Consider the following 114,880-nt stretch of genomic DNA (forward strand, 5'->3'; position numbering starts at 1 on the left):
TCCATGATGATCCTCCCGGCATGGCTCGCCCGCCGGCCGTACACCCGGCCCTGAAACGGACTCTCATCCTTTTTCAGCGCCGATCGCGGCCGGTTCCATACCCGTATTCGCGCAGAATCGTCGTGAGACCTGCCACATCATCAGGCCGCGGCGGCTCCGGTAGGCCCCCTGCCCCGGCCACGGATATGCGCCGTCCCCTGCATACGTGGTGGAATCGAGGGCATGGACGAGTTCAGGGAAGAGCCCTCGAAGTACATCTGGCGATGGACCATCTGGTCCTGGGTGTGCGTGGGTGTGGCCGCCCTCATCGTGGTGATGGGCCTGACGGGCGGCGGTGCGCTCACCCCGTGGATCATCGGCGCGCTCGCCGTGGCGGTAGTGGGTGGCGTCGGGTTCGGGTTCGTTCCCCGTGCCTCGCTCGGCCAGACCACGCGGCCCATGACCACCGGGGCCAAGCGGAAGGCCGCCCGCAAGGGACCCCGGAACAGCTGACGGTCGGACCACTCGTGCTAATCTGAGTCCGCCTCCAGCAGGCATCGCCGATGTAGTTCAATGGTAGAACTTCTGCTTCCCAAGCAGATGGCGCGGGTTCGATTCCCGTCATCGGCTCCACAGCGAGAACGCCCCGCGGAGGGGCGAGAAACACTGTTCACTTGAAAGTCGTCTTATCGCGACACTTGTGGGTCTAGTGTCTCACCATCCGGCACAAGTCCGGATTACGGTGCTGTTCGCACCTCCCTCCCCGAAAGGTCCTCATGTCCTTGCTCAAGACCCCCCTCGCCCTCGCCGCCGCGGTCGCCCTCGCCCTGGGCGGTGCCGGCGTCGCCGCCGCCCAGGCCTACGACGACCACGAGTTCGACAGCCCCAGCGAGATCGACACGACCGGCCGTGGCGCCGAGACCACCGTCACCTACACCAACCGGACCGACCACACCCTGACCTGCGTCGTCCATGTCGGCGACCCCGAGATCGTCAACGCCCTGCACGTGGATTCCGCACCCGGCGACGGACCGCTCGATGACGAGACCATGCTCTCTCTCATCGAGGAGGCGATGGAATCCGGCCGGTTGGCGCTGGCGATGGGTGACGTCCCGCCGCAGGAGACCGCCGAGATCCCGTTCCTCTTCTCGCTCACGGACGCCTCGTTCGACCCCATCTCGTGGGGCACCTGCAGCGGCCACGGCAGCGACTACGGCGAGGTGGAGATCGACGTCCCGGAGGTCTCGTCGGGCTCACTCGGCTCGATCGACGTGTTCGGATCGCTCGGCGGCGGGTCGGGATCCCTGTCGGCTGCGCCTCTCGACCGCTGACCCTCCCCCACTGCACTGAACTGCGGAAGCCGCTCGCCGCGGGTCGGGACAGCCCTGTTCTGCCTCACCCCGGGTAGCTGGTCGCTCCCCGCCGTTGGTTCCGTCCTCGAGGCCCTCCCCACGCGGGGAGGGCCTCAGGTCACTTCCGTGCAGTCTTCACACGTCCGGGCCGGGTCGACCCGGATCGGTCCTGGCCGGCGCGGAGGATGACCCGGCCTTGCCGTTGTCGCCGCCGCGACGCCTCAGGAGCTGGAATCCGGGGATGCCCTGGACCGCCTCGAGACACTGTTGCGCCACCTCGAGGATCTGGTGCACCTCGGGGGCGACCGTGTCCAGGGACGCCAGGACCGGCATGACGTCGTTCTCGAGGCTGTCGCCCAGCGCGGGCAGGTGGTCGATGAACTGAACCACCGCCCTGATCTCCTCGGAGTCGACCGATTCGAGTATCTCGTCGGCGATCGGCTCCAGAAGCGCGATGGTCTTGTCCGTCCACACCAGCACCTCGGTGAGGCGGGTCACCACCTTCCTGGCGGTCTCCGGCGAGAGTTCAGCGTCGACCAGCAGGGCCTCGACGACCGGCTTGACGGGCGCCAGAGCCGAATCGGCGAAGTTCAGGAGCGGCTCCACGCGCCCGATGAGCCCGCCGGCCTCGATCACCAGCTCGTCCGCGACGTCGACCGTCGTACCGACCCGGGTCACCACACCGTCGGCCGAATCCACCGTCGAGTCGACCCTCAGCACGACCTCGTCCGCCGCGTCGACGGTTGAGCCGACGCGGGCGACGATCCCGTCAGCCGACTCAACCGTGGACCCGACACGAGCCACGATCCCGTCAGCAGAATCAACCGTGGACCCCACCCGAGCCACGATCCCGTCAGCAGACTCCACAGTCGAACCCACCCGAGCCACGATCCCGTCAGCAGAATCGACGGTGGACCCGACGCGGGCGACGATCGCGTTGGCAGTGGAGACCGTGCGGGCGACGTCGTCGACCACCCCGTCGGCCCGCGCCACCGTGGCGCGCACCCCGTCGACGGTGTCCGCCGCCGTCGCCACGACCCCGTCGATCGCGGCGACCGTGCGGTTGACCTCGTCCAACAGCCGCTGGATCCGTTGCACGATGCCCTCGACATCCTCCAGGAGCGCGAGGGCCCGCGCGGGCAGGAGGAGGAACTCCCGCGCCATCGAGAGTTCCCACTCGACCACCCGGAACGCGGTCTGGAGGAGGGACGACGGGGAGGGAACCCGGACCTGCATGTCAGCCATGGATCGATTCTGCCCGATCATCCCACCCGGGACCTCACGATCTGCGCACCATGGACGAAGCGACGGGTGGACATACCCGATCGTGTTCCCGGAGGGGTACGAGATGAACGCAGGGCAGGTAACGAACTTCGACGATCTACGACTCGACGACTCACCGGAGTACGGCGGGAAATCGGCCAACCTCGGGGAGATGACGGGCGCCGGACTCGCCGTGCCACCCGGCTTCGCGATCGGACAGTCGGCATACCTGGAGGCGATGGACGCCGGGGGCGTCCGTGCCCGCCTCCACGCCGAGAGGGTGCCAGAGGAAGGGCTCACCGAAGCAGAGCTCATGGTCAGGTCCGAGGACCTCACGCGGTCCGTCGCGCAGGTGGAGTTGCCTGCGCCCCTCCGCGAGTCGATCCTCGAGCACTACCGCGCGCTGGGAACCGATGTCCCGGTCGCGGTCCGCAGCTCCGCACCCGCCGAGGACGCCGGCGACACGTCGTTCGCCGGGATCCACGAGTCGTACACCGACGTCGTCGGCGGGGACGCCCTGCTCGACGCGGTCCGGAAGTGCTGGTGCTCGCTGTGGTCCCCGCGGGCGATGACCTACCGGGCGGTGTCGGGGTACGACGAGGAGCCGTCCATCGCGGTGGTCGTGCAGCGGATGGTCCGCTCCGACACCTCCGGGGTCGCCTTCACCGCGGACCCCCGGACATCGCAGACCGACCGGGTCGTCATCGAGGCCGCCTACGGCCTGGGCGAGGTCGTCGTCGGCGGGAAAGTCGAACCCGACACCTACGTGGTCGCCAAATCCGACCTGGAGATCGTCACCGCCCACGTGGGCCGGAAGGTCTCCCGGATCGTCGCCGGCCGCACCGACGAGGGACTCGTGCCCGTCCCCGAGGAGATGCAGACCGCACGAGTCCTCGACGACGAGCAGGTGCGAGCCGTCGCACGTCTGGCGATGGCGTCCGAGGAGCACTACGGCACGCCGCAGGACACCGAGTTCGCGATCGAGGACGGGGAGCTGTTCATCGTCCAGACCCGGCCGATCACCACCCTCGCGGCGCAGGCGACGAACGGGGACCCGGCGGGCGGGACGGGTGACGACGGAGACGTGTTCAATACCGACGCGTCCGACACCGATGTCGACCCGATCGTCGAGGGCCTGGGCGCCGGCCCGGGTGTGGCCACGGGGCGGGCGCGGGTCCTGCACGAGCTCGCCGACGGGGCCGACCTGGCGCCCGGCGAGATCCTGGTCGCCACGATGACCGACCCGGACTGGCTGCCGATCCTCAAGCGGGCCGCTGCGATCGTCACCGACGAGGGCGGCGTGACCTGCCACGCGGCGATCGTCGGTCGCGAGCTGGGCCGCCCCGTCATCGTCGGTACCCGGTCGGCGACCACCGACATCCGCGACGGTCAGACGATCACCATCGACGGCACCGCCGGCGTGGTCTACCCGGGCACCGTACGTCGGGCCACCGCCGAGCAGGCCCCGGCCGACGCCGGTCGGGCGCCCGAGGTGCGGACCCGCGAGGTCACCGCGACCGCCGTGTACGTCAACCTCGCGACCCCCGACGCAGCCGCCAGGGTGGCCGCGATGGACGTCGACGGTGTGGGCCTGCTCCGAGCGGAGTTCCTCATCACCAGCGCACTGGACGGCGTTCACCCACGCACGCTCATCGCCGAGGGGAGGGCGGAGGAGTACGTCGGCCGCATGGCCTCCGGCATCGCCACGATCGCCGCGGCGTTCGACCCCCGGCCCGTGGTCTACCGCGCCACCGACCTCCGCTCGAACGAGTTCCGTGGCCTGCTCGGCGGGGAGGTCGAGGCCGAGGAACGCAATCCGATGATCGGCTACCGCGGCTGCTTCCGCTACACCCAGGAGCCGGACCTGTTCCGGCTGGAACTGGACGCGTTGGCCCGGGTGCGCCAGAAGCACGGCAACCTGCACCTGATGATCCCGTTCGTCCGCACCAGGTGGGAGCTCCGGGCCTGCCTGGACATCATCGACGCCCATCCGATCGGCCGCGACCCGGGCCTCAAGCGGTGGATCATGGCCGAGGTCCCGTCTGTCGTCCACTGGATCCCCGAGTACGCCGCGATGGGCATCGACGGCGTCTCGATCGGGTCCAACGACCTCACCCAGCTGACCCTCGGGGTGGACCGCGACTCCGAGGTGTGCGCGGCGCTGTTCGACTCGATGGACCCGGCGGTGCTGGCGTTCATCGACCAGATCATCGACCGCTGTCACGAATCGGGGCTCACCGTCTCGCTCTGCGGGCAGGCCGCGTCGACCGACCCGGCGATGGCCGAGCACCTCGTCCGCAAGGGTGTGACGTCGGTGTCGGTGACACCCGATTACGCCGAGATCACCCGGCGGACCGTCGCGCGCGCCGAGAAGGCGATCCTGCTCGATGCGGCCCGTTCAGCCGGACGCCGCCCACCTGCGAAATAAGAGCGTTTCCTCACCTTGGACGGATCGCTGACGACGCACTAACATCTGTCTTGTTACCGACGGGTAGGTTCCGGTGCGCCCATGGCCACCAGAGCCGACCCGCGCGGCCACCTCAATTGCCACGACACCGCACTCCGATCGGAGAAGACCGTAATGGGTCACTACAAGAGCAACGTCCGCGATCTCGAGTTCAACATGTTCGAGGTCCTGCGCATGAACGAGGCACTCGACGCCGGCGAGTTCGGCGACATGGACACCGACACCGCCAAGGGCATCCTCGACGAGGTCGCCACACTCACCGAGGGCCCGGTCGCCGAGTCCTTCGCGTCGGCAGATCGCAACCCGCCGGTCTTCGACCCCGAGACCCATTCGGTCACCCTCCCCGAGGACTTCAAGAAGTCGTTCCGCGCCTGGTTCGACGCCGGCTACTGGTCGATGGGCCTCCCCGAGGACCTCGGCGGCATGCCCGCACCCCGCGCGATGGTGTGGGCCACCGGCGAGATGATGCTCGGCGCCAACCCGGCGGCGTTCATGTACGGCGCCGGCCCGTCCTTCGCGGCCGTGCTCTACGAGAACGGCACCGAGGAGCAGAAGAAGTGGGCGGCCACCTGTGTCGAGCGCGGATGGGGCGCCACCATGGTGCTCACCGAGCCCGACGCCGGCTCCGACGTCGGCGCCGGCCGCACCAAGGCCGTCAAGCAGGACGACGGCTCGTGGCACATAGAGGGCGTGAAGCGCTTCATCACCTCAGCTGACTCCGACGACATGTTCGAGAACATCTTCCACCTCGTCCTGGCCCGCCCCGAGGGCGCCGGACCGGGCACCAAGGGCCTGTCCCTGTTCTTCGTCCCCAAGACCCATTTCGACTTCGAGACGGGCGAACTGGGTGAGCGCAACGGCGTCTTCGTCACCGGCGTCGAGCACAAGATGGGCCTCAAGGTCTCCACCACGTGTGAGGTCACCTTCGGCGGCCACGGCGTGCCCGCCAAGGGCTGGATCGTCGGCGACGGCGAGCTCAACCTGGGCATCCGTCAGATGTTCGACGTGATCGAGCACGCCAGGATGATGGTGGGCACCAAGGCCATCTCCACCCTGTCGACCGGCTACCTCAACGCGCTCGAGTTCGCCAAGGAGCGCGTGCAGGGCGGCGACATGACCGAGATGGCGGACAAGAACGCCCCCCGCGTGACCATCACCCACCACCCGGACGTCCGTCGGGCGCTCATCCGCCAGAAGGCCTTTGCCGAGGGCCTGCGCGCGGTGTACATGTACACGGCCGCCCATCAGGACGTGTCGATCGCCGAGCGGGTCTCCGGCGCCGACGGCGAGCTCGCGCACCGCGTCAACGACCTGCTCCTGCCGATCGTCAAGGGCGTCGGTTCCGAGCGGGCGTACGAACTGCTCACCGAGTCCCTGCAGACCTTCGGTGGCTCCGGCTTCCTGCAGGACTACCCGATCGAGCAGTACATCCGCGACGCCAAGATCGACTCCCTCTACGAGGGCACCACCGCGATCCAGGCCCAGGACTTCTTCTTCCGCAAGATCGCCCGCGACCGCGGCACGGCGATCGGCCACGTGTCGGCGCAGATCAAGAAGTTCCTGGACAGCGACGCCTCGGGCGGGCAGCTGGCCACCGAGCGCGAGCACCTGGCCACCGCGCTCGCCGACGTCGAGGCGATCATCGGCACCTGCTTCGACCACCTGCTGGGTTCGCAGGACGACCCGAAGCGCCTCTACACGGTCGGCCTGGCGTCGGTGCGCCTGCTCATGGCGTTCGGTGACCTGATGATGGGGTGGCGACTGCTCGTCGGCGCCGAGGTGGCCCTGAGCAATCTGGACGGCGCGTCGGAGGCCGACAAGGCCTTCTACAACGGGAAGATCGCCGCTGCCAAGTGGTTCGCCAACAACGAGCTCCCGCTGATCACCGCCACCCGCGGGATCGTCGCCGGTCTCGGCAGCGACCTCATGGACCTGGACGAGGCCGCGTTCTGACGCAGGCCTGACCGAGTCCCCCGCGATCCCCGGGGGTTGTGCGCTGTGTCCGGTCCCGACACGGCGCACGACCCCCGGGGATCCGTGCATTTCGGGCGCATACCTCGCTCCGCGGCAAGGTGGTGCGGCCGGGTGGTTCGACCGGCCGACCGGGGGCCGCCCCGGTCGGCGGTCAGTTGCCGGGCAGCCCCGGGATCCGGAACTCCGGCAGGCCCGGGATCCGGATCGCGTCGTCCGGCACCGGCGGCGGCGCAGGCGGGCCGGGCGCCTCGTCCGTCGGAGTCGGCCGCTCGACCCGACACTCGACCCGGACCCTCGGCGCGTAGGTCGACGACACCGTGTCGGTGCTGACGGTGTCGTCGCCCCTCTGGACCACGCGCGTGACCCGGGCGGTGTACCCGTCGGCGCCCGGGTCCGGTGTGCACCCGGCGGTGGTGACGACGCGGGTCTCGGCGCGCCGGAGGTCGGCCCGTGGCGCGGTCGAGACCCGGACCGTGTACTCGCGGGTCCCCCACAGTCGGACGGTGACCGAGCTGCCGCTGCCCGAGGCGTCGATCACCAGGCCGGTGCCCTGATCGTTGCGGAATCCCACGTCCGCCGACGCGGTGGCGTCGCGACCGGCGGGGAACTGCGCCCCGTCGACACCCCGACCCGTCCGGACCAGTCCCTGTGCCCCGGACTCGAATGCGGCGTTGAACAGGGCCGTGGCCACCGCGTCGGCGGAGACGTCCCCGGAGACCGTGCCGGCGACGTCGGCCATGGAGAAGGACTCGCCGGCGGGGACGAGGTGCCCGGCGAGCGAGGCGATCATCGACTGAGCCCGGCCGCTGGCGCCCACCGCGACCGTGAACTCGCCGACGGGCTCGCGGATCCCGGCCCTCTCGGCGTCCTCGGTGGTGAGCTCCGGATCCCGGCCCACGTAACCGACGGGGAGCACCCGGGGTCCCTGGACGTCTGTGAGCTGACCCGGGAGTCCACCCAGCAGCGGTCCCCACGAGACCGTTCGTCCCTGGACCGCGGGGACGACGGACGCGGTGGACCCGCTGAAGGAGAACGTGGCGTCCCTGCCCTCCTGCTCGGTCTCCTCCAGGAGCGGCTCCAGGATCCCCTTGGCCGCGTCGGCGTCGAACCGGGGCTCGAGCTCGGCCCCGTCGCGCACGAAGGTCAGGTACTCCCCGATCCGGTCCCGGGGGAACAGGACCGGCACGGCGTCGGGGCCGTCGGCGTCGACCATCTCCATTTCCCGCTCGGCGGGGACCGCCCGCTCCCTGCCCGGGGGCGGCGGCGGGGCCGGCGGCCTGGTCGTGACGGTGGTGACGGGCGGCTCCGTCCCGTCCTCACGCATCCGCGAGGCGAGCAGCGTCATGTCGCGCCCGGCAGCGGGCTCGGCCACGTCGCGGATGAGCGCGCGGACCTCGTCCGCCTGCGTCTCGGTGGGGGTGTAGTCGACGACGAGGTCGACCCCCTCGTCGTCGAGCCAATGGGCGAGCACCGCATCGCGCGAGCTCTCGATCCGCAGGCGCTGGCCGTCCAGGGGGATGGCGGAGCGGACCTCGTCGCGGTCGAACCAGATGGCACCCTCGCGCGGCTCGAAGTCCGCCTGCAGTGCGAGCTTCTCCAGGAAGTCGGTCAGCCGTGCGTCGGGGATCACGCTGGAGATGCCCACCTCGGTGGACCACACCACGCTGATCAGCCGCGTCAGCGGGTTGAGCGGTTGTTCGCCCGCCCGGTCGAGGGTGCCCTGCCAGTCCACGGACAACCCGACCGACCGGGGGTCGAGGGTGGTGGACACGACCCCGGCGCGCAGATCCACCTCCTCGTCGACCCGCGGTCCCAGTTCGCGGATCAGGAGCTGCTCGGCGTCGGCCGTGCGCATCCCGCCCACCTGGATCCCGGCCACCTCGGCCCCGCGCGGAACCCGGCCGATGCTGTGGACCAGGTCGAAGCCGTAGAGCACGGACAGTCCCATGAAGACGCCGACACCCGTGTGGATCCACCGTGAGCGCACGCGATACCGGCGCCGGTCGGCGGCCGCGGGCTGCGGGCCGGCACCTTCTATCGCGACGGGCCGTGCGGGGCCGGCGTCGCCGGTGGTGGATTCGTCCACGCGTTCTCACGCCTCCTCAGGAGCGGGGGACTCTCGACCCGGTGGGGCGTCGACCGGGTTTATCCCACCCGAACCACTGTGGCGTCCACTATGACGGACCGGTACCGATGAGTGCAGCCCCCGCGCCGTACGCGGGGGCTGCACTCTCGGACGGCGTCAGCCGTGACCGGGTCTGGTCAGCGTGCCGGGTTCACCGTTCGACGATCGCCGTGACGCCCTGACCACCGGCCGCGCAGATGGAGATGAGCGCGCGGCCCGAGCCATTCTGCTCCAGCAGCTTGGCGGTGGCGGCCAGGATGCGGGCGCCGGTGGCGGCGAACGGGTGGCCGGCCGCCAGCGAGGATCCGTTGACGTTGAGCTTGCTGCGGTCGATCGATCCGAGTGCGGAGTCCAGACCCAGGCGCTCGGTGCAGTACTCCTCGGACTCCCAGGCCGCGAGCGTGGCCAGGACCTGCGAGGCGAAGGCCTCGTGGATCTCGTAGTAGTCGAAGTCCTGCAGGGTCAGGCCGTTGCGCTCGAGCAGCCGCGGCACGGCGTAGGTGGGGGCCATGAGCAGCCCGTCCGGGGTGCGGCCGTCGTGACCGTGGATGAAGTCGACCGCCGCGGTCTCCGAGTCCACCAGGTAGGCGCGGACCGGCAGCTTGTTCTCCTCGGCCCATTCCTCACTCGCCAGCAGGACGGCGGAGGCGCCGTCGGTGAGCGGGGTGGAGTTGCCGGCCGTCATGGTGGCCTCGGTGCCGTGGGCCTCGGCGTCGCGCTTGCCGAAGACCGGCTTGAGCTTCGCGAGCTTCTCCTCGGAGGAGTCGGGACGCATGTTGTCGTCGCGCGGCACGCCCAGGAACGGGGTGACCAGGTCGTCCTGGAAACCGGACTCGTAGGAGGCGGCGAGGTTGTGGTGACTGGTCGCGGCCAGCGCGTCCTGGTTCTCGCGGCTCACACCGAGCTCGCGGGCGGTGATGGCGGCGTGCTCGCCCATCGACAGGCCCGTGCGGGGCTCCGCGTTCTGCGGCTGCTCGGGGACGAGCGACTGCGGGCGGATGTCGCCGAGCAGCTTGAGCCGGTCGACCGTGCTCTTGGCCGAGGTGACCTTGATGAGGATCTTGCGCAGGTCGTCGTTGACGGCCAGCGGGGCGTCGGAGGTGGTGTCGGTGCCGCCCGCGATCCCGGCGTCGATGCGACCGACGGCGATGGCGTCGGCGACCTGGATCGCCGTGGCCAGTCCGGTGCCGCACGCCTGCTGCACGTCGTAAGCTGGGCTCGACGAGTCGAGCACCGAACCGATGACCGACTCGCGGGTGAGGTTGAAGTCGCGGGCGTGCTTCAGGACCGCACCCGCGGCGACCATGCCGACGCGCTTGCCCTGCAGGTTGTAGCGGCTGGCGAGGCCGTCGATCGCCGCGGTGAGCATGTCCTGGTTGGAAGCGTCCGCGTACTTGCCGTTCGATCGCGCGAAGGGGATTCGGTTGCCGCCTACGATGGCGACCTTGCGGGGGCTGGTGGTCACGTGTGTCACTCCCGTTGGTTCTCGGTATCCGGTGGCCCGCAACGCGGCCCGCCGAGTATTGTTACTCAGCAGTAAGTTACTTGTCGACCGGTAAAACCGCACCTCTCCAGGAGAAGATCGCCATGGCACAGGGCAACCTCGACCTCTATTCGCAGTTCGTGACCTCGGCCCCCGGGTCGTTCATCGCCGGCAAGGTCGGCCTCCCGCAGCCCGAGCAGCTCCGCCGACACGAGGCCGGGCAGCCCGCACTCCACGGACCGGTCCTGGTCGGGGGCGAGGGCCGCCTGGTCGAGCCCGTCCGCGCGATCCTCGAGTCGGACTACGATCTGGCCGGCGCGGACGCCGAGGGCAAGTTCGCCGGCCTCGTCTTCGACGCCACCGGCATCCGCCGCACCGAGGACCTCAAGGCCCTGTTCGACTTCTTCAACCCCGTCGTCCGCCGAGTCGCCGCCAGTGGCCGCGTCATCGTGCTGGGCACCACCCCGGAGGAGACCGGATCGGTCGAGGAGCGCATCGCCCAGCGCGCGCTCGAGGGCTTCACCCGCTCGCTCGGCAAGGAGATGAAGCGGGGCACCACCGTCCAGCTGGTCTACGTCTCCGCCGACGCCGACACCGGCGCCTCGGGGCTCGAGTCCACCCTGCGCTTCATCCTCTCCGGCAAGTCCGCCTACGTCGACGCCCAGGTGTTCCGCGTGGGCGCCGGCGCCGCGACCGCCCCCGCCTCCTGGGACCGCCCCCTCGAGGGCAAGGTCGCCGTGGTCACCGGCGCGGCCCGGGGCATCGGCGCGGAGATCGCCGCCGTGCTCTCCCGCGACGGCGCGCACGTGATCTGCTGCGACGTCCCCGCCGCCGGCGAGTCCCTCTCGGCGACCGCCAACAAGGTGGGCGGCACCTCGCTGCCGCTCGACGTGACCGCCGCCGACGCCGCCGAGGTGCTGGCCAAGCACGTGCAGGAGCGCCACGAGGGCGTCGTCGACATCCTCGTCCACAACGCCGGCATCACCCGCGACAAGACCCTCGCCGGCATGGACTCCGCCAGGTGGGACTCGGTCATGGCCGTCAACCTCATCGCGCCGGAGCGGATCACCGCCGAGCTCGCCGAGAAGGGCGTCCTCACCGAGGGCGGCCGCGTCGTCGGGGTCTCGTCCATGGCCGGCATCGCCGGTAACCGCGGCCAGACCAACTACGCGGCCTCCAAGGCCGGCGTGATCGGTTTCGTCGACGGCGCCTCCGCCGAGCTGGCGTCCAAGAAGATCACCGTCAACGCGGTGGCCCCCGGCTTCATCGAGACCCAGATGACCGCCGCCATCCCGTTCGCCACCCGCGAGGCCGGCCGCCGCATGAACTCCATGCAGCAGGGCGGTCTGCCGGTCGACGTGGCCGAGACCATAGCCTTCTTCGCCAGCCCCGCCTCCTCCGCGGTCACCGACAACGTGATCCGCGTGTGCGGCCAGTCCCTCCTGGGTGCGTGATCAGGGTGGATCACACTGACGCTCACTCCGTGCAGTACACCCGGCTTCCCGCCATCCCCACCCTGCTGACCCAGTACGGCAAGGCCGCCGTCGGCGCCCTCCCCGTGGTGGGCGGGAGCCGCGACGGCACATCGATGCCCGAGAAGGGCGTCGAGGTGGAGGGCGTGCGCGTGGACGCGGCCAACCTGGCCGCCTACGCCCGCGTCTGTGACCTGCGGTTCGGCGACGCGCTGCCGCTGACCTACCCGTTCACGCTGGCCTTCCCGTTGAGCATGCAGCTCATGCTGGACCCTGCCTACCCGGTGCCGGCAATGGGGTCGGTGCACCTGACCAACGAGATCGAGTCCCGCCGCGCGCTGCGGGTGGGTGACGAGCTCTCGATCCGCGCACGGGCCGAGAACCTGCGGGAGCACCCCGCCGGGTTGCTGCTCGACATCGTCACGGAGATCCGTACCGGCGACGACGACGAGCCGGCCTGGGTCCAGAGGTCGGGGCTACTCTCCAAGCGCAGGACGTCCCTGACCCCGCCCAAGGACGCACCGCGCCCGCCGCGGCCCGAGCCGCCCACCGCCGCGGAGATCGGCGACCCCACCGTGGTGAAGTCGGTGTCCGAGGCGCTGATCTCCGAGTACGCATCGGTGTCCGGCGACCGCAACCCCATCCACGTCTCCAAGGTGGGCGCCAAGGCATTCGGGTTCCCGGGCGTGATCGCCCACGGGATGTGGACGGCCGCCACCATGCTCGGCGTGGTCGAGGGCGCCATCCCCGAGCGGGCGCGCTACTCGGTGGAGTTCGGCAAGCCCGTCGTGCTCCCGGCCAAGCTCGCGATCTACGCCCGGCGCGGAACCGGTCCGGGCGTCGGAACCGGTGTGGGCGCGGGTACCGGCGACCCGGCCTGGTCGCTGCGGGCGCGCAACCCGCGCAAGCTCGGCACCGTGCACGCCACGGCCACCATCGAGGAGCTCTAGCTCCTCGCCGGGCGCGCGTCGCCCCCGACCCCGGTCACCCGCTCCCCTCAGGACGGGTGACCGGGGTTTTGTGGTCGGTGCGGTACCGCACCTGAGAGTTTGTGCATATGGTCTGTGTCACACCACAAGTCGTCCGCACATCGCAGAGGAGCCGCAGATCGTATGACCACGACCGCCCGCACCATCACCTCCCGTATCCGTTCCCGATCGATGGCCGGGGTGGCCGTGGCGGCCGCCGTCGCCCTCGCGGTCCCCGCCGTGGCACAGGCCCAGTTCGGATCTCTCGGCGGCGGCTCGGTGGACACAGGTTCCGTCCCGCCGGACGTTCTCTTCCCGCCTGAGGTGGGCGTCGGTGCGGGCGAGGGCGTGCGGGTGGTCGAGGGCCCCGCCGTCACCACGACGACCGTCATCGACCAGCTGAACATCCCGTGGGACGTGGTCCGTTCCCCCGACGGCACCCTCCTGACCGGCGAGCGCGGCGGCCGCATGGTCGCGCAGCTCCCGGGCGGCGAACGTCGGGATGTCGCGATCGACCTTCCCGGCCTGGTGCGCCAGTCGGAGAGCGGCCTGATGGGCATGGCCGTCGATGCCGGATTCGCGCAGAACCGCGAGATCCACGTGTGTTACTCCCAGAACGCCGGGGGGACGCGGGACAACCGGGTCACCACCTTCCGGGCGGCCGAGGACTGGTCCGAGTTGACCCGGGTCCGCGATGTCGTCACCGGTATCCCCCTGGGCGCCGAGGGGATCCACAGCGGCTGCCGTCTGCTGGTCGACGACGACGGGTCGATCTACATCGGCACCGGCGACACCTACACCGCCACCGATCCGCAGGATCCCACCTCACTCGCCGGGAAGACGCTGCACGTCAATCCTGACGGGACCGCCGCTTCGGGCGACTCGGTGATCCACACGATCGGACACCGCAACGTCCAGGGTCTGGCCGTCCAGCCCGGCACCGGCCGCGTCTACTCCGCCGAGCACGGACCGGACCGCGACGACGAGGTGAACCTCCTCGAGCCCGGCGCCAACTACGGCTGGAACCCGAACATCGGTGGGAGCTACAACCAGAACGTCCCGATGACCGACACCGAGCAGTTCCCGGACGCGGTCGAAGCCGTATGGTCCTCGGGTCGCCCGCCTCTGGCCCCGGCGGACATCGAGTTCCTGCGGGGCGAGGCGTGGGGCGAGTGGGAAGGCGGACTCGCCATGGCCAACCTCAGGGAGCAGAAGCTGGTCCTGTTCCGCCTCTCCGAGGATGGCCGGTCGATCGTCGACGCCTCCGTGCTCCTCGAGGGTGACTTCGGCCGCCTGCGTTCGCTGACGCCCGAGCCGGACGGCTCGCTGCTGGTCACCACCTCCAACGCGAACAACCGGGACGAGGTCTTCCGCGTCAGCCCCGCAGCGCTGTAAAGGTACTGCTGCAGGATCCGGGTCAGGGCGCGAGGTGCCGTCCGGCGGGCGACTACAGCCGCAGGACCTGCCGGGCGGCGTCGGCCAATGCGACCGCGTAGCCGGCGCCGTGGCCGGCCGAGTGGGTGGCCAGCGGGTGCAACTGATGTAGCGGCACCCGCTGCTGCCAGCCCTCCCGAAGCGGGTGCCGCTCCTGGTAGCCGCGCAGGATCTCGGCCAGGTGAGGCGCGCCGAACAGTGCGAGCATGGCCAGGTCGGTCTCGCGATGCCCGCCGTGGGCGGCCGGGTCGATGAGCACGGCCTCGACGGCACCTGTCCCGGCAGCCGAGCTGGCTGGCGCCCACAACACGTTTCCCGTCCACAGGTCGCCGTGGACGCGGGCGGGTTCGTCGCCGGGGTGGTCCAACTCGCCGGCCGCGATCCGGTCGCAGGCCCGCTCGATCACCGCGAGGTCGGCGCCGCCGAGCACTCCCATGTCCACCGCGATCGCCACGAACGGGCGCACGCGCTGCTCGGCGTAGAACTCCCCCCACGACCCGGTGGGTCTGCACTCCTGGGGGCGGTTGCCGATGAAACACCGGCCCGCCCAGCCCTCGGCGGGTGCGCCCCAGGCGGCGGCCCCGGCGTCGTGCATCGTGGCCAGCGACCGCCCGAATCGTCGAGCCGCCTCCGTCGTGGCGCGACCGGCGGAGATGGTCTCGAGGGTGATCTCGTCGTCGTCGACCCCCAGGACCTCCACCACCCGGGGCCCGCCGGGGGCCGCGGCGAGCCAGGCCAGCCCGGCGGCCTCATGGCGGAAGAAGTCGGGGCCGTGCCGGGAGCCCCGCTTGACGAACGGTTCGGCCCCTCGTGCGTCGCTCATGCGCGCAGCTCCTGCCTGTGATCGGACGGCCCCTGATCGGTGTGTGCCTGGCCGGTGTGTGCCTGGCCGGTGTGTGTCTGATCGGTGTGTGTCTGATCGGTGCGCCCCTGACCGGACCGACCGAGCAGGGGCCCGGCAAGCACGGTGATGAGGACGCCGCCCACGAGCACCGGGATGACGGTCCACCGCATCCCGGCGTGCTCGGCGATCAGGCCGACCAGCGGCGGGGAGGCCAGGAAGCCCAGACGCATGACCCAGTTGAGCACTGCCAGGCCCGTGCCCGGGGTCAGACCCGGGACGGAGTCGGCGCCCACCATCGCGCCCGGGATCACGGTGGCGATCCCCCACCCGGCCAGAGCGAAGCCCGCGAGAAGGACGGCGAGCAGAGCGGGGCCGTCCAGGGCGAACGACGCGATCAGAGCCGCGCCCGCTCCCATCACCACGCAGCCCCCGCCCATGCGGCCGACGTGCGCGGCTCCGAATCCGTCGACCAGTCGGTCGCCGGTGATCCGCCCGACCAGCTGCGCGCCCTGGACGGCGATGAAGCCCAGCCCCGCGAGCCCGGCGCCGGCCACCGCGACCTCACGGAGGTAGAGCGCGGACCACGTCTGCGCGAAGTCCTCCACGATCGCGGCGCAGGAGGCGAGCAGGCCGAACGCCACCAGGAGGAGCAGCATTCCGCCCCCCGGTATCCGGCGGTGCGGGGCCGCTGCAGGGGGAACAGCTGTGGCCGCCGGCCCGGGGTCCCGGTCGAGGTCCCGTCCGGAGCGGTCCTCTGCCGCTCCGGGGCCCAACCGCAGGGGGTAGGCGGCCAGCACGGCGAGCGCGCAGACGACGCCCGCCGCGCTCATCTGGCCCACCACGGGTGCCCCGGCCCCGGCGGCCACCGAGCCACCCGCGGCGCCGAGCACCGCCCCGAGCGACCAGACGGCATGGAAGCGGTTGATCAGCGACCGACCGTGCCGCAGTTGTACGCGGATGCCGTGGGCGTTCATCGCCACGTCGGTGAGGGCGTCGCACAACCCGAACAGCAGGAGCAGCCCGGCGAACACCCCGACGACCGGGGACAACCCGATGAGGGCGGCGACGAGCGAGGCCAGGACCATCGTGGCCACGGCCACCGCCCCGTCCGAACGCCTGCGCAAAAGGGCCGGGGCGAACAGTCCCCCCACGAGTGCGCCCGCCGGGTAGCACGCCATCGCCAGGCCGAACACGGCCGGACCCAGCTCGAGCGCGTCCTTGAGGTCCGGCAGTCGGGGGACTATGGCGCCGAAGATCGCCCCGTTCGCGGCGAAGAGCAGTGCCGTGCCGGCCACCGGGCCCCGGAGGGAGGCGCCACGGTCGTCGCCGCCCGCCGTCCCGCCCGCATGCTCGTCCGCCGCGCCGTACGCCGCCCCTCCCGTCGCGATCACGACCGTCAGACTACGTCGTGCACCCACGCCGGTAGCGTTGTCGAAGGTAACGGGCGGACGGGCAGGTAGGAGCGCGATATGTACGGGGTGACGGCTGAGATCGAGGCCACGGACGACGGCCGCCACGTGGTGTGCAGCGTGCCGCTCCCGGTGGCGACGGACGTGGTGTGGGACGCGGTCTCGACCGGCGAGGGCATCTCCTCGTGGTTCGTGCCGTGCGCCCTCGAGCCGCAGGTGGGCGGACGGATCGTGCAGTTCGCCGACCCCGGGGCCCCCGATCCCACGACCGGGCCGGAAGCCGCTGCCGAGGCGATGCTCACCGCGACGGTCGGCGAGATCACGGTCTTCTCACCTCCCACGGGCAGCGTGCCCGGTGTGTTCACCTTCGAGGAACGTGACTGGATGGGCGAGGGGATCCCGGTGCCCCCGTGGACGACTTCCTGTGAGGTCGCCGATGACGGCGAGGGCGGCACCGTCCTGACCCTGCGGTCGGGGTTCGCCTCCGGCGGGCAACTCGCGGAGGAGTCGGTCGACGGCAGCGTCAGCGGTTGGTACCAGTCCCTGACCGTGTTGGCACACCGGCTCACCCACCGGCCCGCCGACGGCGTGGTGACCGTCCACGCCGCCACCGATCCCGTCGAGTCGTCCCTACCCGAATTGTGGTCGCGCGTCCTCGGCCGACTGGTAGCCCCCGCGGCCGGCACCGGCGTGGTGGCCCGGCCCGGAGAGGTGGCCCGATCCGGCGCGGTGGCCCGGTCCGGAGAGGTCGGGGGCATCGTCGCGACGGAGTCGGAGGCCTCGGCGCTGATCGTGCTCTCCGCGCCTGTCGACGGCGTGATCGAGCTCTACGTCTTCCCCGCCGGGGACACGCCCGAGGACGCCAAGGGCAGCGCCGCGGTCGCCGTCCGCGCATACGAGTACGTAGACGCCCCGGGCACCACCGGCGCGCCGCTCGGGGCCGCCGCGGTCGACGGGGTCGAGCCCACCTGGGACGCCGAGCGCTGGCGTGGGTGGCTCGAGGCCCTGGTCACGGGCTGATCCGGGGGTAGCCCCCGAACGGTGACGAAACATCCCCGCTTGGTGCGACGATGTCCACCGAGACAGCAGTACTGTGTCGGAGAGCACCAGCCGTGCACCGATCACGAACCGCACGAACAGCAGACCGACGAGGAGCACCATCCGAATGGCGGATTCCAACGACACCGTGACCATCGCGACCGGCGATGGCGCGTCCGGCACGACCCTCCTGGGCATCGGCGCCTACCGTCCACGTCGCGTGGTGAGCAACGAGCAGATCTGCGAGACGATCGACTCGACCTCCGAGTGGATCTACGAGCGCTCCGGCATCCTCAACCGCCACCGCGCGGAGCCGGACGAGACGATCGTCTCCATGTCCAGCGAGGCCGCCAAGAAGGCCGTGACCTCCGCCGGCATCGACCCGGAGCTCATCGACGCGGTGATCGTGTGCACCTCCACCAACTGGACCCAGGTTCCGCACGCCGCCCCGCAGGTGGCCACCGACCTCGGCCGTAACGGCATCGCCGCGTTCGACCTGACCGCCGGTTGTGCGGGGTTCGGCTACGGCTTGGCCGTGGCCACCAACATGATCCGCGGCGGTGGCGCACGGTACGTCGTGGTGGTGGGCGTGGAGAAGATGAGCGACGGCATCGACTACTCCGACCGCAACACCTCGTTCATCTTCGGTGACGGCGCCGGTGCCGTGGTGGTGGGCCCGTCGGAGACCAACGACATCAGCCCGGTGGTCTGGGGGTCCGACGGCGAGAAGGGCGATGCCATCAGCCAGACGAAGGACTTCAAGCAGTACGTGGACGAGGTGGACGCCGCTGCCGCCGACGGGCGTGACGAGGCCGTGATCCAGCCGTTCCTGACGATGGACGGCTCCAAGGTGTTCCGCTGGGCCGCCGTCCAGGTGTCCAAGGTGTGCGTGCAGACGCTGGAGACCGCGGGCGTGACCGCGGAGCAGATCCAGGCGTTCATCCCCCACCAGGCCAACGGTCGCATCAACTCGGCCATGGCCAAGCACCTCGGCCTCCCCGACTCGGTGGCGATCGCCAACGACATCGAGCAGACCGGCAACACCTCGGCGGCCTCGATCCCGCTGGCCATGGAGGCCATGCTGCGCGACGGTGAAGCCGAGCCGGGCCAGATCGCACTGTGCATCGGATTCGGTGCGGGCCTGTCCTACGCAGGCCAGGTCGTGCGGCTGCCCGCCGCGCCGCCCGTCGACTGACGGCCCGCCCCACGCTGCGCCCGCCCCACGCTGCGCCCGCCCCACACAGCGCCCGCCCCACGCAGCTACTCCCGCGGCCCCGGTTCCCTCGAACCGGGGCCGCGATCCTGCTTGATGGACAAGTGTTCATGAGAGAGTGATCCCATGCACACTCCACGTCTCCGCGGCTCCACTCGCCGTGCGGTCACGGGTACCGCCGTGGCGGCCGCGACCGCTCTCCTGACCTCGCTCGCCGCCCCCGGAGTGGCCCAGGCCGCTCCCGGGATCCCTCTCGCTCCCCCGGCGACGGGGTCCACGATCGAGCAGGCGGGCGGGTCCGCGCAGACTCTGGGACAGAACATCGCAGGTCAGATGAGCAGAGCCGGCCTCGGCCCGTCCGTCTACGCCGGCACCGGAACCGGTCCGGCACGCTATGTGGCGTTGGGCGATTCGTACGCCGCGGTCGGCCGGGTGGCGCCGGGATCCTGGGGCGCCGGGCCGGTCGCGTGTGTGCGTACCGACGACGCCTACCCCACGGTCGTGGCCCGTGAGCTGGGTGTGGGGACGTTCATCAACGCCAGTTGCGGTGGAGCGACCGCCGACGACTTCTGGGAGTCCGCGCGCAACGGGGCCCCGCCCCAGCTCGACGCCCTGGACGCTCAGACCGACCTCGTCACCATGACCATCGGCGGCAACGACGTGGGGTTCGCCGCGGTGATCGTGGCGTGTGCACTGCGGCCCAACACGGCCCCTGAACTCCTGCCGGCCGTCGACGCGGTCACCGGGACGCTGGCCGAGGGCTTCGACACCACCACCGGCTGTGGCGACGTGATCGACCGCCAGGCCTCGCAGGCCCTGCGAACCCTCGACGGGCGTATGGACTCCGTGTACGCCGAGATCGCCCGCCGCTCGCCGGACGCCCGCGTGGTGACCGTGGGGTACCTGTCCGCGATGCCCGACGACCAGACGGTCCGGAACTCTCCCGACTGCGCGCCGTTCATGGCCATCTCCGAGGCCGAGCGGGACAAGGTCCGTGGGTTCCAGGAGAGCATCAACCGGGTGGTCCGGGACGCGGCCGACCGCAACGGTGCCACCGTCGTGATCCCCGACGAGCCCGGGCACTCGATGTGCACGTCCCCGGAGACCCGATCGGTCGACTTCACCGGGCTGCAGACCGCCTCGGTGCCCGTGCATCCCACGTCCGCCGGGCACGCTCACGTGGCCGGCAGGGTGCTGTCCGCGCTGGCCGGGCGGCCGTGACGGTGATCGACGGCGAGAGAATCACTTAGTTGACAAAACCGCCAACGGTGCGGCGGTCGGGATAGCAGACTGAGCCAATGTTCACCCCCCTACACCGCCGCGCCGTCGGCTCACGCACCCTCACCACGTCCCTCGCCCTGGCCGCGTCCCTCGCGCTGGCCGTCGCACCCGTCGCCGCTGCGCAGTCGACTACCGGGGCGGACGGCACGATCGCCCTCGGCTCCCTCGGCTCCACGGCCGGGACCCCCCTCCCCGCGACCGGCTCGCTCGGTTCCCTGGCCCAGCCCGCCTACGCGGACTACGTGGCCCTGGGCGACTCGTACGCCGCGCTCGGCGACAGCCGCGAGTCGGCCGGTGGGCCCGCGGCGTGCAGTCGGAGTCTCGCGAACTACCCCAACCGGCTGGACGCCTACCCGGCCGTCGACGACCTCACCGACGCCACGTGCGGTGGGGCCCAGATCCCCGACCTCGCCGGTTCGCAGTCCGCGGGCGTCCCGCCGCAGTTCGACGCTCTGGACTCGACCACCGACCTGGTCACACTGTCCATCGGCGGCAACGACGTCGGCTTCGGCACCATCGTCGGCTGCATCACGCAGGGTGCTCTCCCCACCGACCCCCGCGCGCCACGCGACTGCCGCGCGGAGCTCGGCGGGACCGTCGCGTCGGACATCACCGAGGTCTTCGGCGACGGCGGGGAGATCGACGAGGTCTATGCGGCCATCGGCGAGGCCGCACCGGGCGCGACCGTCATCGCCACGCAGTACCTGCCGTTGATGCCCGAGTCGGACGAGGACGGCTGCGCGTTCACCGAGGCGCTCACCGAGGACAACCTCCAGTGGGCCCGTGAGGTGGCGGAGTCGATCAACGACGCCGTCGACGACGCCGCCCAGCGAAACGGCCACATCTCGGTGCTGCCCACCTCTGATGTCGACCGCAGCGCCTGCGCCCCGGCCGATGAGCGCTGGACCGACTTCTTCGGCGGGGCGCCGACCTACGCCGCCGGGATGCACCCGACGGCGCTCGGTCAGCAGGCCATGGCCGACGCGATCGCCGCGGCGATCTGACCCAGCCCACCCAACCGCTCCCGACCACCGCCGCCCCCGGCGACGAACACCCAGCGTGAGCCGATGCTCGCGCGGGGGTTCATCGCCGGGGGCGGCTGCGTGTCAGATCAGCCCTCGAACAGCCCCTGCCCCACGTACCCGCCCTCCGGCGCGCCGGGCGGGAGCGCGAACACGGCGGACCCGATCGGGATGGTCCACGTGTTGAGCGCGTCCTGCTCGGCGAGCCGCTGCTGGACGGGGATGTAGGTGCGCACCGGGTCGGCCTGGTAGGCGGTGAAGATCAGGCCGCTGTTGCTGATCAGGCCGCGCTCCGGCGGGTCGTCGTAGTTGTACGGCCGCCGGAGCATGGCCTCGCCGCGATCGCGCTGCCGGGCCCGCGCCATGTGCGACTCGGGCGGGATCACCGGCAGACCGACGTCGTCGATGGCCTCGAAGTCGGCCGGGTCGTGCTCGGCCACCCCGGTCAGCGGCGCTCCGGTGTCGATCCGCCGGCCCATGCTCAGCTCGCGGGAGGTGCGGTCGATCTCCTCCCAGGTGTCCATGGTCATTCGGATTCGGCGCAGCACCAGTGAGGACCCGCCCCGCATCCACCGCTGGACCTGCCCGTCAGACGAGCTGCCGTCGGAGAACACGACCTGGTCGTAGTCCACGTCATCGGGCCGAGGGTTGACGGTCCCGTCGATCTGACCGAACAGGTTTCGCTGCGTGCGGCCGGTCGGGTCGGTGCCCACGGCCTTGCGGAACCCCCGCTGCGCCCATTTCTGTTCGGCCACCCCGCGCACGCCGGAGGCCAGGATCCGGGCGGCGTGCGAGACGATCAGCGGGTCGTCGGCGCAGATCTGCAGCAGCAGATCCCCTTCCGACCACCGGTCCTCGAGCTGGTCGATCTGCGGGAACGCCGGCAACTGCCGCAGCCACGACGGCCGCCGTTCGGGCAGGCGCACCGCGTCGAACAGTCCGGGACCGAACCCGATGGTCACCGTGAGCCGTGCCGGGTCCTCGGCCAGTTCGGGCTCGAGATCGGCCAACCCGCCGCGACCCGAGGTGAGCCGTGCGGCGTCCTGGGACCACGCCCGCAGGACGCCCTGGACCTCGGCGCGGGTCGCCCCCGCCGCGATGTCGAATCCGACGAACGCGGCGTGGGCCTGCGGCGGTGTGGTGATGCCGGCCTGGTGTGCGCCGTGGAAGGGCTCGGTGGCCGCCCCCACGACTCGCGAGTCGGCGACCGTCTCCCAGTCCGGGACGGCCTCGCCGTCGTCGAGGGCTCCCCGGCCCGCGTACCCGGCGGCGCCCCCGACCACGCCGCCGACCAGGCCACTCCCGACGACAGCGCCACCCACCACGGCTCCGGCGCCGCGGGTGAGCACCGACCGCCGTGACAGACCGCGGGAGGCCTGATCAGCCATCGTGGCTCATGGCCCCGTGGTCCATACCCCCCTCGTCCATGCCGCCGTGGTCCATACCGCCGTGCTCGCCGCCGACGTACTCCTCCTCGCCTCCACGGAAGTCGCGGGCGGAGACGGTGACGTCCTGTTCGGTGCCGCCGCCCTGAGTGCCGCCGGAGAACTCGAGCGTCAGGGTGATCTGCTGGCCGGTGGTGATGGGCTGGTCCAGCTCCATCAGCATGATGTGGTCGCCGCCGGGCGCCAGGATTAGCTCGCCGCCGGCGGGGACGAGGAAGCCGTCCTCCTTCTCCTGCATCATCATCCCGCTGCCGCCGGGGACGGTCTCGTGCAGTTCGGTGCGGCCCCCGAGCTCGCCGGAGACGCCGGTCAGGTGGACGTCGTCGTCGCCCGGGTTGCGGATGGTGCCGAAGACTCCGCTCATGTCGGTGCCGGTGGCCTTGGCCCAGCCATCGTCGAGAGTCACGACGCTGGTGGCCTCGGCGCTGTTCGTCTGGTCGGGGGCGCCGGTGGCCTCGGTGGTGTCGTCGGAGGCGCACGCCGCAGTGGTCAGGGCGAGGGCCAGTGCGGTGGCCGCGGCGAAGGCGGCACGCTTGTGGGGGGCACGTTTGTGGGAGGCACGGGTGTGGGAGGCACGGGTGTGGGAACGCATGGGTGTGTCAGTCCTTGGTGTGGTGTGTGAGGTCGCCCGGCAGCGCGTGGCGCAGCCGGAACGTGAGGTCAGGTCACACAGCCACGGGCGGCGCCCGGGTGCCTCCGCGGGCAAGGAGGAACCGGCCGCGTGGGGCGCCGGCGTCGTAGGAGGAGACGAGCTTGGCGACGACGACGAGGTGGACGGTCGCCAGAAGCGGCATCACCCGCGCTGCCACCCAGGCCAGGGATACGGACAGGACCGCCACCAGGGCGAGCGTGACGGCGATGGCGGCCAGGTGGGCGCCGAGCATTCCGGGGGTCAGCAGCGCCGCCGGGGAGGTGGCCAACTCGGATCCCGAAGCACTGTCCATCGCGGCGCGGACGAGTGCTGGGTCGGTCACGTGGTGGCCGAGCGCGGCGTGCGAGGAGCCCGGTGTGGACGAGTGCGTGTGCCCGGTAGCCAGTGCCAGGTGAACGGCGCCCTGCCCTACGATCAGACCGCCCGCGGCCACGAGGATCGGAGACCGTTGCCGGGCTATGGCCGCGGTGGCGGCCCCCACGCCCGCGCTCGCCGCCGCGATCAACAGGATCTGGCCGGGGGTCGGGGCCACCGCAGTCGTTCCGGCTGCCAGGCCGTGGGCGGCGATGCCGAACACCGCGCTGACCACCGCGACGACGATCCCGACGGCCGCTGCCACCACGGGCGGGACCTCGGCTCGGAATCGGTCGGCGGGCATGAGCCAATTCTAGATCGCGTGCGGGGCCGGACCTATCCGGCGTCTGCGGGCCCGGCTTCTGGGTACTCGGTGTCGGCGGATTCTGTGTCAGCGGATTCGGTGTCAGCGGATTCGGTGGCGGGCTCGATCCGGGTGCGTTCCTCGTCCGCCAGTCCCGCCTCGAGCCGCGCGAGCATGTGGGGGCGCATCTCGGGCAGGTCATCGACCGCGAACCAGCGGACGTCGGTGTTCTCGCCGTCGGCGGGGTGCGGATCGCCGCCGAGGTAGGTGCAGGCGAAGGTGTGGTCGAGGTATTGCGCGCGGTCGCCGTTGGCGTAGGTGACCATCCGGGAGACGCCGATGGACGCGACGCGGTCCACGCGGATGCTCACGGCGGCTTCCTCCAGCGCCTCGCGGACTGCGGCCTCGGCGGGATGCTCGCCCGGGTCGACGATGCCGGTGACCGGGGTCCACCAGCCGTTGTCGGCCCGGCGAACCAGCAGGACGCGTTCGCCGTGGGGGTCGCGGATGACGGCGGTGGCTCCGGCCAGCCAGAGCGGCGCGGTGCCCAAGTGGCGGCGGAGCTCGAGGACGAAGTCGGGGACGGACATAGCCCAGAGCGTATCCAGACACAGGAAATGCAGCGATCCCCGCCGACCGTGAGGTCGACGGGGATTACTGGTGGAGCTATCCGTTCGCTGACTCAGTCAGCGTGGATGGGGCAGAACCTCAGTTCTGCTCCTCCTCGGGCTCGCACTCATCCTGCTCCATGGAGCCGTTGTCCTTGAGGAACTCGATGGCCTCCGGCGGCAGCGTGCAGACGATGCCGACGTCGATCGACGGGAGCGGCGACAGGTTGACGCCACCGGAGACGACGAGGCCGATGCCGATGCCGGCAGCAGCGAGCGAGCCGACTGCGAGCAGGCTTCCGGCGTCGGAACCGGTGCCGGCCTCGGAGCCCTCGATGACAGAGCCGAGGTCCAGGTCATCCGAACCGGCGTCGGAACCGGAGGAGAGGTCGCCCGAACCCGTGAACAGGTCATCCGAACCGGCATCCGAACCGGTGAAGATGTCGTCAAGCGACCCATCAAGGTCATCCGAACCCGCATCCGAACCCGTGAACAGGTCATCCGAACCCGCATCCGAACCGGTGAAGATGTCGTCAAGCGACCCATCAAGGTCATCCGAACCCGCATCCGAACCCGTGAACAGGTCATCCGAACCCGCATCCGAACCGGTGAAGATGTCGTCAAGCGACCCATCGAGCTCATCCGAACCCGCATCCGAACCCGTGAACAGGTCATCCGAACCCGCATCCGAACCGGTGAAGATGTCGTCAAGCGACCCATCGAGCTCATCCGAACCCGCATCCGAACCCGTGAACAGGTCATCCGAACCCGCATCCGAACCGGTGAAGATGTCGTCAAGCGACCCATCGAGCTCATCCGAACCCGCATCCGAACCCGTGAAGATGTTGGTCAGCGAACCGGTGTCCAGATCGTCCGAACCCGCATCCGAACCGGAGGAGAGATCTCCCGAACCGGTGAACAGGTCGTCCGAACCCGCGTCCGAACCGGTGAACAGGTCGTCCGAACCCGCGTCCGAACCGGTGAACAGGTCGTCCGAACCCGCATCCGAACCGGCCAGGAGCCCGTCGGGACCCGTGGAACCGAGGGCAAGACCGAGGTCCAGACCCAGGCCTCCGAGTGAGGCATCCGGGCCGGACGAGCCGAGCGCGGTGCCGAGATCGAGGTTGAGGCCTGCGCTCTGCGCGTTGGCGACACCCGGCATGGAGCCGAGCGCGAGTCCGGAGGCTGCGATGACGGCGATCATCCGCTTGGTGTTCTTCATAGGAATTGCCTTCCTGATTGTTGGTGACGACCCAGCGACCCGGGTTCTCCCCCTCGTCGCCCGGTCCGGCGTGCAGCCCTGGGGCTACTCACCGTCGGATCGTGTCACCACCCTATCGAGCAATTTTCTGGACTTGTTACAAGAAGTCTCGTTTAGGCACAGGTAATACCAAGCCGCACGATTACGCCCAGACCCCGTGGTCCGGGCAATGATTGCCGCTTAGAGGCCCCTCCCATGCGACTACCTCGACTTATGTGAACCTTAATAAGTGAGCTTTAGTTAATAAACCTTTGCGCGGCGGTCCAATTAGTGACATTGATCACTTCTCACCCGGATTTGTCCGACTCGCGGCCAACACGCCGCGCACGGGGCCACGACATGGGTAAATGTGAGGCTAACCTCGGAAAACTCTGCCCCCGATCCAGGAGCGACATGACACCGAACATCACCGGAGTTCAGTTCCCCACCGATTCGGCCGGGAACCGCTCGTCCGGGCGGCTGGCCAAGCAGGTCGTCGCCGACGCGCTCGCCACCGTGGACCCGGCGGCGGCCGAACGGGTCCACAAGATCAAGGACTGGCGCAAGGGCTACATCCAGCCCTTCACGGAGCTGGTCAGTGCCGGCGTCGCCGATGCCGCCGCGTGGGACGGGGTGGCCAGGGCAGCCCTCGAGTCACTCCAGTCACGGATGGTCGGAGTCCATGAGGTCGATGGCCAGATGGTCGAGACCCCGATGGCGGACTACCTCGCCGTCGTCCCCTCCCGATCCACCCCGGGGACCGAGACGGTCCAGGGCACGGCGGCCCCGGTCACGGAGTTGTCCATCCCCTACCGCGGTGAGGAACTGACCGGTGACCTCCTGCGCGCCCGGTTGGACACGTGGGTCGCGGCCGGAGTGATCGAGCCGAGCTGCGCGGACGCTCTCAGGTTGGTGCAGGACAACCCTGAGTGGCTCTCGCTGCCCGGCCGCGCGATGCTCGTGCTCGGCCTGGGCTCCGAGATGGGACCCGCCCATCGGCTGCTGCAGTGGGGCGCCGACGTCCTGGGGGTCGACCTCCCGTCGAGCCCGGTGTGGGACCGGTACCGCGAGCAGGCCTCCGGGTTCGCGGGAAGGCTCCACTTCCCGACACTCGAGGATGGGCGGCCGGGCATCGACCTGCTGACCCAGCTCCCGGAGCTCGCCGCATGGGCCCGCTCCGCCGCCCCGGCCCCGCTCACCGTGGGCAGCTACTTCTACGCCGACGGTGGGACCCACGTCCAGCTCTCGTCCGCGGCCGACGCCCTCGTCGTGGACCTGTTGAAGGACGGAACCGCCGACGCCCTGGCCTACCTCGCCACCCCCATGGACACGTTCGTGGTCCCCGCCGACGTCCGCCGGGCCTCCGACGCGGCTCTCGCCGCGCGCAAGGCCACCGACGTCAAGAAGATCGTCGGCACCCTGACCGGACAGAAGGTCTTCCACCGCAACTACGAGAAGGGGAACGGCCCGGCGGTGCACGACGCGCTGGTCCCCCAGCAGGGGCCCAACTACACGCTCGCCAAGCGGGTACAGCGTTGGCGCGCCACCACCGCGTTCGCGGACGGCCACACCGTCTCGGTCAACGTGGCCCCCGCCACCGACACACGCTCGGTCACCAAGAACAAGATCCTCGCGGCCACCTACAAGGGCGCGCACGCGTTCGGCATCGAGATCTTCGATCCGGCCACCTCGTCGGCGATGCTCGCCGCACTCATGGTCCACGACCTCAACGTGGGGCGGCCCGACGTCGGGGTGCAGTGGGAGCACGAGTCCCACGGGGCGGCGTCGGGCGGACTGTGGCGCCAGCCCTACCTGCCGCGGACCGCCCTGCCGGTGGCCGCACTGCTCGGTACCGTCAAGAGGTAGGAACACGTCCCGGACCGATCACCCGGTCCGGGGTCCGCCGGTGCCGACAGTAAGGACCCCGCCATGCCGAACCCGTTCTCCAAGGGCTGGAACTACCTCAAGGCCTCGCTAGACAAGACGGTCGACGACAACGCGGATCCCAAGATCCTCGTCCGCCAGGCCATGGACAACGCCCGCCAGCAGCACAAGTCCGTGACGGACCAGGCGGCCGCCGTGATCGGCAACGCCAAGCAGCTCGAGATAGCGATGGGCACCAAGACCCGACAGCTCGACGAGGTGCAGGGCCAGATCCGGCAGACCCTCCAGGTGGCCGAGTCGGCCCGGGCCGAGGGGGACACCGCCCGCGCGGCCCAGTTCGACTCGCAGGCCGAGCAGTTGGCCGGCCGGATGGTCACCCTGGAGCAGGACCTCGAGAACACCAAGCAACTGCACGGGCAGGCGGTCCAGGCCGCCGAGCAGGCCAAGCAGGCGGTCAAGGAGTCCGACCAGCGGCTGCGCGAGACGCTGGCCCAGGAGGACCAGTTGCTGCTCCAGGCCACGCAGGCCGAGATGCAGCACCGCACCGTCGAGTCCATGACCTCGCTGGAAGGCGTCGGCGGCGGCAACTCGCCCACGTTCGACGAGATCCGGGCCAAGATCGAGGGCCGCTACACCACGGCGCTCGGCAAGCAGGAGCTCGCGGAGGCCACGGGGGCCCCGTCCACCGCGCAGCTCGACGCCGCCGCGTTCACGCGCGAGTCGGAGGGCAAGTCCAAGCTCGAGCAGATCCGTGCGTCCATGGGGCTGACCGGTGGCGGCGCCGCCGTCGAGGGCGCCGGGGCAGGTGCCACCACGGACCGCCAGCTGACCGAGGGTGCCGGAGCCGACGGTTCCGCTGACGCGGCGACGCCCACCGAGGCGGGATCCCCGGGCCCCACCCCCCAGGACACGGGGACCCCGGAGCCGGGCCCCTCCGATCTCTCCGGACCCACGCTCCCCCGCGACACCCGGGAATAAGAGGTTCGCGCGCGGCGGGGCGGCGAACTATTGTCGTTGCGTCACCGTCACGGGCCAGTTCGACGGTCGCATCCCGTTCCGCTCGACCTAGGAGCCCCGTGTCCGACCGCCGCTCGTCCTCCGCCTCCCGCTCGTTCGCGCCGACGCTGTCCCGAGTGCTCACCCCGGCGCTCGCGCCAGTCCTGGCCTTCGGGCTGATCGGCGGTATGGCCGCGCCGGTCGCCGCACAGTCACTGCCGGGCTCGTCGGGCTCGTCGGGCAATATCGGTTCGATCAACCAGGTCGGGGGCAGCGTCGACCCGTCCAGCGCTGGCGCTGGTTCCGCGACCATCGGTTCGACCGGGTCCACCGGGACGGAGTCGCTGGCGGGCCTGGGGACGCTGCCGTCGCTCGGCACCGGATCGCAGAACACGCTGGCCACCCCGCCGATCGGGATGGAGTCCGAGCCGGTCACGGTCTCAGAGGTCCGCCACAAGGAGATCGGTGACCCACGCGTGGCTGGCGGCGACACGCGCTTCGAGCGCTGGTGGATCGCGTCCGAGTCCATGAACCGTGTCCTGCCGGTGGAGATCTGGCGGCCCACGTCCAACGCCCCGGCACCGATGCTCTACCTCCTCGACGGCGTCGACTCGCCGTCCCCCAGCGGGTGGCTCCTGCCGGGCCACGTCCAGGACGCCTTCGCCGGCGAGCACGTCACCCTGGTCATGCCGGCGCGCGCCGACGGCTCCCTCCACGCGGACTGGCAGAACGACGACCCGATCCTGAGCCGCAACAAGTGGCAGACCTTCCTCACCGAGGAGCTCCCCCCGCTGCTCGAATCGGGCGAGCTGCCGTTCACCGGCAAGCGGGGTATCGCCGGACTGTCTATGGGTGCGGCGAGCGCCGTCACCCTGGCCGAACACCGCCCGGACCTGTACTCCGCCGTCGGAGCGATCGCCGGCTGCTACACCGCGCGCGACGACCTCGGATTCGTCCTGGCCAAGATCGTCACCGAGACCCGCGGCGGGAACATCGCGAACCTGTGGGGTCCGCGGACCGACCCCGCCTACGCGCAGAACGACGGGTTGCTCCACGCCGAGAAGCTGCGCGGCAAGACCCTGTACCTCGCCACAGCGACGGGTATGCCCGATGCCACCGAGTGGGACCGCAACGGCCGCGACCTGCTCCGGTTCTCCCAGGGCACCGGGCTGGAGATCGCCACCCACGCGTGCACCGTCGCCATGGACCGGCGCCTCGACGAGCTGGGCATCCCCGCCCGGGTCGACTACCTGCCCACCGGCCTGCACAACTGGGATAATTTCGGCCGTTTCATCGCCCCGATGCGCGATACGCTGATGCCGGCGCTGCGCTGACACCTCCCCCGGCGCCTCTCTCATCGCGAGGAGACGCCATGACCACCACTCCCACGGCCTCCGGATACCTCGACGACTCGGGAGCCGTCGTGTTCTCCCGCCGCCTGCCCATGTCCCGCGAGGAGGCGTGGGCCGCCGTCACCGACCCGGCCCGCACCGCTCGGTGGATCGGCCCGTGGTCGGGCGACCCGGCGTCCGGCACCGTCCAGCTCACGATGACCGCCGAGGGGGGCGACCCCGTCGACGGGGTCGAGGTGGTGACCTGTGAGGCGCCGGGACTCCTCGTCGTCAGGACCGGACCGGGCGGGTGGCTGCTCACCGTCCGTGTCGAGGGCGACGACGACGAGGCCGCCATCTCCCTGGAACAGGACATCGCAGACGCCGAGTCCGCGTCTTCCATCGGTCCCGGGTGGGAGTACTACCTGGACCGGTTGGTCGAGGCCGAGGCGGGCCGGGATCCGGACGCACTGAACTTCGAGCCGGATTACTACCCCGGCCTCGCAGAGCACTACCGGGCGTTGCTCGGCGGGTGAGCGGTCCGGAGCGGCTCGCTTCGCTCCCTGCCTTTCATCCCCATCCCCTTCGCCTTCTCCATCCCCTCCGCCATCCCCGTCCCCTTCGCCATCCCCATCCCCATCCCCGTCCCTGACACCGCAGCCCCGCCGCCCCGGCCGCCCCGGCCGCCCCGGCCGCCCCGGCCGCCCCTGCTGCCCCCGCTGCCCCCGCTGCCCCCGCCGCCCCGACCGCATAGACCGTGGTCAGAGCGCTGTGTCGTACCTCGTTGCTAGTGTTGCGCTATCGAACACACGAGCGATTATATGGGCATCGGGGAGGAGTGAGGCGGATGCCGGCAGAACACGGTTCGGGGATCGCGGCGGCCGGTCTGGCCGCCCTCGACGCCCTCCGCACAGAGAACCGAGCCGCTGCCGCCCGCCTGCAGGCCTGCCACGATCTCCTGGAATTGTGCGAGGAGGAGCAGTTCGCCCGAGACGTCGAGGCCGGCTACTACGACCCCGACGGGCCGGAGCGCCCGCGCGACCACGCGGTGCTCGACCCCTTCGACGTCGCTTGCGCGGAACTGGTCGCCACGTACGGCGTTCATCACCACCGTGCGTCGGCGATGCTCACGCTGGCCCGGGATCTCGTCATCCGCTTCCCGGGGATCGTCGAGGCAATGGGGTCCGGCCTCCTGGACGAGCGCACGGCAGGGATGCTCGTCCGGCAGATGCGGACGGTCGACCACTCCGTCCTGGACGCCGTGCACCGCCTGGTTGTGGACTGGCTCCTGGACGCCATCGAATCCGGCGAGCGGCCCGGCCGCAACGCGATCCTGGCCAAGACCGACAGCATCATCGCGGCCTTCGACCCGGAAGGGGTCCTGGCCCGGTGTGCCGCCGCGGCGCGTGAGCGTCGGGTCAGCGTCCGGCGCGGGGTGGACGGCATGGCCGAGCTCCGTGCGCACCTCACCTCTACCGAGGCGTCCGCGATCCACGACGTGCTCGAGGACACCGCCAGGGAGCGGTTCGATCGCGAGAAGGAGGCCCGAATCGAGGCCGTCCGCAACGGCACCGGGCCGGCGTACGACCCGCATGCCCGTTCCCGTCAGCAGCACCGCGCGGACGCACTCGTCGACGCGATCCTCGGTACCGGCGACCAGGACGACGGAGCCGGTGACCAGCGCGACGGTACAGGCCGGCCCGGAGCCTCCCCGGCGCCGCAGATCCGACCGATCATCACGATCCTGGCACCGCGCGGACCGGGCGAGGAGCCGGAGGTCTACCTCCCCCGGGGTGGGCCGGCGTCGATCGACGCACTCATCGCACTGCTCGCTCGCAGCGTCGGGGCCCACATCTCGCTACCCGATCCCGAGGCAGGGGCCGCGGACTCCGCCGGCGGCGCGCGCCGCTACCGGATCAGCGCCGAACTGGCCCGCCGGATCCGTCTTCGCGACGGCACCTGCCGACACCCCGGTTGTTCGGTACCCGCTGACGATTGCGACATCGATCATGCCGTCCCCTTCGACCACTCCGACCCGGGCCGGGGCGGACAGACCATCGAGGCCAACCTCATGTGCCTGTGTCGGCGCCACCACAGGTTCAAGACCTTCCACACCTGGTACTACCAGCTCCTGCGGGACGGATCACTGACCATCGTCACCGAGAGTGGCCACACCATCACCACTCACCCCGACGGCCCCCTGGCCCGGTGGCGGGACCGGACGAGACTCGGATCCGAGGCGCCTCCCGAACCCGGCTCCGCCACGCGACCCTGGCTCCGACCCCGGCCCCTCAGTACCCACTGGTACCGGCGTGCGTGTCGGATCGCCGCAGAACGCCGCGGGAACTCGGCCGCGGCTCAGGACGACGGGCCAGACGACTACGACCACGACCCCCCGCCGTTCTGACGCCCTGACGGCGCACGTCAGCGGTGCTTGAGCAGAACCGCCCGGATCCCTTCGTGGAATCCGTCGCGCAGGCGTACCCGCTGGGCCTCGGTCAGGGTGAACTCGTTGAGCATCTGGCACGCGAACTGCAGGAGCGGGCGGTCCACCGCCGGCGGCAGGACACCCCCGGAGAGCAGATGCGCCTGGTCACGCTGCTCCTCGGTCGCGGCCTGCTCGTACCACCAGGTGGCGTACTGCTGGCCCACGTCGAACGGAGTCTGCTCGCCGGACGAGGTCCACACCTCCTCGGACAACGGCACGAACTTGGACCGCAACGGGCGGCGGTGGGGGGCCATCATCGACGGGCTGGGCCGCGACGAACCATTGGGCGGCGAACCCGGCGTCGGGGCCGGCCCGGGCGTGGGTGCGGGAGCGGACGACGACCTCGATTCGTCGGGCCCAGCTTCTGAAGGCGCAGCTTCTGAGACCGGGGCCTCTGCGAGCGGAGCCTCCGCGGACGGGTTCCGGGCCCGCGTCTGCGACTGAAACAGGGACGGTGGCTGTGACTGGGGCTCGGCCACCTGCGACCGGGGATGGGGCTGGGATTTTGACTGGGCTTGCGCCTGGGGCTGTGGCTGCGCCCCGGCGACCTTCTCCGTCGACTCGGTCGCGGTGCCGGCCCCCGGCTTCACACCACGCCCGTTCACCGGCGGCGTCCCCGCACCGGTCGGCGGCTGACCGGATGCCTTCGTCTCTGGCGCGGCAGCTCCGGCCTCCGCACCGCGGGTATCGATGATCTCGGCACAGTCCTGCTCGTCGGCCGCGCGCTCCTCGGCGTCGGCGGCCCACTCCTCGTCGGCGATCGTCAGGCTGGTCTCGTCGGCGACCGAGGTGGCGGCGGCACGATCGGACCGCAGATCCACCTCGACCATCCCCACCGCGTCATCGCCCTCGAGTTCGCTGGCCTCGTCTCCGGGCGCGGTGGGCCGCTCGGTCGTCGTCCGCACCTTCGGCGGGATCGGCCCCTCGAGGACCCTGATCTGCATGGCGTCATGGAAGTCGGTCCGCGGATCCAGGACCATCGTGGTGTCGCAGGCGTGGCGCAACGCCGAGGAGATGGAATCCCAGCCGAAGCCCACGAGGTGCATCCGCACCCCCGCGTCCACGGCTACCCGGACCCCCGGGATCATGTCGGCGTCCCCGGTGACCAGCACCATGTCTGAACACTGACCCTTGTAGGCGGCCTGGATCATGTCCGCGACCAGCAGGGTGTCAACGGCCTTCTGTGTACGCCGCTCGCCCCACTCGATCAACTGTCCCGCGCGTAGCTGCACGCCCTCGATCACCCGGAGCGTCCGCTGATAACGATGCGGCCCGGAGTCCGGGATCCCGTCATACCAGTTCTGTCGCTGGACCGGCTGGTCCACGAGTCCGTGGGCTACCTGGTCTAAACGGTGCACGACCGTGGCCAGGGATATCTCCAACTGACCTCGCGCACCCTCCTCCCATGAGTTGTAAAAGCTAGCCAGTAGATACGAGGTATCTACTAGGACAAGAGTCCGTTCAAGCATGATGATCACTACCTATCACTTTGTCTACGTTGGACTTCCAGCATGCCGCAGGGCGGACGACCCCGCAGGGCCCGCCACCGAACACCGAAGGACACCCACCATGTCGAACCCCACCACCACCCCGCCCGAGCTGACCGGAAAGGTCGTGCTGGTCACCGGTGCCGCCCGCGGGCAGGGCCGGGCGCACTGCGAGGCGTACGCGGCCGCCGGGTGCGACGTGATCGCCCTGGACCTGTGCCGCGACATCGAGACCGTCCCCTACCCGATGGCCAACCCGGCGGACCTGCAGGCCACCGCGGAGGCGGTGCGGGCGCTGGGCCGGCGGTGCGTGACCGCGGAGGTCGACGTGCGCGACCTGGCCGGGATGCGGGACGCAGTCGACGCCGGGGTCGCCGAGCTGGGCGGCCTCGACTTCGTGGTGGCCAACGCGGGGGTCTCACCCGAGCCCAGCGCCTCGTGGGAACGCTCCGAAGAAGAGTGGGACACGACGCTGGACATCAACCTCAAGGGCACCTGGGTCACCACGACGGTCGCGATCCCCCACATCCTGGCCACCGGTCGGGGCGGGTGCGTCGTGATCATCAGCTCGATGGTGGGCCTGCGGGGCGCGCCGTTCACCGCCAGCTACACGACCTCCAAGTGGGCGGTCCGTGGACTGGCCAAGTCCCTTGCCGGCGAACTCGGCTTCTCGGGTGTGCGGTGCAACTCGATCCACCCCGGCAACGTCCGCACCCCGATGATCGAGAACCCGTCGATGATCGCGATGATGACCGGAGGCGAGGGCACGACGCTCGACGACGCGGCCGAGACCTTCAGCGGGATGAACCAGTTGCCGGAGCCGTGGGTGGAGGCGTCGGCGATCTCGTCGATGGCCGTCTACCTGTGCAGCGCCGCTGGCGCGGGCATCACCGGGGCGTCGATCCCGATCGACCTCGGCGGCAGTGAGAAGTTCGGGCTCTGACCGCTCGGCGTCTCACGCCGCGCGGCGTCGACCCCGTTCCGGGCCCTGGAAAGCACGACGGCCCGCCTCTCGTACGAGAGGCGGGCCGGTTCAGGGGGCCGGGATCTCTACCCGGCCGCGCCTGATCAGGTGGAGGGGGTGGGGGCCATCGGGCGGGGAACGCTGACGGTCGAGCCGGTCGCGGTCCACACCAACGTCCAGAAGATGTCGACGATGGGCTGGATGGCCTGCAGGAAGATGTCGTTGGCGCTGCTCATGATGTGTCCCCTTGTGATCCGTACTGAAAGCGTACTGGCGTATCTGGCGGTCTTTTGGTCTCCGTTGCTGCCGGACGGTCTCAGGTGATCTCCTCGAGCCGTCCGCGGCGCGTGACAACCACTATGTCGTCGCGAACTCGTCCGACGTTACACAACCGTGACATCCGATGTGGCATCGTCGGCCTCCGGCGCTGGCCAGAGCGCCGTACCCTCATCTCGAATGGTGTCGGCAGACCCCCGATCCCGATGCCCCACGGCGGGCCGGATCCGGATCCGTGGTGTGACCTATTCAACTAAACCCTACCTACGCAACCGTAAGTTACGGTACCGTAGGTTCATGGCAATCACCGACATCCCTGAATTCGCACATCTCACCGAGGCCGACATCGAAGCGCTCGGTGAGGAGCTCGAGCAGATCCGACAGGACATCATCGGCTCCCTGGGCGAGCGAGATGCCACCTACATCCGCAACACGATCCGCTTCCAGCGGGCGCTCGAGGTGAGCTCTCGCGCCCTACTGATGGTCGGTTCGCGCAACCGCACGGCGTGGGCCATCGGCGCCGGAGCGCTCGGGCTCTCCAAGATCGTCGAGAACATGGAGCTCGGGCACAACATCATGCACGGGCAGTGGGACTGGATGAACGATCCGGAGGTCCACTCCACCACGTGGGAGTGGGACATCGTGGGCACCGCCGAGCACTGGAAGCAGACCCACAACTACATCCATCACAAGTACACCAACATCGTGGGCCTGGATGACGACGTGGGGTACGGCGTGCTCCGCGTGACGCGTGACCAGCGCTGGCACCCGTTCTTCTACGGCAACCTCGTCTACAACGCGGCCCTGGCGCTGCTGTTCCAGTGGGGCGTCGGTATCCAGCATCTCGAGCTGGGCAAGGTCGCGAAGGGACGGGACGACCGCCGCGAGACCATGAACAAGCTCGGACTCTTCGCCAAGAAGGCCGGACGCCAGCTCGCGAAGGACTACGTCCTCTACCCCGCGCTGTCGCGCAAGGGCTGGAAGTCCACGATGACGGCGAACCTCACCGCCAACGGCATCCGCAACGTGTGGACCAACGCCGTGATCTTCTGCGGGCACTTCCCCGACGGCGCCGAGAAGTTCACCAAGAAGGACGTCGAGAACGAGACGCGGTCTGAGTGGTACCTGCGGCAGATGCTCGGTTCCGCCAACCTCACCGGCGGACCGGTTGTCGACTTCCTCTCAGGCAACCTGTCGTACCAGATCGAGCACCACATCTACCCCGACATGTCGTCCAACCGTCTGGCCGAGGCGTCGATCCGGGTCCGCGAGGTGTGCCGCAAGTACGACCTGCCGTACGTGGCGGGCCCACTGCCGGTGCAGTACTTCAAGGCGTGGAGGACCATCGCCAAGATGTCGCTGCCCGACCACATGCTGCGGCGCACGGCGGACGACGCCCCGGAGACGCACTCCGAGCGCATGTTCGCGGATCTGCCCAAGCCCCTCCCCACCCAGAAGGAAGGGCAGCGGGCCGGCCTCCAGACGGCACTGAATTACTCAGCGAAGCGTCGTGCCCGCAAGCTAGCGTCGGCGGCCTGACACACCCGGCCTCCCTCTCAGACGCCCCGACACCGAAACCGGTGTCGGGGCGTCTGTTGTTTCGGCGCCTCCGGCCCGCTCCCGGCGATAGGCTGACCCTCTAGTCGGCGTCAACCCGCGCTACAGCGGTCGAGCCGACGTCACGCGATTCACGACGACGGGAGCCACCATGGAGGACCGGCGCATGCTCATCGCCGATTCGGCGATCGAGGTGGTGGCCAGGGACGGCGTCCGCGCGCTGACCCACCGCGCCGTGGACTCCGAGGCGGGACTGCCCTCAGGCTCCACCTCCTATTATTGCCGCACCCGTGCGCAGCTCCTCTCCCTCACCGTCGACCGGCTCACCTCCCTACTGCGAGGGTTCGTCGAGGTCTCCGGGATCCAGGAACTGGCCTCCTCCGACGCCGACGACGTCCTGTCGATGCTCACGCGGATGATCGAGGGCCTCCTCGCTGACTACCGCGGCGAACTGGCGGCCCGCTCCGCGCTGATCATGGAACTCACCGGCAAGGACGACACCACCGATCTCGTGGCCGCCCTGCTGGACCCCAGCGACCTCTCCAGCGCCCTGGACGCCGCCGGCCTACGCGACCCCGCCGCCGCCGCCCTAGACCTCCTCGCCGTGTACGAGGGGCTGCTCTGGGAGCGCACCGTGGGCCGGTTGGCCGGTGCCGAGGTCGATCACCAACACGACGCCGACCTCCTGGGGTCCGCGCTCTCACGCCACGAGCACCGTGGCGGACGCCTCTTCGGCCTTCTGCGCTGATTCCTCGCTCCCTAGGGAGCACCTGTAGCACACCCTCGTCCGTGTGCGGCGCCCCTCATACACCTGTCCAGACACGGGACTGTCTACACTTAGGCCTCCCTTGCTAGATTTACAGGCTTCTCACAGGCTAGAGTTCCGTGCCAGAAGCACCGTAGCGCCCTCATCGCTCGTCAAGACTGCTCTACTCGTGCCTCCACCACCCCGCCGGCCGGATGCCCTCACAGCCGGCGACAACCACTGTGCGGGTGCATGTTTGCGGCGTTCAGTTGACATTTGGAGCTGCTCAGTTGCGGCCGGGCCGGCCGTTTCGGGCAACCCCCGACAGGGTCGGCCTGCGTCCACCAAGTGCCCAGGGGCGGACTGAGTCACCGAATTAATCAGTTTGTTTTGACAATCGAAGTTCATGTGCCATAGTGATTCTCGTCACAGATTCGAAACGAATCGGACGCACCCCTCCCCTCGGGTCGACCGACCCCCGCACCAGAAGGACGGTTCATCATGAGCCAGGTTGCTACTTACTTCTTCACGCTCTACGCCCTCGCCGGCGACCGCTTCGAGGACCGCAAGGACCGCGGTGCTACGGCCGTGGAGTACGGCCTGATGGTCGGGCTGATTGCGGTGGCGATCATCGCTCTGGTCGTGGTTCTGGGCGACCAGTTGGGACAGATCTTCACCAACCTCACCGGCACAATGGGCACGGAAGTCGACGGTGTGACTCCCACCGGGCAGTAGTTGCTCCCGAACTCCGGCGCAGCGCCCATTAATCGGGCGCTGCGCCGGAGCCGGTTTGATCCCCTCTTATGAACCCTCCCCTCCCCCTCGAGGACAAGCCATGACCAGACCCCTCGGCGACCGCGGAGCCGCGGCCGTGGAGTTCGCGCTGGTCGTCCCGATTCTGTTGACGCTCGTGATCGGGATCATCGAATTCGGACGCGCGTACAACATCCAGACCACGCTCTCCAACGCCGCCCGTGACGGCGTGCGAGTGATGGCTCTGCAGAACGACCGGGACGAAGCGCGCACCGCTGTCAAGAACGCCGCGCTTGGGTTGGACATCGCCGATACGGACATCGACGTCGACCCCCCGAACTGCGCACCGACCGACTCGACGCCGACCGCGACCGTCACCGTCACCTACCCGTTCGAGCTGCTCAGCGGGTTCCTCCCCCTCGACGACTTCGCACTGACCGGCACAGGGAGCATGCGATGCAACGGCTGAGCCTCCTGCGTGTGAGTGAAGACAGGGGAGCCGTCAGCGTTCTGGTCGCGTTGCTCATGGTCCCCTTAATCGGCTTCGCCGCCATCTCCATCGACTTAGCCGCAGCGCACGCAGAGCGCCAGCAACTGCAGATCGGCGCCGACGCAGCAGCATTGGCGATCGCACAGGACTGCGCGGTTCGTTACTGCGGAGGTCCGATGGCGACGGCCCAGGAGTACGTCGACCGCAACACCACTGCGACCGACACGTCGGTCGCCGTCGAGGCCGGCCTCTCATCAGCGAGCGGCCGGGTCACCGTCACCGCGTCCAGCGTCCGGCAACACTCGTTCGCCCCGGTGCTGGGGATCAACGAATCGGACATCGTCACCAGAGCCAGCGCCGGGTGGGGCTATCCCACCGGAGGGACGTCCTTCCTCCCGCTGACCTTCGCGCGCTGCGAATACGAACGCCGAACGAAAGACGGGACTCCGGAGAATCCTGAAGTGATCGTCCTCCCCAAGAAGGACGAGGACGGTTGCCTGGACCCCAACCGCAACCCGGTCCCGGGCGGATTCGGCTGGCTCAAGACCGACTCCGGGACGTGCACCGCCACTACCTCGGTCGACGAAGACGCCGGCAGTGACCCGGGCAAGTCGGTGCCCAACGGCTGCACACCCGAGGACTTCGAGCGGATGCTCGGATCCACTCTCCTGTTGCCGATCTTCGACGAGCACGGAGGCCAGGGCAACAACGCCTGGTACCGGATCTATGGCTACGCCGCGTTCACGGTCACCGGCTACTACTTCAGCACCAAGTACTCGTCGCCCGATCCGCCCTGTTCGAGTCCCCAGCAGTGCATCGAGGGGTACTTCACCGGTTTCACCGAACGCGTCGAGGGCTTCGACTACGGAACCGACGCCCCCGACCTCGGCGCCAACGCCGTCTACCTCCTCCCAGATCAGTAAGTGAGCTGAAGTGAACCGTCGTGTCGTGGCAGTAGCCGTCGCCGCCCTCTTGGCGCTCCTGGGCTCCGTTCTCCTCCTGCGTTACGTCAGCGCGGCTGACGAACGAGCCATGGCGGACCTCCAACCGGTCAGCGTCCTGGTCGCAACCGCGCCTATCGCCGAGGGGACCCCCGCTTCAGGACTCAGCGAGCTGGTGGAGGTTCGGGAGCTCCCCGCCACGGCTGTAGGGCCGAATTCGGTGACCGATCTTCAGGAACTCGGCACCATGGTCGCGGCCACAGACCTAGCCGCCGGGGAACAACTCCTCGCCGGACGCTTCGCGTCGCTGCAGTCCCTCCAGCAGTTCGGCGGCATCCCTGCCCCGGAGGGCTTCCACCAGGTGACGGTTCCGCTCAACTCATCCCGGGTCGTGGGCGGCACCATCACTCCCGGTGACACGGTGGGAGTGTTCGCCACGATCGGGGACCAGACCCACCTTCTGCTGCACAAGATCCTCGTATTGCGAGTCCAGGGCGGGCTGTCGCCGTCCGCCTCCGAGGAGGCCGGTTCGACCGATCCCGCTGATGCACCCGTTCACGAGGGCGGCGTGATGGTGACTCTGGCACTGACGGCGCCTGACGCCGAGAAGGTCGTCTTTGCCGGGGAGAACGGCGCTATCTGGCTCTCACTCGAGGACTCCGCCACGCCGGAGGACGGCACCCGCATCGTCAACCCGGGGAACGTGTACCGATGAACAACATCCTGCTGGCCACGGACTTCGTCGACCTTCGCGACCGTTTCCGGGCCGCCACCGGACAACCGATCCCGGCACTGCCCCCGGGCCCGCTGCCGGAAAGCCCCGCGCAGCTGTTCCAGCAACTGGGCGGCGGTGAGATCCCCGAGGTCGTCGTGATCGACGAGCGCTCCGGGACCGAGGCTGCCCTCGAGCTGGCCTCGCGGCTCGACGTCGAGTGCCCCGGCATCGCAGTGGTCCTGGTCAGTGATCGGGTTGCCGAGCTCGGACTCGCGGCCATGCGGGCGGGAGTGAGCGACATCGTCCCCACCGAATCGGAGGAGGACGAGATCCGAGGGGCGCTTGATCGAGCCATTCGGGTCACCCGACAGCGCGCCCCGGCCGGACACGGGGACGGCAACGACGCCGGCGGAGGCCCGCAGTCGCGGCGAGGGCAGGTGATCAGCGTGGTCTCGCCGAAGGGCGGCGTGGGCAAGACGACGGTCGCCGCCAACCTGGCCGTCGGACTGGCCCGGTCTGCTCCCCATTCCACGGTTCTGGTGGACCTGGATCTGCAGTTCGGAGACGTGGCCAACGCCCTGAACCTCACGCCCGACCACACCCTGGTCGACGTGGTTCAGGGTGTGGCCGCCCGCGATTCAATGGTCCTCAAGACGTTCCTCACCCAGCACGACACCGGTCTGACGGTGGTATGCGGACCGAACTCCCCGGCTGAGGCTGACCTGGTGGGCGTATCGGAACTCACCCACCTACTCCAGACGCTGGCAGCGGAGTTCCGCTACATCGTGATTGACACCGCCCCAGCGCTGACAGACCACACCCTCGCGGCGCTCGACCTGACCGACGACCTGATCCTGGTGACCAGCATGGATGTCCCCGGCGTGCGGGGACTGCGCAAGGAACTGGACATCCTGCGCGACCTCGGTATGTCATTCGAACGCCGCCACGTGGTGGTGAACTTCGCCGACGCCCACAGTGGGCTCACCCGAGCAGATGTAGAGGCGACGATCGGCACCGGCGTGGACCTGGTCCTGCCGCGATCGCGGGCAGCTGCGGTCTCCATCAATCAGGGGGTTCCGCTGCTGCAGAACGAGGTCCGCGATCCCATGACCAAGAAGCTGCGGCGCCTCGTGGACCTCTTCACGCCCGCGCCGTTGAGAGAGCCCGGGCCCGCGGAGTCCAAGATCGGATCCCGACTCGGAGGCCGCCACCGCCTGAGCAGGGGAGGGGCCAAATGAGTCTGAGTGACCGCCTGCGCGCCGCCCGTGGCGAGAGCCTTGCGCCCGAACTCGCCCCGGGCGACCCGTCTGCAGCGCAGTCACTAGAGCCCACGACTCCTGATGGTCCGGCCGGAGTCCCGGCTCCTTTGCGCTCCATCCCGACCACCAACGCAACTCAGGTCCCGAAAGCCTCGCAGCCGGCTACCCCGATTACCTCGGCACTTCCAGAACCCGACGCCCTGATCACCCTCAAAGAGCGCGCCTCCGCTGCGCTGTTCGAGCGGGTCGGTGCCAGGCTGAACAACCCGTCGCTCACCGAGGATCAGCTCCACGCCCTGGTGCGGACAGAGCTCAACAAGGTAGTGGAAGACGAGACGGTCCCGCTGACCGCTGAGCAGCGGCAGCGGCTCATCAGCGACATCCAGGACGATGTCCTGGGTCACGGACCGCTCGAACGACTCCTGGCCGACCCCACGGTCACCGAGATCATGGTCAACGGCCCGGACATGATCTACATCGAGCAACGGGGGCGACTCACCCGGAGTTCCGCCCGATTCACCTCAGAGGAGCACCTGCGGCAGGTGATCGAGAGGATCGTCTCCCGGATCGGGCGGCGAATCGACGAATCCTCGCCCCTGGTCGACGCCCGACTGGCGGACGGCTCCCGAGTCAACGCCGTGATCCCCCCGCTGGCGGTCAATGGCTCCTCGCTGACCATCCGAAAGTTCTCCAAGGATCCCTTCAAGGTCAACGATCTGATCGGGTTCGGCACCCTCACCCCGGAGATGGCCGAACTCCTGCGGGCCTGCGTCCAGGCCCGGCTCAACATCATCGTCTCCGGCGGCACCGGCAGTGGAAAGACCACGCTACTCAACGTCTTGTCCTCGTTCATCCCCGAGTCCGAACGCATCGTCACCATCGAGGACGCCGTTGAGTTGCAGATGCAGCAGGACCACGTGGTCCGGTTGGAGGCGAGGCCCGCGAACATCGAGGGTAAGGGCGAGATCAGCATCCGGGACCTCGTGCGCAACTCACTCCGTATGCGCCCCGACCGGATCGTGGTGGGCGAGGTCCGCGGCGGCGAGACCCTGGACATGCTGCAGGCAATGAACACCGGTCACGACGGGTCATTGTCGACCGTCCACGCCAACTCCCCGCGCGACGCGGTCGCGCGCCTGGAAACTCTGGTCCTCATGGCCGGGATGGACCTGCCCCTGCGGGCCATCCGAGAGCAGATCGCTTCCGCCGTGGACGTGATCATCCAGCTGACCCGCCTGCGTGATGGCACCCGGCGAGTCACCGCGGTGACCGAGGTCCAGGGGATGGAGGGCCAGACGGTCACCCTGCAGGACGCGTTCCTGTTCGACTACTCCGCGGGTGTCGGGCCGGATGGCAAGTTCCTCGGCAAGCCGGTCTCCACCGGGGTGCGTCCCCGCTTCACCGACCAGTTCAAAGAAATGGGTATCACGCTCTCCCCGAGGGTCTTCGACGTCCCCACTCCACCAGGCACTAACCGATGAGCGACACGTTGGGTCAGGCCCTGGCCTCTACGGCCGGCCTCGGGGTGGCAGCTTTGTCGCTCGCCCTGCTCATCGCGGCTTTCCTTGTGCTCTCCCCGCGTCCGGGACGCGTCCCCCGCGCCCGACGTCGACCCGGAGTTCACGAAGGGCCCGGGATCATCTCTCGAACGGCGACGGCAGCGACCACCGCCATCGATAACACCCTGAGCCGCCGCGGCGCGCCGGGTGCGGGCGCACTGGAACGCGCCGGGGTAAAGATGAGTCTGCAGGACTTCGTATTCCTGGTGGGTGTTGCCGCAGTGGTGACGTTCGCTCTGGGGCTGGTCGCGGTCGGGCCGGTGACCGGTCTCTTCCTGGCCGCGCTCACGCCGATCGGGGCCAAGTTCGCGCTGGACATCCGCGCCTCCCGCCGACGGGCCGCCTTCGCCGACCAATTGGATGACTCGCTTCAGCTCATGGCCAGCAGCCTGCGAGCCGGCCACAGCCTGCTGCAGGCCCTGGCCTCGGTCGCCCGCGAGGCCGAGGAACCCACCTCGGAGGAGTTCGCCCGCATCATCAACGAGACCCGCGTGGGCCGCGATCTCGCCCCCGCGCTGGAGGAGACCGCCCGCCGCATGGGCAGCGAGGACTTCGAGTGGGTCACGCAGGCCATCGCGATCAACCGCGAGGTCGGCGGCAACCTCGCCGAGGTGCTAGACGGGGTCGGTCACACCATCCGGGAGCGCAACCAGATCCGCCGCCAGGTCCAGGCGCTGGCCGCCGAGGGAAAGCTCTCCGCCTACGTCCTCATGGCGCTGCCGTTCGGCATCTCCGGGTTCCTGTTCATGAGCAACCCCGAGTACATCTCCAAATTCACCGAGGGCCTGCTGGGCTACACCCTGATCGGCGTCAGTGTGGTGCTGCTCGTGGTGGGCGCGCTCTGGCTCCGCAAGGTCGTCAACATCACGTTCTGAACGCATCACGCGTTCTGGAAGGAGGCACGCCGTGGAACCGATGGCCCTGTTCGCCGTCTCGGTCCTGGCCGTGTCGGTGTTCCTGCTGAGCTGGGCGGTGTTCGCCGGCCCCGGCCGGGCCCGCCACCGCACCGTCCTCAATCTCAACCGTGGTATGTACCCCGAACATCAGGCTGTGGAAGCCGATATCCCCGAAGAAGAGGAGGCCGGTGGCACCCTGGCCACGATCGCGCGGAAGTTCACCCCGGCGCCGTCGATCCGGATGCTCGACAAATTGCTGATCAAGGCCGGTAGGCCGCAGGGGTGGCCCCTCGAGAAGCTGCTGGTGGCCAAACTCGTGCTGGGCATCGTGGCGGCGGTACTCAGCGTGCTCTTCGTCTCCAGTACCACTGGCGCACTGCCTGTGTTCCTGGCCGCGGCGGTCACCCTGGTCTGCTACTTCGTCCCGGAACTGCTCCTCCACAGCCGCGGCCAGGAGCGTAGCCAGGCCATCCAGCTGGAACTGGCCGACACCCTGGACCAGATGACCATCGCGGTAGAGGCCGGGCTCGGTTTCGACTCCGCTATGGCTCGAGCCGCGAAGAACGGCAAAGGCCCATTGGCCGATGAGTTCACCCGCACCCTGCAGGAGATCCAGGTGGGGCAGCTGCGCCGCCACGCCTACGAATCGCTGGCCCGCCGTACCGACGTCGCCGACCTGCGCCGCTTCGTCCGCGCCATCATCCAGGCCGACGCCTACGGCATCTCGATCGCCGACGTCCTGCGCACCCAGGCGCAAGAGTTGCGGATGAAACGCCGCCAGCGTGCGGAGGAGAAGGCCATGCAGATCCCGGTCAAGGTGATCTTTCCGCTGATGGTGTGCATCCTGCCGGTACTGTTCATCGTGCTATTGGGCCCGACCGCGATGAACATGATGGAGGCCTTCTCCTAGTGGCCGTGATCCTCACCGCAGTGGTGTGCGGGGCACTCGCCGCGGCGCTGACCGGGTGGATCCGGACGATCGCCGACTCCGACTCGCGCTGGCTGCGGTCCGGACTCCACGTTGGACTGGCCGCCGCCGGCGGGGCCGGGGCCGCCGCGCTGGCCGACACTGGATCTGTCGGCACCGTGCCCGAACTGATCGCGTTCGCGGCGCTGGCGGTGGCGTGTGGGCTCCTGGTGCCGATCGACCTGGCGGTGCACCGGCTGCCCGACCTCGTCGTCGTCCCCATGTACCCGATTCTGTTCGCGGCGCTGGCCGGGGCGTCCGCGGTGACCGGCGACTGGGGCGCCCTGGGGCGCGCGGCCGCCGCGGCGCTGACCCTGCTCGCCCTCTACTTCACCCTGGCGTTCATCAACCCCTCGGGACTCGGGCTCGGCGACGTCAAACTCGCCGGCGTGCTCGGCGTATTCCTCGGCTGGCTGGGTTGGTACTACGTCCTGGTGGGAACCCTGGCCGCGTTCGCGATCAACGCCGTGGTGGCCCTGCTACTACTTGCCGCCCGTAGAGCGAACCGCCGCACCGGCATCGCGTTCGGGCCCGCGATGATCGCCGGTGCGGCGGCGGCCGCGTGGCTGTCGACTGCAGGCTAGTTCGCCCGCAATGCAGAATTCAGCCCACGACGGAGACCGGAACAACTCCGTTGGTGTCGTTGTCGTCCTCGGCGCTACTCTGCGCACTCCCGAAGAGTGAGCCCAGCGATCCCCCGCCGGGAGTGGGATCCGGATCCACATCATCTTCCGGATTCGGCGTCCACTTGGCGGCCGGGCAGCCGTTGATGTCCGGTACCACCTCTGCGCGCCATGTCGTCCCGTCCTCGAAGGTGTAGTCCACGCGGACGCCACCCGGCTGGTTGATCTGGGCCCGGGTCACGTAAAGCCACCGCCAGTCCGGGTCGTCCTCCATGTAGCCCGGAATCCCACCGCCGTTGATGTCGACGAGACCGCCGTACGACGAGGCGTCGAACAGATTCTGATTCGAGTAGAAGGGGGACCCCCAGGAGATCTCCCACATGTCCTGCTCGTCGAAGTAGTTGATGTCACAAGGGTCGGGAACAACGATCTCGGTCTGGGCCTGGGCGGGGACCGACAGCGCAGCGGCTGACAGCAGGGCGGCGGCAGATCCTGCGAGCATTCGGGTGAGCATGGTCGACATGGAGACTCTCCTTGTTCTCGGTGCAGGGCGTCCACTGTCCGGTGAGCAACCCAGCGGTTCACTGTTGTGATCCGGGTCACATAGTGGACGTCCTGCGGTCAGCCGTCAACCTCACCGCTAGTCCGCGATCGCCTCCAGCGGATCCGTCTTGGCGGCCCGGTGCGCAGGCCACAGCGAGGCCAGCACCCCCACGAACGCCGAGGCCACCAGCACGATCCCGATGGTCCCCCACGGGATGGTGGTCTGGCTCAACCCGCTGTCGGCCAGGACTGAGACGAAGGCCCAGCCCAGATAGACACCCACGGCCGCGCCGACCAGAGCCCCGAACACCGCGATCTGCGTGGACTCCAGGTTGATCGTCCGCCGGATCTGGGACCTCTGCATCCCCACGGCCCGCAGCATGCCGATCTCCGTGCGCCGCTCGATCACGGACAGCGCCAGGGTGTTGACGATCCCCAGCACCGCGATCACCAGAGCCAGGCCGAGAAGGGCGTAGATGATCGTCAGCAGCTGGTCGATCCCGCCCGACTGGACGTCGATGTACTGCTGCTTGCTCTGCACGGTGGCGATCGGGATCTCGGTGAGCTCTTCGGTCACGTTCGCGAGCACCTCATCCGACGACGTGCCCTCTTCCGCCTTGGCCAGCACGATCGCGGTGGAGCGGAGGTTCTCCGGCACCAGCCGCTCGTAGACGTCCATACCGGTGTAGAAGGGGCCGAGGATCTGGGCGTCGTCGTAAACGCCGGTCACCCGGAGGGTGGACTCGCTGCCGTCCGGGCCGACGAGCGGTACCCGGGTACCCATCGTCCAGCCGTTGTCGCGCGCGACCTCCCTGGAGACGACGAGGGAATCCGGCCCCGGCTCCAGTGAGCCGTCGAGAACGGTGGCCTCGAGCAGCTCCCCGACGGGCCCACCGGCGGCCGCGAGCGCCTGGGGTTCGCCGCCGAGTTGGCCGAAGCCGAACGCGAGCCAGGCCACGTCCCCGACGCCGTCGACGCCGGCGATCTGGTCCTCGATCCCGCCGGCCAGCGGGGTGGGCGGCCCCTGGGAGGCGACGCCCTGGACTATGACGTCGGCGGTGATCCCCTGGTCGATGAGACCGCTGACGCTCTCCTTGGTGGTGGCGCCCAGCGTGCCGAAGGCGGCCACCAGCGTGAGCCCCAGGGTGAGGGCGAAGGCCGTGGCCGCGGTACGGCGGGTGTTGCGGCCGGCGTTGGTGGCCGCCAGCTTTCCGACGGCACCGAAGGGCGCGCCGATGACCCGCCCGATCCCGCCGGCGATGGGTTTGGCCAGGGCGGGCATCACCAGGAAGCTGCCGATGATCAGGGCCGCGGCCCCGACGCCCACGGTGATTGCGCCGCTTCTCGTGGTGTCCTGCCAGGTGCCGATCAGGGCCAGCATGATGCCGCTGACCACTGCCAACAGCCCGACCGACGTGCGCCAGCCCCCGCCGGCCTCCGCGGAGGCGGCCCCGACCCGCATGCCCTGGACCGGGGCGACCCGTCCGGCGCGGCGGGCGGGCGCCCACGCGGAGAACACGGTGACGACGAAGCCCAGCACCAGCGGGGTGATGACGGACATCGGGGTGAGCGCCAGGGTCCCAGACGGGATCCCCAGATCGAAGGCGTCGAGTACGGCGAAGATGATCCTGGCCAGCCCGAATCCTGCCAGCACGCCGATCGCGGACCCGACCAGCCCGGTCAGCGCGGCCTCGGCCAGCACGGACCGGGTGAGCTGGCCGCGGGTGGCGCCGATCGCCCGCAGCAGGGCGAGTTCGCGCAGCCGCTGCGCCACCAGCATGGAGAAGGTGTTGTAGATGATGAACGTGCCCACGAGCAGGGCGATCAGGCCGAAGGCCACGAAGAAGTAGTTGACGAAGTCCAGGATGGTCGAGAGCTGCGCGGAGAGCCGCTCCTTGACCTCCTCACCAGTGCTCACCTCGTACTCGGGGAACTCCGCGGCGAGGGTGTCGCGGATCTCCTCCTGGCTCACGCCGGGCATCGCGCGGACGGCCACGCTGCTGGCGTTCTCGCCGTCGGTGAACAGTGCGCGGGCCTGCTCGGAGGTGAATCCGACCCCCACGTAACCGCCGACATCAGTCTCCGAGGAATAGGACCCCACGACCGTGACGTCGAGCATCCCCTGCGAGGTGGTGTACACCTGCGCGGAGTCACCGATCGCGAGTCCCGCGTTGTCCAGCACCGACTCGGGGAGGACGACCTCGCCGTCGGCGGCCGGAGCCCGTCCGTCTGAGATCCAGCTACTGCTCCCCACTGCCTCGTCGGGCTCGACCCACTCCAGCCCCTCCGACGGGGCGCCGCCGGACTGGTAGGGGGTGCCGTCGGAGTTGAACATCACCACGGTGCCGGTGACCCCGGGGGTGACGGCCTCGACGCCCGGCAGGCCGAGCGCGCGGTCGGCGACCTCGAACGGCACGCCGGCGCCCCGGGGGTCCTCGGGCTCGATCTGCGCGGACAGGTCTTGGGTGCCCTGGTCGAGCAGCGCGTCGAACGTGCTCTGGAGGGTCGAGGTGAACACGAGCGACCCGGTGACGAACGCCGTGCCCAGGACCACAGAGAGAACGGAGAGGACCAGGCGCAGCTTGTGTGCGGCGATGTTGCGGAGCGAGACCCGGAGCATGGGCCGCGGGTGGTTGGGGGCGTGACCTGGCGCGTTCTCGGGCGCGCTCCCAGCGGAGTGACCAGCGGCGTGACCAGCGGCGTGGCGGGCGGCGGCCATCACTGCTCCTCGAGCGCGCCCATGGCCGCCAGGATCTCGTCGGCGGTGGGGTGGGAGAGCTCACGCACGACCCGGCCGTCGGCGAGCAGCAGAACGCGGTCGGCGTAGGTGGCGGCCCGCGGATCGTGGGTGACTATCACTACGGTCTGCTGGAAATCGTCGGCGGCGCTGCGCAGGATCGCCAGCACCTCCGCCGACGAGGTGGAGTCGAGGTTGCCGGTGGGCTCGTCGCCGAACAGGATGTCGGGGCGTCCCACCAGCGCACGTGCGCAGGCGACGCGCTGCTGCTGACCGCCGGACAGCTCCGACGGCCGGTGCGAGAGGCGGTCCTTGATTCCCAGCCGCCCGATCACCTCGTCGAACCACGCGCGGTCGATGGCGTGGCCCGCGATGTCCTGCGGGAGTGTGATGTTCTCCTCGGCGGTCAGGGTGGGGACCAAGTTGAAGGACTGGAACACGAATCCGATCCGGTCGCGGCGCAGCGCGGTGAGTTCCTTGTCCGCCAGACCCACGATCTCGGTGTCCCCCACCCGCACCGAACCGGAGGTCGGCCGGTCCAGGCCCGCCATGCAGTGCATCAGAGTGGATTTGCCGGAGCCGGACGGGCCCATGATCGCGGTGAACCGTCCGCGCTCGAACGAGGCGCTGACGTGGTCCAGCGCGCGGACCTCGGTCTCGCCCTCGCCGTAGGTCATGACGAGGTCTGTGGCGACGGCTGCGAGCTCCGCGCCCTCCGCTCGGTGCTGGGTCTCGGCCTGCGTGGTCATCTGCTCCCCTGGATCATGGTGGTCGACCTAAAGCATGCAGGAGTTCGGAGCCGTTGCCGATGGGGGATGGCCCGGATCTTCACCCCGGGCCCTCCCGGTCGGCCACGCCTCGAGCGACCTGCGGCTCCTGAACTGGCGTTTCGCTCCGGAGATGGGGTCGGTGAACCCGATGGTCTCCGCGAGGAGCTGTAGGGGGTGGGAGAAATCACCGACGGTGATGGTCCGCACCCGCGGGTACAGGTCGTCGCCGAGGATCGGTGTGCCCAGTGCGTTCATGTGCACCCGGAGCTGGTGCGTTCGCCCGGTGGTGGGTTCGAGTCGGTACAGGCCGAGCGGCTCCCCGGACCCCCACGCCCCGTCCCCGACATCACGGGTCTCGACACCACGGGACTCCAGCAGTGTGATCCGCGTGTGTGCGTCCGGCTGTCCGTCCACCTCGGTGGCCTGCAGTACCCCTCGCGTCTTGACGATCCGGCTGGACCGCTCGCGCACCCGCGGCGTCCCCTCCGGGGCGGGAGCCACGGCGAGGTAGGTCTTGGCGACCCGCCGGGCGGCGAAGAGGTCCTGGTAGGCGGCGCGGTGGGCGGGGTCGACGGTGAACACCAGGACGCCCGCGGTGAGCCGGTCGAGCCGGTGGGCCGGAGCCAGGTCCTCCAGCCCGAGGTCGCGGCGGAGGCGCACCAGTGCGGTCTGGGTGACGTGACCGGCGCGGGGGGTGGTGGCCAGGAAGTGGGGCTTGTCGACGACGAGGAGGCGATCGTCCCGGTGCAGGACCTCGGTCCCGAAGGGCACCTCCACTTCCGGCTCGGGGGTCCGGTACGTCCACACGTCCATCCCCCGGCGCCGCCGGGTGGCCTCGGTGACGACCGCCCCGTCGGCGGTCACGACCTGCCCGGAGGCGAGGGCCGCCTCGAGCTCCGCGAGCCGGTCGGGAAACCGCCGGCGCAGTTCCTCGGGGATGCTGCGGGGCCCCTGACCGGGGTCGGCCAGCCGGATCCGCACCGGGTCCACGCCGTCGCGCAACGGCAGTGGCCGGCGCGGGCGTCCGGGCTTCGGCATGTGCAGAGTCTAGTCGCTGGGCTACACTCGCCCTTCGCACCACCTGCCTCATCCGCCACTTCTATGCCAGCGGCCCCCTTTACCCCAGGAGCACCCATGATCGACGCCGTAGTCGACTTCTTCCTCTTCGGCCCCGGCCGCGCCCTCCTCCCGGCGTTCCAGGGCAGCTTCAACATGGCCTACCCGCCTAACGCCCCCTTCCCGGACGAGTTCTGACCGGACGAGTTCTGAGACACATGGCCGAGTTCTGAGAACGCATCCCCGAATCGGGAGCGGCGGTATCCTCAGAGGTATGGCTTCTCTCGAGAATTCCGTGGTCGTCGGTATCGACGGCTCAGCCGCGTCGACCGGCGCCGTCGCGTACGCCGCCAACACCGCCGCGACACGGCGGGTCCCGCTCGTCCTGGTGACCAGCTACACGATGCCGGCGGCCATGTTCGCCGAGGGCATGGTGCCGCCCCAACCCGTCTACGACGAGTTGGAGAAGGAGTGCGTGCCAATCGTCGAGCAGGCCAGGGCTACCGCGCTCAAGGTCGCGCCGGACATCGAGGTCTCGCACGCCATCGTCGAGGGCAACCCCTCCCAGGTCCTGATCGACTACTCCCGCAAGGCCAAGATGATCGTCCTGGGGTCCCGTGGCCTCGGTGGGATCAAGGGCATGGTGCTCGGGTCGGTCTCGGCTTCGGTGGCCAGCCACGCGTTCTGCCCGGTCGTGGTGACCCGTGAGGACACCGACGACCTCGACCGCTCGGGCCCGGTCGTGGTGGGCGTCGACGGTTCCGAGGTCAGCGCCAAGGCCACCGCCTGGGCCTTTGCCGAGGCCTCGGCGCGCGACACCCCCCTCATCGCGGTGCACACCTGGATGGACCCCCAGGTCCAGGCCGCGGCCGCCGGGATCGCGTTGACGGACGAGGACTGGAAGCAGCTCGAGGAACAGCAGCTCGAGACCCTGTCCGAGCGTCTCGCCGGTTTCTCCGACCGCTACCCCGACGTGCAGATCGAGCGGTTCGTCACCCGCGATCGCGCGGTCCGAGCCCTCGTGGAGCAGGCCGCGAACGCCCAGCTCGTCGTCGTCGGCTCCCACGGGCGGGGCGGATTCACCGGCATGGTCCTCGGCTCGACCAGCCGGGCGCTCCTGCAGGCGTCACCCTGCCCGGTGATGGTCGTGCGTCCGGAATCGCACTCATGAGCGAGGAGAACGTGCAGGTGAGGCGCAACCTCGCCGCCGGTCGGTTCGAGATCCTGGTGGACGACGTGGTGGCGGGATTCGCCGACTACGGCGACGCGGACGGCGTCAGGACCTTCCCGCACACCGTCGTGGACCCGGAATTCGGCGGCCGCGGCCTGGCCGGGCGGATGATCGACGAGGCCCTCAGGGCGACCCGCGAGGACGGCCTGAAGGTGCGGCCCAGCTGCACATTCGTCGAGCGCTACATCCAGAAGAACCCCGAATCGGCGGATCTCGCCTGAGTTAACCTGTTCACATGACGCCTGAGGCGCAGGTAAGTAACGAATAAGCGACGATTAACGCCACACGAGGCGCCACCGGAAGCGTTTGTGGCCGTCTCGTGTTCTCCTGTGGGAGCGGCTCGCACACGGGCCGAGTATCTCTCGGGAAAGGATTACACCATGTGGACCATCATCGCCTGGATCATCATCGGCGGGCTCGCCGGCTGGATCGCCTCCAAGATCATGAAGCGTGACGCCCAGATGGGCATCCTCGCCAACATCGTCGCCGGTATCGTCGGCGCCTTCCTCGTCGGCTGGATCGTCTCGTTCTTCACGGGCGGCGACGCGATGCCGGAGGCCTTCTCCATTCCCGGCGTCATCGCCGCTATCGTCGGCGCCTGCCTCGTGATCTGGCTCGTCAGCCTCGTCACCGGCCGCAGCAAGCGTGGCACCCGGGTCTGACCAGACCAGCACCACGCATGCCGGACGGCCCGGCCCCGATCGATCGGGGCCGGGCCGTCCTTGTGTGTATGTCACAGCCGATAGTCTGTCCACTGTGACGAGCGAACGGTCGACCAAGCCCGGTCCGCGGGAGCGGCTCCTGGCCACGTCGACCCGCCTGTTCTCCACCGACGGGATCCGGGCCGTGGGAATCGACCGGATCCTCAGGGAGTCCCGGGTGGCCAAGGCCAGCCTCTACAACACCTACGGATCCAAGGACGAGCTCGTCGTGGCCTACCTGCGGGCCATGGCCGAACGGGACCGGGCCCTGTGGCAGCGACGGGCGGACGCCGCACCCGATTCACGCGGACGCATCCTCGCGCTGTTCGACATCGTCCGCGAGCGCGTGGAGCCGGCGACCCCCGGCTCGTGTCACCTGGCCGCCGCCATCGAGTTCCCCAGCCCCTCCACCGACGGTGAGCGCGCCATCCGCGCGGCCGTCACCGACCAACGGGCGTGGGTCGCGACCACCCTCCGCTCCGAGCTCGCCGGCATGGGGCTGCAGGACCCCGACAACATCGCGGACCTGGCCGACCGGCTGGCGATCCTCCACGACGGCTCCGTCACCGCCGCCATGCTCGGGGAGGTCGAGACCTCCGCCAAGACGGCGCGGAGCATGGCCGAGCTCATCCTGGGGATGGTCACGGAACCCTCGTGAGGCGCGCGACGGGAGTGACGGGAGTACTGGGCGAGGTGCTCGTGACGATCGGCGTCGTGCTGGCGCTGTTCGTGGTCTACCAGGTGTGGTGGACCGACCTGGGCGCGGCGCGCGCCCAGTCCGCCGCCGACGACGAGCTGGAACAGCGGTGGGGTCCGGCGGACAATCCACGCGATCGCGGGGCGAGCGCCGATGACGCGGAGCTCGACGCCCTGGGATCCTCCGGGATCGCCGAAGGCACCGCGTTCGCCCGCCTGTATATCCCCTCGTTCGGGTCGGACTACCGGTTCGCCGTGGTCTCCGGGACCAGCGACGCGGCCCTCGAGATCGGGCCCGGGCACTACACCGAGACCCAGGCGCCGGGCGAGCCCGGGAACTTCGCCGTCGCGGGGCACCGGGTGGGCCGTGGCTCGCCGTTCAACGACCTGGACGCCCTGCGCTCGTGTGACGCCCTGGTCTACGCCACCGCGGACCAGTGGCTGATCTACCGCGTCCTGCCCGTCGACGCACCCGACCCCGCATCGGCTCGCGCACAGGCCGCCGAATGCCTTCCCGCGGACCTCGCCGCACGCGCGACCTCCGGAAGGTACGAGGGCCTGTCCGGCGTCTCGGTGGTCCGCCCGGAGGACGTGTGGGTGATCGACGCCGTGCCCGGGCGCGCCGAGCCCGCCTCCCCCGAGCTGCTGCCCCTGACCACGCTCACCACCTGCCACCCGCAGTTCTCGGCGGCGGAGCGGCTCGTGGTGCACGCGGTCCTCGAACGGGCCGAACCGCGAGTGGCCGGAACGGTCCCCGCCGAACTGGAGGGTCGGTGATGTACGCCTGGCTCTACCGGAGGCTCCCCGGCCCCACCCCGCTCCGGATCCTGCTGGTCCTGGTCCTGCTGGCGGCGGCGTTCCTACTGCTCATGGAGGTCGTGTTCCCCGCGGTCGAGTCGCTCATGCCGTACTCCGACGTCTCCGTCGACCCGGTCGCGGCGCCCCGTCCTGCCACCTGAGCCACACGGCACACCGAGACAGTCGGTAGCTCGTGTCAGTCTGTAATCCGTGCCTGTCGGCAACCCGTGTCAGTCGTCGACCCGTGTCAATCGGCAACCCGGGGCGCGACGAGTTCGGCCACCCGCTGGACCTTGACCGACTGCTCCTGCGTGGACTGCACCGCCAGGACCTGCGTGCCCCGGGCCAGGACCACCAGTGCGCCCCCCGGGCCACCGGTGCGGCCACCGGTCCACCCGTCCTCGACGTCCGAGCGTTCGGACTCGCCCACGGGTGCCGAGGCGTCCACCAACTCGGTGGCCCGCTCCTCCGACTCGACCGAGTACACGGTGGTCGTGAGCTGGACGGCACCGTCAGCGCTGTAGAAGAAGCAGGCCGCGGGGTCGACGCGGTCGTCGATCCGCACGTCGGTCGCCAACTCGCCGTTGAGCCGCGACACCTCGTCCACGGACAGGTACGGGCACTCCGCGCGCGTCACTGGCTCGACCTGGGGGATCTCCGGCTCGCTGGTCTCCGGCGGCGCGGTCTGGATGGTCCCCATCTCCGGCGCGGGTTCGGTGTCCCCGCCGCCGCAGCCCGCCGTCACTCCGAGCAGTACGACGGACAGGGGAGCGAGGAGGGTCGTGGCGGCGATACGCATGATGCCCAGGATAGGACCCGGCCCGCTGGGTAAGGTCATGCACACTGAACTGAGACGACCGACTCTCATCGACGACCGGCGGGGAGGTGCCCACATGACCGGACCACCCACGCAGGCCCAGGGCACCGACCGCACCGAGGGTCGTCGGCGCGAACTGCGCGAGACCATCTCCTCCGTCGCGTTGGACCTGGCCCTCGAGCGAGGGCTCGACGCCGTGACGGTGGACGAGATCGCCAAGGCCGCCAACGTCTCCCGCCGGACGTTCTTCAACTACTTCCCGTCCAAGGCCGCCGCGTGCATCCCGGATGCCTTCCCCCCGGACCGCGACGCGGTGCACCTGTTCCTCACCGACCGATCCGTGTCCACGCTGACCGCGCTCACCCGCCTCCTGTGGCTACAGGTCGCGATGGCCCGGCAGGAGACCCCACTGTTCAACCGGTTCCACGACATGTGGCGGCGGGAACCGGGGATCCGGACCGAGGTGCACGCGATCCTGTCCCGGACCGAGGATGAGCTCGCCGCCCTGGTGGCCCGCCGGGAGGGCAGGGATACCGGGTCCGTGGAGGCCGCCACGGTGGCGGCGGCCTCCATCGCGATCGTGCGGGTGGCGGTGGAGCAGTGGCGCACCGACGAGTCGCCGACGCTGCTGGAGGACCGGATCAGAGAGTCGTTCGACGCCATCATCAGGGCGACCGAGATCCCTCCCGACGACGCCTGAACCGTCCGAGCAGGCGCCCGCGAACCGGTCGAGACCAGGGATCGAACGCCGACGTCGTAGGATCGACCCATGCGATCGCAGCGACCTCGTCCCCGCTCGGGACGACGCGTCGCCCGGGTGTTCGTGGCGTCGGCGGCGGTTCTGGCCGTGTCGGGGTGCTCCGCGCTCGGCCTCTCGGACACCGCCGAGACCGGCCCACCGCGGATCTCGCCGAACCCGCAGCCCGACGTCGCCGCGGCGATGGTGGAGGGACGCCCCGCCCCCGATGCGCGGATGAATGCGTGTGAGCTCCTCGACCTGACGCCCGCCGAGCTGATCGAGCTCACCGATGCCGACATGCCGGAGGTCGAGCCCATCGGCTCCGGCGACCTGGGCCTGATATGTACCTACGGCGGCCCGGGGTCGCCGGAGCTGTACGAGATGCAGCAGGAAGAAGCCGAGACTGAGTCTGAGGCGGGTTCTGAGCTCGACGCCGAGGATCAGTCCGAGACCGGCACTACTGCGTCAGAGGACACCGAGTCCGAAACCGAGTCCGAAACCGACGCTGAGACCGATGCCGAAGCCGAAGCCGGGGAAGAGCCGGAGGCCGTGCAGGACGCTGACGGAGTCACCACGGAGGGCGAGTCCACGAACTCGCCGACGACCACCACCACGACCGCAGGCGAACGGGATGACGTGCCCGATACCGTCGCCGCCGGGGTCGTCAAGCCGCGTGGGGGGCCGCAGGCCGCACTCCGTGGCCAGCCCACGATGCTCGGGGTGCGGTACGCGTGTTCTGAGGTCCGCGGGGGTGACGCGGCAACGGTGGAGGCTGCGCCCCCGGCCGCTCCCGGGGCGCCCTCGTCGGTGGCACCCGAACTCGACACCGCGTACATCGACTGTGTGGCGGCGCCGACCGGCGGAGGCGTCGAGGTGCACACGATCCTCGTCGCGGACGACGATCTGTGGCACATCACGCTGATCAGTCCGGAGACGCCGCGCTCCCCCGAGACCGAGGCACGGGCGCTCCGGGGGTTACACAGGGTCGCCGAGCACATCCTCGACTGAACCCGGCTCGACTGAAGCCCGGGACGTCCGGCAGTCGGACCGCGGACACGGAAATGGGAAACGGCGCCGGAGCCCCTCAGCATCCGACGCCGTTCCCACTAGCGGACTGCGCATCGCGCCTTCCGGAATCCACGCTCGCCTCGGAAGGCGGCGGGCCGACACCCCCCCAGGTGCCCCGGTGATCACACCGGCCCCTCGTCGTGAAGTAACAGCCCCTCGTCCGCACTTCACCTCGCCACCGCACCCCCTGGCCGGTGACTGGTTGAACCCTATGTTGCACCCGTTCCGCAGGCAAGCCCATGAGCAGCGGTTCTTCTGTTGACTTTGGGTCAATTAGCGAGGTCGGGGTATCTACCTGCAGTTCTGCAGACGCCGTTACCAATGAACATTGGAACTATTCCCGGCGACCCCGGCGACCGTGCGGGACGGGCCCGGGGAGCGGCCCAGGCCCGCCCGGGACTGCAACGGGTACCCAGCCGCCCCGCCTGGATGTACTGTTACTGCTGTTACCTGTGTGGCGCATGAGGTTCCCGTGGGTCGCATGCCCGTCCCACCGTGCCCGTCCCACAACGCCCGTCCCACCGTGCCCGAACCGCACCGCCGCCCGCCGAACCGCGGCCGAAGGAGAACGATGCCCCGCCGATCCCGCTTCGTCGCGACACTGCTGGTCACCACCGGCCTCGTCGTGGGCCTCGCGCCCGCCGCGTCGGCGCAGTCCGTCGCCGGACTCCCCGGCCTGGAGTCGGCGCCCGTCTGGACCCCCGCGCTCCCGGGGCTGGCCTCGCAGCCGGTCCTCACTCTCCCCGTGCCGGCTCCGTCGCGCCCCGCCGTCGAGTCGGTGGCGTCGGTCTACCCCACCCGCGACGAGACCGTGGGCGTGGCGCAGCCCGTCATGATCCGGTTCGACCGCCCCGTCGCCGACCGCGCCCGAGCGGAGGCCGCCGTGGGCATCCGGACCGCGCCGGCAGTCCAGGGCAGGTTCTACTGGGTCGGGGATGCGGAACTTCGCTGGCGGCCCCATGAGTTCTGGCCCGCGCACACCTCGGTCACCGTGTGGGCCGGCGGGCGCGAGAACGCGTTCCGCACCGGCGACGCCGTCGTGTCGACCTATGACGACGCCACCCACCTCGTCACCGTGACACGCAACGGCCAGGTCGTCCGGACGATGAGGGCCTCCGCTGGACGGGACCCCTACCCCACCCACAACGGCGTCTACTACAACGGATGGCGCGCCCGTGAGGTCCGGATGGACTCGTCCACCTGGGGACTGTCCAGGACGGCCGGAGGCTACGACACGACCGTCGAGAACGGCGTGCGGCTGAGCTATGACGGCATCTTCATCCACTCCGCCCCGTGGTCGGTGGCCGACCAGGGGGTTCGCAACGTCTCACACGGCTGCATCAACCTCAGTCCCGAGGATGCGGCCTGGTACTACGACAACACCCGCAACGGCGACCCGTTCATCGTGGTCAATGGCCCGGGACGGCAGTTCGGCGCCTTCGACGGTCAGGGCGACTGGAACTACTGACGAGCCCACCCGCGGGTCGGGGTGAAACACAATCGGTATGGCACGCGACACTCTAAGAGAGTCCTCCGCCTAGGCTGAGAGGAACCCCCTCGTCTCCGTCCCTCCCAGGAGTAGCAATGACCCGTTCGTCCCGGATCCCGGTCCTCGCCTCGATCCTCGCTGCGGTCGCGCTCGTCCTGGGGCTCGCCCCGGCGGCGAACGCGCAGTCCGTGATGCCGCCGAGCCCTCCCGGAATCCCGCAGCTGGAGAACGCGCCGTTGCCCACCCCTCTCATCCCGGGTGTCGGGGCGATGCCGGTGCTCACCTACCCGGTGATCGGGCCGGACCGGCCCGCGCCCGAGTACGGCAACGTCAACATCTTCCCCACGCAGAACGAGGTGGTGGGTGTGGCGCAGCCGGTCATGTTCTACTTCGACCGGCCCATCGCGGACCGGGCACGTGCGGAGGCCACGCTCGGTATCCGCACCGAGCCCCCGGTTGCCGGGAAGTTCTACTGGGTCAACAACTCCGAGGTGCGGTGGCGTCCGCACAACTTCTGGCCGGTCAACACCTCGGTCACCATCTGGGCCGGAGGCAAGCGGCAGCAGGCCTTCCGCACCGGAGACGCGCTGATCGCCGAGTACGACGACCGCACCAAGCACATCACCGTGACGCGCAACGGCCAGCACGTGCGCACCATGCGGGCGTCGGCCGGGATGCGCGGCTGGGAGACCTACAACGGCGTCTACTACACCGGCCAGCGTGGCCGGAACGTACGGATGAACTCGGAGGCCTTCGGACTACGGATCGAGGACGGCGGGTACAACTCGATCGTCAACGACGCGGTCCGGATGAGCTACGACGGCATCTACATCCACTCCGCCCCGTGGTCGGTCGCCGACCAGGGCGTCCGCAACGTCTCGCACGGCTGCATCAACATCAGCCCCGAGGACGCGCGCTGGTACTACGAGAACTCGCGCAACGGCGACCCGATCATCGTCAAGAACGGGCCCGGTCGGCAGTTCGGCGCCTTCGACGGCCAGGGCGACTGGAACTACTGATCCTCGTCGCCCGTCCTGCCGACCGCCCGGCCCGGCGCGCTACCGCGCTGGTACGGGCGCCAGGACGCCCGTGATCCCGTCGGCCGGCACGCAGCGCGGCGGCCGCACGTCGGCGTCGCCGGCAGCGGTTCCGCCGAGAGCATCCGTCACTAGGTCCACCGCCCGCGGTGACGCGAGAACGGTCAAGTGTCCGGAGCGGTCGGCCTCGCAGCCGTCCTGGAGCCGGACGACCCGCAGGTCCACGAAGTCGGGCACCACGGGCGCGGTGACGGGGCCCGTGAGCTCGTCGTAGTCCGAGACCACCGCGACGTACCGGACCCCTCGCGCGAACGGCACGCCCTCGTCCCCCAGCCAGGCGAGGGTGGCCTCGGCATCACGCTGCGCGGTCTCGGCGGACAGCACCCCGAACGCCTCGGTGACGAACTCCGGTGGGCCCTCTCCCGAGCGGGCGGGATCGACGCCCAGCGTGACGACGGCGCGTACCGCGTCCTTCCGCGTGGTGGCGGTGACATAGGACGCGATGATCGCCCCCTGCGAGTGCCCGACCAGGTCGACCTTCTCCGCGCCGGTGAGCGTATGGACGCGGTCGATCTCGGCGGCGAGTTGCGGTGCCGAGGCCCCGGTGAGCGAGTCGAACCCACCGGTGGAGCCGAGCCCGGGCGGGGCCCCGACCGTCGGCGCCCACACGCAGTAGCCCTCGGCCGCCAGCGCGGCGCCGAAGGTGGCCCACGAGTTACCGCCGTTGAGCCCGGTGCCGTGGACGAGGATCACCGGAACGGGATGGCGGGCGCTCGGTCGGCAGTCGTCACGGTTGATCCCGGGCGGGTCCGCGAGTCCGTTGGTGAGCTGGTGGGCCGCTCCGTCCCACCACCGCCACGGGACCTGCACTGTGGTGGGAGAAGCCGTGGTGGGAGAAGCCGTGGTGGGAGAAGCCGTGACCGGTCCTGGAGCGACGACGACGAGGAGCGCGGCCGCCACCAGTCCCGCGATACCGGAGACCGCCCGCGGTGCAGTCATGAGCCCGGAAGGACCGGGATCGGACCGAGGTACGGGGCGATCGCCTCGCAGCGCGGCGCACGAGGGTTGGCGGGATCGAGCGCGTTGAGCACGAAGTCGGCCGTGCGCGGATCGGAGGCGATCGCCAGGTGCTCGGCCTGGTTCTGTTCGCAGCCGTCCTGGATCACCACGTTGGTCGTCATAGGTCCGGGCACCAGACCCGAGGTGTAGGGCGTGACCAGCTGGTCGTATCGGGTCACCGCGTTGAGGTAGCGCACTCCGGGGGCGTAGGGCGACCCACCACTCCACAACAGTTGTAGAACCTCGGAGCCCGGGGACATCTGGGACAGGGCGGGGATCTGACCCAGTTGGTCCGAGACTCCTGGAAGGCCGTCCAGAGACCTGCGCATACCCCCACCCGAGCCCTCCCACAGCGGGGCAATCGAGGCGACGGTGTTCACCTTGCCCGGGCGTCCGACCTTCGCCACCAGACCCGAGACGATGGTGCCCTGCGAGTGACCCACCAGGTCGACCTGCTCGGCCCCGGTGGTCGCCAACACCCGGTCGACGAACTCTCCGACCTGCGGCACCGAGACCTCGGCGATGTCGGACAACCCGCCCAGCTCATTGACCGGCCACGGGGTGCCCGGCAGCGCACCGTAGGTCAGCACGAAGACGCAGTAGCCCTCGTTGCGCAGCAGCGGCCCGAAGGTCGCCCAGTTGGTCACGGCGCCGCCGGCGGTGCCGTGGACCAGGACCACCGGACGGGGCTTGGCGGGCGAGGGACGACAGTTCCAGTCGTTCGCGCCCGGCAGCGTGGCCCCCGGCTGCGTGATCGCCATGGCGGCGCCGGTGAGGAAGCTGTAGGGCACGGGGATCGGCGCCCGGGCGGTCGGGTCCGTGGCGTGGGCGGCGCCCGCGCTCGTCAGCACGAGGGCTGCAGCGGCCAGCGAGGCCGCCGCGGCGCGTGAGGCGCGGGCGGCGCGCTCTATGTTCATCTTTTCATTAAGCCACGCCCGGTGATCATCGGCAGGTCCTTTGCGTATACCAGCCCGGGGTCCGCTGCGACCACGGCCTCGACGGCGTTGACCAGCCTCATCGCGGTGACGAGCATGCCGGATTCGTTGTGGTCGCCGTGCTCGGCGTGGTGGGTGAACTCCACGCGCATCGTCGGTTCGCCCTGGATCTCTATGCGGTAGCAGCCGTCCCCGTGGTCGGGCCGGGGCCAGTCCGGCGCCTGGTCGACGGCCGTGCGGGTGACGTGCTCCAGCACGATGCGGTCCTCGCCGTCGACCTGTCCCACCACCTCGAACCGCAGTGCCGCCTGCGTCCCGGCCGGGACCTCGCACGCCAGCAGTGACAGGTCGCGGTCGGCGGGCAACCGCTCGTGACGCTCGATCAGCGGCTCATCGAGGGTCACCTCCAACGCGGCGGCGAGTTGTCGGACCACCGATCCCCAGCCGGCGGCGAGCATCCCCGGTCGCAACAAGGGCGGGAGGGTGTCCATGGTCCGGCCGAAGCCGAACAGCCTCCGCATGGTCTCACCCTGGTGGTACACCGAATAGTCGGCGATCTCTCCCACCCGGATCAGGTCGATGCGCCGGGACAGGCTGGTCATGACCAGCGGTAGGACGTCATTGGCGAAGCCCGGGTCGATTCCGTTGACGTGCAGTGTCGCGCCGCCGTCGCGACCGGCGGCCGCGAGCGCGTCGATCATCTCCTCCGGGAGGGTCCCGTGCGGGTACTGGAGCAGCACCGGGCCGGAGGCCACCACGTCGATGCCGGCCCGCAGGAATTCGGTGAAGTCCTCGATCGCACCCATGAAGCGGGTCTCGGTCTCGGCGGTGTAGACCACCACGTCCGGCGACAGTGCGAGTAGCGCTGCGCGGTCGTCAGTCGCCACCACGCCCAGGTCGCGATCCATACCGGCGAGCCGACCCGCGTCGACGCCGACCTTGGCGGGGTCGGAGACGAAGACGCCCACCAACTCCAGCTCGGGTCGGGCCTCGATCGCCTCGACCGCCATCCGGCCCAGATACCCCGTCGACCATTCCACTACCTTGATCGACACTTCTTCGCCCGATACTGCGTTGCCCGACACATCCCGGATCGTCATGTCCGGACAGTAGCGGCTCGGACGCCCTGCCACGACCCCGTTTCGTCTATCGGGCAGATCAGCGCGCGGCACCGTCCCCTCTGCGGCATCAGCCCCTCTGCGGGGAGGTTCCGCGCTGTGCGACATCCTTCGACGAGTCAGGATCCTGGGAGTCCGGCCGACCGCCGACGTGGGCCTCCGCGCGCATCCGCTCACTCATGTGCGGGTAGTGCAGCTCGAACGCCGGGCGCTCGGAGCGGATCCGGGGCAGCGTCACGAAGTTGTGACGCGGCGGCGGGCACGAGGTCGCCCACTCGAGCGAGTTGCCCGCGCCCCACGGGTCGTCGGCCGTGACGATCTCGCCGTACCGCCAGCTCTTGATGACGTTCCAGATGAACGGCAGCATCGCGATCCCGAGGATGAACGAACCGACCGTCGAGATCTGGTTGAGGACAGTGAAGTTGTCCGTCGCAAGATAGTCGGCGTAACGGCGGGCCATGCCCTGGTTGCCCAGCCAGTGCTGCACGAGGAACGTGGTGTGGAAGCCGATGAACAGCAGCCAGAAGTGCCACTTGCCCAGCGTCTCGTCGAGCATCCGGCCCGTCATCTTGGGGAACCAGAAGTACACGCCGGCGAACGTGGCGAACACGATCGTGCCGAACAGCACGTAGTGGAAGTGCGCCACCACGAAGTACGAGTCGTGCACGTGGAAGTCGATCGGCGCCGCGGCCAGCATGATGCCGGTCAGACCACCGAAGAGGAAGGACACCAGGAACCCCAGGGCGAAGATCATCGGCGTCTCGAACGTCATCTTCCCGCGCCACATGGTGCCGATCCAGTTGAAGAACTTCACACCCGTGGGAACGGCGATGAGGAACGTCATGAAGGAGAAGAACGGCAGCAGGACGGCACCGGTGACGAACATGTGGTGTGCCCAGACCGCCATGGACAGCGCGGCGATCGCGAGGGTCGCGAAGACGAGTCCGGCGTAGCCGAAGAGCGGCTTGCGGGAGAACACCGGCAGGATCTCGGTGATGATCCCGAAGAACGGCAGCGCCAGGACGTACACCTCGGGGTGACCGAAGAACCAGAACAGGTGCTGCCACAGGATCGAGCCTCCGTTCCCGGCGGAGAAGATGCGACCACCGAACTGGCGGTCGTAGAAGACGCCGAGGGCGGCGGCGGTGAGCAGCGGGAAGATCAGGAGGATCAGTACGGACGTCACGAGGATGTTCCATGTGAAGACCGGCATGCGGAACATGGTCATGCCCGGCGCGCGGAGGCAGATGATCGTGGTGACGAAGTTGACGGCGCCGAGGATGGTACCGATACCGCCGATGCCCACGCCGAGGATCCACAGGTCCGCGCTGACCTGCGGCGAGTACTCCTGGCTCGCCAGCGGCATGTACATGGTCCAGCCGAACGCGGCGGCCCCGCCCGGGGTCAGGAAGCCGGACATCACAACGATGCCGCCGACGGTGAACAGCCAGTAGCCCAGGGCGTTCAGTCGCGGGAACGCGACGTCGGGGGCGCCGATCTGCAGCGGCATGATGTAGTTCGCGAACCCCACCACGATCGGCGTTCCGTAGAACAGCAGCATGATCGTGCCGTGCATGGTGAACAGCTGGTTGAACTGCTCGTTCGACAGGAACTGCATGCCTGGGAGGAACAACTCCGCCCGGATGAGCAGGGCCATGAGCCCGCCGATGAAGAAGAAGACGAAACAGGTGACGATGTACATCAGGCCGAGCAGCTTGTGATCGGTCGTCGTCATCATCTTCCACACGAACGAGCCCGGTCGGGAAGTGCCCGTGGGTACGCCCGGTGGATGGTCCAGATCATCGACTGGGCGCGTTCGCGGGACAAGAACCTCTGACATTTTCTCCCCGATCGTCGGTGGGTCCGAATCTAGGGAGCCGCCCCGTGGCGCGCATTGATCTACGTCAACATCGGGTGAGGCAAAACACCCGAGGCGGGTGCCAGGAGGCCACACTGGGAGACATGACCGCTCACGGGGACGACTCCGGGCTCGCCGGTTCCACACTGTTCGCCTCGTTGCCGCCGCGCTGCCGGGCCTACCTGACCGACTCCTCCCGGACTGTCGAGGCGCGACCCGGTTCCACGGTGCAGCTGGCCGGGGAGTCGGTGAGCCGCCTGACGCTGATCGCCTCCGGCGCCCTGCACGTCATCCGGGAGGACCGGTCCGGTCACCAGCGGCATGTCAGGATTCTCGGGCCCGGCCGTCATCTCGGCCTGGTGGAGTTCGCACTCGGCTGCTCCGCCCGCCACAGCGTCGTCGCCGCCGAGGCGACCACGCTGATCACCGTCTCACACGACGCCCTGCGCGCAGCGGCCGCCGCGTGCCCGGTCCTCAACGACTCGATCTCACGCGCCCTTGCCGAGAAGGTGGTCGAGTGCGAACAACATCTCGATTGGCTCACCTCGGAGGACGTGTCGACGCGGCTGGTCGCCTACCTTCTCTCACTGCCTGCCACGCCCGGCCGGGACGGTCGCTCCCATGTCCGACTACCGATGTCCCAGTCCGATCTCGCGTCGCACCTGGGGACCACGCCGGAGACGTTGAGCCGTCGCCTCCACGATCTCATCGACTCCGGTGCGATCGAGCGGGTCGCCCGCCGCGAGTTCGTACTCGAGAACGGTCGGCTCACCAGATACTGACGCGCTCCTCGGGGGCCAGCCACAATCCGTCGCCCTCGGTCACCCCGAACGCGGCGTGGAAGTCGTCGAGGTTCCTGACCACCTGGTTGCAGCGGAACTCCGGCGGGGAGTGCGGATCCACCGCGAGCCGGCGAGCGGCCTCCTCGGCGCGGGTCTTGGTGCGCCACACGATCGCCCACGAGGTGATGAGCCGCTGGATGCCGCTCATGCCGTCGATCTCCGGACCGACGTCCGTCCCCTCCGCCGGCTGCCCGTCAGAACCCTGCCCGGTCGAACCCTGCGCCAGCCGGTAGGCCAGCAGCGCGATGGTCAGCCCACCGAGGTCGCCGATGTTCTCGCCGACGGTGAACGCCCCGTTGACGTGGTCCTTCTCGGGGTCCAGACCGTCCGGGGTCAGGCCCTGGTACTGGTCGATCAACGCCTCCACCCGCGTGGAGAACGCGGACCGGTCGTCGTCGGTCCACCAGTCGACGAGGTTGCCGTCGCCGTCGTACTTCGATCCCTGGTCGTCGAACCCGTGGCCGATCTCGTGACCGATCACGGCGCCGATCGCGCCGTAGTTGGCGGCGTCGTCGGCATCGGCGTCGAAGAACGGGGGCTGGAGGATGGCGGCCGGGAACACGATCTCGTTCATCACCGGGTTGTAGTAGGCGTTGACCGTCTGCGGGGTCATGTGCCATTCACCGCGGTCGACCGGGCCGCCGAGCTTGCCCAGCTCGTAACCGTGCTCGAACTCTGCGGACCGCCTCACGTTGCCGAGCAGGTCATCAGGGCGCACCTCGAGCGCCGAGTAGTCGCGCCACGTGTCCGGGTAGCCGATCTTGGGGACGAACGCCTCGAGCTTGGCCTGCGCCCGCTCGCGGGTCTCCGGGGTCATCCACGGCAGCCGTGCGATGGAGTAGCGGTAGGCCGCGGTGAGGTTCTCGACCAGTTCCACCATCCGCGCCTTGTGGCCGGGCGGGAAGTGGCGGGCGACGTACTCCTTGCCCACCTCCTCGCCGAGCGCCGACTCGACCGCTCCCACACCGCGCTTCCACCGGGCCTTGATCTCCTCGGTGCCGGACATCGCGGTGCCGTAGAAGCGGAAGTTCTCCTCCACCAGATCGCTGGTCAGGTAGGGCGCGCGCGAGCCGAGGACGCGCCAGCGCAGCCACTCCTTCCACGTCTCCAGCGGTTCGGTCGACCACAGCTCGGCGACCGCGGTGAGGAAGTCGGGCTGCATGGCCACGAGTCGGCCGAAGGTCTCCTCCGTGCCGCCCACCTCGCGGGCCCAGTCGTGCCACGGGAAACCGGGCGCCAGACCGGGCAGCTCGTCCCACGTGACGGGGTTGTAGGTCTTATCGGCGTCGCGGCGGGCCACCACGTCCCAGTGGGCGGCGGCGATGCGGGTCTCCAGCGCCACGATCCGCTCGGCGCGGGCCCGGGCGTCGTCGTCTCCCGACAGGCCCGCGAGTACGAACATCCGCGCCGCGTGGGCGGTGTACTGCTCGCGCAGCTCCGCGTACTGGTCCTCGCGGTAGAACGACTCGTCAGGCAGGCCGATGCCGTACTGCACGAGGTACAGGATGTACTCGGTGGAGTTCTTGGCGTCGTTGTTGACGTAGGCGCCGATCAGCCCGGCCACGCCCACCTTCTCCAGCCGCGCCATGGCCAGTGCGAGCGCGCCCGGGTCGGTGGCGGCGTCGATCTCCGACAGGTCCGGCGCGAGCGCGGCGACACCCGCGGCCTCGACCGAGTCGGTGTCCATGAAGGAGGCGTAGAACGCCCCGATCTGTGACTCCACCGGGGCGTCGGTGATGATGTCGCGCACCCGCTCCTCCGACAGGTCGCGCAGGGCGAGGAACGCCCCGTCGATCGGCCGGTCTGCGGGTATCACGTGATCGCGGATCCAGGTGCCGTTGACGTGCCGGTAGAGGTCGTCCTGGGGCCGGACGTCCCTGTCGACGTACTGCAGGTCGAGGCCCGAGGAGCGGGATTCGTCGGTCGTGGGGATCTCGGTCGCTGTCATGCGACCAGGTTACGGAAGGTCCGGCGCTGGGTCCTTCACGAGCCGTGTCCGTCAGGAGCCGGGTCCGTCAGTGGAAGCCGTTCCGGAGGTTGTGCGCCTTGGCACCCGAGTAGCCGTCGATCATCCCCCAGACCCAGAAGCCGAGCATGATCGGGATTCCGATCAGGACCACGGACAGCAAGATGCCGAGGAAGTACCCGGCCATGATGCCGATCCCCTTGCCCGTCTCGCCGTTGATCAACGTGCCGAGTCCGGGCAGGAAGAAGGACAAGACCAGCGACAGTGCCGGCTCCTTACGCGAGACTCCGTAGTTCGGCGCGTACGGATGCATCGCGCCGTAACCCGGTGAGACGTAGGGCTGAACGCCATAGGGGTGCTCCCCGAACGGCTGGTTTCCGAACGGCTGGGCTCCGTACGGCTGGTTTCCGAACGGCTGGGCTCCGTACGGCTGGTTTCCGAACGGCTGGTTTTCGAACGACTGGGTCCCGTAGGGCTGATTTCCGAAGGGCTGGGTCCCGAAGGGCTGATTTCCGTACGGCTGGGATCCATAGGTGCCGGGGCTGTAGGGCTGGTCCCCGTGGAACTGGTCCCCGTACGGCGACTGGAAGCCGTATGGCTGAGTGCCCGGCGAGTACGGGTCCCCGGGGTTGGACTGGTCACCGTATGCCGACCCGTAACCGTCGGGGTCGCCGCCGTGGGACTCGGGATTCTCGGACGGGGTGGTCATACGTCGACAGTAGCGCGGTGGGACGACGGCGCGGTCGCGAGCCGGTCTCAGTTGCGCGCGGCCATCCCGGGACGAGCCCAGATGTCGGCGCAGTCGACACACGCGTCCTCCGACACGACCCCTGCCCGCTGCAGTTGCCCGTACATCCAGCACCCCAGGCAGAAGCCCAGGGCTGCCTCCGCGAGGGCGGCCGCCACCAGCACGCCCAGGACCACGACCCCGGCCACTGTCAACCCACCGAGGAACAACCCGAGGGCGACCGAGGACATGACCAGGCCGATCGTCTGGGCGAATCGCTTGGGTGCACCGGCGACCAGCTTGGGCTCGGAGCTGACCCGCGGTGCCAACACGTGCACCGAGAGCCTGCCGAACGGCGAGTACCGCGGCCCCCCGGCCACCCGCAGGGCAAAACCGATGACCAGCGCCGCGGCGAGCCAGGTCTGCACCGGCGGCGGAACGAGCATCGTCACCACCGCGAGCGTCACGACGAGACCGGCGGTGCACCGGGCTGCGTAGTCGTTGACGACCTCCGGGAATGCGAACACCTCTCGCAGGCTCATACCCGACCTCCTCGACTTCTCGACACCGTGCACAACGGCAACACATATAGACAGATCTGTCTATCCATGTCCCGAGAGTACGCCTCTGCCCGCGAAAGTCCCAGTCCGGTTATCCTCCAGGGCATGGCACACCGGAGACCAGCGGCCCACCGGGCCTGCAGCGTGATCGCCGCGGCCGCCGGCCTCGCCCTGGCCGCCGGCGGCTGCGGGCAGGTGACCCCCGGTGAGCAGTCCACGACCACCGCCGGATCCGGCGCCCCCGCCACCTCGATCGCGAGCGGGACCACCGCGGCGCCCGCCCCCTCCCCCGGCCCGGATGCCACGCCCGGGTGCGAGGTCCTGGTCGAGCCGGTCCACCGCCTGGTCACCGATCAGGTCGACACCGAGGTCGGCTCCGAAGAGGTGCGGCGCCTGGCCGACGGCGTGGAGGACAACGCCCTGTCCGCGGTGGCGAGCCGGATCTCGGGACTGGTACTCCAACCCGGCGCCGACCCCTCGGCCGTCGACGAACAGTGGGGGCAGTTCGCTCAACTCTGCGATCTGGACTGACGTACCCCACCCCTAGGCTGGCGCCCGTGCCCCCACCACTTCGCCGCCGATCCGGCTCACCCCGACCGCCCGCCGCCCCGTCCGTGCCGCGACGGGAACAACTCCAGCCACCCCGGTCCGATCTCGAGCCGGACGGCCTGTGGGACGGCGTGTGGGCCTCCGCCGAGCACGCCCCCTCCCCCGACGAGGGCGCGGCGCACATCGGTGGTGCGGAGATCCGCGAGTCAACACTGGAGGGCATCCGCCTGAGCAGCGCCAGGGCCGACTCCCTCCGACTCACCGACGTCGTGGTCAGCGGGTGCGATCTCTCCGGGATGGTCGCCGACGGGGCCTCGCTCACCCGGGTCAGGTTCATCGGGTGTCGACTCACCGGCATCGTCCTGTCCGACGCCAGGCTGACCGACGTGTCCTTCGAGGACTGCCACGCCGACATGATCAACCTGCGGATGGCCCGACTCCAGCGGGTGCGGCTGTCCGCCACCCGCTGCAGGCAGGCCGACCTGCTGGAGGCGCGGGTTGCGGACCTGTCGACCGACGGCGCGGACCTGCGCGGGGCGACCCTCGAACGGGCGGTGTTCACCGCGGCGGACCTCAGGGGCGCCGACCTGGAGGATGTGCGGGGCGCGTCCGCCCTCCGCGGGGCGATCATCTCGCCTGAGCAGGTCCTCGGGGTCGGCCTGTCGTTGATCGGCGAAGCGGGGATCAGGGTCGAATGAGCAGGGTCGAATGAGCAGGGTGGCGCGAACAGCGCGGAGTGCGCTCAGGGCAGATGGGAGGCGGCGTCGCGCCACTGGTTGACGGCCCGGTTGATCACTGCCTGGAGGCGGAGGACCTGGTCGCGGTCGGTGAGGGTGATGCCGTCGACCCCGGTCCGCAGGAAGAGTTCCGGCACCCCACGTCCGGCGCCGTTCTCGTCGAGGACCACCTTCTCGGCGACCATCACCTCGAGAACCGCGTCGTCGGCCGGCCCGTCGACCTCGGCGATGAGGTCATGGCGGAAGCGAGGGGTCGAAAAATCTACTGCATCGGTCACGAGGGGCACTCCCGACTGGAACGGTGGGACAACCACAAGGGTAGGGGCGAAAAGTCGCTAATCGTACTCGTGGGGCAGCGTGTTACGGGTTGTAACGGATCCGTGACCCACGCCACCCTCTCCACGGACGTGGCGTGAGCGGAAAATGTGAAAAAAGTTGCGCGAGTTGCTTGTGTGACAGTTGTTGCTCGCTGATACTCCCCCTATGACACCTGTCGGCCAATCGGCCCACCGTGCCCTCCTGCCCCGCCTTATCGTGGCCCTCGCATCCGCGGCCGCCCTGGCGCTCGGCCTCCTCGTCGTCGTCATATCTCCCCGCGCCGACGCCGTCGTCCCCCTCTCCCCCGCTTTCGACGGCCTGGCCCGAGGCATCGACTCCTCCAGTTGGCAGCACCCACACGGCGCACCCGTCGACTGGCACGCGGCCGCCGCGTCCGGCCAGTCCTTCGCCTTTATCAAGGCCACCGAGGGCACAGGCCCCGCCAACCGCTACTACGAGGCGGACGTCGAACAGGCCCGGGCCTCCGGCATGGCCGTGGGCAGTTACCACAAGGCCCGGCCCGCGATGGATCCCTCGGTCCAGGCGCGCGCCTTCGCCGCCCGCCTGCAGTCCGTGGGTGGTCAGCAGCTGCCGCCGGTACTCGACATCGAGACCGACGAGGGGAAGAACCCGGAGGAGCTGATCGAGTGGACGCGCGTCTTCCTCACCGAGCTCCAGCACCTGACCGGGCGGACCCCGATCATCTACACGTACCGCTTCTTCTGGATCGACCGGATGGCCAACACCACGCAGTTCTCGGAGTACCCGCTGTGGCTGGCCGAGTACGGGGTCCCGGAGCCGACCCTTCCCGTGATCGGCGGCTGGACCGAGTGGTCGTTCTGGCAGAACTCGGAGACCGGCGCGGTGCCGGGCTTCACCGGCCCCGTCGACCTCAACGTCTTCGCCGGGACGCACGAGGACATCTGGGCGTGGGTGGGCCCCGTCACGCCGGGTGAGGCGCCCGCGCACGAACCGGCCCCCGCACCAGCACCCGAGCCGGTCCCCGATCCGGCGCCCGAACCCGCCCCGGGTCCCGGCGGACCGGCGGAGCCCGTGACCGTCGCGATCCCGGAGGGCATACCCACCCCGGACGGCGTCAGGCTGCCCGAGACCGTCACCGTCCCGGCCCACATGCTCGATCAGATCCCGCCCGAGTTCCGCTAGGGGTTCTGACGAGCTAGGCCTGACGAGTTAGGCCGCCCGACGCCGGGACAGCGCCGCGCGCACGGCCCGCCAGCCCACGAGGAACACGGCGGTAGCGATCGCGGCCACCAGGATGAAGCTCCAGTGCGGTACCCGCCCGTCACCGAGACCGCGGATCAGCATCCCGCCGACGAGGGTGGTGATCCACACCAGCACGCCCGAGCGGACGGTCGACGGATCGCGTCGCGCGGCCAGCACCACGATCCACCCCAGCACCAGTCCCACCAGGAACGGCCACGCCGTGTCCCACACCTGCCCGATGCCGAGGCCCTCGGAATGGGCGCCACGCCCGAAGGTCGCGAACACCACCACCAGAGCGGCGTCCAGAAGGAAGACCAGCGGCAGCGCCACCCCGATCACCGCTCTCTCTCGTCACGGCGCTCCGCGCCACTCACCGAACAGGAGTCCTCGCCGCTCTCGTCGCTCGTTGGTGCGTCGTCGCGGACGCGCAGGAGATGGATCGGTCCGGAGTCGTGGTGGATGGTCGGGCGCCACGGGGAGCCCTTCATCGGCCACACCGCGGCGACACCGGCCTGCGGGGCGGCGGTGACAGCCGACCGGACGGGGACGGAACGAGATGACGACGACGACGAGGAGTCCTCGCGCGAAGGGGTGCCGTCCCCGGGTGCGGCATCGGGATCGACCTCCACCGCGCCACGGTAGAAGAGGAAGAAGACCACCCACCCGGCCAGCGCGACCAGGACGAAGCTGACGATGCGATAGAGGAACACCGCCGCGAACGCCTGGTGCGCACCGAGCCCGCCCGCGGTGAGTGCGGTGATGAGCGCGAACTCGACCGTCCCGAGCCCGCCGGGGGTGATCGGTGCCGAGGCCACGATCTTGCCGGTGACGTACGCGATGCACAGACCGCCGATGCTGGGCTGGGCCCCCACCGCGTGGGCGGCCGCCCAGAGGCAACCGATGTCGGCGACCCAGTTGAGCAGGGAGAACGCGAAGGCCTTGGAGAACTGGGTCTTGGTCATCTCGACCGCCTCGGCCTGCTTCACGATCTTGCGTACCCCGGTGGCACCGTGATCGGCGGGCTTGCGGCGCCGGGCGTTGACCCACGCCAGCAGCGCCAGCAGGGCCTCCTCGATCCTGTCCGGGTTCCGGGCGGCCCACTGCACCACCACGACGATCGCCACGAGGCCGGCGGCGGACAGCATCAACAGGAACGGGTTGGAGACACGCCCCACCAGGAAGAAGCCCATCAGCGCGAGCAACACGATGCCCACCGTCGACAGCACGCCCGAGATCACCAGCTGCCACGACGCCACCACCCGGGTCGCACCCCACTGGCGGGTCTTGCGGTAGGTCAGTGTGGTTCCGAAGACCTGACCGCCGGGGATGCAGGTGGAGAACGCGTTGGCGGAGAACACCAGGCCGACACTCTCCCAGTACCCCACCTTGACGCCGGCCGACTGCAGCAGCACCTTCTGCACCGAGCCGTAGCTGGACATGGAGAGGTACGAGAACACCAGCGCGACCGCGACCCAGCCCCAGTGCGGACTGACGACCGCCGAGAATCCCTCGGCGAAGAACGGCATCTGTCCGCGGAGCCAGTAGAGGACGAACCCCAGGACGGTCAGGGTCGCTACGGCCTTGAACCACGGGTTGACCAGGACCGCCCGGATACGACGGCGCAGCGTGGCGCCCGGCGTCCCCTTCATCCCGCCACCATAACCCTCAGGACGGCCCCGGCCCAGGCTCCCACTCCGGAGGCCGGACCGGGCGTCACGCGTCGCGATCCTGTTCCCGCTCGCTCTCCCGCTCGCGCCGCAGCCGGGCGATCAGCTCCGCCGCGGGGATCTTCTCCCCGCCACCGTCGTCGCGACGACGGGACTCGGGCCTGGGTGCGGGCTGGTGGCGCGCCTCTGGCCTGGGCTCGGGCTGGGCTTCCGTCTCGAAACGGGGCCGGGGCTCGGGCTGGGCTTCCGTCTCGAAACGGGGCCGGGGCTGGGGCTCGGGCTCGGGCTCGGGCTCGGGGTCGAGAACCGCGACAGACGACCCGGGGGCCGACGTGTCCGCGGCCGCCGAGGAGCCGGCGGCGGTCGTCCCGGCGCCAGGACCGGCGGACCCGGCGGAGGCCGGAACGCCGCCGTCCGCACCAGTCGGCCCGGTGCTCGCCGGGCCGCCGCGCAGGTGCTCGGGCTCGTCACCGATCTCGGCCTCGCCCAGGCCGATCCGCTCCTGGACCCGCTTCATCCACTTGGGGGCCCACCAGTTGTCGGTGCCCAACATCTGCATGACCGCGGGCACCAGCAGCATGCGGATCACCGTGGCGTCGATGATCAGGGCGGCGATCATGCCGTACGCGATGTACTTCATCATCACGATCTCGGAGAACGCGAACGCCCCGGTCACCACGATGAGGATCAACGCCGCCGAGGTGATGATCCGACCGGTGTTGGCCACGCCGCTGCGGATGGCCTCGGAGGTCTTGGCACCCCGGGATCGCGCCTCGACCATCCGGGACACGAGGAACACCTCGTAGTCCGTGGACAGGCCGTAGATGATCGCCATGAGCAGCACCACGACGGGCGAGGTGAGCGGCCCCGGGGTGAATCCGAGCAGGTCGGCGAGGTGGCCGTCGACGAAGATCCACGTGAGGATCCCGAGCGTGGCACCCAGTCCCAGCAGGTTCATGATCGCGGCCTTGATCGGCAACACCAGCGAGCCGAACGCCAGGAACATCAGAATCGTGGTGGCGATCAACACGTACAGCACGAACCACGGAAGGCCGTCCACCAGTGCGTCGACCGAGTCCTTCTCCATGGCCGGGTTTCCGCCCACGTGGACCTCGGTGCCGGCGGGGATCGGGAAGGTCTTCAGGTAGTCGACGGTCTCGCCGGCCGCGTTGCGGTCGACCACACCGGACTGCAGGACCACCACGTCGCGCCCCTGGGCGTCCTGCTGCCCGGACCGGGCGAACTGGAACGGGCCGGTCAGCCCGGGCGCGTTGTTCGCCTCGGAGCGGATCTGCGAGAGGGTGGTGCCGTCGGACCCGATCACGACGAGTTTGACCGGGTCGGTGCGGGTGCCGGGGAAGTTCTGGTCGTACTGCTCCTGCGCGACGCGGGTGGTGTTGTCCGGCGGGAGATAGGTCTCGTTGATGCCACCGAACTTGACCCCGGAGAACGGGATGATCAGCGCCACCAAGACCACCACGACGGGCACCGCCACCGCCACCGGGTGCTTCATGGAGAAGTCGGCCACCCGGCCGAACACCCCGTTCTCCACCTGCTCGCGGGTGCGGTGCCGCTGCAGCCGCTTGATGCCGAGCATGTCGACACGGTGCCCCAGCATCACCAGGACCGCCGGGAGCAGCGTCACCGACAACAGTGCGGCCAGGATGACGGCGGCGATCGCCCCGTAGGCCACCGACTTGAGGAAGTCCTGCGGGAAGATCAGCAGCCCGGACAGGGTCACGCCCACCATGACGGCCGAGAACACGACCGTGCGGCCGGCGGTGGCCACGGCTCTGCGCACCGCCACGTCCGGTGGATACCCCTCGGCCATCTCCTCCCGGAAACGGCTCACCACGAACAGTCCGTAGTCGATCGCCAGCCCCAGGCCGATCAGCGTGACCACGTTCTGGGCGAACGAATTGACCGGCACGACCACGGACAGCAGGTGCAGCGCGCCGATCGAACCCAGGATCGTCAGGATGCCCACGGCCACCGGCAGGAACGCCGCCACCACGCCGCCGAACACCACGATGAGCAGGATGAACACCAGGGGCAGCGCGATGAGCTCGGCGCGCACGAGGTCGGCGTCCATACCGTCCTGGAGCGCCCCGGCGACGGCCTGGACGCCCGCGACGTCGGTCTGGATTCCGTCCACCGCGATCCGGTCCTCGATCACCCGGAAGTTCTCGAGGATCTCCTCCTCCTCGCCCGCCAGCTGGATCGAGGCCACCGCTATCCCCTCGTCCCTGTTGACCAGGGCCGGGGACTGGTTGAAGACGTAGCTGGTGACGCCGGTGACCTGGTCCGGGAACTCGCTGCGGATGGTCTCGAGGGAGGCTCGGACGGGGTCCTGGAACGCGGGATCGTCGACCGTCGTGCCCTCGGGGGCGTGGTAGGTGACGACGACGTCGCCGAGCGCGTCGCGGCCGTACGCCTCCTGCTCGAGTCGTTCGGCGGTCGCCCACCCGCTCTTCGGGTCCTCGAATCCGCCTTGACCGAAGGCGTTTCCGAACATGCTGCCCGCGACGCTGAGGACGGCCATGACCACGACCATGAAGACCAGGACGAGTACGCGGCGATGGGCGACGAACCGCCCGAGTGAGTTGAACACAGCTGCGCGCTCCTAACGCGAGTTGAGCAGGGCGGTGAGCGGCCGGAGCGGCTGCAGCCAGGCACCCTCGTCGGGCAGGTTCTCGAGGCTGACCCGGGGCAGGGGCTCCCGGAACACACCCGGGATGTCCTCGAGGTCGAGGAATCTGATCGTGTCGTGTTGGACGGCCCAGGTGGCGTGCTCCCGGAAACCGATGACGGTGACGGGGACCTCGTCCGCGAGCTCCTCCAGAGGCTCACGGAACGCCTGGCCGTCGGCCGAGGCCACCACGACTCCCGCGAGTCGTCCGGACTCGGCGCGCCGGTCGATGTGCTCGAGCATGTCGTCGTCGACATCGGAGTCTTCGCTGGTCTTGGGCTTGGCAAAGACGGCGAAGCCGACGTTGCGCAGCGCCTCGACCCAGGGGCGGACGTTGTCCGAGGTGCCCGGGACGATGTTGGTGAAGACTGTCGCCTCGGCCTCGAGGGTGTCGTTGGTGCTGACCGACAACTCGGCCGCGTAGCCGAGCAGCCACCGCCCGAGTGCGTCGAAGCGCGGACGGTACACGGCGGTGGGTCGACCGCCGAGGATCGATCCCAGCCCCATGTCGACGTTGGGCGCGTCCCAGACGAGCAGCACCAGGCCCGGGGCGTCGGGCGGCACCACGTCCGACATCTCGTGGTCGTCCGGTCCGTCAGGTGGGGTCATGGTCTGCTGCCTCGGTCTTCTTGTAGATACGGGGTGGTCAGTCTCTACGACGCCAGAGGAACTCGTTGATCACTCGCTCCTCCTGCAGACCCTTGCCCTCGAACTTCGTCACGGGTCTTTTCAGACTGAACGGTACGTGTCCGGCTTCTGTCGTGGCGTCGAGCCGCTCGAGTGTGGGTTCCGCGTCACCGGTCTCGGCGATCCACCCGGCGTAGTCGACGTGGTCGGTGGCCACGTGGAGCACACCGCCCGGGCGGAGGCGTGAGGCGATCAGGTCGAACGTCCCCGACTGCAGGAGCCGCCGCTTGTGGTGGCGAGCCTTGGGCCACGGATCCGGGAAGAACACGCGCACGCCGGTCAGGCTCGCCGGCGCGATCATGTTGGTCAGCACGTCCACGCCGTCGCCGCGGATCATCCGGACGTTCTCGAGCCCCTCGCGCAGGATCATTCCCAGGAGCTGGGCCAGACCCGGTTGGTAGACCTCCACCGCGATCACGTCCACGTCCGGCTCGTCGGCCGCCATCGCCGCCGTGGACGTCCCGGTCCCGGACCCGATCTCCACGATCAGCGGCGCGACGCGACCGAAGAGGGCCTGCTGGTCGACGAGCTCGTCCGCGACGTTGCGGCCGTAGGTCGGCCAGTGCTCCTCCCAGTTGCGCTGCTGACCCGGGCGCAGGGTGCCGCGCCGGAACCGGTAGGCCGTCACGCGGGGGAACAGACGCGGGTCGTAGTCAGGGGTCGCACCGCCTGGGAATTCAGCGCCCCGGGTGTCACCGTCCGGGGTCGCACCGTCCGCCGGTCCGGGGCTCTCGCTCTGGTTCACCCGGTCATCATCCCGTAGTCCGCGTCCCGGTTCCGAATCCGGTGGCCGGGCGGGTCGCGGCCCGGGGCGGCAAATCCGGTCCGGTGAGCCACGCCGGCTGGGGGAAGGTCTTGCCGCGGGAGCGCGGCCGGGACACCATGACCCCGTGCCGATCGTGACCCAGGACACCGCTCTCCGTCCCGCGGTGCAGCCGACGATCGCCGATCCCGCCTCCCGGGTCCGGCGGATGGTCGGTTCCGCGCGGGAGCAGGGCGGCAACGGCATCTCGACCGACGGACTCCGGGAGCTGGAACTCGCGCTCGCCCGCTTCGACGCGCCGGTGGACATCCGTGTCCGCGGCGGACTCGGGTCGGGTCGACGCACCCTCGCGGCGGCCCTGCGGACGCGCCGGGGATGGCGCCCCACGATCGATGACCTGGACGTCCTGGCCGCGGCCGGTCGAGCGGTGAGCACACCCCCCGACGTGGAGATCGTCTGTCTGCGCACCGCCCCCTGCCGTCACGAGGAGGCCTGGCTGCGTCGTCCGCGGGCGCACGCCCTGCTGGTGGTCGCCACCGGCGTCGACGGGGCGGAGCCACCCCGATGGGCCCGTGACCTACCCGCCGTGGACGCCCGACGGGCGTCCGACGGGTCGATCGACGTCGTGGTGTCCTTCCTCGACCGGGCCGTCGACGGTCTCGCCGCGGTCCGTTGTCTCCGACTCGAGGCGGAGCTGGAGAGGCTCTCCGTCCACCACGAGGTCGGCGATCTCGCCGAAGCCGCGCTGTGCGCACTCGGCCACCGGGGACGCACATGAACTCGGTGCCGCCCGAGCCGGACGGGCGGACGACGCGGGCGACGCGGACCGTGGCCGTCCTCGGCGCGAGGGACTCCGCCGCACCGGCCGTGGCCGAGGCCCTCACCGCCGCCGCCGGTCAGGCACCCGCCGACCGCGAGCGTGGCATCCGGGTCCTGGTCGACGCCGGACCCGACGACCGGCCGGATGCGGCGGTGCTCGTCGTCGACGCCGTCTGCCCCATCCGGCCCGACGACCTCGAGGTCGCGCGCGGCGTGGCCGCCCGCGTCCCGCTGGCGGTGGCACTGGCCGGGGGCGTCGGAACATGCGACCCCGAGACCCTGTCGGTGACTCTCGACGTCACCACACGACGCCTCGCCGACGCCGGGGTGGCGGCTCCGGTCCGGGTGATGGACGCCGATCCCGCCTCCGCGGCCGCCCTGCTCGAAGCGGTACTCGACATCCCCGTCGGACGCGGGATGGGCGGGAACCCCAGCAGGGGCGGGGGAACCCGGGCGCCCGGGACGGACCGGGCCACCACACCGGACTCCGCCATGGACACCGTCGACTGGCTCCTCGCCCGCCGCACCGAGGCGATCACCTCGCGCTCGCAGTCACTGCGGCAGGACGTGCAGGCGCTGCGCATGGAGGTCGTGCAGGACCTCCACCGCTCGATGCGAGACCTCGGTTCCCGCGCGCGGGAGGAACTCGCGGCGGCGCCCCGCTCCCGGGTCGACGGGATCGTCCGGGCACTGGCCTCGGACGCGGACACCGCGGTCGCCGGGACCATCGCCCGCGCGGACCGTCGCGCGGATTCGCTCGTGGCCCGCCACCTCGGGGCCGCGGCACCGGTCACACCGCGGATCCCCGCCCCGACCGGCGGCATCACCCCGGGTCGACCGCCCCGCAACCTCGGCGAGGAGTCGCTCGTGATGATGATGGGAGCGGCCGGCGGGACAGGGGTGGGGCGCATGCTGCTGTCCCCGCTCTCCGAGGTCCCCGGACTGGCGACGATGGTGATCCCGTTGGCGCTGCTCTGCGGCGTGGCGCTCGGGTGGACCACGGTCGCGGTCCGACGGACCCAGACGCTGCGGACGCACACGGCGTCCGTCGTGACCGAACGGCTCGCCGCGCTCCGCTCCGAGGTCGAGCAGTCCCTCGGCGCCAGGATCCTGGCCGCGGAGGCCACGATCACCGACGGTTTCGCCCACGATCCGGGCCCCCGGGTCGGCGACCTGGAACGTCGTATCCGCCGGTCGCGGCTGGCGGGGCGGGCCCCCGCGCCCGCGCCGCGCACCACGGATACTGTTGCGGGGCCCTCCGGTACGCCCCCGCCCGCCCTCGCCACCTCAGGGAGCCCCTCCCCATGACCGACCCCCTCTTCGGTTCCGAGCCGTCCGATTTCAGTGCCAAGCCCGACGTGTGCGGTCTCGACGGCGCCCCGCTCGCGGAGGCCTCGTCGCTCGGCCTGCACGTTCCGGTCGGTGACGGCGTCCTCGATCTCGGGTCACCCGAGGCGGACCTCGACGGCGACGGCTTCATGGAGGCCGTCACCCGGGGGGACGGCCGGGGGCTCACCGTCTATACGGATGTCGACGGCGACGGGACCGTCGACCACGTCTCGACGGTCCGCTTCGACGGCAGCTACGACTCCTGGCGCCTGGCCAACCCGGCGGAGGGAGTCCCCTTCGGCGGCTTCACCAACGAGGCCCGTGCGGGGTCCTCCGATTCGTCGCCGACGTCCGCCAGGTGGGAACGCATCGACCACGGCCACATCTGAAAAGTTGAGGCATTGCTCACGTCGGGGCCACGATCGGGGGCCGGAAGGCGGCGGGACCACCGGGTTGACGATAGTCTGTGATGGATACCATGCACCGTGCACGAGGAGCTGTGATGACCACCACCACCATTCCCGGCCTCGAGGGTCAGGCGCCAACCGATCACGCGGAGATGCTCGCGTGGATCGCCGAGGTCGCCGAGCTGACCCAGCCGGACCGGGTCGTCTTTGCTGACGGTTCCGACGAGGAGTGGGACCGCCTCACGACGGAGCTGGTGGAACGCGGCACCTTCGTCCGGCTCGACGAGTCCAAGAAGCCCAATTCGTTCCTCGCCCAGTCCGACCCCAAGGACGTCGCCCGGGTCGAGTCGCGGACGTTCATCTGCTCGGAGACCGAAGAGGGTGCCGGCCCCACCAACAACTGGCGGGACCCGGCCGAGATGCGCGGCCACATGAGGGAGCTGTTCAGCGGCAGCATGCGTGGCCGCACGATGTACGTCGTGCCCTACTGCATGGGCCCACTCGACGCCGAGGATCCCAAGCTCGGCATCGAGCTCTCCGACTCCGCCTACGTCGTGGTGTCCATGAAGATCATGACCCGCATGGGCACCGCCGCCCTGGAGAAGATCGGCTCCGACGGCGCGTACGTCAAGGGCCTGCACACCGTGGGCGCGCCGCTCGAGCCCGGCCAGGACGACGTCCCGTGGCCGTGCAACGAGGAGAAGTACATCACCCACTTCCCGGAGACCCGGGAGATCTGGTCCTTCGGATCCGGCTACGGCGGCAACGCCCTGCTGGGCAAGAAGTGCTTCGCACTGCGGATCGCCTCCGCCATGGCCCGCGACGAGGGCTGGATGGCCGAGCACATGCTCATCCTCAAGCTCATCTCCCCGGAGGAGAAGGTCTACTTCATCGCCGCGGCCTTCCCGTCCGCGTGCGGCAAGACCAACCTCGCGATGCTGCAGCCCACCATCGAGGGCTGGCGCGCGGAGGTCGTGGGAGACGACATCGCGTGGATGCGCTTCGGCGAGGACGGCCGTCTCTACGCCGTCAACCCGGAGTACGGCTTCTTCGGTGTCGCGCCCGGCACCAACTACTCGTCCAACCCCAACGCCATGAAGACGCTGGAGGCGGGGAACTCCATCTACACCAACGTCGCCCTCACGGACGACGGCGACGTGTGGTGGGAGGACCTGGAGGGGACACCGGACCACCTGATCGACTGGCTCGGCAACGACTGGACGCCCGTCGGCGACGGCGGAGCCGGCAACGCCGCTCACCCCAACTCCCGGTACTGCGTCCCGATCGACCAGTGCCCGGTCACCGCCGCGGAGTTCAACTCGCCCGAGGGCGTGCCGATCTCGGCCATCCTGTTCGGCGGTCGGCGCGCGGACACCGTGCCGCTGGTGAGCGAGGCGCACTCGTGGAACCACGGTGTCTACATCGGGGCCACCCTCTCCTCCGGCCAGACCGCGGCCGCGGAGGGCCAGGTCGGTGCGGTCCGCCGCTTCCCGATGGCCATGCTGCCCTTCATCGGCTACAACGTCGGTGACTACTTCCAGCACTGGGTCGACATGGGTACCCGCGGCGGCGACAAGATGCCCAAGGTCTTCCTGGTCAACTGGTTCCGCAAGGGCGCCGACGGCCGCTTCCTCTGGCCCGGTTTCGGCGAGAACAGCCGGGTCCTCAAGTGGGTCGTGGACCGCATCGAAGGACGGGTCGAGGCGGACGAGACCGTCGCCGGGTTCACCGCCCGAGCCTCGGACATCGACCTCACGGGACTCGACACCCCGATCAAGGACGTCGAGGAGGCCCTGGCGATCGACCCCGAGGAGTGGCGCCGCGAACTCCCGCTCATCACCGAGTGGCTTGAGTTCTGTGGGCCCAAGGTCCCGTCCGAGGTGCACGAGCAGTTCGCCGCCCTCAAGGAGCGCCTGGGCTGACACGACCGGGCTGCGACACGACGCCCGGAGAGGACTACTGACGGGCCGCACCCAGCCGGGTGCGGCCCGTTCGCGTCAGTGTGACGGAACCCTCTTTCCAAGATCTCCAATCGGTGGGACAGTGGTTGCGTCATCAATACACTGAGCGCATGTGTGAAGGAGTGGCATGAGGGTCGCCGCTGCCGGACTCATAGCCCTCCCCGTCTTCGTGGGAGGACTGGGGATCGCGGCTGCGGTCGTCGTCCTCGGACCACCAGAGGCCGCCGCCCCCGCCGGTGACGAGGTGGCGGAGGAGCTCTCCTCTCAAGAACCGGAAGAACTGATCAACCGCGGCGGCACCGCCATCGAGGGTTCGAGACCGCACCTGACGGTGAGGGACGGAACCCCCACGGTCATGATGGCCGGGCCGATCCAGGGCTTCCTCGCCCTCCTGCCGGCGTCGTCCAGCCCCCTGCCCGCATTGACACCGTTCACGAGCGCGACCGCAGGGCCAGGCGTTCCGGGCACGGGCACGAGCCCGGCTCCCACCCCGTCGCCGGTCGGCGGCCCGACCCCGACAGTGGGCAGCCCCACCCCCTCACCCGACTCCCGCGACGGTTCCTCGACGACGAAGGACTCCCCCACCGGGGTGACGGGCGACGGGGGGCCCGTCCGGTCGACCGCGGTCGGTGGTCCGGCGCTGCTCACGACGGGGCCAACAGCCGAGCGCGACACGAACGGATCCGCCGCGGACCGGCCACCGGCGACCCTTCCACGGCCGTCACACGCCGCGGAGACGGGGCGGCCGGATCACGCCGGGACCACGGGGCCGCCGCCTCACGCGTCAGCCGACCCGCGCGGGGACGGGGCACTACGTGACGCCTCGCGGTCCGACACCCGATCAGCTCCGGAGTGACCCCGCGGCTCAGAAGGGCACACTCGGTCCGGTGGTGGTACTCGGCGCGCCTGCGCATCACGCTGGGCATCACGCTCACCTCGGCCGCAGTGTTCACCGCGATGGTGTTGTTCACACTGCAGGTGCTCTACCTCACCGCGGAGCGGACGACCGATCTGCGTCTCAACCGTGAAGCGGCGGACTTCACGACGTTCATGGAAGCCGGGATCCTGCCGTCGTTCGAGTCGGAGAGCCCCACCGCCGAGCAGTTGATCCGCGCCTACCTGGCCCAGCAGTACCCGTCGGCCGAACTACTCCTCGTCGGGACCGCCACCACCTCGGGAACGCAGTTCACGCTCTCGCGGTTCAGCTCGGAGGACGACCCCCTGTTCCCGCCGGCCATGCGGTCCCGGATCCAACGGATCGGTCTGGTGTCCGACGAGGGGTCCGGTGTCATCGACGGCACCGTGCGCTGGCGCAAGGCCGAGGTCGACAGCCCGGCCGGACCGTCCAATATCGTGGTCGCGATCAGTGACGCACCCACCCGCGAGGACACCGGTCGCGTCGCCGACCTCCTCCTGAGCACCGGAGCCGGCGGCATCGTCCTCAGCGCGCTCGTGGCATGGCTCCTGGCCGGGCGGATGATCGTCCCCGTCCGGCGGATCCGCGAGGCCGCGGAGACGATCTCCGCCGCCGACCTGTCGCGACGGGTTCCCGTCGACGGTCCGGACGAGATCGTCTCCCTGGCCGACACGGTCAACGCGATGCTCGAGCGCGTGGAGGACGCCTACCGGACGCAGAGGGAGTTCCTCGACGACGCCGGTCACGAACTCCGCACGCCTCTGACCGTGGTGCAGGGGAACCTGGACCTCATGCCCGAGGACCCGGAGGAGCGGGCCGAGACCACCCGGATCATGCAGGACGAGCTGTCCCGCATGACCCGGATCGTCGAGGACCTGCTCACCCTGGCGCGCTCCGACCGCCCCGACTTCCTCCGGACCGCCCCGACGGACGTCGCCGAACTGGTGTTGGACGTCGAGGCGAAGATCGATGTGATCGCTGATCGCGAGTGGTCGGTGCTGCCGTACTCCGAGGACGTGGCCCTACTGGATCAGCACCGGATCACCCAGGCGCTCATCCAGTTCTGCTCGAACGCCGTCCGGTTCACCGGTCCGGGCGACCTGATCGAGATCGGGTGCCGGGCGATCGCTCCCGGGGACCCGACGGTCACCGAGGATCTGGCGGCCGGACCGTTGCCCGAACCGCCACCTCGCGAGAACTACCGACGAAGGCTGCTGTGGTGGGTGCGCGACAGCGGCCCGGGGATCCCGCCCGGCGAGGAGGAGAGCATCTTCGAGCGGTTCCACACCGCGCGCGGGCAGCTCCGCGACGGGCGAGGGGGAACCGGACTGGGGTTGGCGATCGTCGCGACGATCGCCCGCGCTCACGGAGGCCGTGCGTTCGCGTTCAACGCTAAGGGCGGTGGGGCCGCGTTCTGCATCGTCGTCCCCTACATCGCCGCGACCCTCGAGCCCGACACCGGAAACGACACCGGAAACGACACGGACGTAGTCATCGACGAGGCGGACTCCGCAGTCGGTAGGGGGCGGGAGCGCCGCCGTCGATCCGTCGGCGGAAGGTCCGAGTGGCACCGGCGATCCGGTGGACCCGGGGACACGGCCTGAGGTCACCCTCGAATCGTGGGCTCCGCGTGGGATACTCCATTGTCGTAGAAGGAGGGTTGCATGACGAATGTTCTCGTCGTGGAGGATGACGACCTCATCCGCTCGGTACTGGTCAAGGCACTCGGCGGCGCCGAGTACACCGCACTCGAGGCTGTGGACGGGGAGAGCGCGCGATCCATCCTGTCGACCATCTCCGACATCGACCTGATGTTGCTGGACATCGGGCTGCCGGATATCGATGGTCTGACGCTGCTCCGCGAGGCGCGGGACCGCGGGTTCGCGGCCCCCGTCATCATCCTCACGGCCCGCGACAGCGTCGCGAACACCGTCGAGGGTCTGGACTCCGGGGCCAACGACTACATGGTCAAGCCCTTCCGTGTGCCGGAGCTGCTGGCCCGCATCCGGCTCCGCCTGCGCGAGCACGAGGCCTCGGAGGATCCCGGCATTCTCGAGCACGCCGGGATGCGTCTGGACATCCGCACCCGCCGGGTCGAGGTCGACGGTCGGATCCAGGAGCTCACCAACCGTGAGTACTCCCTGCTGGAGATGCTGCTGCGCAACAAGGGCGAGACCATCAGCCGTGAGCAGTTGCTGGAGAGCGTGTGGGGCATGGACTTCGACCCCGGCTCGAACATCGTCAACGTCTACATCCGGTCGTTGCGCCGCAAGATCGGCGAGAACAAGGTCCACACCGTCCGGGGCGTCGGCTACCGGGTGGAGTGACAGCGGCGGGCCGGGACCCCTGTGAGGTCCCGGCCCGCCGGCGCCGCGATTCCGTGCGGTGCGGTCAGCTGGTCACTGCGCGGGGGGCTCCCAGCCGAACGGCATGAGCACGCTCTGCAGCTCGCAGTAGGCGTCCAGCCCCTCGGGTCCGTTCTCGCGGCCGAGGCCGGAGTTCTTGAACCCGCCGAACGGTGCGCTCGGGTCGAAGGCGTACCAGTTGACGCCCATGGTGCCGGTGCGCACCCGCTGGGCCACGGCGAGCGCGGCGTCCGGATCAGCCGAGTACACGGCGCCGGCCAGGCCGAACTCGGAGTCGTTGGCGATCTGCACTGCCTCGTCGACGGAGTCGTACGCGATGACCTGAATCACCGGGCCGAAGATCTCCTCCTGGGCGATGGTCATGGAGTTGTCGACATCGGTGAACACGGTCGGCTGGACAAAGGCACCGCCGGCCACGTCGTCGGCGAGACCCTCGACCTTCCCGCCTCCGTAGGCGATCGTCGCGCCCTCCTCGACACCCTTGCGGATGTAGCCCTCGACGCTGTCCTTCTGCTTGTGGTTGGCCAGCGGCCCGAACGCGGTGCCCTCGGCGGCCGGGTCACCGACCGGCATGGCCTTGACGTTCTCGACCAGGGCCTCGACGACCTCGTCGTAGCGCGACCGCGGGGCGAGGATGCGGTTCTGGGACACGCACGCCTGGCCGGAGTTCATCAGCGCGGAGAACACCATGGTCCCGGCGTTGGCGGCGATGTCGGCGTCCTCGAGGATGATCGCGGCGCTCTTTCCGCCCAGCTCCAGCGAGCAGCGGGTGAGGTTCTGGGCGGCGATCCCCGCGATGTGCTTGCCCACACCGGTGGAGCCGGTGAACGAGATCTTGTCGACCTCCGGGTGCGAGACGAGGTGGTCGCCCACGGAGCTCGGACCGGTCACCACCGACAGCACGCCCTCGGGCAGCCCCGCCTCACGGAAGAGATCGGCGAGCCACAGCGCGGACAGCGGGGTCGCGGACGACGGCTTGAGGACCACCGAACTCCCCGAGAGCAGCGCCGGACCGAGCTTGGCGGAGTTGAGGTAGAGCGGGACGTTCCACGCGGTGACGGCCGCGACCACGCCGACGGGCTGGCGGCTGACCACGGAGGCACCGTAGTCGCCGTGCCGGACCTCGGACCACGGGAAGTCGGCTGCCAGCGTCGCGTAGTACCGCAGGACGCCGAGAGTGGGCGTCACCTGGATCATCGCCGCGGTCCCGGGAGGGGTGCCCATCTCGTCGGAGAGTATCTGGCAGACCTCGCCCTGGCGTTCCTCGAGCATGTCGGCGACCCGACCGATCAGCGCACCCCGCTCTGCGGGAGGGGTGTTACGCCAGACCCCGGACTCGAAGGAGTCGCGGGCCTGGTTGACCATCTCGTCGACGTCCTCCGTGGTGGTCTCGGCCACCCTCCCGACGACGGCGTTCGTAGCGGGGGACGTCACCTCGAGAACCCCCGTGGTGATGGGATCGGTCCAGCGCGTGCCGGAGAAGAGCTTGTCATGGATGACGACCACGGGGACCTCCGAGAGGTAGAAAACAAGAACGCGTTTCACCCATGGTAGACGAGTGTCCGACTCTCCGGGTGGACCCGCGGACGGGCGTCCGGCGCTCTCGGCGCCCCTAGCGGGCCCGCAGTACCAGCACGAGGTTCGACACCATGACCTCGCGGACCAGCGGCGCACGCACCAGCCACCACGCCCAGCGCGGGTGGTAGCGCGGGAAGGCGGCGAGCAGTTCACCCGCGTCGGTGCCCCGCGCCCACTCGAGCCCCTCCGCACAGCCCACCTCGAACAGCGACTCGCCGTACACGTTCTTGGGCGGGTGCCCGTGACGGCGTTCGTACATCCGCCGCGCCCGCTCACCGCCGAGATAATGGGTCAGGCCCATCTCGTGTCCGCCGAACGGTCCGTACCAGAGCGTGTAGGAGACGACGACGAGGCCACCGGGTCGAGTGACCCTGAGCATCTCCTCGGCCATGGTCCACGGCTCGGGCACGTGCTCGGCCACGTTGGAGGAGATGCACACGTCCACCGAGTCCGACCGGATGGGCAGCGACATCCCGCTCCCCCGGATCGAACCGGACTGATCAAGCCCGGCGGCGGACATCTCCCCCACGTCGGGCTCCACGGAGACGTAGCGCGCGCCCTCCGCGGCGTAGGCGTCGGAGAAGTAACCGGGACCGCCGCCCACGTCGAGGACGGTCAACCCCGGTAGCCGCGCGCCCGGCAGCCCGCCCGACCGGCCCACCTGCCGGCCGACCTGCTGGCCCACCTGCTGGCCCCCCGCTTGGTCTCCCAGTCGGTCTCCCGGTTGGTCCCCCGACTCTGCCCACAGGTCCGCGACCAACTCGACCGTGTCGCGCGCCAGCCCGGAGTAGAAGGCGTCCGGGTCGGACTGTTCGAGGGGGAACGAGCGCAGGAGCCCGAGCGAGCGCCCGAAGGTGGCGCGCCGGGCGACCGACCGCAGCGCGCTCGACCGGTGATCTGCTGGTGGGGTCACAGCGGAGACGATACCGACGGGCCTCCGCCCCACCCGCGCTGCGTACAGTGTGCGCCGTGGCTCGAATCCTGCTGCTGTGCTGGCGAGACAGCACCCATCCGCAGGGCGGTGGCAGCGAGCGGTACCTGGAGCACGTCGCGGACGGCCTGGCGGCCGCAGGACACACCGTCATCTATCGGACCTCCCGTTCCCGCGGCGCGGCCCGCTCGGAGGTGAGGGCGGCCGGCGCAACCGGGTCCGCTGTCACCGGGTCGGGCGTCACGGTCAGCCGGGGAGGCGGCCGTTTCACCGTCTACCCGCGCGCCCTGGGGGCGATGCTCCTCGGGCGGGTCGGGCTGGGGCCACTCGGTCGGTTGCGGCGGCCCGACGTCGTCGTCGACACGCAGAACGGCGTCCCCTTCTTCTCCCGGCTCGCCACCACCGCCCCGGTCGTGGTGCTGGTCCACCACATCCACCGCGAACAGTGGCCCGTCGCCGGATGGTTGGTGGCGAGGATCGGCTGGTGGATCGAGTCGTGGCTCTCGCCGCGCGTGCACTCGCACAGTCAGTACGTGACCGTCTCGCTGCCGTCGGCGGAGGAACTCGCCGAGCTCGGTGTGGACCCGGCCCGCATCGCCGTGGTCCGCAACGGCCTGGACCCGCTACCCGCCGGGGTGCTGCCGGGCGGGTCCGGGACCCGTGCGGACGGCCCGCGCCTGGTGGTGCTGTCCCGACTGGTGCCGCACAAACACGTCGAGGACGCCCTGGACGTGCTTGCAGCGCTACGCCAGACCTGTCCCGAGCTGGTACTGGATGTGATCGGGAGCGGCTGGTGGTCCGACCGTCTCCGCGAGTACGCGGGCGATCTCGGACTGGACGGCCCCGGGCCAGATCACCCCGCGGGTGCGGTGGTGTTCCACGGGCACGTCGACGAGGCCACCAAGCACCGGATCCTCGCTTCGGCGTCGCTCCACCTCATGCCCTCGCGCAAGGAGGGGTGGGGTCTCGCAGTGTCCGAGGCCGCCCAGCACGGCGTGCCCACCATCGGCTACCACCACGCGGCCGGGCTGCGGGACTCGATCGACGACGGCCAGACCGGCCTCCTCGTGGACGACGTCGCGGCCATGACGGCGGCGACCGGGCGCCTGCTGGCCGATCCCGCGCTGCGCGGCCGCATGGGCGAGGCCGCCCGCCGCAAGGCCGCCGGGCTGTCGTGGCCCGCGACCGGGGAGGCGATGGCGGAGGTCCTCACGGCCGTCACCGAGGGACGCCGGGTCAGCGGCGTGATCGGCGGCGGGATCGGCGGCCCGCCCAGGCGAGCGCCGCAGCCACCACACCGGTGAGCAGCCACGCCGCGTGAGCCACCAGGACCGCCGCCCGGGAGTCGGCGGCTGCCGGGGGCGGAGCCGTTGCGAGGGGCGGAGCCGTTGTGTGGGGCGGAGCCGTGAGCTCCCGCCCGTCCGCCGCACCCAGCTCGTAGAGGGTCAGTTCGGAGTCGGCGAACCTTGTCGTCGTCGTCGCAAGTGTCCGGCCGGACTCCCCCCGGGGGCCGGCGGAGGTGCGCTCGTCGAGCACCCACCGCACGCCCAGGTCTGTCAGCGCCGGGGGGTCCTCACCGCGGAGCAGGGCCTCGGTGGCCTCGCGGGCGCGGTCACCCTCCCCCGCCACCGTGCCGGCCCGGCCCACGACCAGATCACCGGGAACCAGCACCCGGGTGTCGAGCATGCGGGGAGCGGGGTCGAGCACGGCGGCGCCACCGGCCCACAGCGGGGTCGAGCGGAAGGACCCGGCGGGGAGGACGAGCAGGTCTCCGGGACGGCCGTCGACGATCCCGGCCACCTCCGCCCACCCGTCCCCGTACGTCACCGGGCGTAGCGACTCCCAGAGTGCACGCGGCGCGTCGGGGACGGCGGCCACGGCCACGGCGGTGAGCACCAGTGCCGCCCCCGCGGGCCGCAGCCGCGATGCCAGCGCCCGGGTGGCGACACCCCACGCGAGCACGGTGGCCGGCAGGGCGAACGCGACGAACTTCTGGGTGTCACGCAGCAGACCGGCCGCCGGCACCGCCCCCACCACGGCGTCCAACGCGACCAGCCCGGGACCTGTCGCCGCCAGGCCCACCAGCAGCCATGTGACCAGCGCGAGCGGAACCGTGGCCCGGACCGCCGGGGAGCGCCGGGCGCGCCACAGCCCGCGAGCCGCCGACGCCCACACGGCGAGCAGCAGCACCAGCGCCGCGGCCGCCCACCAACTCGCCCGCGAGGGCGGCACGGCTGCCGAGTTCCAGATCCCGCCCAGCGCCACCACAGAACCGAGGGTCCCGATGCTGGTCTCGGCGCGGGCGGCGAACGCCGCCACCCCGGTCTCCCCGCCGGCGCCGGCGCCACCCACAGCGCCCCCACCCGCGAGGAGCGTGGCCAGCAGCCACGGCAGCGCGGTCACCACGGCCACCACGGCCAGCGGAACCGCCGACCGCACCCGCCGGCCAGACCCAGACCCAGACCGCGACCCGGACCCCGGCCCCGCGCAGCTCAACGACACCACCGCGGCCACCACCGCCAGCACCCAACCCGTCGGCGTGAGTCCCGCTGCGGCCACCGCCGCGCACGCCGCCGCCACCCGGGGCCTCGCCCGGGCCAGCAGCACCGGCATCGTCACCACCGCGGCCACCCCGGCCAACAGCGACCACTGACCCTGCAGGAGCCGCTCCACCACCAGCGGATTCCACACCGCAACCACGACGGCGGGCACCCTCAGCAGGTGGCCCGACCAATTGGCGGCGTCGGCGCCCGGCCCGCTTGCAGCCTGCACCGCCTGCCGGACCAGGGCGCCCGCCGCCACGGCGATCCACACGCAGAACGCTGCCGTGAGCAGGCCCGTCAGCGGCCACACCGGAAGCCCGACCGCATCCAGCGCGCGGGTCGCCCAGACCACCGCCACATCCTGCGGCACCGCACGCGCCGCCGACTCGCCGAGCCCCAGAGCGGCGTCCGACAACGGGGGCGCGGGGGTGGCCACCCAGTCCCGCACCAGCGGGAAGCCCGGACGTGCCAACCCGGCCAACAGCAGAGCCGTCACCGCCAGCCCGACGCCGGCGTCGACCGCGGCCCCCGCCCCCGGGCCCGCGAGAGCGCGGCGGGGCCCGACCGAAGTGGCTGACATGCGCACATTTCACCACGGCAACCGCTGCGACCGGGCCCCGGGCGACGCCCTACGATCACCGGTGTGGACCCTCAGGCGCGCGCGGCGGTACCCGGATCCGCCACCAGGCGATTCCTGACCGGCGCCGGGGCGGTGACGCTCGGTTCCCTCCTGGCCAACATCGCCGCCTACCTGCTCCACCTGCCGGCCTCCCGGTGGCTCGGCCCCGAGGGGTACGGCGCGTTCGCCGCCCTGCTCTCCGCTCAGCTCTTGGTCGCGGTGCCGTCGCTGGCGCTGCAGGCCGTGGTGGCCCGGGAGCACGTCCGCGGGGTGCCGCACGAGGCGCTGCGCTCCCTCGGCGCGCGGGTCGCGCTGCTCGTGGCCGTGATCGCCGCACTCGCCGTGGTCCCGGTGTCGCTGCTCCTCGACACCCCGACGCTCGCCACCGCGGCCGCGCTGTCCCCGGGCCCGGTGTTGTGCCTGCTGGCCACCGAACAGGGGCTGCTGCAGGGCGCCGAGCGGTTCCGTGCACTCGGTGTGGTGCTCGCCCTGGCGGGCGCGGGCAAGGTCGTGCCGGCGGTCGCCGTACTCGCCGCCGGCGGCGGGGTCGGCACGGCGCTCGCGGCCGGTGCGGTCGGCGTGACCGCGGCCTGGGCGACGGCGGCGTGGGTGACCAGAGGGACGACGACGAGGCGTTCCCGGACCCAGGACAGCGGAACCACACCGGCCTCGCCCGGTGTGCCAGCCGTGCTTGCCGCCGGGCAGGTCCAGCTGGTGATGATGGCCCTGACCTCGGTTGATCTGCTCCTGGCTCGCGCACTGCTGTCGCCGGAGGACGCGGGTCGCTACGCGCTCGGCGCGGTGGCCGCGAAAGCCGCGTTCTGGCTCCCCCAGGCGGTCGGCACCGTGCTGTACCCCCGGATGGCCGACCCCGCCGGACATCGCGGCGCCGTCCGCTCCGCCGTCGGGGTGCTGCTCGGGATCGGGGCGGTCGTCGTGCTGGCCGCCGCGCTCGCGGCCCCGCTCGTGCCGGCCGTGGTGGGCGAGGGGTACCGACCGGTCACCGGGGTGCTGTGGGCGTTCGCCGGCCTCGGCGTCACCCTGAGTGTCCTGCAGGCGTTCCTGCTCGCCACCATCGCCACCAATCGGACGACGGAGGCCGGGATCGCGTGGGGCGGTCTCGTGCTCACCGTGGTGGCCGTGTGGGCGGCGCCCCGGGAGCTGGGATCCGTGCTGGGGGCGACCCTCGTCGTCGTGGTCCTCACCACCGTCGTCGCGGGGTGGCGGGCGTTCCGGGTGCGACCGGCCTGAGCCGGCCCCTCCCCGCGATTCGCGGACGCCTCCCGCGCGATCCGCGGGGTGGCGTGCATACGAGAAGAGCGTTCCGCACACCCGCCCTCGGTCGGGCGATGTGTGCGGAACGCTCGTGACGGTCCAGGAGGTCAGGACGATGTAGGTGGCCCGGGCGACGCGGGGTCGCGGGGGTCAGCGGGGCGTCAGGCGCGAGTCCCCGCCCCGGCGCCCCGGTTCCCGCGGGCGCCACGGGTGCCACGGGTATCGCGCCCGCCGCGGACACCCAGGAGGATGCCGCCGATCAGAGCCAGCACGCCGAGCACACCGAGCACCGCCGGCAGGACGCGACCGAACGTGTTGAGCGTGTCGGCGCTCTCCTGCGCGGTGGCCTGCGTCTGCTCCTTGGTCTCCTCGTTCCAGCCGGACTCGAAGCGGACAGCCGTCCGGGTGGGCTCGGCCTTCTCGGCCTCCATGCCGGCCGCGTCGTTGAAGAAGGCCTCGGCCTCGTCCTGGTCCTCGGCGAAGAACTGGAAGATGCTCTCGCTGCCGTTGACGATCTGCCCGGTGTCCGGGTTCACGTACACCGTGCGGGTGTTGGTGTAGAAGCGTCGCATGTCGACCTCGCGCTCCGGGTCACCCTCGATGCCCCACTGGCCCGCGGTCATGCCCTCACGGCGGTAGCTGGCGAGCACCGACTCGACGGCCGGGTCGTAGCCGTCCGAGATGGCGGCGAAGTGGTCGCGGATCGAGGACCACATGTCGATCGGCCCGAGCTCCTGCCGGAACTCGTAGGCCTCGACCCCGCCGACGGTGGTCTCACCGACGAACGAGATCGGGTTGGTGGTGAAGGTGCTGGCATCGAAGTAGTCGTAGTTCCCCTGCTCGGTGTCGAACGGGAACTTGTACTGCAGACCGTTGCGGACGAACCCGGTGGGGGCGGAGTCGTCCGCGTTGCCGGTGGCGACCACCTGCAGGGTGCTCACGGGCTCGTCGATCGGCATGGCGGTCACGCGGTCGACGGTGACGCGGTCGATCGTGGCGTTGATCAGGCCCTCGACCCCGTCCGACCCGGTCTTGTCCTCACGCAGCAGCGACTGGGCTGCCTGCAGCGTGATCACCTCGCCGTCCGACGGCTCGACGGCCTGGACGCGACGCTGGGAGTAGAGCGGGACATCGTTGTCGATGAAGCAGGAGACCGGGAACTGGACCTCCGAGTCGTCGGCCTCGTCGCCGTCTTGGGTCTCGACGACCTCGGCGGCATCGCCCTCGCCGGCCTCCTCGACCTCGTCGCCGGCCGCGTCCCCGGCGCTACACTCAGGGCGCGTGGAGTTCAGCTCGGTCGGCGCGTTGCCCGCCAGGGCCCCGCCCACCAACACGGCTCCCGGCGACGTCTCGGTGACCGTCGTGGAGTTAATGTCCAACGGGGTCTTCTTCTGTGCCGGGACCACGAAGAAGACGAGTGCCAGTGCGATAGTGATCAGGAAGGCGCCGAGACCGACGAGGACCAGTGCGGGTACTGACGACCTCCGTCCCGCGGAACTGCTCTGTCGTGCCATCGGTTGTCCTCCTGGAGTCGCACCCTCGGTCCGCCGGTTACTTCCGGGTAGCTTCCCGGGTCGGTCACCGGACCGGACCATCATCAGGAGAAGATTAACAGTGATGAAGAACGCATTCTCCACCCCCGACCGACGAGTCGGAACTCTCCCGTCGGCGACCGGCTTCGTGCCGGCCCTGGAGGGCTTTCGCGCCGTGGCTGCGCTGGCCGTTCTCACCACTCATGTGGCGTTCCAGACCGGGTCCTCGACCGGGTCGGTGATCAACCGGGTCTGGGGCCGGTTCGACCTGTCCGTGGCAGTCTTCTTCGCCTTGTCCGGGTTCCTGCTGTGGCGGGCCCACGCCCTGCACGCGCGGCAGGGCGGGCCCGGAACCGCGCGGTCTCCGCGGGTCTACCTGCGTTCCCGCCTCGTCCGGATCATGCCGGCGTACCTCGTCCTGGTGGCCGCGGTGTTCCTCCTCCTGCCCCAGAACGCGCACAGTTCGGCCTCGACCTGGACGGCCAACCTGACCCTGATGCAGGTGTTCGTCCCCGACTCCCTGGTCGAGGGGTTGACCCATGCGTGGTCGCTGTCCGTGGAGATGTCGTTCTACCTCGTCCTGCCGTTGCTGTGGTGGGCGCTCGCCGGGCTCCGGGGCCGCGCGGCGCGGTGGCGCATCCCCGTCATCGCGGCTGTGGGGGTGCTGAGCCTGGCGTGGGCTCTGGTCCCCTGGTACGAGCTCGGACTGCCCGAGCGGATCAACGACCAGATCCTGCCCCCGGCGTTCGCCTCGTGGTTCGCGGCGGGGATGATCCTCGCCGAGCTCGCCGCCGCACCGCCGGGACGCCTCGCGGCGCTGGCGAGGCACCGCCACGCGCGGTGGGGCTGGTGGGCGGTGGTCGCGCTGGCGTTCGGTGTCAGCACCGTCCCGCAGTGGTTCACCGAGGGGTTCGTGCACCCCTCCGGGCCGGAGTTCGCGACCCGGACGGCACTGGGCGCCGTGGTGGCGTTCTGCCTGCTGGCCCCGGTGATACTGGCGCCGCAGGGACAGCGTTTCGCGGTGCTGGACTCCACGGTGGTGGGCATGCTGGGCAGGTGGTCCTACGGCGTGTTCCTGTGGCACGTGCTGGTCCTGCACTTCGCGTTCCAGATCGCGTTCGTGCCCATGTTCTCCGGCCACATGCTCGAGATCTGGGTGATCACCGTGGTGGTCTCCACCGTGCTCGCGGCGGCCAGCTACGCGCTGGTCGAGGAGCCGTCGGGGCGCTGGTTCGCCCCCCGGCGCACTCCCCGCGGAACGCCGAGCACCGACGGCCAGGCCGCGGCCAACCCGGCGCAGACGAGCCCCGCCACCGTCGCGACCTGAGGAAGCCAGCCGTCGCCGGCGTACCCGGCTGGGGTGGGCCACGGGGCGCGGGCGAGTAGCGCGGCGCCCGCGACCATCCCCACACCCGACCCGACGATCAACAGATCCCGCGCCCGCCCTGCACCCAGGTAGCGGCTCGCCACCAGGGCACTGACGGTGAGCACCGCCGAGAGCCCCAGACCCACCGGGCCCGCCAGCGCGTAGGCGACGGCCACCGTGGCGGTCGCGGTGACGGCCCCGCCGCCGCGCCACACCACTGCGCGGGCGCCCGCCCGGTCGCGGCCACGGAGCAGGAAGAGGATCAGGACCAGCGTCAGCACGAACGGCCCGGTCATGAGCGCCGCCCGGTACGGCCCGTCGAGCGGGACCGTCAGGACGAGGGTCGCCCCGGTGCCGGCGGCGGGCAGGACCCAACCCTGCTTCCAGCCGTCCACGGTCACCGGGCGGACATCGGGCAACTCGGTGCCGTCGTCGGCGACCAGCGTTGCCTCCCACGCGGGGGACACCGACTCGGGCACCACCAGGACCCGCTCCCGCGGCGCTGCGGGTACGTGCAGCTCGCGGCGCGAGGCGTCCCACCGGACCGTCGCGACCGCTCGGGTCGCCTGCAACGCCCCGCCCAGGACCGGCGTGCGGGTGGTGGACTCGGCGCGACCGGTGCCCGCGCGGCCGGCGCCGTCACCCCCGACACCACCGCCTTCACCACCACCGTCACCACCACCGTCGACGACGACGAGGCCCACCGAATCGACCGAGAACGCCTCCCCGGGGTCCACCGAGACCTCCACCGGCCCGGCGGCCATCGCGACCGGGTCGTCGTCGCACGGTTCGACGGGGATCGCGCGGCCCTCGAGCAGCTCCCGCCGCGTGGTGGTCAGGCGGGTGGAGACCGACCGGTCGCCGATGGACAACCGGGGTCCGTCCTGGCAGGCCAGGGTGACCGGATCGTCGTTGGCCGCGGGCAGTGCGCCGATCCGGGCACCGGTGCCGTCCTGGACCCACACCTCGGCGATCCCGGTGGGGACCTGCGTGCCTCCCGGGGTCCGCACGTCGTGCGCGGTGTCTATCCGGACCGTCACCCGGTCGGTGTGGTCGGCGGGCAGGGGGACGACGACGGACCCGTCCTCCTCCGGCGCGATCGCGTCCAGGTCGACGCGGGTGGTCTGGACGCCGGTGTCCACGGTGATCACCCGGGGGGCTGCCGGGGCGTCCGACCGCGGTGCCCACAGCCTGATCGAGCCGACCAGCTGGCGGCCGGGTAGCTGCAGCTCGAGCGTCGGCGAGGGGACGTCGGGCGCGTGCCAGCTGGTCGACCGGTCACCGTCGACGGCTGCTGACGGGCCGCCGGCGGGGTCGGTCACCAGGGACTCGCCCACGGCTCGGACCTGGCGCGCGCGGGTGGCGGGGTCGCCTCGCAGCACATCGTCCAACGCCGCACTGACCCGCGGGCGCACGAGGAGCTGCGGTAGGACCGCGGTCCCGGTCGGCACGTCGAGCAGGCGGGCGAAGCGCTTCGGTTCCTCGGCCTCGATGGCGAGCTCCGGAGCGCACCGCACAGCGCCGGTCTCCTCCTCGGCGCCCGCCAACCCCTCGACCGGGCTCCCGCCGTGGACGCAGTCCGAGCGACCGCCCAGTTCCTGCCGGAGCACCCAACCGGACGGCGCCGCGGAGTCCGAGGGCCGGTCCGGCAGCGCCACCACCCGCAGAAGCGGGATGTCCTCGCCGGCCGAGCTCAGCCGGATGTCCGACACCTCGAAGTAGGTGCCGCGGCCTCCGTCGGCGAGGCCCGTCGCCGTGACCCGCACCGTCTCGGTGGGGCCCGGGGGCAGTGCCACGACCAGCTCGCCGCCGCCGGTCGGATAGGCGGTGGTGGTGCCGGAGTCCGTACGGATCTGCAGGGTGCTGACCTCGGGCCCCGCATCCGGGACCGGCACGGTGATCCGGAGCAGTCCCCGGTCGACGGGCTCGGGGAGGTCGATCTCGATCCACTGACCGAAGGCCGAGCCGTAGCCCCCGGAGCGCCAGGCGGTATCCGGGTCACCGTCGACCGCCGCCGCCACCGAACGTGCGGGCCTGACCGGCCCTGTCTGGGCGGAGTCCGATGCCGACGACGAGACCCGGACCCGGGCGTCCCACCATCGGGCCTGCGCCAGTGGTGGTTCGGTGTCGGAGACGGAGGCCGCGTAGTCCGGAACCGAGCCACGGCTGCGTCGCGGGTCGCCCTCGGCCCGGACCGCCGACGAGTGGTGGTCGAGGCGGCCGAAGTCGGTTTCCCGGTCCGTCGGGGAGTCCGTGAGGACAGGGGCCGTGGAGGTGACCGGTCGCGGCCTGGGGAAGGGATCGGAGGCGGGGTCCACACCCGCAGCGTCGGCGTCGACCTCGAGCAGTCTGGTCACCCGGGCCGGGGACCCGACCGTGTCCCGCACGGCCAGGAGGTCGTCGAGCCGGGACAGCGACTCCGGCCCGCCGGACACCACCGGCAGGTCACGCACCTCCACCGTGTACGGGGCCGTGGCCGACCGGGGCGGCCCCGGGGACGCGGCGTCCGAACCCAACCGGGAGTCGACCCGGTAGATCTCGATCGCCGGATAGGCCGGGCGGAGGCCCGAGTCGGGGACGACGACCACCTCGTCGTCGTCACCGGTTACGTCCCCGACCTCAGTGCCTCCTACCTCCGTGCCCCCGACCTGAGTGCCCCCGACCGGTTCCCCGAACTCCGCGACCTTGACCAGACCCGGAGAGCCGTCGATCGCCTGGTGGACCAGGACCGGCCGGGGCGCACCGGAGTCGGCGGTGAGGTCGTTGCGCACCACCAGGAATCCGATCCCGAGCGAGGCGAGCGTGGCGGCCATCCCCGGGGCGGGGTTGCCGTCGGCGAGACGACGCTGGACGGCGTCGAGGGCCCGGATCGCCGGCGCGGGCTGCAGCGGCACCGAGTCCCGGACCGCCCACGGTGTGGTGGCCAGCGGCTGCAGCGGTTCGTCGCGGGTGACGCCCCAGACCTGACGCCCGAAGGACGACCCCGGCACCACCAGTGCACGCGTCGTCGCCGCGGGGTCGGGGTCACCGCCCTCGGCGATCGCTGCCCCCGGCACCGCGACCGGCGCGTTCTCCGAGAGCCAGGCGGCGGCGTCGGTCCAGTGGTCGGGGATCGCGGCGTGGGCGCCGACCGGGGCCAGGCGACCGAGCAACGCCGGGGCCACCGCGACGGTGCCCGCGAGCACCACGACCATGGCCACGGCCACCGAACGGTTCCGCTCGGGGTGCGCCACCGCGGTCCAGCCGCGCGCGGTCGGTTCGCCCTCTCCCGAGCGTTCCGAACCGCCGTGCACACCGGCGAGCAGGCGCGCCAACAGATGGGCCGTGCCCAGGACCAGCGGGAGACGAAGCAGTGGCTCGAACTTGTGGACGTTGCGCAGCGGCGCGCCCGCGCCGTCGAGGAATGCGCGGAGCGTCTCGGCCAGACCGCCACCGGCCGGCCCGACCCACGGCGCCGCCATCGCCACCAACCCGACGGCGGCGATCACCAGGAGCCGACCCCGGGCGGGCATCCCCCGGTGGAGCAGTCCCAGCACCCCGACCGCCGCGATCACGCCGGTGGCCAGGACGAACACCGGTTCGCTGGTGAGCGCGGCGCCGGCCACCCGGTCCGTGGACACGAACGGCACCCACGTCGCGGCCCCGCGCAGCACCTCCGTCGCCGACGACCACCGCGTCGTGACCTCAGCCGACTCGATGAGGTCGAGGAATGGCGGCGAGACCCGTCCGAGCAGGACCAGCGGCACCGCCCACCACAGACACACCGCCGCCGAGAGGGGCAGCCACCACGCCGCCAGCCTCGCCCAGGTGCGTCCGGGGCGGTGCATGAGCCACCACAGGACGGCGGGCAGGCAGGCGACCAGGGTGGCGACCGCGTTGACCGCGCCCATCAGCGCCAGGGCCAGCGCGGCCCCGGCAGCGCCCCGCCGAGGGGACATCCGCCCCTGCAACACGCGGACTACCGGGAGCAGCACCCACGGGGCCAGCGCCACGGGCCAGATCTCCGAGGAGATCGAACCGAGGTCGCCGAGCATCCGGGGCGCCAGTGCGTAGAGGATCCCCGCCACGGCCCTGGTGTGGCGGGTACCGATCCTCAGAGCGGCCGCGACCCGGACCACCCCGACATAGGCGACCGTCAGGACCACCGCCCACCACAGACGTTGGGTCAGCCAGGCAGGCATCCCGACCAGGTCGAACAGCGCGAAGAACGGTCCCTGAGGGAAGAGATACCCGTACGCCTGGTTCTGGACCTGTCCGCTGAACGACAGTCCGGTCCACAGATGGGTGGCCTGTGCGAGGAAGCGTCCGGGGTCGACGACGAGGTCGTACTTGGTATCGGGGACTACCAGTCCCGGGGACTGCAGGCAGGCCAGGAGGAGAAAAGCGAGAAAGGCGACGACCGCGTCGCGCGCGCCTGCGCCGAGACGGATCCCGCGGGTCACCTCGGCGGGCGCGAAGGGGGACTAGCGGGCGCCGTACTCGACCTGGCCCAGGAGGGCCTGGTCGGCGGGCGGCTGCGCGACCTCGGGGATGGAGTTCTCGGCCATCGCGGAGTTCGCTCCGAACGCGACGATGCCGCCGAGGACGATTCCGCCGACTGCGCTGGCGAGCGCTCCGGTACCGAAGCTCATCGAGTTCTCCCTGCGGGTAACGAGAATTGGGCGTCATGGCAGTGCCGTAGGGCACACCGACGCCGAAAGAGTATCACCCGGTGCAGCACGGATCGTGCGTAGTGTCGCCCACAACTCCTTACTGGCCGGTAAGTTGGTGTGGGACACGACACCACGTCCCGCCGGAAGGAGTCCTGTGACGACGGGGACCAAACGGATCCCACGCGCGATCCGCGAACAGCAGATGCTCGACTCGGCCATCCGCGTGTTCTCCGACCTCGGCTACCGGTCGGCGTCGATGGACACCATCGCCAAGGACGCCAGGATCTCCAAGCCGATGCTCTACCTCTACTACGGCTCCAAGGAGGAACTGTTCTCCGCGTGCGTGGTCCGCGAGTCCGGGCGGCTCATCGACCACCTCACCTCCGCGGCGACCAGCGGGACCGGTGCGCGTCACAGTCTGGAGAGCGTCGTGGAGGCGTTCCTCGACTATGTGGACGACCACGCCGACTCGTGGAACGTCGTGTACCGCCAGGCCGTCGCGGAGCCCTCGTTCAGTGACGAGGTGGAGAAGACCCGCTCCGTCCTGGTGGACCTGACCACCGACCTGCTGGCGCAGAACTCGGTGGACGAGCGCAGCCGAGAGGTACTCGAGGTGGTCGCCACGGCGCTCGTCGGGGCCGGAGAGGCGGTCGCCGACCGCGTCGCGCACCGGTCCATCCCCAAATCGGTGGCCGCAGGAGTGGTCGTCGAACTCGCGTGGCGCGGCCTCGCAGGAGATCCCGCCAAGTCACTCACCACCCCTAAAGAGGAGAAGCCGTGACCGACACGACCGAAGACAGCACCCGCCGCAAGTCCCAGGGCGCCAGGACCCTCACCCCGCTCGACCTGGCGGGAGGCCTCCCTTCTCTCGTCTCCGATCTCCCGACCGTCCTGCGCGGTCTCCGGATCGTCCGCTCCTCCCGCGGTACCGACAAGATCTCGATCGGCAGGAGGTTCCAGGAACTGGCGGCCTCGCAGCCGGACGCACCGTTCGTGCGCTTCCTGGGTTCCGAGGTCACCTACGGCGAGGCCAACCGGCGGGCCAACCGCTTCGCCGAGGTGCTCAAGGCGCGTGGAGTGGAGCGCGGCGACACGGTCGGTATCTGCATGGTCAACCGGCCCGAGGTCATGCTCGCCATCCTCGGCGCGGTCAAGGTGGGCGCCTCGGTCGGCCTGCTCAACCACCACCAGCGCGGAGAGGTCCTGGAGCACTCGCAGAAGATCCTCGACTCGAAGGTCATCCTCATCGGAGCCGAGTGCGCCGAGGCCGCCGGGTCCATCCCCCGTGAGAACTGGCGCGGCGAGCTGATCGCCGTGGGGACCGAGGTCGACCTGCCGTTCCGCGAGTTCACCGCCGGCCACCGCCCGGATGAGCTCTCCGATCTGACCTGGCTCGAGGACGAGCTCGAGGCCCTCGGTGCGGACGCCGGCGCCACCAACCCGCCCGAGGCCGACGAGACGCTGGGCAACGAGACCGCGTACTACGTGTTCACCTCGGGCACGACGGGGCTGCCCAAGGCCTCGACCATGACCCACTATCGCTGGAACCGCGCACTCGCCGGGTTCGGCCTGTCGGGCGTGCGACTCAAGAAGGACGACGTCCTGCTGTGCCCGCTGCCGATGTACCACAACAACGCCCTGACCGTCGGGCTGGGCTGCGTGCTGGCCGCCGGTGCGTGCCTGGCCATCGAGGAGCACTTCTCCGCGTCGAAGTTCTGGGACCAGGCCCGCGCGGCCGGGGCCACCGCCGCCATCTACATCGGTGAGATCTGCCGCTATCTGCTCAACCAGGAGCCCGGCCCGGGCGACCGTGACCACTCCGTCCGGGTGATGACGGGAAACGGGTTGCGCCCCGAGATCTGGGACGAGTTCAAGGAGCGCTTCGGCGTCGAACGGATCTGTGAGTTCTACGCGGCCAGCGAGTGCAATATCGCCTTCGTCAACGCCTTCAACATCGCCAAGACCACCGGCTACTGCCCGATGGACTTCGCGATCGTGGACTACGACCCGGACACCGGGGAGCCCCGCCGCGGCGAGGACGGCAGGCTGACGAAGGTGGGCAAGGGCGGGATCGGCCTGCTGATCAGCGGCATCTCCGACACGCAGCCCTTCGATGGCTACACCGACAAGGAGGCCACGGAGAAGAAGGTCATCCGCGACGCCTTCAGTGACGGCGACGCCTGGTTCGTCTCGGGCGACCTCATGCTGGACCAGGGCCTCAAGCACGCCTCGTTCGTGGACCGACTCGGCGACACCTTCCGGTGGAAGGGCGAGAACGTGGCCACCACCGAGGTGGAGGCGGCCGTCAGCTCTCGGCACGAGGTGGACCAGGCCGTGGTCTACGGTGTGCCCGTGCCGGGCGCCGACGGCAAGGCGGGCATGGCCGCCGTGCGGCTGCACGACAAGTCGGACTTCGACGGTGCCGCGCTCGCCGAGCACCTGCGCAAGTCGTTGCCGTCGTACGCGGTCCCGCTGTTCATCCGGCTCTCGAAGGAGCTCGAGGTGACCTCGACCTACAAGAGCCGCAAGACCGAACTGCGCGAGCAGGCGTTCGACACCTCCACGTTCGACGACCCGCTCTACGTACTCTCCTCCGACAAGGGCTACATCCCCTTCTACGATGGGGCGGAGAACGACGTCGTCGCCGGCAAGGCCTGAGGCCGGGGACACCCCCGAGGAGGTCCCGCCGCCGCATGCCCAATCGCCGCATGCACAGCCGACGCACGCACAGTCAACGCATGCACAGTCGACGCACGCCCGGTCGCGGCGGGGCCGAACTCTCCCGCCGGTCCCTGCTGATCGGCTTGTCACTGGGAGCGGGCGGTGGGGCGGGATGGGCGTTGACCTCGGCACTCGGGGCGGACGACGACGAGGCGACGTCCGGCCCGGGTACCGAATCCGTGACTCCCCGCCCTTACGTCGCACCCGAGGGCGCGGTCCCGGTCATGGAACCCCGCCGGTTCTTCTACGCCGACCCCGGCGACACCGACGGGCAGACCTTCGGTGACCTCTACCTGCCCGAGTCGGACAATCCGGCACTGCCGGTGGTGGTGTTGATCCACGGCGGCGGGTGGAAGGACTCGCTGGGCCTGGCCTACATGGAGAACCAGGCACGCGACCTGGCCTCCTTCGACGTGGCGGTGTGGAACATCGAGTACCGCCGCGTGGGCTCGGGGGGTGGCTGGCCCACCACGGTCGCGGACGTGTGCGGGGCCGTGGACCACCTGGTGGAGGTCTCCGCACAGGTGGGTCACCGTCTCGACCTCCGGCGGGTGGTGGTCTCCGGGCATTCGGCCGGCGGACACCTGGCGCTGTGGGTGGCCGGGCGGGCGCGCCTGCCGTCCTCACTGCCCGGGTCCCGCCCCGTGGTCCCGGTCTCCGGCTGTGTGTCCCTGGCCGGGGTCGCCGACCTGCTCCACGCCGAGGAGTCCGGTGACAAGTACGTCGCCGGACTCCTCGGCGGTCGCTCCGACACCCGCCGTCAGCGCTACCGGGACGCCTCGCCCGTGGCTCACCTTCCCACCGGCGTCCCGGTGGTGTGCGTCCACGGTCGTGACGACGAGGTGGTCCTGCCCGAGCAGTCTGAGGACTACGTGCGGGCGGCCCGCCGGGTGGGCGATCCCGCCCGCGTCTCGCTGGTCCCCGGTGGCCACGACCCGTGGGGCGACATCACCGGCCGGGCGTGGCACGACACCCGCGACACGATGCTCGCGATGGCGCGCGGGATCCCCGGCCCCACCGGGTGACGGACGGTCCCGGGGTCAGGCGTCGGTGTAGCCGGTGTCGACCCTGATCCGCTCGAGCCGCCGGTGGGAGATCAGCCACCGACCGTCCACCCTGCGGTATCGCTCGTGGTAGTGGCCCCAGCCGTGCAGCCACCGCTCACGCCCGTCGTCGGTCCACCACAGCCGGTCCTCCATGGTCCAGATCCCGGTGGCGGTGGGCTCGCCGGTCTCCGGGTGCGGGCCCGTGAGGTCCAGCAGCGGGGTGTGACCGTGGTGGACGCTGGTCACCGGGACGCGGCCGTCGAGGGTCGCGCGGATCGCGGCGGTGAGTTGCTCGCGGCCCCGCACCTCGGGCGCCCCGCCGCTGGCCGCCCAGGACTGGCTGACCACGTCCACGGTGTGACACGGCCCGTAGTCGTCCCACTGCTTGGTGTCCATCACGTACAGCCGGCGGGCGAACACGGCCCGGATGGCCTCCAGGTCGTCTGCGCGGGGGGTCACGTGGTGTGGTCGGCTCGCGTCGTGCGGTCCGCTCACGTCGTGTAGTCGGCGTTGATCGAGATGTACTCGCGCGAGAGGTCGCAGCCGTAGACCGTGCAGGACCCGTCGGCTGCGCCCCCCTCCACACCCAGGTCGACCGAGATCGTGACCTCCTCGGCGCGCATGATCTCGGTGAGCCGCTCGAGCTCGGCCTCGCCGGGGAACGCCGGGTAGGTCTCCAGGTCGCCGAAGACGATGCGGACGCGCTCCGGATCGATGTCGGTGTCGTCGTGGCACTTGCCGATCGCCATGGCGACGCGGCCCCAGTTGGGGTCCGCCCCGTGGACGGCGGTCTTGACCAGCGGGGAGTTGAGGATCGCCTTGGCCACGCGCTTGGCCTGATCGCGGTCCCGTGCCCCGGTGACCTCGACGGTCAGCAGCTTGGTGGCTCCCTCTCCGTCGCGGGCCAGTTGGAGGGTCAGGTCCAGGCACACGGCCTCGAGGGCCCTGCGCAGCTCCCCCTCGTCCACCGGCCCGGCCACACCGCTGGCCACCGCGATCGCGGTGTCGGAGGTCGAGGTGTCGGTGTCCACGGACAGGCAGTTGAAGGTGTCGTCCACCGCGCCCCTGAACGCGGTGTCCAGCACACCGGGCTCCACGGCGGCGTCGGTGAAGACCACGGCGATCATCGTGGCCATGTCGGGTTCGACCATCCCGACCCCCTTGGCGATGCCCACCACCCGGGCGGTCGCGCCGCTCGTCGTCGTCATCTCCACCGACGCGGTCTTGGGATGGGTGTCGGTGGTCATCATGGCCGCGGCCAGCGCCAGTGCGTCGGCGTCGAACTCCGCGCCGGCCAACCCGTCCAGGTGGGTCCGCAGTATCGACATCGGGTAACGCCGACCGATCACGCCGGTGGAGGCGATGAGCAACTCCTCGGGCGCGACGCCCACGGCACCGGCCGCCCGCTCCAGGACCTCGCGCGCGTCGGCCATGCCCTGGTCCCCGGTGGCGACGTTGGCGTTCTTGGCCACCACCACCACACCACGCGCGCGGCCGCCCGCAGCGTTCTCGCGGCTGAGCACGACCGAGGGCCCGGCGAAGAGAGAGCGGGTGAAGACCGCCGAGGAGGCCACCGAGGGACCGTCGGCGACCACGACGAAGACGTCGTCCCCGTGCTCGCGCAGTCCCGCGGCCCCCGCGTGGGCGCGAAAGCCCGCGGGCAGGGGGATCGGTCCGGAGGGGCTGGTGTCGGTGCGGGTGGCGTTCACGCGTCCGAGTCTAGGCCCGTCGACAGGGCCCGGGCCGGTCGGTCAGGAGCTCCCGTTCCGGCCACCGGACCAAAGTGTGAGATAGCTCGCACCTGAGCAATCCCAGTCCCGGCCTTACTGTTGCTATGAACGTGGGCTTACCGCCTCCGGGGCCGCATAACCCCTCGTCAGGTGGGTTTCGACGTCACGGCTGGGTAACGTCGGCCCGAGTCGTTCGGATGTACCCAACGAGCGTCCGAACGACGCAGACCTCGGCGGTGGAGAGTCCACCGCCGGTACGACGAAAGGATCTACACCATGATCTCTGACTTCATCAACGGCATCGCCACCGGTTCCGCCACCGTCAACACCGGCTCCGAGGCCGCCGATTTCGGCACCGACCTCATCGCCCAGGTCCTCGGCTTCTTCGGTGGCTTCGTCGAGAACTTCGGCTCCTGAGCCGACGCGCCTGACGGCGCGCCGCTCGGGCCAGGCCCAGCCTGACCCGGGCACCACGTGTGACCGGCCCCGCCTCGGCGGGGCCGGTTTTCGCATTTCCGGCCCGCCTGCGGCCGGTCGGCGCCGGTAACCTGGATGCCATGCATCTCGACCTCTCCCGTCACGTCGCCGCCGACCCCGACGCGGTCTGGGCGGTGCTCACCGACATCCCCTCGGCACACCGCACCCTCAGCGGGGTCCTGGCGGTCGAGATCCTCACCCCCGGCCCCTACCAGCCGGGACTCCGGTGGCGGGAGACGCGCAAGATGTTCGGCATGAAGGCCACGGAGGAGATGATGGTGGTCGCCGCCGAACCTCCGCACTCCACCGCGATCGTCGCCGAGAACGGTGGCACTGAATACAAGACCGTGTTCACCGTGACCCCGGACGCCGACGGCACCGGATCGACCCTGCGGATGCGGTTCGGTGCCCATACCGCACATGCCCCGGCGATCTCCCGGGTCGCGATGGCCGTGATGGGCGGCCTCGCGGAGAGGTCGACCCGCAAGACCATGGAGCAGGACCTGGCGGACATCGCGGCGGAAGCCGAACGCCGCGCGGGCTGAGCCCGGCCCCTCCCAACCCAACCCAGCCCAGCCCAGCCCGCGAATCAGCTACTGTCCTGCGCGGTCCCAGAGCTCGGCGACGATCTCCGCAGCCGGCCGATCGGCGTAGGTGTCGGCCGCGCGCCACCCCGAGCCGGCCCACAGCGGCGGGACCTCGACGTCCCCGGCGTCTGCGGCGGCCTTGCGCATGGGCCCGGTGAGCAGGTGCAGGTGCGGGTAGGCGGGGGGCGCGAGCGCGTCGAACTCCGCCACGAACCCGTTGACCAACGCACGGGCGAAGCGTCCGGTGTAGCAGCGTGTCGGACGCGACTCGGTGAACCGGGGATCGGCCAGGGCGGCCCGGTAGAGGGGGCTGGTCCCCGCCTCCGGGGTGCGCAGCAGGACGGTCCCGAGCTGGACGCCGTCCGCGCCCGCCTCGACCACCGCCGCCACGTCTGCCGGGGTACTGATCCCACCGGCCGCGACGAACGGCACGTCCGGAAGCGCCTCGCGGACGGCCCGCACGAGGTCCACGGTGGTGACGGAGTCGGGCTGCTCGCCCACTGCGGTGGTCGACCGGTGCCCACCCGCCTCGGCGGACTGCACCGAGAGCCAGTCGGCCCCGACCTCCACCGCGCGCCGGGCGTCCCGGACGCCTACGACGGTGACGACGACCGCCGTGCCCACCTCCTGCAGCGCGCTGACCACGTCTCGATCGGGGATGCCGAAGGTGAACGAGACCACGGGGACCGGATCGGCGACCAGCGCGGCGAGGGTGGCGGCCTGGTCGAAGTCGGTGAAGTCCGGTGTCCCGGCGAGCGTGATCCCCAGCCTCTCGGCGACAGGGACGAGAGCGGCCGCGTAGCGGTCGACGGCCCCGGGTCCGCCGACCCCGTCCAGCGCGGCCCCGGAGTCGGCCCGGTCCACCAGGAAGACGTTGACGCCGAACGGAGCGGCGGTGAGTTCACGGACCCTGGCGACCTCCTCGCGGGTGGCCGCGGCGTCGAGATAACCCGATCCGATCATCCCCAGACCGCCCGCCTCGCCGACCGCGGCGATCAGCTCCGGAGTCGTGGGACCACCGGCCATCGGCGCGCCTATGACGGGCCTGCGCAGGTCGGACGGCAGCAGGCGATCACGTGGGTCGCGGACCCGGGGGAGGCGCTCGATCATGCCTGAGACGGTACGCCCGGCGGGAGGGCGCGACGGCGGGTGACCACGTAGACCACCCCGCCGACGGCAAAGACGACGACCCCGGCCGCCACCGATTCCCACGGCAGACTCCCGGCCACCACCACGCACCCGACCGCACCCAGCGCCGGCACCCACGCGGGCAGTCGGCGGTGCTGCCGGGCGAGCCGCAGCGCTGCCGCGTTGGCGACGAGGTAGTAGACCAGGACCGCGAACGACGAGAACCCGATGGCCTGGCGCACGTCCGCCACCAGCACGATGCACGCCACGAGCACACCCACGCTGATCTCGGCCACGTACGGTGTCCGCGTGGTCGGGTGGACCGCGGCCAACCGCGGGGGCAGATGTCGGTCGCGCGCCATGGCCATCGTCGTGCGCGAGACCCCGAGGATCCCGCCCAGCAGTGCGCCCAGCGCCGCGATCCCGGCGGCCACCCGGACGATCGGTGCGAGCCCGCCGCCGCCGATCCGCTCGGCCGCGTCCAGGACCGGGGCCGGGCCCGCCGCCACGCCCCCCACCCCGAGGACGTGCACCGTGGAGGCCAGGACCACGGCGTACACGACGATCACCACGGAGATCGCCGTCACCACCGCTCTCGGGATGGTCCGTGCGGGGTCGCGCACCTCCTCGCCGAGAGTGGCGATGCGGGCGTAACCGGCAAAGGCGAAGAAGCAGAACCCGGCCCCGCCGAGGACGCCGAGGATCCGCAACGGCCACGCCTCGTCGTCCACCGGCGGGACCGGCGGCGCCACGCCCGGAAGGGCCGGTTCGGCGGTCCACGCGGCCACCACGAACACCGCCAGAACCGCCACCACGATCGCGACGAGAACCTTCGACGCGGTGGCCGTGCGCTGCACTCCGAGCACGGACAGCAGCGTCAGCGCGAGTACCGCGGCGGCCGCCACGACGTGAGCGTGCTCGGGCCACACGTACAGGCCGGCGGTGAGGGCCATGGCGGCGCACGAGGCAGTCTTGCCCACGACGAATCCCCAACCGGCCAGGAATCCCGGCAGCGGCCCGAGCACCTCGCGGCCGTAGACGTAGGTGCCGCCCGCGGCGGGGAACCGCGCGGCCAACCTGGCCGACGACAAGGCGTTGCACACCGCCACGACCGCAGCGACGGCGAGCGCCGCCCACACCAGCGACCCCGCGCGGGCCGCCGCCGGCGCGAACGCGACGAACACCCCGGCGCCGATCATCGCGCCGAGGCCCACCACCACGGCATCGGTCAGGCCGAGACGGCGGGCGAGTGAGGCGGTCATCGGCACACTGTCGCACCCGTAGTTGGCCGGTGGATGAACCGGACCCGCGGCCCACGGCCCGGGGCGGCACAGCGGTTACATTTGAGGCGTGTCCTCCACCCGCCGGCTCCGACTGAGGATCACCGTCCTCATCGCAGGACTGGCACTGGCCGGTTGTGGCGCGGACGGATCCCCGGACCCCGGACCCGACCGGGACCGCGCGCCCGCCGGCCCGACCGCGCAGGACCGGCCCGCCGCCCCGCCCTGTGAGTCTCCGCTGGACTCGCTGAGCCAGCGCGAGCGGATCGCGCAGCTGTTCACCGTGGGCGTGAGCTCGATGGCCGACGCCCGTCGGGCGGTGGACGAGCACAACATCGGCGGGATCTTCCTCGGCGGCGACGTCGTGGGCGAGGTGGTGTCCGGCGACGGCCTCGCGCGCCTCCAAGAGGACTCACCGCTGCCCCTGTTGGTGTCGATCGACGAGGAGGGCGGTCGCGTGTCCCGCATCGCCCCCTACGCCGGACCGATGCCGTCAGCCCGCGTCATGGCCGCCACGATGAGCCCCGAGGAAGTCCGATCGACGGCGCGGACACGCGGAGAATTCCTCCGCGGGATGGGCGTGACAGTGGACTTCGCCCCCTCCGTCGACGTGTCCGACCAGCCGGACGGGGCCGTGATCGGAGACCGGTCGTTCTCGCCGGATCCGGCCCGCGTGGTCAGCTACGCGCGCGCGTTCTCCGCCGGTCTCCTCGACGCCGGGGTGACGCCGGTGTTCAAGCACTTCCCCGGCCACGGCCGCTCCTCGGGGGACAGTCATCACGAATCGGTGACCGTGCCGCCGCTGGACCAACTCCTCCCCCACGATCTCCGGCCCTTCTCCGAGCTCGCCAGGACCCCCGGCGCCGGGATGATGCTGGGACACCAGCAGGTGCCCGGCCTGACGGGGGTCGACCGGCCGGCCTCCCTCTCCCCCGCCGCATACCGTCTGCTCCGCGAGGGCCACGGGTACGGCGCCCCTCCCTTCGACGGTGCGATCTTCACCGACGACCTGTCCGGGATGCGGGCCGTGACCAACGACTTCCCGCTGCCCCGGGCGGTCGCCGAGTCGCTCATCGCCGGAGCCGACTCCCCGCTCTGGATCACCACCGCCGGGATCCCCGAGGCACTCGATTCGGTTGAACGCGCCCTCGTCGACGGCGCGCTGAGCAGGAAGGCCCTGGACCGCTCATTGGCCCGAATGGCCGCCCTCCGCGGGATCCCCGGATGTCTGAGCTGGCCGGACACCGGACAGTTGACGGAGGCGGGTTCGCTCGCCGGCACCTCCCCCGAGCTCCCGCCCCGCCCCGACCTGCCGGCCCTGCCCGGTCGCGGCGACCCGCCAGGTCAGCCCGATCAGCCCAGTCAGTCCAGTCAGCCCAGCCAGCCCGGGTCACCGGGCTGACGTCGGCCCCCGGGCCCGGTCAGGGCGCGACCTCGCGGGTCCAGACGCCGGAGCTGCCGCGCCGGTGCGACTCCACCAGATGCGTGTCGACCACACCGATGGCCTCCATCAGTGCGAACACCGTCACCGGCCCGACGAAGCTGAAGCCCTTCCGCTTGAGTTCCCTGGCCAGCGCCTCCGACTCCGGCGACCGGCTGGGCACCTCGGCCATGGTCCGCGGCTCCGGAGTGCTCTCCGGCCGGTACGACCAGATCAGCTCCCCGAGGCCACCCTCGGCCCGAAGCGCGATCGCGGCGCGCGCGTTGCCCACGGCCGCGTCGATCTTGCGCTGGTTGCGCACGATCCGGGCGTCCGCCATGAGCCGGGCGACGTCGGTGTCCCCGAACTCCGCGACCGCGTCGGGCGAGAACCCGGCGAACGCCTCCCGGAACGCCGGACGCTTGCGCAGGATCGTCAACCAGCTCAGCCCTGACTGGAAGCCCTCCAGGACGAGCCGCTCGAAGAGACCGGCCTCGTCGTGGACCGGCATCCCCCACTCGGTGTCGTAATACTCCCGCAGTAGCGGGTCCCGCGCCGCCCAGGGCGGCCGCATCAGCCCGTCCTCGCACAGCACCGCGCCACCGGCCTGATCCACCTGGTGTTCCGCCATGTCTCCCCCTGCAGGTTCGTGGACCACCCTTCACGGTGATCGCGCTCACCCTAGGATTTAGCTACGACAGGATCCCGGTGAGCTGCACGATCCGTACCGCCGCCAGGACGACGAGCGCCACGCCCACCACGAGCGTGAGCAACCGTCCGGCCACCCGGCCGTAGCCGAGGAACCTGTCGATCCTGCGGGTCGCGGCGGCGACACCGGACGAGTCGACCCGCGACAACGCGATGATCAGTCCCGTGCTCGGCAGGATCGCGATGACCGCGAAGAACAGGACCTGCAGGAGCTTGGACCACCACGGCGTCTCGGCGAAAGAGATGAGGACCATGCCCGCGGCGAACGGCGCCGAGGTCGCCGACTGGATGACACCCAGCGAGACGCCGGTGGCCATGATGCCGAACTTCTGCAGCACCGACTGGGTCAGCGGGGCCTCGACGTTCTCCTCCTTGGCCTCCGCGGGTCTGCGCAGGCCCATCACGGTGATCACCAGACCGATCACGCCCAGGACCACCATCGCCCAGAGGTTGTAGAACAGGCTGCGCACGAACTCCTGGTTGTTGCCGATCACCCATACCGACACCAGCGAGAGCAGGACGATGCCGCAGAAGGCACCACCCGTGAAGCGGGCGGCGCGCGAGGCGAAGCCTCCCCCCCGGCCGGCGGCCGTGAGCCAGAGCCCCGCGATCACCGCGAAGGCCAGGAGGTTGACCGAGTCGACTGCCGCGAATCCCAGCAGGCTGAGGTAATACTGCACGTCGGCACACACTACCGGCGGGGGCCGGGTGGGCGATCCCGGTAGTCGTCCACGTCGCGGTCGCGGCGGGACTCGTCGTCGTCGCCCTTCATCCGTCCCGGACGGCCGAACACCGACCGGTCGCGCCGCAGGCGGGTATCGATCCCCCTCATGCTCCAGCCGCGCATCGGCGCCGGTACCCGCCACTGGAGACGCCACGCCACCATCCGGAACGTGAACGCGAACGCGGACAGCACCACCGCGGCGACCGGGCCCCACGTGCCTGTCGAGACGGCCAGCGCGGTGAGCGCCGCGCCGGTGGCCGCGGGGATGACGTACAGGTCGGAGCCGTTGAACACGGCGGGGATCTCGTTGGCCACCACGTCGCGCATGAGACCGCCGCCGACCGCGGTGACCACGCCGAGCAGGAGCGCCGAGGCGATCGGCATGCCGTGGTCGAGCGCGCGAGCGGTGCCGAACGTGCAGAACAGTCCCAGCCCGGCCGCGTCGAAGACGATGATCAGCGTCCGGACCCGGTGTAGGTGCGCACCCATCAGATACACCACCGCGGCCGCGACGAACGGTGGTACCAGCAGAATGGGCTGCGCCAACGCGAGCGGCGTGACCCCCAGCATCACGTCCCGGATGATGCCGCCGCCGAGGCCTGCCAACAGACCCAGCACCAGACCACCGGTGATGTCGATGTTCTTCCGCGCGGCCAGCAGGTTGCCGGACAGTGCGAAGAAGAACACCCCGACGAGGTCGAACCACAGCAGCAACGCCGAGGACTCCACTGCCGTCCCCCTAGACCACCGCGTCGGCGGTGGAGCGCGCGTGGTGTCGGCGACGCACGGAGCGGAACGTCCAGAGCTTGTTGACGACGAAGTTGATCGGCATCGTGATGATGATAGTCAACAGCTGGCTCCAATACTCCCGGGAGTGGATCCCCGCGTCCTCGTGCCACCACGGCTCCGGCAGGTAGAGCGGCGAGGTGGGGTTGGTGAAGGCCAACTTGATGAAGATGCCCGCAACGGCGGCCACCGACCCCACCAGCAGGAACGGCCAGAACTCCTGCAGGACCGGCGCCTTGTGGCCCTTGCCGAACGTCCAGTGCCGGTTGAGCATGAAGTTGTAGACGTTGGCCACGAGGAACGCCACGATCCACACCAGGGTCGTGAAGCGGAAGTTGTACTCCGTCCCGGAGAATGGGAACAGGATGTCCTGGGCGTTCTGGGTGCCACCGTTGGCCCTGTTCATCAGGACCGTGATGACCATGTTGACGACGAGCCCCGACCCGCCGACGATCCCGAACATGACGAACTGCCGAGCGCTGTTGCGGTAGCGACCGATATCGCCGGGGTTCGGGTTCACAGGCGACCAGTCTAGGCCCACCGACCGGAACTAGCCCGCTCCGTGCCCCTCCGGCACCCTCTCGGCCGGATCCTCGACGGGGCCCGGGGCGGTGCCGTCGCCGAACGGGCGGCCACCCAGCTCCTCGCGGTGGTGCGGGGAGAGGAAGTTGCTCAGATCCGGCCCCTTGGGCACGATCCCGGTGGGGTTCACGTCGCGGTGGACGTTGTAGTAGTGCTCCTTGATCTGCGGGAAGTCGCAGGTGTCCCCGAAGCCCGGCGTCTGGAACAGGTCGCGCAGGTAGCCCCACAGGGCCGGCATCTCGGTGATCTTGTTGCGGTTGGCCTTGAAGTGGCCGTGGTAGACCGCGTCGAAGCGCACCAGTGTCGTGAACAGTCGGATGTCGGCGACGGTGATGGTGTCACCCACGAGGTACCGGCGGGTGGTCAGCCGCTCCTCGAGCCGGTCCAGCGAGGCCCACAGCTCGTCGTAGGCCTCCTCGTAGGCGCCCTGCTCGGCGGCGAAACCGGTGCGGTACACGCCGTTGTTGACGGTCGGGTAGATCCACGAGTCCAGCTCGTCGATCTCGTCGCGATGCTCGGTGGGGTACAGGTCCGGGGCACCGTCGCGGTGGAACGCCGACCACTCGGTGAGCAGGTCGAAGTTGAGTTTCTGGTACGCGTTGGTCACCACCGACCTGGTGGGCAGGTCGACGAGTGCCGGGACCGTGATGCCGCGCGGGTAGTCGGGGATCCGGTTGAAGTAGGCCTCCTGGAGGCGGTGCAGACCGGTGACCGGGTCCTTGCCGTCCGGATCGAGGTCGAAGACCCAGGAGTTGACGTCGTGGGTCGGGCCCGCCAGGCCCATGGAGATGGCGCCCTCGAGGCCCATCAGCCGGCGGACGATGATCGAGCGGCTGGCCCAGGGGCACGCGCGGGCGGCCATGAGGCGGTAGCGGCCGGCCTCGACGGGCCACCGCATCTCTCCGATCGTCGCCCCCACCGGGTCCGACCCCGCCGGGAGATCCGCCACCACGCGGTCGTTGATGTAGGTGGCGTCTCGGACGAACTCGCCGTCCTCCGACGCGTTCTTGGCTGCGATGAACTCGGTGTCGTCTGACATGGGGGCTCCTGCGGTCGTCGGCGCGTCGAGTGGTTGATGCATCACCAACATACCCGCTCCCGGACCTCCACGCCAGCGCGTCGGGCTCGCGCCGTTCCCCGGGTTCGGGTTGCTCGGGGCTCGGGTTCCGGATGATCCGACGCGGCCGATGTGCCACGCTGGCCACATGGACTCCGCGCATGTCGACGACGTCCCCAGCCGCTACGCCGACTTCGCCGAGTTCGAGGTCCGCGGCCGCACCCCCGTCTACCTGGCGTGGGCCCGGGGCATCGCCGAGGATCCCGCGACGTGCGAGCTGATCGGGAGGCTTCCCCGGATCAAGCGGCAGCCCGCACTGGTCTTCGCCTCCACCCGGCACGCCGGCGCGCCCGAGACCGAGGACTACGCGCGGTTCCGCGAATTCGTCCACGCCCACTGGTCGGAGATCGAGCAGATCGCGCTCACCCACTCCACTCAGACCAACGAGGCCAAGCGCTGCGCGGTGCTCCTACCGTTCCTCTCCCTGCTGCCCGGCCCGCTCTCGCTGGTGGAGATGGGGGCCTCGGCGGGTCTGTGTCTGTACCCGGACCGGTACGCCTACCGCTATTCACTCGACGGCGGCTCGATCCACGAGCTGCCGCCCTCCGATCCGGACTCGGGCGCGCACCCGGACCGGCGCGCCCCGGTCCTGGACTGCGCCCTGCGCGACGGGGTCCCGCTCCCGCGCTCCCTGCCGGACGTCGTCCACCGCGGCGGAGTGGACCTGTCCCCGATCGACCCCGCGGACGCCGACTCCCGTGCGTGGCTGCGCAGTCTGGTCTGGCCCGGGCAGCAGGCCGAGCGCGTGCCCCGACTGGACGCCGCGCTCGACATCGCCGCCGCCGACCCGCCACAGATCCTCGCCGGCGATCTGGTGGAGAAGGTGGAGGAGTCCGTGACCGCCTGTCCCGCGGGATCCACGCCGGTGGTGTTCCACACCGCGGTACTCGGATACCTCGAGCCGCCGGCCCGCGCCGAGTTCGTCCGCCGGGTCACCGCGCTCGACTGCGTGTGGATCTCCGTCGAGGGGGTGACCCTCCTGCCCGACATCGCCGAGCAGGTCCCCGAGTCGATCCGTCGCCACAAGGGCATCTTCGTCGT

The 114,880-nt window shown here is 70.3% G+C and carries 104 protein-coding genes, 1 tRNA gene and 1 pseudogene (2 of these 106 running past the window's edge); 60 read left to right on the forward strand and 46 right to left on the reverse strand.

From position 1 onward, the window contains the following. Window positions 1-5: the 5' end (the start) of a DUF2470 domain-containing protein gene (locus A6048_RS15355; protein ID WP_107746725.1), read on the reverse strand. 847 nt of this gene lie to the left of the window's left edge; the window shows 5 of its 852 coding nt (coding positions 1-5); its start codon is at window positions 3-5; the stop codon falls past the left edge of the window. Window positions 6-222: 217 nt separating this feature from the next. Between A6048_RS15355 and A6048_RS15360 the strand changes: the two genes are divergently transcribed. The 3 genes from A6048_RS15360 (at window position 223) to A6048_RS15370 (ending at window position 1,310) form a co-directional block, all read left to right on the forward strand. Beyond that, entirely contained in the window at window positions 223-492 is a 270-nt protein-coding gene (locus A6048_RS15360; protein WP_107746726.1) for a hypothetical protein, read from the forward strand. A gap of 46 nt (window positions 493-538) precedes the next feature. Then, a tRNA-Gly gene (locus A6048_RS15365) sits at window positions 539-612 on the forward strand. A 143-nt stretch (window positions 613-755) separates the two neighbouring features. Continuing rightward, a complete protein-coding gene (locus A6048_RS15370; RefSeq protein ID WP_107746727.1) occupies window positions 756-1,310 on the forward strand; it encodes a hypothetical protein in 555 nt (184 codons plus the stop codon). 156 nt (window positions 1,311-1,466) lie between these two features. Here the strand turns inward: A6048_RS15370 and A6048_RS15375 are convergent, their stop codons facing one another. After that, a complete protein-coding gene (locus tag A6048_RS15375; protein WP_235027563.1) occupies window positions 1,467-2,576 on the reverse strand; it encodes a methyl-accepting chemotaxis domain-containing protein in 1,110 nt (369 codons plus the stop codon). Window positions 2,577-2,679: 103 nt separating this feature from the next. On the opposite strand from A6048_RS15375, the gene ppsA reads away from it, so the two are divergent. Together ppsA and A6048_RS15385 are read left to right on the forward strand one after the other, a co-directional pair. Beyond that, entirely contained in the window at window positions 2,680-5,022 is a 2,343-nt protein-coding gene (ppsA, locus tag A6048_RS15380; RefSeq protein ID WP_107747211.1) for a phosphoenolpyruvate synthase, read from the forward strand. Between the two features lie 153 nt (window positions 5,023-5,175). Then, window positions 5,176-7,014 (forward strand): acyl-CoA dehydrogenase, encoded by a 1,839-nt coding sequence (locus A6048_RS15385; protein ID WP_107747212.1) that lies wholly within the window; start codon window positions 5,176-5,178, stop codon window positions 7,012-7,014. Window positions 7,015-7,186: 172 nt separating this feature from the next. Here A6048_RS15385 and A6048_RS15390 read toward each other — a convergent pair whose 3' ends face one another. Both A6048_RS15390 and A6048_RS15395 read right to left on the reverse strand, forming a co-directional pair. Then, on the reverse strand, window positions 7,187-9,121 hold the full coding sequence (locus A6048_RS15390; RefSeq protein WP_107746729.1) for a VanW family protein: 1,935 nt from the start codon (window positions 9,119-9,121) through the stop codon (window positions 7,187-7,189). Between the two features lie 190 nt (window positions 9,122-9,311). Beyond that, entirely contained in the window at window positions 9,312-10,625 is a 1,314-nt protein-coding gene (locus A6048_RS15395; RefSeq protein WP_107746730.1) for an acetyl-CoA C-acetyltransferase, read from the reverse strand. Window positions 10,626-10,747: 122 nt separating this feature from the next. On the opposite strand from A6048_RS15395, the gene A6048_RS15400 reads away from it, so the two are divergent. From A6048_RS15400 to A6048_RS15410, 3 genes are all read left to right on the forward strand, one after another. Beyond that, the gene (locus tag A6048_RS15400) at window positions 10,748-12,097 is read left to right on the forward strand and encodes a 3-oxoacyl-ACP reductase (protein ID WP_107746731.1); all 1,350 of its coding nucleotides are present in this window, start codon (window positions 10,748-10,750) and stop codon (window positions 12,095-12,097) included. 29 nt (window positions 12,098-12,126) lie between these two features. Further along, on the forward strand, window positions 12,127-13,065 hold the full coding sequence (locus tag A6048_RS15405; protein WP_107747213.1) for a MaoC family dehydratase: 939 nt from the start codon (window positions 12,127-12,129) through the stop codon (window positions 13,063-13,065). Between the two features lie 162 nt (window positions 13,066-13,227). After that, complete coding sequence (locus A6048_RS15410; RefSeq protein WP_235027562.1) at window positions 13,228-14,478, forward strand: PQQ-dependent sugar dehydrogenase; 1,251 nt, start codon at window positions 13,228-13,230, stop codon at window positions 14,476-14,478. Window positions 14,479-14,530: 52 nt separating this feature from the next. Here A6048_RS15410 and A6048_RS15415 read toward each other — a convergent pair whose 3' ends face one another. After that, the gene (locus A6048_RS15415; RefSeq protein WP_107746732.1) at window positions 14,531-15,340 is read right to left on the reverse strand and encodes a fructosamine kinase family protein; all 810 of its coding nucleotides are present in this window, start codon (window positions 15,338-15,340) and stop codon (window positions 14,531-14,533) included. Then, on the reverse strand, window positions 15,337-16,752 hold the full coding sequence (locus A6048_RS15420) for an MFS transporter (RefSeq protein WP_244911020.1): 1,416 nt from the start codon (window positions 16,750-16,752) through the stop codon (window positions 15,337-15,339). Before A6048_RS15420 ends, A6048_RS15415 begins: the two co-directional genes overlap by 4 nt. A 78-nt stretch (window positions 16,753-16,830) precedes the next feature. Here A6048_RS15420 and A6048_RS15425 point away from each other — a divergent pair, with 78 nt between their 5' ends. The 4 genes from A6048_RS15425 (at window position 16,831) to A6048_RS15440 (ending at window position 21,306) form a co-directional block, all read left to right on the forward strand. After that, window positions 16,831-17,790: an SRPBCC family protein gene (locus A6048_RS15425; RefSeq protein ID WP_107746733.1), complete on the forward strand. Its 960-nt coding sequence runs from the start codon at window positions 16,831-16,833 to the stop codon at window positions 17,788-17,790. A gap of 145 nt (window positions 17,791-17,935) precedes the next feature. Next, complete coding sequence (locus tag A6048_RS15430) at window positions 17,936-19,003, forward strand: beta-ketoacyl-ACP synthase III (RefSeq protein WP_107746734.1); 1,068 nt, start codon at window positions 17,936-17,938, stop codon at window positions 19,001-19,003. Between the two features lie 144 nt (window positions 19,004-19,147). Continuing rightward, complete coding sequence (locus A6048_RS15435) at window positions 19,148-20,242, forward strand: SGNH/GDSL hydrolase family protein (protein WP_107746735.1); 1,095 nt, start codon at window positions 19,148-19,150, stop codon at window positions 20,240-20,242. Window positions 20,243-20,319: 77 nt separating this feature from the next. Continuing rightward, the gene (locus tag A6048_RS15440; RefSeq protein ID WP_107746736.1) at window positions 20,320-21,306 is read left to right on the forward strand and encodes an SGNH/GDSL hydrolase family protein; all 987 of its coding nucleotides are present in this window, start codon (window positions 20,320-20,322) and stop codon (window positions 21,304-21,306) included. A 107-nt stretch (window positions 21,307-21,413) separates the two neighbouring features. Here the strand turns inward: A6048_RS15440 and A6048_RS15445 are convergent, their stop codons facing one another. From A6048_RS15445 to A6048_RS15465, 5 genes are all read right to left on the reverse strand, one after another. Further along, entirely contained in the window at window positions 21,414-22,712 is a 1,299-nt protein-coding gene (locus A6048_RS15445) for a Dyp-type peroxidase (RefSeq protein ID WP_107746737.1), read from the reverse strand. Further along, window positions 22,705-23,361 carry a copper chaperone PCu(A)C gene (locus A6048_RS15450; protein WP_107746738.1) on the reverse strand — a complete coding sequence of 219 codons (657 nt, stop codon included), beginning with the start codon at window positions 23,359-23,361 and terminating at the stop codon, window positions 22,705-22,707. Before A6048_RS15450 ends, A6048_RS15445 begins: the two co-directional genes overlap by 8 nt. 73 nt (window positions 23,362-23,434) lie before the next feature. Then, the gene (locus A6048_RS15455) at window positions 23,435-24,079 is read right to left on the reverse strand and encodes a hypothetical protein (RefSeq protein ID WP_162845672.1); all 645 of its coding nucleotides are present in this window, start codon (window positions 24,077-24,079) and stop codon (window positions 23,435-23,437) included. Window positions 24,080-24,111: 32 nt separating this feature from the next. After that, entirely contained in the window at window positions 24,112-24,669 is a 558-nt protein-coding gene (locus A6048_RS15460) for an NUDIX hydrolase (protein ID WP_107746739.1), read from the reverse strand. Between the two features lie 118 nt (window positions 24,670-24,787). Next, window positions 24,788-25,909, reverse strand: a complete 1,122-nt coding sequence (locus A6048_RS15465) for a hypothetical protein (RefSeq protein ID WP_107746740.1) — start codon at window positions 25,907-25,909, stop codon at window positions 24,788-24,790. A gap of 432 nt (window positions 25,910-26,341) precedes the next feature. Here A6048_RS15465 and A6048_RS15470 point away from each other — a divergent pair, with 432 nt between their 5' ends. From A6048_RS15470 to A6048_RS15490, 5 genes are all read left to right on the forward strand, one after another. After that, the gene (locus A6048_RS15470) at window positions 26,342-27,793 is read left to right on the forward strand and encodes a hypothetical protein (protein WP_107746741.1); all 1,452 of its coding nucleotides are present in this window, start codon (window positions 26,342-26,344) and stop codon (window positions 27,791-27,793) included. A gap of 63 nt (window positions 27,794-27,856) precedes the next feature. Beyond that, on the forward strand, window positions 27,857-28,789 hold the full coding sequence (locus A6048_RS15475) for a PspA/IM30 family protein (protein ID WP_107746742.1): 933 nt from the start codon (window positions 27,857-27,859) through the stop codon (window positions 28,787-28,789). A gap of 98 nt (window positions 28,790-28,887) precedes the next feature. Continuing rightward, window positions 28,888-30,141: an alpha/beta hydrolase gene (locus A6048_RS15480; RefSeq protein WP_107746743.1), complete on the forward strand. Its 1,254-nt coding sequence runs from the start codon at window positions 28,888-28,890 to the stop codon at window positions 30,139-30,141. 38 nt (window positions 30,142-30,179) lie between these two features. Next, window positions 30,180-30,674, forward strand: a complete 495-nt coding sequence (locus tag A6048_RS15485; protein ID WP_107746744.1) for an SRPBCC domain-containing protein — start codon at window positions 30,180-30,182, stop codon at window positions 30,672-30,674. Between the two features lie 311 nt (window positions 30,675-30,985). Then, window positions 30,986-32,545, forward strand: a complete 1,560-nt coding sequence (locus tag A6048_RS15490) for an HNH endonuclease signature motif containing protein (protein WP_107746745.1) — start codon at window positions 30,986-30,988, stop codon at window positions 32,543-32,545. Between the two features lie 17 nt (window positions 32,546-32,562). On the opposite strand, the gene A6048_RS15495 is transcribed toward A6048_RS15490, so the two are convergent. Continuing rightward, entirely contained in the window at window positions 32,563-34,095 is a 1,533-nt protein-coding gene (locus A6048_RS15495; RefSeq protein ID WP_107747216.1) for an NYN domain-containing protein, read from the reverse strand. A gap of 100 nt (window positions 34,096-34,195) precedes the next feature. Between A6048_RS15495 and A6048_RS15500 the strand changes: the two genes are divergently transcribed. Next, entirely contained in the window at window positions 34,196-35,056 is an 861-nt protein-coding gene (locus A6048_RS15500) for a mycofactocin-coupled SDR family oxidoreductase (protein WP_107746746.1), read from the forward strand. 125 nt (window positions 35,057-35,181) lie between these two features. Here A6048_RS15500 and A6048_RS18830 read toward each other — a convergent pair whose 3' ends face one another. Beyond that, the gene (locus tag A6048_RS18830; protein WP_268817329.1) at window positions 35,182-35,313 is read right to left on the reverse strand and encodes a hypothetical protein; all 132 of its coding nucleotides are present in this window, start codon (window positions 35,311-35,313) and stop codon (window positions 35,182-35,184) included. A gap of 337 nt (window positions 35,314-35,650) precedes the next feature. Between A6048_RS18830 and A6048_RS15505 the strand changes: the two genes are divergently transcribed. From A6048_RS15505 to A6048_RS15555, 11 genes are all read left to right on the forward strand, one after another. After that, on the forward strand, window positions 35,651-36,892 hold the full coding sequence (locus tag A6048_RS15505; protein WP_107746747.1) for a fatty acid desaturase family protein: 1,242 nt from the start codon (window positions 35,651-35,653) through the stop codon (window positions 36,890-36,892). 169 nt (window positions 36,893-37,061) lie between these two features. Continuing rightward, entirely contained in the window at window positions 37,062-37,658 is a 597-nt protein-coding gene (locus A6048_RS15510) for a TetR/AcrR family transcriptional regulator (protein ID WP_107746748.1), read from the forward strand. Window positions 37,659-38,156: 498 nt separating this feature from the next. Further along, window positions 38,157-38,390: a Flp family type IVb pilin gene (locus tag A6048_RS15515; RefSeq protein WP_107746749.1), complete on the forward strand. Its 234-nt coding sequence runs from the start codon at window positions 38,157-38,159 to the stop codon at window positions 38,388-38,390. A gap of 100 nt (window positions 38,391-38,490) precedes the next feature. Beyond that, on the forward strand, window positions 38,491-38,877 hold the full coding sequence (locus tag A6048_RS15520) for a TadE/TadG family type IV pilus assembly protein (protein WP_107746750.1): 387 nt from the start codon (window positions 38,491-38,493) through the stop codon (window positions 38,875-38,877). 11 nt (window positions 38,878-38,888) lie between these two features. Next, window positions 38,889-39,821 (forward strand): pilus assembly protein TadG-related protein, encoded by a 933-nt coding sequence (locus tag A6048_RS15525; protein ID WP_235027643.1) that lies wholly within the window; start codon window positions 38,889-38,891, stop codon window positions 39,819-39,821. A 25-nt stretch (window positions 39,822-39,846) separates the two neighbouring features. Continuing rightward, window positions 39,847-40,554, forward strand: a complete 708-nt coding sequence (cpaB, locus tag A6048_RS15530) for a Flp pilus assembly protein CpaB (RefSeq protein WP_159110403.1) — start codon at window positions 39,847-39,849, stop codon at window positions 40,552-40,554. Further along, window positions 40,551-41,792, forward strand: a complete 1,242-nt coding sequence (locus A6048_RS15535) for a CpaE/TadZ family protein (RefSeq protein ID WP_107746753.1) — start codon at window positions 40,551-40,553, stop codon at window positions 41,790-41,792. The genes cpaB and A6048_RS15535 overlap by 4 nt, the downstream gene beginning before the upstream one ends. Further along, on the forward strand, window positions 41,789-43,294 hold the full coding sequence (locus A6048_RS15540) for a TadA family conjugal transfer-associated ATPase (RefSeq protein ID WP_107746754.1): 1,506 nt from the start codon (window positions 41,789-41,791) through the stop codon (window positions 43,292-43,294). Before A6048_RS15535 ends, A6048_RS15540 begins: the two co-directional genes overlap by 4 nt. Then, window positions 43,291-44,247 carry a type II secretion system F family protein gene (locus A6048_RS15545; protein ID WP_107746755.1) on the forward strand — a complete coding sequence of 319 codons (957 nt, stop codon included), beginning with the start codon at window positions 43,291-43,293 and terminating at the stop codon, window positions 44,245-44,247. The genes A6048_RS15540 and A6048_RS15545 overlap by 4 nt, the downstream gene beginning before the upstream one ends. Window positions 44,248-44,287: 40 nt before the next feature. Further along, window positions 44,288-45,178: a type II secretion system F family protein gene (locus A6048_RS15550; protein WP_107747217.1), complete on the forward strand. Its 891-nt coding sequence runs from the start codon at window positions 44,288-44,290 to the stop codon at window positions 45,176-45,178. A 5-nt stretch (window positions 45,179-45,183) separates the two neighbouring features. Then, window positions 45,184-45,819, forward strand: coding sequence for a prepilin peptidase (locus A6048_RS15555; RefSeq protein ID WP_107747218.1), 636 nt, complete (start codon window positions 45,184-45,186; stop codon window positions 45,817-45,819). A 19-nt stretch (window positions 45,820-45,838) separates the two neighbouring features. On the opposite strand, the gene A6048_RS15560 is transcribed toward A6048_RS15555, so the two are convergent. From A6048_RS15560 to A6048_RS15575, 4 genes are all read right to left on the reverse strand, one after another. Then, window positions 45,839-46,381: a hypothetical protein gene (locus tag A6048_RS15560; RefSeq protein WP_107746756.1), complete on the reverse strand. Its 543-nt coding sequence runs from the start codon at window positions 46,379-46,381 to the stop codon at window positions 45,839-45,841. A 117-nt stretch (window positions 46,382-46,498) separates the two neighbouring features. Continuing rightward, window positions 46,499-49,120 carry an ABC transporter permease gene (locus A6048_RS15565; RefSeq protein WP_244911021.1) on the reverse strand — a complete coding sequence of 874 codons (2,622 nt, stop codon included), beginning with the start codon at window positions 49,118-49,120 and terminating at the stop codon, window positions 46,499-46,501. Next, window positions 49,120-49,887 (reverse strand): ABC transporter ATP-binding protein, encoded by a 768-nt coding sequence (locus tag A6048_RS15570; protein WP_107746758.1) that lies wholly within the window; start codon window positions 49,885-49,887, stop codon window positions 49,120-49,122. Before A6048_RS15570 ends, A6048_RS15565 begins: the two co-directional genes overlap by 1 nt. A gap of 27 nt (window positions 49,888-49,914) precedes the next feature. Beyond that, a complete protein-coding gene (locus A6048_RS15575; RefSeq protein WP_107746759.1) occupies window positions 49,915-50,946 on the reverse strand; it encodes a pseudouridine synthase in 1,032 nt (343 codons plus the stop codon). A gap of 292 nt (window positions 50,947-51,238) precedes the next feature. Between A6048_RS15575 and A6048_RS15580 the strand changes: the two genes are divergently transcribed. From A6048_RS15580 to A6048_RS15605, 6 genes are all read left to right on the forward strand, one after another. Further along, a complete protein-coding gene (locus A6048_RS15580) occupies window positions 51,239-52,135 on the forward strand; it encodes a universal stress protein (protein WP_107746760.1) in 897 nt (298 codons plus the stop codon). Beyond that, on the forward strand, window positions 52,132-52,416 hold the full coding sequence (locus tag A6048_RS15585) for a GNAT family N-acetyltransferase (RefSeq protein ID WP_107746761.1): 285 nt from the start codon (window positions 52,132-52,134) through the stop codon (window positions 52,414-52,416). The genes A6048_RS15580 and A6048_RS15585 overlap by 4 nt, the downstream gene beginning before the upstream one ends. Before the next feature lie 159 nt (window positions 52,417-52,575). Then, window positions 52,576-52,857: a GlsB/YeaQ/YmgE family stress response membrane protein gene (locus tag A6048_RS15590; protein WP_107746762.1), complete on the forward strand. Its 282-nt coding sequence runs from the start codon at window positions 52,576-52,578 to the stop codon at window positions 52,855-52,857. Between the two features lie 94 nt (window positions 52,858-52,951). After that, on the forward strand, window positions 52,952-53,554 hold the full coding sequence (locus A6048_RS15595; protein ID WP_107746763.1) for a TetR/AcrR family transcriptional regulator: 603 nt from the start codon (window positions 52,952-52,954) through the stop codon (window positions 53,552-53,554). After that, window positions 53,551-54,369: a class E sortase gene (locus A6048_RS15600; RefSeq protein WP_107746764.1), complete on the forward strand. Its 819-nt coding sequence runs from the start codon at window positions 53,551-53,553 to the stop codon at window positions 54,367-54,369. Before A6048_RS15595 ends, A6048_RS15600 begins: the two co-directional genes overlap by 4 nt. Next, a complete protein-coding gene (locus A6048_RS15605; protein ID WP_107746765.1) occupies window positions 54,369-54,551 on the forward strand; it encodes a hypothetical protein in 183 nt (60 codons plus the stop codon). The genes A6048_RS15600 and A6048_RS15605 overlap by 1 nt, the downstream gene beginning before the upstream one ends. A gap of 86 nt (window positions 54,552-54,637) precedes the next feature. Here A6048_RS15605 and A6048_RS15610 read toward each other — a convergent pair whose 3' ends face one another. Then, entirely contained in the window at window positions 54,638-55,189 is a 552-nt protein-coding gene (locus A6048_RS15610) for a DUF2020 domain-containing protein (protein ID WP_235027615.1), read from the reverse strand. Window positions 55,190-55,283: 94 nt separating this feature from the next. On the opposite strand from A6048_RS15610, the gene A6048_RS15615 reads away from it, so the two are divergent. The 4 genes from A6048_RS15615 to A6048_RS15630 all read left to right on the forward strand — a co-directional run bounded on the left by A6048_RS15615 (window position 55,284) and on the right by A6048_RS15630 (window position 59,522). Then, complete coding sequence (locus A6048_RS15615) at window positions 55,284-55,907, forward strand: TetR family transcriptional regulator (RefSeq protein ID WP_107746766.1); 624 nt, start codon at window positions 55,284-55,286, stop codon at window positions 55,905-55,907. 69 nt (window positions 55,908-55,976) lie between these two features. Further along, entirely contained in the window at window positions 55,977-56,954 is a 978-nt protein-coding gene (locus A6048_RS15620) for a hypothetical protein (protein WP_107746767.1), read from the forward strand. Between the two features lie 631 nt (window positions 56,955-57,585). Then, entirely contained in the window at window positions 57,586-58,482 is an 897-nt protein-coding gene (locus A6048_RS15625) for a L,D-transpeptidase (RefSeq protein WP_107746768.1), read from the forward strand. A 116-nt stretch (window positions 58,483-58,598) separates the two neighbouring features. Beyond that, window positions 58,599-59,522: a L,D-transpeptidase gene (locus A6048_RS15630; RefSeq protein ID WP_107746769.1), complete on the forward strand. Its 924-nt coding sequence runs from the start codon at window positions 58,599-58,601 to the stop codon at window positions 59,520-59,522. A 39-nt stretch (window positions 59,523-59,561) separates the two neighbouring features. Here the strand turns inward: A6048_RS15630 and A6048_RS15635 are convergent, their stop codons facing one another. From A6048_RS15635 to ctaD, 4 genes are all read right to left on the reverse strand, one after another. After that, a complete protein-coding gene (locus tag A6048_RS15635) occupies window positions 59,562-60,539 on the reverse strand; it encodes an alpha/beta hydrolase (RefSeq protein WP_107746770.1) in 978 nt (325 codons plus the stop codon). Beyond that, entirely contained in the window at window positions 60,536-61,516 is a 981-nt protein-coding gene (locus tag A6048_RS15640; RefSeq protein ID WP_107746771.1) for an esterase/lipase family protein, read from the reverse strand. The genes A6048_RS15635 and A6048_RS15640 overlap by 4 nt, the downstream gene beginning before the upstream one ends. Beyond that, window positions 61,513-62,589: an NAD(P)H-dependent amine dehydrogenase family protein gene (locus A6048_RS15645; RefSeq protein ID WP_107746772.1), complete on the reverse strand. Its 1,077-nt coding sequence runs from the start codon at window positions 62,587-62,589 to the stop codon at window positions 61,513-61,515. Before A6048_RS15645 ends, A6048_RS15640 begins: the two co-directional genes overlap by 4 nt. A 133-nt stretch (window positions 62,590-62,722) precedes the next feature. Next, a complete protein-coding gene (ctaD, locus tag A6048_RS15650; protein WP_244911022.1) occupies window positions 62,723-64,390 on the reverse strand; it encodes an aa3-type cytochrome oxidase subunit I in 1,668 nt (555 codons plus the stop codon). Between the two features lie 224 nt (window positions 64,391-64,614). Here ctaD and A6048_RS15655 point away from each other — a divergent pair, with 224 nt between their 5' ends. Next, a complete protein-coding gene (locus A6048_RS15655) occupies window positions 64,615-65,292 on the forward strand; it encodes a Crp/Fnr family transcriptional regulator (RefSeq protein WP_107746774.1) in 678 nt (225 codons plus the stop codon). Here the strand turns inward: A6048_RS15655 and A6048_RS15660 are convergent. From A6048_RS15660 to A6048_RS15670, 3 genes are all read right to left on the reverse strand, one after another. Continuing rightward, window positions 65,279-67,300, reverse strand: a complete 2,022-nt coding sequence (locus tag A6048_RS15660) for a M13 family metallopeptidase (protein WP_107746775.1) — start codon at window positions 67,298-67,300, stop codon at window positions 65,279-65,281. The genes A6048_RS15655 and A6048_RS15660 overlap by 14 nt on opposite strands. A gap of 67 nt (window positions 67,301-67,367) precedes the next feature. Beyond that, window positions 67,368-68,027, reverse strand: a complete 660-nt coding sequence (locus A6048_RS18530; protein WP_211310052.1) for a hypothetical protein — start codon at window positions 68,025-68,027, stop codon at window positions 67,368-67,370. Between the two features lie 47 nt (window positions 68,028-68,074). Continuing rightward, window positions 68,075-68,587, reverse strand: a complete 513-nt coding sequence (locus A6048_RS15670; protein WP_107746776.1) for a DUF4395 domain-containing protein — start codon at window positions 68,585-68,587, stop codon at window positions 68,075-68,077. A gap of 123 nt (window positions 68,588-68,710) precedes the next feature. Between A6048_RS15670 and A6048_RS15675 the strand changes: the two genes are divergently transcribed. Beyond that, window positions 68,711-69,136, forward strand: coding sequence for a hypothetical protein (locus tag A6048_RS15675; protein WP_146166341.1), 426 nt, complete (start codon window positions 68,711-68,713; stop codon window positions 69,134-69,136). A gap of 26 nt (window positions 69,137-69,162) precedes the next feature. Beyond that, window positions 69,163-69,852 (forward strand): pentapeptide repeat-containing protein, encoded by a 690-nt coding sequence (locus tag A6048_RS15680; RefSeq protein WP_107746778.1) that lies wholly within the window; start codon window positions 69,163-69,165, stop codon window positions 69,850-69,852. Window positions 69,853-69,896: 44 nt separating this feature from the next. On the opposite strand, the gene A6048_RS15685 is transcribed toward A6048_RS15680, so the two are convergent. Further along, window positions 69,897-70,169 carry a hypothetical protein gene (locus A6048_RS15685; protein WP_107746779.1) on the reverse strand — a complete coding sequence of 91 codons (273 nt, stop codon included), beginning with the start codon at window positions 70,167-70,169 and terminating at the stop codon, window positions 69,897-69,899. A gap of 205 nt (window positions 70,170-70,374) precedes the next feature. Here A6048_RS15685 and A6048_RS15690 point away from each other — a divergent pair, with 205 nt between their 5' ends. Then, a complete protein-coding gene (locus tag A6048_RS15690; protein ID WP_235027387.1) occupies window positions 70,375-71,373 on the forward strand; it encodes a glycoside hydrolase family 25 protein in 999 nt (332 codons plus the stop codon). Window positions 71,374-71,400: 27 nt separating this feature from the next. Here A6048_RS15690 and A6048_RS15695 read toward each other — a convergent pair whose 3' ends face one another. The 5 genes from A6048_RS15695 to trmB all read right to left on the reverse strand — a co-directional run bounded on the left by A6048_RS15695 (window position 71,401) and on the right by trmB (window position 77,221). Next, window positions 71,401-71,772 (reverse strand): DUF3054 domain-containing protein, encoded by a 372-nt coding sequence (locus tag A6048_RS15695; RefSeq protein ID WP_107746780.1) that lies wholly within the window; start codon window positions 71,770-71,772, stop codon window positions 71,401-71,403. Next, complete coding sequence (locus tag A6048_RS15700; RefSeq protein ID WP_107746781.1) at window positions 71,769-73,082, reverse strand: lysylphosphatidylglycerol synthase transmembrane domain-containing protein; 1,314 nt, start codon at window positions 73,080-73,082, stop codon at window positions 71,769-71,771. Before A6048_RS15700 ends, A6048_RS15695 begins: the two co-directional genes overlap by 4 nt. A gap of 64 nt (window positions 73,083-73,146) precedes the next feature. Beyond that, entirely contained in the window at window positions 73,147-75,711 is a 2,565-nt protein-coding gene (locus A6048_RS15705) for an MMPL family transporter (protein WP_107746782.1), read from the reverse strand. A gap of 12 nt (window positions 75,712-75,723) precedes the next feature. Then, window positions 75,724-76,365, reverse strand: a complete 642-nt coding sequence (locus tag A6048_RS15710) for an NYN domain-containing protein (protein ID WP_235027543.1) — start codon at window positions 76,363-76,365, stop codon at window positions 75,724-75,726. 70 nt (window positions 76,366-76,435) lie between these two features. Further along, window positions 76,436-77,221 carry a tRNA (guanosine(46)-N7)-methyltransferase TrmB gene (gene trmB / locus A6048_RS15715; RefSeq protein ID WP_107746784.1) on the reverse strand — a complete coding sequence of 262 codons (786 nt, stop codon included), beginning with the start codon at window positions 77,219-77,221 and terminating at the stop codon, window positions 76,436-76,438. 145 nt (window positions 77,222-77,366) lie between these two features. On the opposite strand from trmB, the gene A6048_RS15720 reads away from it, so the two are divergent. From A6048_RS15720 to A6048_RS15750, 7 genes are all read left to right on the forward strand, one after another. Next, on the forward strand, window positions 77,367-78,017 hold the full coding sequence (locus tag A6048_RS15720; RefSeq protein WP_107746785.1) for a hypothetical protein: 651 nt from the start codon (window positions 77,367-77,369) through the stop codon (window positions 78,015-78,017). Beyond that, window positions 78,014-79,366, forward strand: coding sequence for a hypothetical protein (locus A6048_RS15725; RefSeq protein ID WP_107746786.1), 1,353 nt, complete (start codon window positions 78,014-78,016; stop codon window positions 79,364-79,366). The genes A6048_RS15720 and A6048_RS15725 overlap by 4 nt, the downstream gene beginning before the upstream one ends. Then, window positions 79,363-79,776 (forward strand): DUF6802 family protein, encoded by a 414-nt coding sequence (locus tag A6048_RS15730; protein WP_107746787.1) that lies wholly within the window; start codon window positions 79,363-79,365, stop codon window positions 79,774-79,776. The genes A6048_RS15725 and A6048_RS15730 overlap by 4 nt, the downstream gene beginning before the upstream one ends. A gap of 113 nt (window positions 79,777-79,889) precedes the next feature. Next, window positions 79,890-81,716 (forward strand): phosphoenolpyruvate carboxykinase (GTP), encoded by a 1,827-nt coding sequence (locus tag A6048_RS15735; protein WP_107746788.1) that lies wholly within the window; start codon window positions 79,890-79,892, stop codon window positions 81,714-81,716. A 166-nt stretch (window positions 81,717-81,882) separates the two neighbouring features. Further along, a complete protein-coding gene (locus A6048_RS15740; protein WP_107746789.1) occupies window positions 81,883-82,611 on the forward strand; it encodes a hypothetical protein in 729 nt (242 codons plus the stop codon). Further along, entirely contained in the window at window positions 82,608-84,275 is a 1,668-nt protein-coding gene (locus A6048_RS15745; RefSeq protein WP_235027344.1) for a sensor histidine kinase, read from the forward strand. Before A6048_RS15740 ends, A6048_RS15745 begins: the two co-directional genes overlap by 4 nt. 60 nt (window positions 84,276-84,335) lie before the next feature. Continuing rightward, a complete protein-coding gene (locus A6048_RS15750; RefSeq protein WP_107746790.1) occupies window positions 84,336-84,998 on the forward strand; it encodes a response regulator transcription factor in 663 nt (220 codons plus the stop codon). A 72-nt stretch (window positions 84,999-85,070) separates the two neighbouring features. Here A6048_RS15750 and A6048_RS15755 read toward each other — a convergent pair whose 3' ends face one another. Next, window positions 85,071-86,543, reverse strand: coding sequence for an aldehyde dehydrogenase (locus A6048_RS15755; RefSeq protein WP_107746791.1), 1,473 nt, complete (start codon window positions 86,541-86,543; stop codon window positions 85,071-85,073). A 106-nt stretch (window positions 86,544-86,649) separates the two neighbouring features. Further along, window positions 86,650-87,528 (reverse strand): class I SAM-dependent methyltransferase, encoded by an 879-nt coding sequence (locus A6048_RS15760; protein WP_235027454.1) that lies wholly within the window; start codon window positions 87,526-87,528, stop codon window positions 86,650-86,652. A gap of 56 nt (window positions 87,529-87,584) precedes the next feature. On the opposite strand from A6048_RS15760, the gene A6048_RS15765 reads away from it, so the two are divergent. Beyond that, window positions 87,585-88,850: a glycosyltransferase family 4 protein gene (locus tag A6048_RS15765; RefSeq protein WP_107747222.1), complete on the forward strand. Its 1,266-nt coding sequence runs from the start codon at window positions 87,585-87,587 to the stop codon at window positions 88,848-88,850. Here the strand turns inward: A6048_RS15765 and A6048_RS15770 are convergent. Beyond that, complete coding sequence (locus A6048_RS15770; protein WP_107746793.1) at window positions 88,783-90,669, reverse strand: MmpA family trehalose lipid delivery protein; 1,887 nt, start codon at window positions 90,667-90,669, stop codon at window positions 88,783-88,785. The two genes, A6048_RS15765 and A6048_RS15770, sit on opposite strands and share 68 nt — an antisense overlap. A 63-nt stretch (window positions 90,670-90,732) precedes the next feature. Here A6048_RS15770 and A6048_RS15775 point away from each other — a divergent pair, with 63 nt between their 5' ends. Next, window positions 90,733-91,959, forward strand: coding sequence for a polysaccharide biosynthesis protein (locus A6048_RS15775; protein ID WP_107746794.1), 1,227 nt, complete (start codon window positions 90,733-90,735; stop codon window positions 91,957-91,959). Window positions 91,960-92,144: 185 nt separating this feature from the next. Here the strand turns inward: A6048_RS15775 and pgfA are convergent, their stop codons facing one another. Then, the gene (gene pgfA, locus A6048_RS15780) at window positions 92,145-93,497 is read right to left on the reverse strand and encodes a cell envelope lipid trafficking protein PgfA (protein ID WP_107746795.1); all 1,353 of its coding nucleotides are present in this window, start codon (window positions 93,495-93,497) and stop codon (window positions 92,145-92,147) included. Window positions 93,498-93,600: 103 nt separating this feature from the next. Between pgfA and A6048_RS15785 the strand changes: the two genes are divergently transcribed. After that, on the forward strand, window positions 93,601-94,842 hold the full coding sequence (locus tag A6048_RS15785) for an acyltransferase family protein (RefSeq protein WP_162845673.1): 1,242 nt from the start codon (window positions 93,601-93,603) through the stop codon (window positions 94,840-94,842). 1,031 nt (window positions 94,843-95,873) lie between these two features. Here the strand turns inward: A6048_RS15785 and A6048_RS18725 are convergent. Together A6048_RS18725 and A6048_RS15795 are read right to left on the reverse strand one after the other, a co-directional pair. Next, a pseudogene (locus tag A6048_RS18725) lies at window positions 95,874-99,323 on the reverse strand (alpha-(1->3)-arabinofuranosyltransferase domain-containing protein); the annotation flags it as partial. A 21-nt stretch (window positions 99,324-99,344) separates the two neighbouring features. Then, complete coding sequence (locus A6048_RS15795; RefSeq protein ID WP_107746797.1) at window positions 99,345-99,512, reverse strand: DUF2613 domain-containing protein; 168 nt, start codon at window positions 99,510-99,512, stop codon at window positions 99,345-99,347. Between the two features lie 175 nt (window positions 99,513-99,687). On the opposite strand from A6048_RS15795, the gene A6048_RS15800 reads away from it, so the two are divergent. The 3 genes from A6048_RS15800 to A6048_RS15810 all read left to right on the forward strand — a co-directional run bounded on the left by A6048_RS15800 (window position 99,688) and on the right by A6048_RS15810 (window position 103,279). Next, window positions 99,688-100,314 carry a TetR/AcrR family transcriptional regulator gene (locus A6048_RS15800; protein WP_107746798.1) on the forward strand — a complete coding sequence of 209 codons (627 nt, stop codon included), beginning with the start codon at window positions 99,688-99,690 and terminating at the stop codon, window positions 100,312-100,314. Next, window positions 100,311-102,191 carry a long-chain-acyl-CoA synthetase gene (locus tag A6048_RS15805; RefSeq protein ID WP_107746799.1) on the forward strand — a complete coding sequence of 627 codons (1,881 nt, stop codon included), beginning with the start codon at window positions 100,311-100,313 and terminating at the stop codon, window positions 102,189-102,191. The genes A6048_RS15800 and A6048_RS15805 overlap by 4 nt, the downstream gene beginning before the upstream one ends. Before the next feature lie 80 nt (window positions 102,192-102,271). Then, window positions 102,272-103,279 (forward strand): alpha/beta hydrolase, encoded by a 1,008-nt coding sequence (locus A6048_RS15810; protein ID WP_107746800.1) that lies wholly within the window; start codon window positions 102,272-102,274, stop codon window positions 103,277-103,279. Between the two features lie 15 nt (window positions 103,280-103,294). On the opposite strand, the gene A6048_RS15815 is transcribed toward A6048_RS15810, so the two are convergent. Both A6048_RS15815 and argJ read right to left on the reverse strand, forming a co-directional pair. Further along, the gene (locus tag A6048_RS15815) at window positions 103,295-103,759 is read right to left on the reverse strand and encodes a nuclear transport factor 2 family protein (RefSeq protein ID WP_107746801.1); all 465 of its coding nucleotides are present in this window, start codon (window positions 103,757-103,759) and stop codon (window positions 103,295-103,297) included. 32 nt (window positions 103,760-103,791) lie between these two features. After that, a complete protein-coding gene (gene argJ, locus A6048_RS15820; protein WP_235027553.1) occupies window positions 103,792-105,009 on the reverse strand; it encodes a bifunctional glutamate N-acetyltransferase/amino-acid acetyltransferase ArgJ in 1,218 nt (405 codons plus the stop codon). 297 nt (window positions 105,010-105,306) lie between these two features. Between argJ and A6048_RS18460 the strand changes: the two genes are divergently transcribed. Together A6048_RS18460 and A6048_RS15825 are read left to right on the forward strand one after the other, a co-directional pair. Beyond that, window positions 105,307-105,447, forward strand: a complete 141-nt coding sequence (locus A6048_RS18460; RefSeq protein ID WP_162845674.1) for a hypothetical protein — start codon at window positions 105,307-105,309, stop codon at window positions 105,445-105,447. Window positions 105,448-105,587: 140 nt separating this feature from the next. Continuing rightward, window positions 105,588-106,052, forward strand: a complete 465-nt coding sequence (locus A6048_RS15825; RefSeq protein ID WP_107746802.1) for an SRPBCC family protein — start codon at window positions 105,588-105,590, stop codon at window positions 106,050-106,052. 48 nt (window positions 106,053-106,100) lie between these two features. Here the strand turns inward: A6048_RS15825 and A6048_RS15830 are convergent, their stop codons facing one another. Both A6048_RS15830 and A6048_RS15835 read right to left on the reverse strand, forming a co-directional pair. Further along, window positions 106,101-107,204, reverse strand: coding sequence for an NAD(P)H-dependent flavin oxidoreductase (locus A6048_RS15830; RefSeq protein WP_107746803.1), 1,104 nt, complete (start codon window positions 107,202-107,204; stop codon window positions 106,101-106,103). Further along, entirely contained in the window at window positions 107,201-108,484 is a 1,284-nt protein-coding gene (locus A6048_RS15835; RefSeq protein ID WP_107746804.1) for an APC family permease, read from the reverse strand. Before A6048_RS15835 ends, A6048_RS15830 begins: the two co-directional genes overlap by 4 nt. A gap of 88 nt (window positions 108,485-108,572) precedes the next feature. Here A6048_RS15835 and A6048_RS15840 point away from each other — a divergent pair, with 88 nt between their 5' ends. Then, window positions 108,573-109,904 (forward strand): glycoside hydrolase family 3 N-terminal domain-containing protein, encoded by a 1,332-nt coding sequence (locus A6048_RS15840; protein ID WP_107746805.1) that lies wholly within the window; start codon window positions 108,573-108,575, stop codon window positions 109,902-109,904. A 19-nt stretch (window positions 109,905-109,923) separates the two neighbouring features. Here A6048_RS15840 and A6048_RS15845 read toward each other — a convergent pair whose 3' ends face one another. The 5 genes from A6048_RS15845 to A6048_RS15865 all read right to left on the reverse strand — a co-directional run bounded on the left by A6048_RS15845 (window position 109,924) and on the right by A6048_RS15865 (window position 113,761). Further along, complete coding sequence (locus tag A6048_RS15845) at window positions 109,924-110,553, reverse strand: DNA-3-methyladenine glycosylase I (protein ID WP_107746806.1); 630 nt, start codon at window positions 110,551-110,553, stop codon at window positions 109,924-109,926. Window positions 110,554-110,614: 61 nt separating this feature from the next. Then, window positions 110,615-111,310 (reverse strand): hypothetical protein, encoded by a 696-nt coding sequence (locus A6048_RS15850; protein ID WP_107747224.1) that lies wholly within the window; start codon window positions 111,308-111,310, stop codon window positions 110,615-110,617. A gap of 11 nt (window positions 111,311-111,321) precedes the next feature. Then, entirely contained in the window at window positions 111,322-112,083 is a 762-nt protein-coding gene (locus A6048_RS15855) for a trimeric intracellular cation channel family protein (protein ID WP_107746807.1), read from the reverse strand. Window positions 112,084-112,093: 10 nt separating this feature from the next. Then, complete coding sequence (locus A6048_RS15860) at window positions 112,094-112,603, reverse strand: GtrA family protein (protein WP_107747225.1); 510 nt, start codon at window positions 112,601-112,603, stop codon at window positions 112,094-112,096. 87 nt (window positions 112,604-112,690) lie between these two features. Further along, window positions 112,691-113,761: a glutathione S-transferase family protein gene (locus A6048_RS15865; RefSeq protein WP_107746808.1), complete on the reverse strand. Its 1,071-nt coding sequence runs from the start codon at window positions 113,759-113,761 to the stop codon at window positions 112,691-112,693. A 166-nt stretch (window positions 113,762-113,927) separates the two neighbouring features. On the opposite strand from A6048_RS15865, the gene A6048_RS15870 reads away from it, so the two are divergent. Further along, on the forward strand, window positions 113,928-114,880 hold the 5' portion of the coding sequence (locus tag A6048_RS15870; protein ID WP_107746809.1) for a DUF2332 domain-containing protein. It continues 73 nt past the right edge of the window; the window shows 953 of its 1,026 coding nt (coding positions 1-953); the start codon lies at window positions 113,928-113,930; its stop codon lies beyond the right edge, outside the window.

Origin of the sequence: Dietzia psychralcaliphila (assembly GCF_003096095.1) — a bacterium.
In the GTDB taxonomy this organism is placed as follows: domain Bacteria; phylum Actinomycetota; class Actinomycetes; order Mycobacteriales; family Mycobacteriaceae; genus Dietzia; species Dietzia psychralcaliphila.

Coding starts and splice junctions, on each gene's coding strand:
- A6048_RS15360 (WP_107746726.1), top strand. CDS start 223: ATGGACGAGTTCAGGGAAGAGCCCTCGAAGTACATCTGGCGATGGACC.
- A6048_RS15370 (WP_107746727.1), top strand. CDS start 756: ATGTCCTTGCTCAAGACCCCCCTCGCCCTCGCCGCCGCGGTCGCCCTC.
- A6048_RS15375 (WP_235027563.1), bottom strand. CDS start 2,576: ATGGCTGACATGCAGGTCCGGGTTCCCTCCCCGTCGTCCCTCCTCCAG.
- ppsA (WP_107747211.1), top strand. CDS start 2,680: ATGAACGCAGGGCAGGTAACGAACTTCGACGATCTACGACTCGACGAC.
- A6048_RS15385 (WP_107747212.1), top strand. CDS start 5,176: ATGGGTCACTACAAGAGCAACGTCCGCGATCTCGAGTTCAACATGTTC.
- A6048_RS15400 (WP_107746731.1), top strand. CDS start 10,748: ATGGCACAGGGCAACCTCGACCTCTATTCGCAGTTCGTGACCTCGGCC.
- A6048_RS15410 (WP_235027562.1), top strand. CDS start 13,228: ATGACCACGACCGCCCGCACCATCACCTCCCGTATCCGTTCCCGATCG.
- A6048_RS15415 (WP_107746732.1), bottom strand. CDS start 15,340: ATGAGCGACGCACGAGGGGCCGAACCGTTCGTCAAGCGGGGCTCCCGG.
- A6048_RS15425 (WP_107746733.1), top strand. CDS start 16,831: ATGTACGGGGTGACGGCTGAGATCGAGGCCACGGACGACGGCCGCCAC.
- A6048_RS15430 (WP_107746734.1), top strand. CDS start 17,936: ATGGCGGATTCCAACGACACCGTGACCATCGCGACCGGCGATGGCGCG.
- A6048_RS15435 (WP_107746735.1), top strand. CDS start 19,148: ATGCACACTCCACGTCTCCGCGGCTCCACTCGCCGTGCGGTCACGGGT.
- A6048_RS15440 (WP_107746736.1), top strand. CDS start 20,320: ATGTTCACCCCCCTACACCGCCGCGCCGTCGGCTCACGCACCCTCACC.
- A6048_RS15445 (WP_107746737.1), bottom strand. CDS start 22,712: ATGGCTGATCAGGCCTCCCGCGGTCTGTCACGGCGGTCGGTGCTCACC.
- A6048_RS15450 (WP_107746738.1), bottom strand. CDS start 23,361: ATGCGTTCCCACACCCGTGCCTCCCACACCCGTGCCTCCCACAAACGT.
- A6048_RS15455 (WP_162845672.1), bottom strand. CDS start 24,079: ATGCCCGCCGACCGATTCCGAGCCGAGGTCCCGCCCGTGGTGGCAGCG.
- A6048_RS15460 (WP_107746739.1), bottom strand. CDS start 24,669: ATGTCCGTCCCCGACTTCGTCCTCGAGCTCCGCCGCCACTTGGGCACC.
- A6048_RS15465 (WP_107746740.1), bottom strand. CDS start 25,909: ATGAAGAACACCAAGCGGATGATCGCCGTCATCGCAGCCTCCGGACTC.
- A6048_RS15470 (WP_107746741.1), top strand. CDS start 26,342: ATGACACCGAACATCACCGGAGTTCAGTTCCCCACCGATTCGGCCGGG.
- A6048_RS15475 (WP_107746742.1), top strand. CDS start 27,857: ATGCCGAACCCGTTCTCCAAGGGCTGGAACTACCTCAAGGCCTCGCTA.
- A6048_RS15485 (WP_107746744.1), top strand. CDS start 30,180: ATGACCACCACTCCCACGGCCTCCGGATACCTCGACGACTCGGGAGCC.
- A6048_RS15490 (WP_107746745.1), top strand. CDS start 30,986: ATGCCGGCAGAACACGGTTCGGGGATCGCGGCGGCCGGTCTGGCCGCC.
- A6048_RS15495 (WP_107747216.1), bottom strand. CDS start 34,095: ATGCTTGAACGGACTCTTGTCCTAGTAGATACCTCGTATCTACTGGCT.
- A6048_RS15500 (WP_107746746.1), top strand. CDS start 34,196: ATGTCGAACCCCACCACCACCCCGCCCGAGCTGACCGGAAAGGTCGTG.
- A6048_RS18830 (WP_268817329.1), bottom strand. CDS start 35,313: ATGAGCAGCGCCAACGACATCTTCCTGCAGGCCATCCAGCCCATCGTC.
- A6048_RS15505 (WP_107746747.1), top strand. CDS start 35,651: ATGGCAATCACCGACATCCCTGAATTCGCACATCTCACCGAGGCCGAC.
- A6048_RS15510 (WP_107746748.1), top strand. CDS start 37,062: ATGGAGGACCGGCGCATGCTCATCGCCGATTCGGCGATCGAGGTGGTG.
- A6048_RS15515 (WP_107746749.1), top strand. CDS start 38,157: ATGAGCCAGGTTGCTACTTACTTCTTCACGCTCTACGCCCTCGCCGGC.
- A6048_RS15520 (WP_107746750.1), top strand. CDS start 38,491: ATGACCAGACCCCTCGGCGACCGCGGAGCCGCGGCCGTGGAGTTCGCG.
- A6048_RS15535 (WP_107746753.1), top strand. CDS start 40,551: ATGAACAACATCCTGCTGGCCACGGACTTCGTCGACCTTCGCGACCGT.
- A6048_RS15540 (WP_107746754.1), top strand. CDS start 41,789: ATGAGTCTGAGTGACCGCCTGCGCGCCGCCCGTGGCGAGAGCCTTGCG.
- A6048_RS15545 (WP_107746755.1), top strand. CDS start 43,291: ATGAGCGACACGTTGGGTCAGGCCCTGGCCTCTACGGCCGGCCTCGGG.
- A6048_RS15550 (WP_107747217.1), top strand. CDS start 44,288: ATGGCCCTGTTCGCCGTCTCGGTCCTGGCCGTGTCGGTGTTCCTGCTG.
- A6048_RS15560 (WP_107746756.1), bottom strand. CDS start 46,381: ATGTCGACCATGCTCACCCGAATGCTCGCAGGATCTGCCGCCGCCCTG.
- A6048_RS15565 (WP_244911021.1), bottom strand. CDS start 49,120: ATGGCCGCCGCCCGCCACGCCGCTGGTCACGCCGCTGGTCACTCCGCT.
- A6048_RS15570 (WP_107746758.1), bottom strand. CDS start 49,887: ATGACCACGCAGGCCGAGACCCAGCACCGAGCGGAGGGCGCGGAGCTC.
- A6048_RS15575 (WP_107746759.1), bottom strand. CDS start 50,946: ATGCCGAAGCCCGGACGCCCGCGCCGGCCACTGCCGTTGCGCGACGGC.
- A6048_RS15580 (WP_107746760.1), top strand. CDS start 51,239: ATGGCTTCTCTCGAGAATTCCGTGGTCGTCGGTATCGACGGCTCAGCC.
- A6048_RS15585 (WP_107746761.1), top strand. CDS start 52,132: ATGAGCGAGGAGAACGTGCAGGTGAGGCGCAACCTCGCCGCCGGTCGG.
- A6048_RS15590 (WP_107746762.1), top strand. CDS start 52,576: ATGTGGACCATCATCGCCTGGATCATCATCGGCGGGCTCGCCGGCTGG.
- A6048_RS15605 (WP_107746765.1), top strand. CDS start 54,369: ATGTACGCCTGGCTCTACCGGAGGCTCCCCGGCCCCACCCCGCTCCGG.
- A6048_RS15610 (WP_235027615.1), bottom strand. CDS start 55,189: ATGCGTATCGCCGCCACGACCCTCCTCGCTCCCCTGTCCGTCGTACTG.
- A6048_RS15615 (WP_107746766.1), top strand. CDS start 55,284: ATGACCGGACCACCCACGCAGGCCCAGGGCACCGACCGCACCGAGGGT.
- A6048_RS15620 (WP_107746767.1), top strand. CDS start 55,977: ATGCGATCGCAGCGACCTCGTCCCCGCTCGGGACGACGCGTCGCCCGG.
- A6048_RS15625 (WP_107746768.1), top strand. CDS start 57,586: ATGCCCCGCCGATCCCGCTTCGTCGCGACACTGCTGGTCACCACCGGC.
- A6048_RS15630 (WP_107746769.1), top strand. CDS start 58,599: ATGACCCGTTCGTCCCGGATCCCGGTCCTCGCCTCGATCCTCGCTGCG.
- A6048_RS15635 (WP_107746770.1), bottom strand. CDS start 60,539: ATGACTGCACCGCGGGCGGTCTCCGGTATCGCGGGACTGGTGGCGGCC.
- A6048_RS15640 (WP_107746771.1), bottom strand. CDS start 61,516: ATGAACATAGAGCGCGCCGCCCGCGCCTCACGCGCCGCGGCGGCCTCG.
- ctaD (WP_244911022.1), bottom strand. CDS start 64,390: ATGATGACGACGACCGATCACAAGCTGCTCGGCCTGATGTACATCGTC.
- A6048_RS15655 (WP_107746774.1), top strand. CDS start 64,615: ATGACCGCTCACGGGGACGACTCCGGGCTCGCCGGTTCCACACTGTTC.
- A6048_RS15660 (WP_107746775.1), bottom strand. CDS start 67,300: ATGACAGCGACCGAGATCCCCACGACCGACGAATCCCGCTCCTCGGGC.
- A6048_RS18530 (WP_211310052.1), bottom strand. CDS start 68,027: ATGACCACCCCGTCCGAGAATCCCGAGTCCCACGGCGGCGACCCCGAC.
- A6048_RS15670 (WP_107746776.1), bottom strand. CDS start 68,587: ATGAGCCTGCGAGAGGTGTTCGCATTCCCGGAGGTCGTCAACGACTAC.
- A6048_RS15675 (WP_146166341.1), top strand. CDS start 68,711: ATGGCACACCGGAGACCAGCGGCCCACCGGGCCTGCAGCGTGATCGCC.
- A6048_RS15690 (WP_235027387.1), top strand. CDS start 70,375: ATGACACCTGTCGGCCAATCGGCCCACCGTGCCCTCCTGCCCCGCCTT.
- A6048_RS15700 (WP_107746781.1), bottom strand. CDS start 73,082: ATGAAGGGGACGCCGGGCGCCACGCTGCGCCGTCGTATCCGGGCGGTC.
- A6048_RS15710 (WP_235027543.1), bottom strand. CDS start 76,365: ATGTCGGACGTGGTGCCGCCCGACGCCCCGGGCCTGGTGCTGCTCGTC.
- A6048_RS15725 (WP_107746786.1), top strand. CDS start 78,014: ATGAACTCGGTGCCGCCCGAGCCGGACGGGCGGACGACGCGGGCGACG.
- A6048_RS15730 (WP_107746787.1), top strand. CDS start 79,363: ATGACCGACCCCCTCTTCGGTTCCGAGCCGTCCGATTTCAGTGCCAAG.
- A6048_RS15735 (WP_107746788.1), top strand. CDS start 79,890: ATGACCACCACCACCATTCCCGGCCTCGAGGGTCAGGCGCCAACCGAT.
- A6048_RS15740 (WP_107746789.1), top strand. CDS start 81,883: ATGAGGGTCGCCGCTGCCGGACTCATAGCCCTCCCCGTCTTCGTGGGA.
- A6048_RS15750 (WP_107746790.1), top strand. CDS start 84,336: ATGACGAATGTTCTCGTCGTGGAGGATGACGACCTCATCCGCTCGGTA.
- A6048_RS15770 (WP_107746793.1), bottom strand. CDS start 90,669: ATGTCAGCCACTTCGGTCGGGCCCCGCCGCGCTCTCGCGGGCCCGGGG.
- pgfA (WP_107746795.1), bottom strand. CDS start 93,497: ATGGCACGACAGAGCAGTTCCGCGGGACGGAGGTCGTCAGTACCCGCA.
- A6048_RS15785 (WP_162845673.1), top strand. CDS start 93,601: ATGAAGAACGCATTCTCCACCCCCGACCGACGAGTCGGAACTCTCCCG.
- A6048_RS15795 (WP_107746797.1), bottom strand. CDS start 99,512: ATGAGCTTCGGTACCGGAGCGCTCGCCAGCGCAGTCGGCGGAATCGTC.
- A6048_RS15810 (WP_107746800.1), top strand. CDS start 102,272: ATGCACAGTCGACGCACGCCCGGTCGCGGCGGGGCCGAACTCTCCCGC.
- A6048_RS18460 (WP_162845674.1), top strand. CDS start 105,307: ATGATCTCTGACTTCATCAACGGCATCGCCACCGGTTCCGCCACCGTC.
- A6048_RS15825 (WP_107746802.1), top strand. CDS start 105,588: ATGCATCTCGACCTCTCCCGTCACGTCGCCGCCGACCCCGACGCGGTC.
- A6048_RS15830 (WP_107746803.1), bottom strand. CDS start 107,204: ATGATCGAGCGCCTCCCCCGGGTCCGCGACCCACGTGATCGCCTGCTG.
- A6048_RS15835 (WP_107746804.1), bottom strand. CDS start 108,484: ATGACCGCCTCACTCGCCCGCCGTCTCGGCCTGACCGATGCCGTGGTG.
- A6048_RS15845 (WP_107746806.1), bottom strand. CDS start 110,553: ATGGCGGAACACCAGGTGGATCAGGCCGGTGGCGCGGTGCTGTGCGAG.
- A6048_RS15860 (WP_107747225.1), bottom strand. CDS start 112,603: ATGTTCGGGATCGTCGGCGGGTCGGGGCTCGTCGTCAACATGGTCATC.
- A6048_RS15865 (WP_107746808.1), bottom strand. CDS start 113,761: ATGTCAGACGACACCGAGTTCATCGCAGCCAAGAACGCGTCGGAGGAC.